This is a genomic window from Bowmanella sp. JS7-9, assembly GCF_004329715.1.
Classification (GTDB): Bacteria; Pseudomonadota; Gammaproteobacteria; order Enterobacterales; family Alteromonadaceae; genus Pseudobowmanella; species Pseudobowmanella zhangzhouensis.
The window spans coordinates 56835-172177 of record NZ_JXSY01000015.1; the positions used below are offsets into that span (position 1 = coordinate 56835).

Here is a 115343-nt window from a genome sequence, read left to right on the forward strand (position 1 = left end):
AGCGCCCGCTCAATACTGCTGCGCAGCGCCTCATGATCCACAGGTTTAGTAATAAAGCCATGCACCCCACGCTGAGTGGCGTCAACTGCATCGGCGATGGTGCCATGGGCCGTCATAATGATCACCGGCAGGCCCGGAAATTCGCGCACCACATCATCAAACAGCGCCAGACCATCGGCGCCCGGCATGCGCAAATCAGAGATAATTAAATCCGGGGTGTCCTTACGTAATAATTTCAGCGCCTGCTCAGCGCTTTCGGCACAGATCACATTGTGCCCTTCTCCCTGCAGACGAATACTGAGTAATCTCAGCAGGCTGGCGTCATCATCGACCAGTAAAATACGGCCTTTATTACTGCTCATTGGTTACCTCTTGGCTGGTAAGTCGTTGTTCTAGTTTTAACAGCGCCTGGATTTGTGCATGCATGGCGTCTAACTGCGCCTGCTGTTCGGTTAATTGGCTATCCTGCTCGCTCAATGTAGCGGCTTGCCGGGCGTTAAGCTTACCCAGCGTGACCAGCGCCGACTCATATTCGAGCATTTTCTGCGCATTTTGGTATATCAACAGATCTAACTTTGTCGCCAGTTGTGGCGGCAAAGACTTGATTAACGTTTGCATGCTTTGCTGCGCTCGCAGGCGGCTTTGATACGGCGTGTCAGACGGCTGACTGAGAATAATCGCCTGCAAACGTTCTTCCGGTTGCTCGCCCAGCTTGGCAATCATGGCTTTACGGGTGGGCCAGTCCAACTGCGCGCTTTGCTGCCAGTAATCCAGCCATGCCAGTTGGCTGCAGGCATCATCAGCAAGTCGCAGTGCGCTACCTGCACAGCTTAATTGCAGATACCCCTGTTGCTGCAATGACTGTTGCAGTGACTGACAACCACTGAGCAACAGCAATAATCCAATTAGAATTCTCATACCCTCTCCCTGTGCATCGGAATGCTCACCAATACACTAAATTCTCCACTTCCGGCCGCGACGATATCCAGTTTACCACCCATCATACGTACACAATCTGCCACAATTGAGAGCCCTAACCCACTGCCGCGACGGCCATCGTTGCGTTCCTGGCCTCCCCGTTCAAACGGCTCGAGCAGGCGTTTCGGATCAAGTGACTGTGTCGACTGACAGGCATTGGTGACCTGCAACATCTGATGGTTCTCATCGTTCCAGATCCGCAGCACAATGGTACTGTCCTGCAACCCATAGGCGACGGCATTGTTGAGTAAATTATCCATCACCCGGGTCAGCAAATTCTTATCAACCAGCCAGTTTTGCGCTTCAATCTGGTAGTCAATTTGTTGGTGCTGCTGCGCGGCCGTCAGGCGATGACTGGTCAACACCTCGTCTAAAAAGGGAGCAATGGCTAACTGCACCGGACGTGATTCAGCATCCTGCAGCAGGCGGTTATAGTCGAGCAATTCCTCTACCAGATTTTGCATTCGACGTACCGAGTCATTTAATAATCCTACCACTTCACGCTGTGAGGTTGAGAGCTCGCCTACCACCTCATCGGCAAGCAGTGCACACCCCTCGCTCAGGCTAGCCAACGGTGTTTTCAATTCGTGGGAGGCATGACGTAACATGGCGTGGCGTACACTTTCCAGTTCCTGCAAGCGAAACGCCAGCCAGCGTAAGCGGGTATCCAACTGGGCCAACTCATAGGGGTGTTCAAACCGGCGCAGTGGCAAGGCTTTGTCTCGCGTGCCAATCGCGTTAATCAAATTGCGCAACTGCTGCACAGGGCCAAGAATAAGCTGGCTTCCGCCCCACACCATCAATACCGTGGTAAGCACCAGCGCCAGTGTCTGCCAGGTCAGGCGGGATTGCATGTCGCTCACCTGCAGTTGCTGACTGGCTAATGACGCATCTAATTGCTCTGCTGCTAACGTCTCAAACTCGTTTAATTGCTGTGACAAACCAGCAAAATACAGCGACAACGTATTCTCATCGCTATTTTCGTCCAAACGCGCCAGGGTATCTTTGAGTTGTTCGCAGAGGGTTTGCTGAGGTGCCTGATCGCACAGATTGTTCAGACTCTGCAGCACTTGTTGTAATTGCTGAGAAATGAGCCCCTGCAGTTGGGCATTTTTAATAATGTTGTACTGACGAACCAGACGTTCCAGATCGCGACTGCGACGCTGCAGTAATTCGATATCACGAGTTAAATCAACGGCTTGACGCGCCTGCGTGGCATACAGTTGCACCACATGTTGCAGCGACTGCTGAGTTTGCCAAAGCAAAATCATCAATGGCAGCAAGGCCAAAAAAAAGCTAAACAGAATGATCTGTCGTAACGATCCTAACTGCACACTGTTCCTTAGTGGTCACAATCGCCACACCTTAAACCAAGCCTGTAACAAAGTAAAAAGGCTGGATGATCCAGCCTTAGAGTAGACAATAACCAGACTTAAGATTGCGCGCCGTTCTGCCCGGCTAATTCCAGTTCCGCACTGCTTAACTGGCCGTCACCATTGAGATCCAGTTTACCGAATGACGACAGCAGACTTGGGTTAGACATGGCCTCTTTAATGGTTAATACACCATCTTTGTCATGGTCTAGCTCGTTCAGTAAAACGGCTGAGTATTTTTCCTTGGCTTTTTCGGCTTTTTTATCAGCCTTTTCTTCTGCCTTCTGCGCTTTTTCCGCAGCCTTAGCTTTCATTTTATCCATTTTGTCCATGGCTTTTTCTTCGGACTTTTCTTGCGCTTTTTCTTGCATCATGGCGTGTTTTTCTTCCGCCGCCTGCTTCGCTTCTTCTGCACGTGCCAGGCCTTGTTCTGCATTGACCTGCGCTTTTGCCTCAACCACGGCTTGTTCCGCTTTGGCATTTTGCTTTTCAGCGCCTTTATCCTGAGCATTTGCTACCGCGCTTAATACCAATAAACCTGACACTAAAATTAATTTTTGCATGATTCTGATCCTTTCGTTGCTGATGTTGTCGTACTGCCTTAAAAACCCGGGGCACATGTGACAAGTTGTCACAGCCCCCGGAAGTCCGACAGGTCACGACAAACCTGCCAGGTGTGAGCCGGCGTCTCGGGTATTCCTGCTCACATCCTTGCTATATCAAAACTGATGCCAACTTTATTTTTTGTTTTGAATCAATAACTTAAAGCAGACGCGCACAACGGAGCGCTGAGATATGTTGCTAACTGGCGACACCAATTAAACAAAAAGACAAAAAACCATAATTTTCAGACAGTTAAGCTGTAATCAATTGGCGTCATCAGCGCCAGAGGTCGCTTCCAGCTTGGTTTGAATAAAATCGCTATGATTGAGATAGAGTAAATCGGCAATCTTACGAATTGCCCAATCTTCGTGTCCGTCTAAATGAGCATCTGCATAAGCCAGTTTCCACAATCCGGTGAGCAGTTCACGCTTTTGCTCATGACTGAAATGCGCATTGATCACACGGGTAAAACGCACCATATCCAGTGCTTCATCGGCGTGCTGGCGGGCATCCTGAATCAGTGCATCCAGCTCATCTTGTGCCACACCCCACGCGTCATGTAATAACTTGCGCAACATGCTCAATTCATCTTCACCGACCTTATGGTCGCTGCGAATGACCTCAAAAAATAATACCGCCGTAGCCATTTGAGTAGACAGGCTGTGGTGCTGTTCTGCATGCTGAAACTGACTTTCCAGCCAGGTTTTTAAACGCGCGATCATGGGTGCGTCTCCGGCCATAATTGATTAAGAATGTGCGCCAATCGCAATCCTGCCTGCAGGATCCGCTGGCGGCTATACAGGTTGTCCTGTCTGAAACGATTGGCGCTGATTGCCCCCTCTTCCAGACGATTAATACTGCGCGCTTTGTTAAAGGACTCCTGCGCGATTTGCATTAACGACGCGACCTGCCAGCGAACCTGCTCTTCATGGGAAAATTGCCCACGAATATTCAGCGCCAGTCGCTCGGCAAAAGGCTCATTCGCCAGTACGGCGCTATCCCAGTAGTCATAACGGCTTATCGGTTGTCCTTGCCAGCGGTCAACAGATGGTAAGCTGAACGCACTGGCCACATTAATGTGCATGGGTTGATGCAAATCGGCCATCAGGTGCGTCACGTAGGCCAGCGCCAACGCCTGCTTTTCCCCACTTTCCTCGCGCAGCAACAGCAAATTATTATGCAGCGCCCGCACGATACACATTTGCGCACAATCGCGGGCTAAGTCCAGTTGTTCGGTGCCAGCTGGTACCCGCCATTCATGCCAGGACTGGGTGTCGGCATACTGAGGCAACTGACGAGTAATGTCCGCCAGACCAGATGCTTCGGCCAAATTAGCCAGATTGAGCTGTGTCAGCAGTGATGCCACCTGCGCTCGCGCCGTCGGATTTAGCTGTGCATAAGCGATATGGGCCACAGTCTGATGGCCTTTGAGACTCATGGCCAACGCTGGAACACAGCTGAATGTCAGCAGCAGGGCCAGAAAACGAATCAATTTACCTCCGCGAAATTAATCGTGACTACTTTCAAACATCAGATAATGGCTCTCATGTAAGCCATTTTTGATATAGGTTTGCTGCGCAACATGATTGTCCTTTTCTACGTAAAGGCGAATACCACATACATTGCCCGCTTCGGCCGCCAGCGCTTCTACTTTACCCTGTAGCGCAGAATACAAACCGCTGCGGCGCGCCACTGGCAATACATAGACACTTTGGATCCACCAAAAAATGCCATTACGCCAGTCACTCCATTCATAGGTCACCATTAATCCGGCAACGATTTCACCCTGTTGTTCCGCAACCAGGTAAAAACCGTATTGTGGATTTTCCAGTACGGCACGTACGCCAGCGGTCAGGGTTACCTCATCCAAACGTTTATTTTCGGTTTCCAGTGCCATAGCCTGATTGAAATTGACCAGATGCGGCAAATCCGCCAGTGTGGCTTTACGAATAGTCATAGTGATCCCTTTGTTACATACCGGCCATTGGGGCGCGGCAACACAGGTTAATTATCCAGGTGATATACCACAGTCACGCGGGTACCACCGTCGGCATATTCAACGTTGCCACTGAGACAACGCAATAAATTCAGGCCGCGGCCATGCAGCGCATCCAATCCTTGGGGGCCCGTTTGCATCTCTTTATAACCAAAGCCCTGCCCCGAGTCTTCCACGCAAATGACGATTTGCTGTTGCCTTGGGTTAAATGACATCTCAATCCGGATTTTACCCGAATTGAGTGCGGCGAGACGTTGCTCTCGCAAACGGTAATAGGCACTGAAGCCTTCATCATCGTCTTTCATGGATGAGTCAAGTTGCAACAAGCCGTGCTCAAGCGCATTGGCGTAAAGCTCAGATAAAATCGTAAACAGATAACCGCTGTGACGGTGCAGCCCACGTTGGGCCGACAACTGCTCAATCAGGTGAGTGATGGGATTGATTAACCGAATATCCTCTCCCTCGATGGTCACCGTAAAATGCCAGGGCATCAGCGGCACAATCCGCGCTTTTTCCGCCGGCAACTGGCCGCAGCGAAAACTGAACAGGGTAATATCATCCAGTTGCTTACCCGGCCCGCGGAATATCTCCAGTCGCGTTATCAGCTGATGAATATCGATATCCGGGGTGTCACTTAGCCAGCGTTTGATGCCCTGTACGCCCAACATACGTCCGGCCTGATTGGTGACTTCAGTCACCCCATCGGTAAAACCCAGCAAACGGTCGCCGGGCTCAGCGATATATTGCATTACATCACGCTCAAACTCATTGGGCTCCATGATCCCAAGTGACATGTGCTGTGAGTTAAATTCTTTGCGCAGCTCGCCTTCTGCGCTGAACAATAACAGAGGCGGCATCCCGCCGTTCCAGATACGCATGCGCACGCCGGCGTTATCTATTTCCCCGACAATACAGGCAAAAAACATATCGCCCGGTAATAACTGGCGTAAGGTGCTATTGAGGGTGGCAGCAATCTCTTCGACCGGCAGCCCTTTGGCACTGGTGGTCATAAACGCTTTGGCAGTGGGCAATGCGCCAATGGCCGAGGCCAGACCATGGCCGGTAAAATCACCAATCAAAAAATACAGCGTGCCCATATAGGACGTATTAAGCAGGAATAAATCGCCGTTGAAGTTACTCGCCGGGGCAAGGTGAAAATCCATCAACTGCTGCGCATCAGCGTTGATCTCCAGCGCATTGGCAAAGATATGCTCAACAATCGCGTGCTCGCGTTGAATGCTGACCTGATGGCGCTTTAATTCCTGATTTTGTTGCTCTAACTGCTCGCTGAGAATTCGCGCGCGACTGTGTGCACGCAATATAGCTTCAATAATAACCGGACGATAAGGCCTGAGTAACACATCGTCGGCCCCCAGCTGCAGGCATTCTGCATGACGCTGTCGTTGTTGTTTATTGAGGATAACCAACACCGGCAAATGCAGTTGACCAGCCAGATTTTTGCAGCGACTGATCGCATCAGGCTGGGCCTGCAGTATTTGCCAGTCCACCAGCACCATGTCCACGGCGCGCTGATGAATAAGCTCACCGGCAATGTCGATATCATCAATGTGCGAGACACTGACGTAATTGAGTTGCTGCAATAACGCAGCCAGCGCAGAACGTTGCGACAGGTCGGCATCGACCACTAACAACCGCATAAGCTATTCAATATCAAATTTTTTATCGAAACGGGCAATTTGGAAGATATTACGAATCGTTTCCCGACAATTGATCAGCCTGAAGCATTTGACCTGTTGGCCCAGCACACGCTGCATATTGAGTAACATGCCTAATGCCGATGAGTCCATATAGGAGGTTTGTGATAAATCAATGACCACTTCGGTGACTGAATTGTCCAGCTCGGCATAAGCCTGGCGAAATTGCTGAACCATTTCAAAATCAAATTTATCTGCTAATTCGATGGTAAGGGTAGTGCCATCCTGGGAGAGCCTGTTATCAAGCTTCATTGTTATTATTCCCCGATAAACTGCTATCGATATATACCCACATATCACTGCATTGGGTAAACTAATCGGTACTATAACGTAACTCCCCTTCTGCACCAATAAGGTAACGCATGTCAAATAAGGATTCTGTACTGGTTTACAGCACGGGCATAGGTCGTATTGACACCCCTGCCCATTCAGAGCCACAACGCAGCGGTGATGGCATAGCCCGTATACGCCGAGAAACCAAAGGACGTAAAGGTAAAGGCGTTACAACCATTAGCGGCCTGCTATTTAGCGATGCTGAGCTAAAATTGCTGTGCGCCGAATTAAAGAAACAATGTGGTTGCGGCGGCTCGGTCAAAGAGGGTGTCATCGAAATACAAGGCGACAACCGTGAAAAAATCCAGCAAGTCCTTGAAAAAAAAGGTATAAAAAGCAAGCTTGCCGGTGGTTAACGAGGAGTATATGGCAAACGATATCGCATTATCAGAGTTGAGCATCCTGTTGGTTGAACCTTCGGATACCCAGCGAAAAATTATTACCAGCATGCTGGAGCAGGCCGGTATCGGACAAGTAGAAAGCGCCGGTACCATTGGCGAAGCATGGGATATGCTGGCCGGCCATGGCGCAGATTTAGTGGTCAGTGCTATGTATTTTTCCGACGGTACCGGACTGGAATTACTGCAAAAGATCAAATCCAATGAGGCCCACCAGTCTTTGCCATTTATGTTGGTGTCCAGCGAATACCGCAAAGAAAAGTTAGAGGAATTTAAGCAATCCGGCGTCGTTGCGATTTTGCCCAAACCGTTTGAACCGGTGCATTTATCCCGTGCGTTGGCCGCGTCATTAGATCTGATCAATACCCATGAAATCGAACTGGACTTATTTGATGTTGAACAGTTGCGGGTGTTGTTGGTGGATGACAGCAAAATGGCGCGCAACCATATTCGCCGCGTACTGGAAGGCATGGGACTCAAACAATTCGCCGAAGCGGAAAACGGCGCGTTGGCCCTGACATTGCTTAAAGACCAGACGTTTGATTTAGTTGTTACCGACTATAACATGCCAGAAATGGATGGCCGTGAGCTCTCTGAGTTCATTCGTTTCAGTCCGGAAACCGCACATATTCCGATTATTATGGTGTCATCCGAAGCTAACAGTGCCAAGATGGCGAATATCCAGCAAACTGGGGTGAATGCCCTGTGTGACAAGCCATTCGAGCCTGCTGAGGTTCGTCAGATCCTGGCCAGTCTGCTCAACCATTAGTTTGTCAGTCGGCGCAGATGGATTTGCGCCCAATCCTTGGTTAAGGTAGCCACTATGCCCTATCAAGGAAGAAACCATGTCCCGCGCCCGTCTCTTTATCTATAGCCTTTCCGGCATTTTGCTCCTGTGTATTGCCTGCTTATATTTGCTTCTGCGAGCCAGTCTGCCTGCGTTAGATGGTCAGGTAAAAAGCACTTATCTGAGCGATGCGGTGACCGTTAAACGGGATGCATTAGGGAGCGCCGATATCTTTGCACAGTCGCGCGACGACCTGGCGTTCGCGACTGGCTACGTGCACGGGCAAGAGCGCTTTTTCCAGATGGATCTAATGCGTCGCAATGCAGCCGGCGAACTGGCGGAATTAGTCGGTCAGGCGGCACTGCCACTGGATAAGAAACGCCGCTTGCACCAGTTTCGCCTGCGAGCTGAAAAAATACTGCCGACCCTGCCACAACAACACCGGCAGTTACTGGCGAATTACGCCGCCGGCGTCAATCAGGGTATCCACGACCTGAGCATGCGGCCATTCGAGTATCTGTTACTGAATCAGGCTCCCATCCCATGGCAGGCAGAAGACTCACTCCTGGTGATCTACAGCATGTACATGCAACTGCAATATAGCGATGGAAAGCGCGATATCAGCGTTGATGCTCTGCACAAACTGGTGCCTGAACAATGGTTTGACTTTTTAATGGCCAGTGGCAGTCGCTGGGATGCGCCGTTGGATGATTCGATAATCCCGGAGCCATCCCTACCCACTGAGCCGCTACCTGCACAAATAAACCAGCGCAGCCGGGAGGCTTTCGACCAACCTGGCGATTTGCTGCCCGGAAGTAATAACTTTGCGGTCGCCGGCAGCCTCACCCGCCATGGCGGTGCAATGTTAGCTAACGACATGCATTTGAACATTTCCGTCCCCAATATCTGGTACCGCATGCGCTTAAACTGGCAGGACGCCGATCAACGTCATTTTGTGGTTGGCGTCAGTTTGCCCGGCACCCCCATGGTGATCGCTGGGAGCAATGGCAAACTGGCCTGGGGCTTTACTAATACTCAGGGTGACTGGAGTGACGTGATTCGCCTGACGGTGTCACCGGGTGGCGAACAGTACCTGACACAGTCAGGCTGGCAGGCTTTCAGTTACCAACAAGAGACCATTAATATTGCCGGACAGGATAGCGAGCCCCTGCGGATTAAACACACTGAGTTTGGTCCGGTCATTGGTGTGGATGCGCAGGGCAATCCGTTGGCGCTGCGATGGGTCGCCCACGACCCGCGCGGGGTAAACCTGCAACTGATGCAGATAGAAACCGCAACATCCGTCACCGAAGGGGTCCGGATTGCCCATCAAGCCGGTATGCCGGCACAAAACATTATGCTGGCCGATGCTAGCGGGAATATTGGCTGGACGGTGGCTGGGCCTATCCCGGCGCAGCCAAAATCTGATAATCGCTTGGTACTGGACAGTCATGCCAAAGACAATCGCTGGCAGGGCTTTATTCCCTCAGAACGCTATCCACAGCGAGTGAACCCTGTGGATGGCAGGTTGTGGACGGCGAATGCCCGCACGTTAGGTGATGAATTCGCCGTCATCGGTGATGGCGGGTTGGCGCTTGGCGCCCGCGCCCAGCAAATTCGGGATGGACTGCGCAGTCTGCCCCAAATCGACGAGAAGGATTTATTCGCTATTCAACTGGACGATCGCGCACTGTTTTTAAGCCGTTGGCACGATTTGTTGTTGCAGAACGTTATACCCGGCGCTGATTTTGCCGGCAAGGCATACGCTATCGAGGCGCTACAGAACTGGCAAGCGCGCGCCAGTGCAGAATCATTGGGCTACCTGCTAACTCGTGAGTTTCGCTTAAAAGTCCGCCATCTGCTGTTTTCACCGTTATTCACCGCCTTGCAACAACAGGAGCCCGCCGTATCTGCCAAGAGTTTGTACGCGCCGTTGGAAACTGCCATGTGGGCCTTGGTGAGTGAACAACCCAAGCATTTACTGCCGGGTGGTTACGACAACTGGCAACAGCTTTTACAACAAGCCTGGCTGGCGACACTGACTGACTTAAACCAACAAACCGGCAACTGGCAAACCGCCAGTTGGGGCACTTATAACCAAAGCTATTTTCAGCATCCGTTGGGTAAAGTTATTGATACCCTAGCACCACTAACCAACATGCCGTCAGTGCCGCAAGCCGGTGACAGCTTTATGCCGCGGGTTGCCACCAACAGCTTTGGCGCCTCAGAGCGCCTTGTGGTGGCTCCGGGGCAAGAGCAAAGCGGCATATTGAGTATGCCCTCAGCACAATCAGGTCACCCCCTCAGTCCATACTACTTTGCCGGTGAAACCCGCTGGCAGGCAGACGATCCGGTGCCGTTGCTCCCGGGGAAAACGGTGTGGCAACTGGAAATGTTACCAGGGACTAATTAGCGGTTGACAGCCTACCCTTCGAGCCTTACATTCGTCCTATGAAAAAAGTATACGCGAAATTTTTTGGCTTCTTTACCCCCTCTCGTTAGGAGGATTAGCCGCATTTTGCCGTTAAAAACCTCCATTCAGGAGGTTTTTTTGTTTTAACCCGGTGAGGACAACACAGAATGACACAAACAGAAGATTTGCTTGCCCCAATCCGGGAGCAGATAAATCAGGTCGACCAACAGGTATTGGAGTTATTGGCCAAACGCCGCGGCCTGACGAATCAGGTTGCCGAGGCTAAGATCCAGACAGCTAAACCCATCCGCGATCAACACCGTGAACAGCAGTTACTGGTAAAACTGATTAAACAGGGGCAAAAACTGGGGCTGGATCCCCACTTTATCACCCAGTTATTTCACGTCATCATCGAAGACTCGGTACTCAACCAACAGGCGCTGTTGGCTGAGCGCGCCAACCCGGAACAATCCCAACCGCTCAATCGCGTGGCATTTTTGGGCAACAAAGGCTCATACAGCTATCTTGCGGCAAAAAAATATTTCTCCCGTCGCGCCGGTGAGTTCCTTGAATTAGGCTGCCAAAGCTTTGCCGAAATCATTCAGAAAGTGGAATCCAATCAGGCCGACTACGCAGTATTACCAATTGAAAACACCAGCTCTGGCAGTATTAACGAAGTCTATGATCAGTTACAGCACACCAGCTTAAGCATCATTGGTGAACTGACTCACCCGATTAAACACGCGCTGTTGGTGGCGGATAACACTGACACCAGTAAGATCACGACGTTATATGCGCACCCGCAGGTGTTCGCTCAATGCAGCCACTTCCTGGCTGAACTGGGCAATGTGGAAGTCAAACCGTGTGACAGTACATCCGCAGCCATGATGAAGGTCGCCGAGTTGCAATCACCTCATGCCGCAGCCATTGGCAGTGAGGCCGGTGGCAACTTGTATGGCCTGACCGCAATTAAATCTAACCTGGCGAACCAGAAAGAAAACCATAGCCGCTTTATTGTGGTGGCGCGTAAGTCGGTCAAAGTGCCGATTCAGGTGCCCGCCAAAACCACGTTAGTGATGTCGACGGTGCAAAAGCCCGGCGCATTGGTTGAGGCCTTGTTGGTGCTCAAAGACAACAACATCAATATGACCAAGCTGGAATCCCGCCCGATTACTGGCAATCCATGGGAAGAGATGTTTTATATCGACGTGGAAGGCAACCTGCAGGATGGCCCGATGCAAAATGCCATCGAAGGCTTACGGGCAATTACCCGTTATCTGAAAGTGCTCGGCTGTTACCCCACAGAGGAAGTCACGCCGACCAAAGTACCGCTCGCCGCGGCACTTCAGGACTAAAAAAAGAGCGCATCTGCGCTCTTTATTTTTAACACTGAATTCAGCTGCTAACCGCGGTCATCATCGGCTTTAAGCAGCAGCTTTTTGCTTTGCACCAGACAGGTTTTGGCGTAATCCCCAAACCATTCAGCAATCTCTTCGAACTGATGAATAAACGCCTGCTTATCTCCGCGTTCGACCATGGTTAATGCCTGCTGATAGCGCTGACTGAAACGCTGTAACAAGGCTTTGCCTTCGACGCTGCCAAAAATAATATCGGCATAGAGTTGCGGACTTTGTGCGAACAGACGCCCAACCATGGCCAGTTCCAATCGATATATCGGTGAACTGAAGGCAATCAGCTGCTCTAACAATGGGTTTTCTTCCGATAGGTGCATGCCATACACAAAGCTGGAGAAGTGACGCATCACCTGAATAAACGCCATCGCATGATCATGGTTCTCGGGACTGCTATGAATGACCTTTGCCCCCCAGATTTGCATCTGTTGAATCAGCCATTCGTAAATTTCCGGATAGCGACCATCACACACCACGATAACCTGTTTAGCCAGGCTGCCTACATCCGGACCGAACATAGGGTGCAGACCGACTACCGGCCCCTGATGCGCCGCTAACATAGCCTGTAAAGGGGCATGTTTGGTACTGGTAACATCTGCCAGAATACAGGCGGGCGGTAAGTTACTCAGGCGTGCGATGACCTGTTCGGTTAGCTTGATGGGCACGGCGACCAGCACCAGATCCGCATCATGTAATATGTCATCGGCGCGCGGCCAGTCATCCGCTTCCAGCACCGACACATGATAATTACTGTGCTCGAATAATCGCACAAACACCTGCCCCAACGCACCGGCACCACCGACCACCACGATTTTGTTGATGTCGGGATTGATGCGTACGAAATAGGTATCACTATCCTGATAGGTTTCGCGTTGAATACGTTTGGCCAGATCTTCGGCGAATTCCGGGTTTAGTCCGGCATTTTTCGCAAATGCCACCATTTCGGTTACGATGGCGCGATCCTGACTGGCTACATAGACCGGATGGCCTTCCTGACATTGCTGCTTTGCCAGCTGATACGACACGTGCATTCGCTTTGCCAGTAATTCAAATAGTTGTCCATCTAACTGACGGCGCTGCTCTAATAGCGCCGTGGCATCCTCTGACAATGTCATTGTCGCTTATCCCGCCTGTTGTAATGGCGACAAGGATAACAGGCGCTGATGGATGTTTGTAAGTAAGTTTTCAGTAGATGGCCAATCTATACAGGCATCCGTAATGGACACACCATAGGCGAGTTGGTCCAGTGATTTACCCTCTGCGGCCTGGTTACCTGCATGCAGATGACTTTCCAGCATAATACCGATAATGGACTGATTACCCTGCTCTAACTGAGTGACAACATCCTCGGCCACAACTGGCTGGCGTCGGTAGTCCTTCAAACTATTGGCATGACTGCAATCGACCATCAGGCCCGCATGTAAACCTGCCTTTTGCAGTGCCTGCTCACAAGCCGCTACACTGGTCGCATCATAGTTTGGTGCCTTGCCGCCGCGCAGGATTACATGCCCATCCGGATTGCCCGCGGTTTGAATCAGAGCCACCTGACCTTCTTTGTTAATCCCCATAAAACTGTGTGCGCTGGCAGCGGATCGCAACGCATTAATCGCGATATCCAGACTGCCATCGGTACCATTTTTAAAACCAACCGGCATCGACAAGCCACTGGCCATTTCCCGGTGTGTTTGCGACTCGGAAGTACGGGCGCCAATGGCTACCCAACTGAACAACTCCGCCAGATATTGCGGGCTAATCGGATCCAATGCCTCTGTCGCCACCGGCAGTTCCAACTCCGCCAGCCATAGCAACAATTCCCGCGCCTTTGTAAGGCCCGCTTCCACATCGAAGCTGCCATCCAGATGCGGATCGTTAATCAGCCCTTTCCAGCCGACCGTGGTGCGTGGTTTTTCAAAATACACCCGCATCACAATAAACAAACTGTCTTTGCATTGTTCATGCAGTGCTTTGAGTTTGACGGCGTATTCCTTGGCGGCCTCAATATCGTGAATCGAACAGGGCCCACAGATCACCAACAAACGCGGATCGCGCCGCTGAATAATATTGGCAATGGTTTGACGTGACTGACCAATCACCTGCAATGCATGCTCGGAGGCTGGTAACTGCTGCTGCAATTGTGCAGGCGTGATGATGACTTTTTCTGAAACAACGTAGCGGTTGTTTATCGCTTCTGAACTCATATTATGCTTCCCGCACACCCAAAATGAAAACTTATGTTTACACCCAACAAATCTAAAACTTAATGCGGGGATTGACTTTTTACCAATTGAACAAACTGCATGCAACTCTATTTTCTTCAATGTTACTCAAGTCCTTGAGTTTAAAGCAGTCTTTAAACGCTATTCTGTGCTAAGGTGTAGACACAGGAAGTTACCTCAAAACGTCATGCAGATAAGTCGCTTATTCAGCAAGCACTCCACTACGTTATTTTTTCTGATCGCCGGGCTGGGCTTTACTATCTCAACACTGGTATATCTGCGTGGTGATGACATTGTTAGTAATATCAATCAATTAGTTCGCAATAAAATTCCGGCTTACGATAACTTACGCCTTCTGAACAATCAGTTATCTGAGCAGGAACGCTACTTATATGAATTCTATGCCACGCAGGATGAGTCCGTATTCGACAAAGGCTTTAAAACGGCCAACCTGCTGGCACGCAATCTGGTAGAAAATTTGGAAGATAACACCTTTACTCACGAGGCCCGCGAACTGGTCAATCTGCAGTTAATGATGATTACCAATGCGGCGGACAATCTGCACACGGCCCTCGCCGACGATGCGCAGCAATGGGACACAGCTCGGGAAGAATTGCTGGTAATCAGTGAAGCGCGACGCAACGCCCTACCCGCATTGCTTCGTCTTCAACAAAATGTGCAGCGTGAGATTTATCAAAAGAGTCTGCAGGCTAATACCAATGTGCAAAGTGTACGCTATCTGGTCATTGCCTATAGCTTTGCTATCGCCATACTTATTTTTATTTTCGCCCGTGCAATTAATGCCTACTTTAACGCATCGAATCAGCGCGAACGTCTGGCGATGTTCCCGCACCGCACGCCCAATCCAATCATTACATTGGATCGGCATAACCAGATTGTATTCAGTAATCCCGCATACCAACGCCTGACCGATAAACTCGGCATGTCTGATGCGACTATCTGGCGTCAAATAAGCGAGCAGTTAAGCAAACAGCAGGCGCTGGCTGAATCGTCCGCTCAAGGGTTTCGCCGGTTTGAGGTATCGCTGGCTGGGTATGCGCTTGAATGCGAACTACATTGGCTGTCGGTTCAACAGGAATGGGATCTCCACCTGACAGATATTACCGCCCGCAAGCAAGCTGAGAAACGCCTGACCTATCAGGCAACCCATCACCCTGACTCTGGATTGTTTAACGAATATCAGTTGCAGGCCAGGCTACAAACGCTATTTGAAGAACAGCAAAACAGTTCACTGGTGTTGATTCAGTTGCGTCAGCATGCGCAGTTACTCAGCAGTATGGGCAGCCAGTCGACAAAACAACTGTGCAGTGAATTGGGGATCGGGTTCAGTCAGTTAACCAGTAAAATTGCGCCTCCCAATTCGGACGTTTTTCATCTGGGTGACCACACTTTCGCCATCATCTTCCCTACTACCCTGACACCAGATGGCTTAACGTCGGTGATCCAACAGTTATTTTCCTACGTGGAGCAGTATCCACGGATTCAGAGCCACCAACTGGAAATAGATGCCGGTGTGGTAAATCAAACCTCACTCACTGCGCCGGACGACATGATGCGTTATGCGCACATGGCGCTGGAAAGAGCCGCAGCAAGCGATGTTGCCGGCTGGACGGTTTATGACGCGCAGCTCGGCAGTCAGGTTGAGCGTGCTCGTCAACTGATCGCCGATATGCGTGATGCCCTCCAACATGATGCCTTTGAATTATATTTTCAACCGCAGGCCAGACTGGATAACCAGCAAATGGTCGGGGCAGAAGTATTACTGCGCTGGAACAAAGACGGCGAGTTTGTCTCGCCCGGCGAATTTATCCCATTGGCGGAAAGCTGTGGTCTGATTCTGCCCTTGGGCGACTGGGTGTTAAATAAAGCGTGCCAACAGGCGATGCAATTATTCGCCGATGCCGGTCGCGAATTTGTAGTTGCGGTCAATATTTCCCCGATTCAGTTCAGTCAGCGGGATTTTCTCGACAAAGTGCGTCACGCCCTGCAAAGCAGTGGCATGCCCGCCCATTTACTGGAGCTGGAAATCACCGAAGGCGCCACGATGCACAATGAGCTGGACACCATTTCATTGCTTCATGAACTGCATGATTTAGGCGTGATGTTATCCATCGATGATTTTGGTACAGGGTATTCATCGCTGTCATATCTGAGCCGCTTTCCACTGCATAAGCTGAAAATCGACCAGTCATTCGTGCGTCATCTGCTCAGCGATCCAAATTATCTGTCTATCGTGCACTCGGTAATCGAGTTAGGTAAAAGCCTGAATTTGACCCTGATCGCTGAAGGGGTGGAAGAGCCTAAACAAGCAGAATTATTACGTGAATTGGGCTGCGCGGAAATGCAGGGGTATCTGTATAGCCGCCCTCTGCCATACGATCAATTACTGAGTTTTATTCAACGTCACTAATTCCCTTTTCCCTTTAACAAAAAAGCCCGCAGATGCGGGCTTTCGGGTCAACGTTAACACTAGATTTAGTGAATAAGAATCTGCTACGCAGATGCTTAGTTAAGCTTCTCTCTGATACGTGCAGATTTACCTGAACGCTCACGCAGATAGTACAGTTTCGCGCGACGTACTGCACCGCGACGCTTAACTTCGATAGAAGCTACAGCTGGGCTGTGAGTTTGGAACACACGCTCTACACCTTCACCGCTAGAGATCTTACGCACAGTGAAAGAAGAGTGCAGACCACGGTTACGTTTAGCAATAACAACACCTTCGTACGCCTGAAGACGCTCTTTGTCACCTTCTTTAACGCGTACTTGTACAACTACAGTGTCACCAGGGCCGAAAGATGGCACGTCTGATTTCAGCTGAGCTTGCTCAATTTTCTTGATGATATCTTGGCTGATTTTACTCATCATATCCTCTCTACCTGGTTAACCGTCATCTTGCTGCGTGTGGGACTGTTTGAAATCATCCAGTAACCGCACTTGCTCCTCGGTCAGAGCCAGGGAATTTAATAATTCAGGGCGTCGCAACCAGGTTCTACCCAATTGTTGTTGCAGGCGCCACTGCCTGATTTTTTCGTGATTTCCACTAAGTAACACCTCAGGTACCGCATCGCCGTTGAGGACTTCAGGTCGCGTATAGTGCGGGCAGTCCAGCAAGCCGTGAGTAAACGAATCTTGCTCCGCTGAGTCTGCATGACCCAACACACCCGGCACATAGCGCGCCACTGCATCCATCAACACCATTGCAGGTAACTCACCGCCACTGAGCACATAGTCACCGATGGATATTTCTTCATCGATTTCGCGTTCAATCACGCGCTCGTCTATGCCTTCGTAACGTCCGGCAACCAGAATCAGTTTCGCTTCATCAGCGAGTCGTCTTACTGTTGCCTGCGTGAGTGGTTTGCCCTGTGGTGACAGGTAAATCACTTTAGCGTTTTGTCCCGCCGCCTGTTTGGCCGCGTGAATTGCGTCTGTTAACGGTTGCACCATCATCAGCATGCCCGGACCACCGCCATAAGGTCTGTCATCGACAGTACGATGCTTATCAGTGGCAAAGTCTCTCGGACTGAAAAACTCTACCGCAACCTGACCGTTTCGCACTGCCCGACCAGTCACCCCGGACTCGGTAAAGGCACTGAACATCTCCGGAAAAAGGCTAACCAGGCCAAACCAGCGTTGGTTATCCATTAAAATGCCGGATCCCAGTCTACCTTGATGGTTTTACTGGCCTTATCAATGTCCAGGATAACCTGATCCATTAGATAAGGAATCAACCGTTCTTTTTGACCAAAGGCATCATTGAAATTCGCCTGTACCAACATGACATCGTTGGCACCGGTTTCAAACAACTCTTTGACCGACCCCAGGTTGTAGCCCTTATCGTTCACAACCTGCATACCGACCAAATCTCGCCAGTAAAACTCGCCCTCTTCCAGTTCTGGAAGCTGACTGGCCTGAATTGCAATATCGAGATTTTTAATCATCTCGGCCTGATCGCGATTATCAACCCCGCTCAGTTTGGCAACCAAACCATTGTTATGGCTTTTCCATTGGTCAACCGTTACCTGCTTATGCGCTGGGCCTAACAGCCATGGCGAATAGTCGAAGATACCGGTGGATTCATCGGTAAAAGTGTTAATTTTGACCCAGCCCTTAACGCCATAAGGCGCTCCGATGCGGCCCAAAATGATTGTATCAGACGCGTTACTCACACTTTCACCTGTCGCTGTCTAATAAATTAAGCAGCTGCTTTTTGTGCATCTTTAACCAGACGCGCAACACGGTCAGAAAGGCCAGCGCCTTTGCTTACCCAGTGTTCAACACGTGCCAGGTCCAGGCGCAGTTTTTCTTCCTGGCCAGATGCAGTCGGGTTGAAGAAACCGATACGCTCGATGAAACGACCATCGCGCGCACAACGGCTGTCCGCAACTACGACTTGATAGAATGGGCGCTTTTTCGCACCACCACGCTGTAAACGAATAGTAACCATGAATATGCCTCAAACTCGTTGTAGATAAGTTGCTGCCGATAATCCTGTGGGATCGTCGAAACCAACTTACCCGCAGCGTTAACGTTAACCGCCCCGACCCGTAGATCGAAGGCCGCAGTATTGTACGGATAAATGGAGAAAACGCAACCAAAACCACGACTCATCAGTCTTGGTTGCGTGATGAGATTAAAATGACGTAACGACTTTCACATTCGGCGAGACATTTGTTGAGTCAACAAAGCCAATGGTATTGGGATTGGTTGCCACCAATTCGACAATAGCTTGCTCACTATCCATCTCTTTTGGTGGGACTCCAGCGCCAGTGAATAGCATCTTCGACCAATATGCCACATAACGCACATCGTCTTTGCCCAGTGCACGCTGATTGAAATCACCACGCAGCGCATTGCCCTCTTTAAGAGTCAGTGGCAAAGCATCTTTGCCGTCACTGAATGAGGAAATTTTACCTAAATAAATTTTCTTCACGTCATCGGCGGAGATGTCCGCGCTATTTCCAGGATTAACAATAACCGCTATCTCCGCGCAGGCAGAGGCACTTAACAACAGGCTAGCCAGCAAAGTATTTAGCTTTTTCATATGGCCCCCTAAAACGCGATATCAAGACTGACGGCAAATGCGGTCGCATCTGAATTGCCGTCCCGATCTTTGTCGATAAACACTGCGGCATCACCTTCATCAGTAAAGTCGGTGATCTCTGCTTTAATCGCTGTACGCGGGTTGAGGTTATAACGCACACCAATACCAATAGAGTGGTACTTGTCATCCAGTGAGCCAGTTACTCCATCTTCAAAGCCGGCCGTGACGCCACCAGGCGCGATAAAACGCAATACGCCTTTGAAATCACTGTAGAAAACGTACGGTGACCAATTACCGGTACGGTATACTAATGAAGTAAACCAGGAGCTGTAGATGTTGTCGTAATCATTGTATTCGGCAATCGCAAAAATACTGCCATAGTCTGCCGATACGGACACATCAATGAAACGGGTATCTGCCCACGCGCCACCAAATAATGGGGTGGAGCCAGCCCCTTCTGCATAGTATGTGAACTTCTCTTTACCCGTCAGGTAGGAGAGACGCACATTGAACCAGTCAATTTGCGTATCCACCACGATCCCTTTGAGATCTTCATAGTCCTTGGTGGTACGAATATCGCGCACACCACGATATTTACCACTGTCGTCATACAATTGTTCGGTTTTGTATTGCTCTATGGCGGTGATTAACTTGTTTGGATCTGTGTGTTGCTGACCAGTATAAAATTTAAAACTGGTCGTCCCGACATCCCAGTCAAGATTGTAATTAAAACTGACGCCATGAATGTTGGTTAGCGCCAAAGAGTAGGCATCTGACGGCACGCGTAGCCAAGGATACGCGATACCTACATCCATATAATCGGAATAATGATAAACCGGTAAACGAATTCGCCCGGCTGTGACGCTCGCGTCCGGCGTTACCCGGTAGGTGGCATACAGCCATTCCATCTGAGGTTCGAAGTCATTGACGCCACGGATCATTAACTGCCCGGTTAACGACAATTTTTTATCGATGGTGTAAATGCCCTGCAATCCCACCCGGGATTCGGTTTGAAAATCCCAACCTGTTGCGTACTGACCTGCAGCATCGGGCAACCTTGCCCAGTAACCGTCACCATCCAGGGTTGTTCCACCGACCAGAGACGCAAAGCCTGAGATTCTTAGGTTGTCGTCGGCAGTTGCACTGGCTGCGATCACAACCAGACAACTACCAACTAATGTAGTGACATGTTTTCTCATACTAAGCACCTGTGTGTTGTTTGACCTAGTCGAGAAAAGTGTAGGTGAGGTTAAATTTTTTGCTTATTTTTCCGTTAATTAACGACCAAACATGCCGCCAGGTCCACCCGGCGGCATCATGCCTTTCATGCGACGCATCATTTTCGCCGCGCCGCCGCCTGACATTTTTTTCATCATGGTTTGCATTTGCAGGAATTGTTTCAGTAAACGATTCACATCCTGCACCTGCGTTCCCGAGCCGGCTGCGATACGACGTTTACGTGAGCCTTTAATGATATCCGGCCTGGCCCGTTCACCTGGCGTCATCGAGTTAATGATGGCTTCCATCTGCGAAAAGGTTTTTTCATTAGCTTTATCTTTCAGTTGCGCGGTCATATTACCCATGCCTGGTAACTTATCCATCAGCGACATCATGCCGCCCATGTTACGCATTTGTTCCAGCTGCTCTTTAAAGTCCTGCAGGTCGAATCCCTTACCCTTCTGGACCTTTTGCGCCAGCTTTTGCGCTTTGTCTTTGTCGACTTTACGCTCGATCTCTTCGACCAGACTGAGCACGTCGCCCATACCAAGAATACGCGAAGCGATACGATCCGGATGGAATGGTTCCAACGCATCAGTTTTCTCGCCCATACCAATAAACTTGATAGGTTTACCGGTAATATGACGTACAGACAGTGCCGCACCGCCGCGGGCATCACCATCAACTTTGGTTAAAACCACGCCGGTTAATGGTAATGCGTCGTTAAACGCTTTGGCGGTATTGGCTGCATCCTGGCCCGTCATGGCATCGACCACAAACAAGGTCTCTACCGGTTTTACCGCGGCATGCAGTGCCTTGATTTCGTCCATCATTTGCTCATCAACGTGCAAACGACCGGCGGTATCCACGATTAATACATCAAAAAACTGCTTTTTAGCTTTATCGATGGCGGCATTGACGATGTCGATAGGTTTTTGGCTAATATCTGACGGGAAAAACGTCACGTCCACTTCCGAGGCCAATGTCTCCAACTGTTTTATTGCTGCCGGACGGTATACGTCGGCACTGACGACCATGACATTTTTCTTTTCACGGGTTTTCAGCATTTTGGCCAGTTTTGCCACACTGGTGGTTTTACCTGCACCTTGCAAGCCAGCCATCATGACGACAGCCGGAGGCTGAGCCGCCAGATTCAGCTTTTCATTAACCTGGCCCATCACGGCTTCAAGTTCAGCCTGGACAATCTTAATAAAGACCTGACCCGGGTTAAGGGATTTGCCGACGTCGGCGCCCACTGCCTTTTCTTTTACCTGGGCGATAAATTCACGCACGACCGGCAACGCAACATCCGCTTCCAGCAGCGCCATACGGACTTCACGTAACGTGTCTTTAATGTTGTCTTCCGTCAGACGGCCTTTGCCACTGAGGTTTTTCAGCGTTTTACCTAAACGCTCGGATAAATTCTCAAACATGTCATTATCTGATTACTGGTTATTGTTGCGATTATACCCAAACCAATCGAAGATCCCACCAGGATACTTGCCAAGTTAACCTGCAAAACGGTATAACTCGCGTCAAATGATTGAAGGAACGAATATCTTTATGTGGCTCTACTGGTTGGTTGTACTGGCATATATTGGCGCAGCAGCCAGCATTTCAACCCGCCTGTTTCATCAGCAGGGTCCGATGCATCGCTTCACTTACCTGTTGGCAGTCGGTGCCCTCGTCGGCCATATGCTGCTGCTCAGAGACACCATACTCATTGCTCCCGGACAGGATTTAAGTATTACCAACGTGGCATCTTTAATCGCCTGGGTAATCACCATCAGCATGACGCTGGCGTCGTTCTCACTGCAAAATGCCCTGATGTTGCCTATGGTTTACGGCTTCAGTGCCCTCATTGTTGCGATGCAGGCACTTATTCCAGCACATCACATAATGCACCTGCAATTACAGCCTGCATTAATAAGCCACATTACCATTGCACTGCTGGCCTATGGTTGTCTGGTTATCGCATTTTTATATGCCCTGCAGCTTAGCTACATCAATTTCCGTCTGAAACACCATCAGTCATCCTTGTTACATTCCTCATTACCTCCATTGATGACGGTAGAAGCTGGCTTGTTTAAGTTACTGCAAGTCGGTACCCTGCTGCTGACGTTATCGCTACTGACGGGTTTTGTTTTTCTGGACAACATGCTTGGTAGTGGTCAGGCACATAAAACCATTCTGTCGATAATCGCCTGGTTGATTTACGTGATTTTATTGGCGGGACATCGGCTGTATGGATGGCGCGGTCGCCCGGTTATTATTGCAACGATAACCGGCGCAATACTGCTATCACTGGCCTATTTTGGCAGTCGCTTTGTTAAACAGGTGATTTTAGCGTAAGGCTGTTTATAATAGCCTCTCAGCATTTGCTGAAAACGGAACGATTTTAGTCACATAGGAACAACTCGTTGGACGAGATATCCACCGGCTCGCTGTTTATACTGCTAGCCATTTTGATTTTGCTCTCCGCTTTTTTCTCCAGTTCGGAAACCGGGATGATGACCATCAACCGGTATCGTTTAAAGCATCTGGTTAACGAAAATCACGCCGGTGCCAAGCGCGTCAGCCACTTACTGGACAAAACCGATCGCCTGATAGGCCTGATCCTAATCGGTAACAATCTGGTGAATATTGGTGCGGCCATGATTGCAGGCATTATCGCCGAACGTTTTTTCGGTGATGTTATCGGCCCGATTGTCGCCACGTTTGGCCTAACGCTGGTAGTGCTGATTTTCGCCGAAGTGACACCTAAAACTCTGGCGGCACTGTATCCGGAAAAAATCTCATTTCCTGCGTCATTGGTATTATTGCCGCTGATGACCCTGTTTTACCCGTTTGTGTACCTGATAAACGGTATTACCAATTTACTGCTGGCGATTATGAATATTCGTCCGCGACATGATCAGGGTGATAATCTCAGCAAAGAAGAACTACGCACGGTGGTATTCGAGGCCGGTGTCTTAATCCCTAAACAACACCAACAGATGTTGAAGGGGGTATTTGAGCTGGAACAGGTTACCGCCGAAGATATCATGATTCCGCGCAACGAAATTTTCGCTATCGACATCAATGAAGACTGGAAAATCATTTTAAAGCAGTTAACCAACTCACATCACACGCGGGTACTGGTCTACCGCGATACCATCGACGATGCCGTTGGCTTTATTCATGTGCGTGATGCGCTGCGATTACTGGCCAAAGATCAGTTCTCTAAAGCCACATTATTGCGTGCTGTGCGCGAGATTTACTTCACGCCTGAGTCTACCCCCCTGGATGTTTTAATGCATAAATTCCAGACGGCCAAAGAGCGCATTGGCTTAGTGGTAGACGAATACGGTGATATACAGGGTCTGGTAACCCTCGAAGATATCCTTGAGGAAATTGTCGGCGATTTCACTACCAGCATGATCCCCTCGCACAGTAAAGACGTCCAGCTTCAGCAGGATGGTAGCGTGTTAGTGGATGGCTCAGCCAACATCCGGGAACTGAATAAAGAAATGAATTGGGACCTGCCCATTGAAGGACCTAAAACCCTTAATGGTTTGATTCTGGAGTTTTTAGAGGAAATTCCAGAAGCAAATATGAGTTTCCGAATTGCCGGTTACCCGATGGAAATCATTGAAATTTCAGAGAATATGGTTAAGACAGTTCGGGTTATTCCCGAACATTATCAAACCCCTGACGCGGTTTGACGTTTTAACTCGCGGCGGCGCAGGATTTCAGCTTTAAGAGATTCTGCGCGACTGTTGATTTCACCTAACCTACCAATTAACGCAGCAAATTCCTCACGCTGTTCTTCAGCCGCAACCTCAGCCTGACGTTCTAATTCGTCCTGCAAATGTGCGGTGAAGCTTTTCGAGACCATCGCGGCAAAAATCCGATAACAGTGTGGGTTAGATAATCTACTATCGGTTAAATCGCTAAAAAATAAAGGTGCGTTTAGCTTATTTGGGCTGAAATGTGCGTAATTGCGTGCCACAACCACGTTGCGGGTCATAATCTAATTCGATCACACTGGCCGTCGCCATCAGTGGTGCACAATTTCCACTCATTTCCTGGATCAGATAACAGACCAGTGGCATATGGCTTACGATTAGCGCCGTAGCTGCGTCAGGCAACGCATTTAACAATGCATCAATCGACTCGTGAGCAATGGCGGGAGGACTATCTGGCGTGATATTCGACTCATTGAACAACTGCCCGGCGTGAATATCGTCAGACAATGTTTGCCACGTTTGTTGCGCTCGCAAATAGGGACTAACCAGCACGACGTCTATAGTTAATGCCGTCTGCTTCAACCACGCCGCCGCCTGTCGAACTTCATCGATACCGGTTTGCGTCAAAGGGCGTAAACTGTCCTTGGAAGCTTGCAACTGCGCGTCTCCGTGACGCATAACATAAAGTTTCATGGATACACCAACGTCTCACTTGCTACTGGTCGGCAAGTGTTTGATATTTGCACAAAATTAAACCAAAGTGCGTTATGCTTTTTTAACACTTCGACATTGTGACATAACCTAATTGGAACCGCATCTTGATTAAACCGCCACGCGATAACCGAACTTACCACTTCACCGAGCTCAGTAATGGTGTAAAGGTGATGTTTGTGCATGACGCCGAGTGTCGCAAAAGCGCCGCTGCTGTGTCTGTTCGCTGTGGTCAGTTTCATGAACCGGACCAAATTAATGGGTTGAGTCATTTACTTGAGCATATGTTGTTTTTAGGTTGTGAAGCGTTTCCTCAGCCGAATCACTTATCTCATCATGTCAGCCAGTATGGCGGTCAAGCCAATGCATGGACGGGCACAGAATCAAGCCACTACTTTTTTGATGTACAACACGATGGCTTTTTGACGGCATGTGAACAGTTTATGGCGATGTTACAAAAGCCGTTATTCCACATTGGTCGCATACAGAAAGAAATCGAAGCCATCAATGCAGAGTTTCTGATGAAACAACAAGACGACCTGCGCAGGCTATATCAGGTGCACAAGGAAACCTGCAATCCAGCTCACCCGTTCAGTCGTTTTGCCGTTGGAAACAAAGAAGTATTCAGCGCGCACAGTTTGGAAACTCTGCAATCAGCACTAGAAACCTTGCACGGTCAGCAATATGTCGCAGATAAACTGGCATTTTGTTTTGTCTCAGCGTTGCCCCTGGATAGTTGGATGCATCAGATTGAGAAGAGACTAGAGGAATTTAGCTCTTTGCCTGGAAAAGAGCCCGATTATCCACCACTTTATTTACCCACTCAGCGCGGCGTGCAAATTCAGGTGATGCCGCTGCAGACGGCTTGCAGGCTGATCATGACATTCACCCTGCCCTCGCTTCACATTAATACCCGCAGTAAGCCGCTGGACTTTATCAGCCAACTGTTGGGTGATGAAGGAAACGGTAGTCTTTTTTGTGTCCTAAAACAGGCGGGCTGGTGTACCGGCTTGTCCGCCGGCGGAGGGATCAGCGGCAGTCACTTCCGTGACTTTAATATCAATATGCAGTTAACCGAGACGGGCTTGTCACACTATCATGACGTGTGCGAATTGGTGTTTGCCAAAATTGAACAAATTAAACACGAAGGCCTGCCGAGGTGGCGTTTTGAAGAGCGTCAGCATTTGGGTCAGCAGGTGTTTGATTTTCAGGACCCCGCCAAACCTATCGACTTAGTGCAACAAATTGCGGCCAATTTACATGATGTGCCGCCAAATGAGTGTTTAAGTGCCGATTACCTGTTAAGCGAGTTTGACCCTGCATTATTCGATGAAGCGATTAGTTACTTTACGCCTGAAAACCTGCGTCTGAAATTAATTCATCCCCAAGTACATACAGATAAGGTCGCAAGTTGGTACAACACACCCTACTCGATCGATAAATTCGCCCGACAGTTGCCAGCCTCACACACGCAAACATTGATGGCTAATCTGTCATTACCAGACAAAAACCCCTATATCATGAGCGATTTTAGCCTGCTGGCTAATGAGCTTGAGCCAGATTGTCCTCAGCGTTTGGTTGATACATCCAACTTCCAGTTTTGGTATTGTGCTGAACACACATTTGCCTCTCCGAGGGGGGAGTTTTACTTGTCATTTGACACACCCTATGTATTGGGCGGAGTCGGTAATCAAACCCTGAAACGCATATGGGTAGCAGTCCTGCAGGAGCATCTTAACGAACGATATTATCAGGCAGGAATTGCAGGGCTGAATATCTCCGCTTATGCACATCAGGGAGGATTCACAATACACACCAGTGGTTTTGCTGAAAAACAACCCTTACTGATTGAACAAATAAGCAAACAACTTGGTAAATTGCCGATTGAGCAGCAAAAATTCGAGCAAATACGGCACCGCCAGTTACAAAGCGCACAAAACAGTCTGCTGAATAAACCGATAAACCGTTTAATGGCCAAACTTAATACCCTGATGCAGGCTCATGCCTGGGAGGCACAGGATATTGCCACGGTATTAGAGCAGGTAAGTTATGAGCAACTCCTGCTTTGCTCAGAGCAACTATTAAACCAATATCATCTGCAAGCCTATATGCATGGGAACTGGCAAAAACAGCATGCGCGGCAGATGCAGCAGCATATTCAAACCAGTTTAATTGATAGCGCCACCACTTGTTCGGAGATCGACCGCCAAATTATTGATCTATCAGGTATGGACAGGATGGCGATCAGTATCGAGCGCAGTCAGGATGAGTCCGCCGTCGTGCTCTATTTACAAGCCCGCACAGCCAGCGTGCTGGATAAGGCGAAGACCATCCTGCTAGAGCAACTGCTTGCCAGTGATTTCTTCCATGAGCTTCGTACCGAAAAGCAATTGGGTTATCTGGTAGGGAGCGGTTATTATCCGATTAACAACCATCCTGGCCTGGTATTTTATGTGCAATCTCCTCACAGCACAGAGGATCAATTGGAACAGGCTATCATCACATTTCTGGAACAACGGGCTGAAGCCTTGTTACAGGATCCGCCGGAAAACTGGCCCGCTATCGTTCATTCCGTTGCACGACAGTTAATTGACCAGGACATTAACTTTGCGGTGAAAGTACAGAAAAACTGGATGGCGATTGCTAATAAAGACTTCACCTTCGACGAAAACATGCGCATCGCCAATGCTATGCAAACCATCACGCCTGCTCAGTTAGCCGATTTCTGTCAGCGATTGATCAGCCCTACCGAAAATGGTGGGCTGGTATTACATACCGGCGATGAATTGCACTCCCCGCTGAGGCAGCGATACGAACATATTGCGAATGTCAGTGAGTTCAAATTGTCAGCTGGGTATATCCCCACATACCTAACCGTTGAATAAGATACCCGATTCAGACCTGTCTCTATGCTAATTTGCGCTTTGTAATCGCGCAGGTTTGCGGTAAATTGGCACATTGTCGGTTCGCTTCTGCACAGCGGCAAGCCTGAAGTTAAAACGAAAAATAACAGCAGAGTCACTGCTGAAAGGTGTTGAGTGCGCTTAGTTTTACTAAATATCATCATGACAGTGTCATTCGTGCTGTCCTTTCATTGTGCTGCACAGCTCAAACCTATGCACTTGGATGAAGAATCATCAATTGCAGACCAATCAACTTACAGTTTAATTCAGTTCGACAGTCTCAATCTGGAAGATAACTCAGAAATAACCCCTCGCGATATCGTAGAAGACAATATGGGGTTCATATGGATGAGTTCTTCAGAAACTATGTTGTTGCGTTTTGATGGCTATCAATTCAAAGAATACAGCGGCAAGAATGCCGTTGAATATGGTTTGCCAAACCAGATAATCAGGAAGCTACTATTTTCCACTGATTCTAATCTTTATGTTGCGGGTTCCGAAGGTATCTATCGCTTTCGATATGAGTCAGAGCACTTTGAGCGATATATAAGTCAACCCACCACGGATTTGGTTGAGTTAAATGATGGCAAACTCATCGCGCTTATTAATAAAAACGCTTACTTCATAGAAAATGGCAAAACAATTGAAGTCAAAATACCGAAAAAGTTTGAAGGTGAGATTCTCTCAATCACCAAAGATAAAAACATCCTTTACCTTAGCCAGGAGGGCAGAAATTTAGGATGGCAAAACGGTGAGTTTTTCCTTGTTGAAGAGGTAAGTCAGCTCGACAAGCCATTAGGGGTAATAAACACTACGCTTCAGTTTGAAGATGAAGTCCTGTTTGGCACATCAAATGGGTTGTTTATAAAGAACGCATCCGGATCAATCTCCGAACTCAACAAAATAATGCTACCTAGCCCAAACGTGCTATCTATTGCCAATCGAAATGGCAATGAAATTTGGATCGGCACGGACTTAGGACTGTTAGTTATCTCCCCAGAAGGTCAGCAGCGGTTTGATACTTCGAATTATCTGGATTTTGGCTTAAAAGGAACCTACATCCAGAAGATCTTAAAAAATTCCAATGGGGACCTTTTAATTTCAATCCATGGCAAGGGTCTGCATCGAGTTAAAAGTTCCGGGTCATACATTAAAAAATTCACTCACGGAACATCCAAAAATTCAGTACCAGCGAGTTTAGTGTGGAGTATTGAAAAGCAACAAAATGATGAACTCATTATTGCCAGTCAAAATGATGGCGTGTTGTCATTCTCACCACAAAGAGGCGTGACACGAACACTGATAGAAGCGACTCAAGGCAATATTTGGGATCTCAAAATAGACCATAATAACAACTTATGGATCGCGAGAGACAATAAGCTTGTTCAATATAGATTGAACGGAGACTCGTACTCAGAAAATCAAGAACTTAAAATTGAGCTTCAACATCCCTACGTCAGACTGTTCCAGAATAAGGTCTGGTTTGAGTTACCAAACGGTATCATTAAATCGATAGATATCGACACACTGAAAATCGAAACCTACTCAATTCCCGAATTAAGCGATAGAAACTTCGTTATCTTTAATGCCAGTGATGACGGACAAATTTGGATTTTCAGTAATGAGTCGCTGTACGTTTACAAGACACATGAGCATAGTCTCGAAAGTGTTCAGCTATCTAAAGGTCAGCTATCTGTTACTGCCCTGTTCGAAGCTGACGATAAAATTTATATTGGCACGGTTCGAGATGGCTTAATAATCTACGATAAATCGCTAAAAAGTACAGTCAATGCCACGGATATTAACCGCTATGTAAATGGTCAACCCGTATCAGATATTACACTGGTTAACGATACTCTCTGGATTACAACAACCAATAGTTTGATTGCTTTTGAGGTTGCGAGTGGAAAAATTAATAAGTTTGGGGCGACCGAATTATCAGCAGAAATTGTTGAAGGGTCGTTATTAGTTTTAGATTCTAACCGAGCCGTAATTGCATTAGGCGACGGTATCGCCGTGATTTCAAAAGGTACAGCCTCAGAGATGATGGCCCCTAAGCCTACGTTCACAGGTATAACTGTCTACAACAAGCATTTGTCTCAGTCCGAAATGCGCGAGCGCAGTAAAAGTAGTATTTTTACTACCAGCGGTCTCAATCTTCGCAACAACGACTCACCATTTTCTATCGAGTTTGCAGCAATCAACGCGGTGTCGATAAAAGACATCGAATATCGTTATCAGTTGATTGGATTGGATGATAACTGGATTGAAACCAGTGGTAGCCAGCATGCCGCTACGTATACCAATCTGGGATTCGGTAATTTCCGTTTTAACGTACAGGCTCGCTACCCTGGCGGAAATTGGTCACATTCAGCAAGCCTTGAAATTGACATTGCCCCACCGCTCTGGCTGCAACCCAATGCATTAATCGCCTACTCCATTCTGGCGGCGATGCTCACAATTTATTGGTTGCGTCAGTATCAGGTGCGCCGACAGGCACAGATTAAGTTACGCGAGTCGGAAGAGCGCTTGAAGATGTCTCTTTGGAGTAGTGGTGACGAATTATGGGACTGGCATATCGGCAGCAACGAAGTCGTCCGTTCTAATACCTGGGGTCTGATTGATTTCCCAATAGATAATCAACGGAATTTTGCCGATGGTGCGTCCAATATCCACGCGAATGACCTCCCTCGCGTTCAAAAGGCGTTGCGCGCACATCTAAAAGGGCAAAGCGATTATTACGAAGTAACCTATCGAATTAAAAACAAACGTGGTCAATGGATGTGGCTATTGGACCGAGGTAAAGTGGTAATGTGGAATGATACGCAACCGCTTCGGATGGCGGGAACACTTAAAAACATCACACATTTAAAGCAGTCAGAAGAACAATTACGTCTGTTTAAGCGTTCGATTGAAACCATTTCTGATGGTGTTTTCATTACCGACCGACGCTTCCAGTATATTTCCGTCAACCAAGCCTACTGCAAGATAACTGGCGAAACGCGTGCCAGAGCCCTGGCCAGCAAATTGAATTTTGAACAATATCCGGAAAACTTTAATTTGCAGGTTCGGCAGGCGCTGCAGCAAAAAGGCACCTGGAAAGATGAAATCGAATCGATTCGCCCAAACGGCGAGAAATTTGAGATTGAACTGAATATCGATGCAATTTATGGCGAAGATCGCCAGATCACTCATTTTGTTGGGGTGTTTTCGGATATCTCGGGGCGCAAACGCTCAGAAAAAGAGCTTCTTAAGCTTGCCAACACTGATACCCTGACCAACCTACCCAATCGCTCTTTCTTCCTCGCGTCATTGGGTAACATGGTGCGTAAGAATAAAAATCATGTGTTGATTTGCCTGGACATGGATAACTTTAAAAAAATTAATGATTCCATGGGCCATCAGGTCGGCGACCAATTAATAGGTGAAATTGCCCGCAGGATGCAAAAACTTGCCGGTACCAATGAAACCGTTTACCGCCTTGGCGGCGATGAGTTTGCCCTGTTAGTTGAAAACAACACCGACATGCACCGCATCACGCATTTAGCACAGAATGTCCTCGCGGAAATGGTGCGTCCATTCACGCTGAATAATCAGGAATTTGTACTGGGTTGTTCTGTCGGCATCGCTTTCTATCCAAACGATGGTAATACACCACAGGAATTGTTGAAAAACGCAGATACGGCCATGTATTTCGCCAAAAATGCGGGTGGTAACAAGTATCAATTCTTCAGCGGTGAAATGAATCAAAATGCCGTTCGACAACTACAAATTGAAACCCTCATTCGTCATGGTTTAAAAGAAAACCTGTTTACTGTTTTTTATCAGCCAAAAGTGGATGTTGCTTCAGGGGATCTGGTTAGCATGGAGGCGCTGGTACGCTTTGAACATCCGGAAAAAGGCATCATCAGTCCGGGACAATTTATTCCCCTCGCGGAAGAAACCGGGCAGATTATTGATATTGGCGAACGGGTGTTATTAAAGGCATGTACCGATACACAAAAATGGGTGACGGAAGGTCTGTTTAAGGGACGTGTTGCTATCAACCTGTCGGCTCGTCAGTTTGAACTAGCTGATCTGGATGAACGAATCAATGCCATTTTGAAAAAGACCGGCTTGCATCCGCGCTATCTCGAACTGGAAATTACCGAAGGTACCCTGATGCAGAATCCCCAAAATGCATTGGTGATGATGCAACGTCTGCGTGATATGGGCATTCACCTGGCGTTGGACGACTTTGGTACTGGCTATTCTTCATTGGCCTATTTAAAGAAATTCCCACTCAATACATTGAAAATTGATAAAGCCTTCATTGACGATATCGTTACCAGTGAAGTGGATAGACACATGACCTCGGCCATCATTACTATTGCACACAATTTAGGGCTAACTGTCGTGGCTGAGGGTGTTGAGGATGAAAAACAGCTCGCTATCCTACGCCGCTATCAGTGCGAGATGATTCAAGGTTATTTATACAGTAAGCCTCTGAATAAAGAGCGATTCGGCAAGCTTCTGACTGAAAGCCACACCATGCGAAAATTGATTAATCATTCAAATTAATCAAAGGCGTCACAATCATGACGCCTTTTTTTATGCCTAAATGAACATCGTTCAAATAATTGACACACCCTCCCAGACCTTGTTTTTATTGATGTGCAGCCGACTTTAAAAGTTGGCACGACAATCGCATTCCTTTTAGCGAACAGGCAAAGACCTGATCACACACACACAAACAAGACGTTAAAAGGAACAATAAAATGTTAAGAGCATTAGTTATCGCAGCAGCGGTTGTAGCGTCAGCTCCGGCATTGGCGATATCAAAGCCTGGTGGTGTTATTCGCGTTGAGCAAAACATCTCTAAGCCTGGCGGTGTTATTCGTGCAGAACAAAACATCTCCAAACCTGGCGGTGTAATTCGTGCAGAACAAAACATCTCTAAGCCTGGCGGTGTTATTCGTGCAGAGCGCAACATTTCTAAACCAGGTGGCGTTATTCGCTAAGCGACTAATGTCTGCAGCACAGGCTGCATAAATGAAAAAAAAGCGCGATTAGCGCTTTTTTTGTGTCTGATAATTAGCGGTTATGCTCGCAGGAAAGCATTCTCAAAGCCAGCGACCCGTCGCCAGGCCATATGCTTTTGCATTTTGAATAATGGCAACAAAAATGGCCCACCTAATAAACCAGCAAGTGCCCAACGTTTCGGGGATAACGCATGTTTAAACGCCTGAACATAAAAATAAACAGCGCTGATTAAACTAATCAAAATGGCGATAAACATGGCGACTCCGACAACCTTCTGAAGTGAGAGCGCAGTATAGGTGGCGACGCATTTTTGACCAACGAATGAACAATAAAAAAGCGGCCTGCTGGCCGCTTTTTGTGTATGGCAGACTTGCCTGCTTGTTAATAGAAGGTTGCTTTTTCAGCTGCCATCTTCACCAGGACCTCTGCAGGCTTAAACTTGTCACCTAATACACCGGCATAATAATTTAAGCGCGCAACGACATGATCAATACCCAGGCTGTCCATATAACGGAAAGGTCCACCTAAGAATGGCGGGAAGCCGATGCCGAAGATAGCGCCAATATCTCCATCACGCGCATTGCGAATGACGCCCTCGTCCAGACACATGGCTGCTTCATTGAGCATTAACAACACACAACGCTCAGCAATTTGATCGTCGCTCAGTTGCTGTCTGGGCGAAATACCAAGCAAGGTGTAGACAGATTCGTCCACTGCTTTGCCCGGTTTTTTGCCATTGTAGTCATACAGGCCACTTTTGTTTTTCTTACCTTTGCGATCATCCTGCAGCAGTTTATCGAACGCATCTGGAGCAGTGAAACGCTCTCCCAAATCCGCGACCAGAATCGGACTGATCTTGGAGCCTACGTCAATACCCACCTCATCCAGAAGTTTCATCGGCCCAACCGGGAATCCAAAGTTAAGTAACGACTTATCGATATGCTCGATTGGCTCACCAGCCAGTAGGATGCATGCCGCTTCGTTCATGTATGGAGCCAGGATGCGGTTCACATAAAAACCGGCGCCGTCTTTGACTACAATTGGCGTCTTACCTTGTCTGCGTGCAAACGCAACAGTAGTAGAAATAGTTTGATCTGACGTGCCGCTATGGGCGATCACTTCTGCTAACGGCATTTTATCTACCGGTGAGAAATAATGCAGGCCAATTACGTTCTCCGGGCGCGCTGCTTGCGCAGCTATCTGGCCGATTGGAATTGACGAGGTGTTCGACGCGAAGATAGTTGTCTCTGCGCACTGACTCTCGATATCCGCCACCATTTGCTGTTTCAGTTTCAGATCTTCAAACACCGCCTCGACAACGATATCCGTATTTTTGAAGCCCGCATAATCGGTGCTACCGGTCAGCAATGCCATTTGCTTTTGCATCAGCGCTTTACTCATGATGCGACGCTTAACTCTTGGCATCAGCAAGTCAAAGCTGTACTTCATCGCGTTGGCGATACCCTCAGCTCGAATGTCTTTAATACGCGCAGGAATACCAGCCTTCGCGGTCACATAGGCGATACCGCCCCCCATCAAGCCACCACCCAGTACAGCTGCTTTGGCAACTTTGGCAGGCTCAACACCGTCGACGCCATGCTCTTTTTTCATTTCAGTGGTCGCGAAAAATATATTGCGTAACTGACGCGACTCCGGCGTCATTACCAGTTCACCGAAATATTTCGCTTCAGTCTTGTAACCCTTTGCCAAACTGATCGCACCGGCTTCCAGCACATCTAAAATGCGCTCTGGTGCCGGATAATTACCACGGGTTTTGCTCAGTGTTTGTTTGCGAGCCTGCTTAAATAAAACCTGACGCCCAAAGGGTGTGCGCTCAAGTAATTTGCCCACCAGGTTGAGTTTTGGTTGGCGTGGCGCAGGTTTACGTTTTAGCGCAAATTCAATCGCAACATCTAACAACACTGAATGCGGTACCACTTCGTCAACGATGCCGGCCTTTTTGGCTTGTTTCGGACGGAATTGTTTACCGGTCAGCATGGCTTGCATGCCCGCTTGTAACCCAATTAAACGCGGCAAACGCTGCGTACCGCCACTACCAGGTAACAACCCTAATTGCACTTCTGGCAAACCCATCACCGTTTTGTCGCTGTCGGTACACACGCGATAATGACAGCACATGGCGAGCTCTAAGCCACCACCTAACGCTGGGCCGTTGATCGCCGCTACCCACGTGACAGGCATATTCTCGATACGTTGCATGGTCGCCTGACCTTGCAGAGATAACTGCTCGGCCTCTTCCGCCGTGGTGCACTTATCCAGCATGCCGATATCAGCTCCAGCTACGAACGAGCTGGCTTTACCACTGATTAACACCACACCTTTGATGTTTTTGTTGCCTTCAATCTGATCCAGTACATGATTGATCTCATCCGCAAATTCAGCACGCAGGGTGTTCATGCTCTCACCAGGCACGTCCATGGTGACAACAGCCACACCGTTTTCGCGAACGTCTAGCGTGAACGCACTATTTTTCTCGTTTGTCATATGCGTGTTCCTTATTCAGTTTCAACGATCATGGCAGCACCTAAACCACCCGCAGCACAGGCAGTCAACAGACCCGTACCACCACCACGACGATTAAGCTCATTCAGCATCTGGGTAATCATACGTGTACCGGTCGCCGCAAATGGGTGACCATAGGCAATGGAGCTGCCCATCACATTGAATTTATCCATATCAATTTCACCCGTAGCTTTGTCGCGTCCTAACTTCTCTTTGGCAAACTTGTCGCTGGCGAACATTTTAACGTTTGCCAGAGTTTGCGCTGCGAACGCTTCGTGCATTTCGATGAGGGTTAAATCATTGAGCGTCATGCCTGCACGATCCAGCGCAATCGGCGTCGCGTAGGACGGGCCCATTAACATGTCTTCCCACACATCAATCGCTGCAAATGCATAGCTTTTGATGTAACCCAAAGGTTGGTAGCCCAGCGCCTTCGCGCGGCTTTCCGTCATCATTAATACCGCCGACGCACCATCGGTTAGTGGTGTCGCGTTTGCTGCGGTAACCGAGCCGTATTTGCGGTCAAATACCGGCCGTAATTTCGCGTAGCTTTCCAGCTTAGAGTCAAAACGCACGTTATTGTCACGTTCCAGCGCGCCTTTGTAGGGCTCTGCATAGGCTGTCATCACTTCACCGGCCAATTTGCCTTCTTCCCAGCTTTGCGCCGCCAGAGTATGTGAGCGGTGGGCTAATGCATCCTGATCAGCGCGAGCAATTTGGTGGGTTTTCGCCATTTGCTCAGCGGTTTGTCCCATAGACAGACCAGTAGAATATTCCGCCACGGCAGGTGGTACTGGCAATAAATCTTTCAAACCCAGCTTACGCAGAACAGCCCATTTTTGTCCTAACGTTTTAGTTTTTTGCAGATCCACCAGGGCACGAGCCAGATTTTTTGATACACCAATTGGCGAGACTGAAGTTGAATCCGCACCGCCGGCAATACCCACGTCGATGTTTCCTACCAACATAGATTCAGCAATGTTAACTGCGGCCTGAAAGCTGGTCGCGCATGCACGAGATACGCTGTATGCATCGGTATGCACGTTCATGCCGGTGCCTAACACGATTTCACGGGCGATATTTGGCGCTTCTGGCATTTGTACAACCTGGCCATAAACCAGTTGTTGGATATCAGAAGGGTTAACGTTATTCCGTACCAGTAACTCATTTACAACCATTTTGCCCAAATCAACCGCAGGCACGCCATGAAAATACGTGGCCATTTTGGCAAAAGGGGTACGCAGACCGGCAACAACCGCAATGCGATCGCCATTACGGGTTGTCAGGTTTTGTTTGCTCGACATAGGCTATCCTAATAGTGGTCAGACCTGTTAAAAGTTGTCCGATTTTACAAGTTCAGCGGCAAAAGTCCAAGTTTAGTCAATCTCAGCGCTAAACTATCGTTGCTAAACAGTTTTTCAGAATTTGTAACATTGTTTTTGTTGCGTTGAACCTTATATTGCTTAGGGTGTCAGCATTACACCCATTTGGGCATTCATTTTCGCGAAGTAACTAAACATTATGGCAGCACAATCTTTTCAACAACTTCTTGAGTACCTGGATAGCCAGGTCGTTGGTCAGCAGGCACTGACCCGCAATCTTCTTATCGCCCTGTTAGCAGACGGCCACCTGCTGGTTGAAGGCCCTCCTGGTCTGGCAAAAACACGCGCCGTTAATGCACTGGCCCAAGGCATCGAAGGTGATTTTCATCGGGTTCAGTTCACCCCTGACCTGCTTCCGGCGGATCTCACCGGCACTGATATTTATCGTCCTGAAGATGGCAGCTTTCAATTTCAATCTGGACCACTGTTTCACAACCTGATTCTGGCTGACGAGATTAACCGCGCGCCGGCTAAAGTGCAGTCCGCGTTGCTGGAAGCGATGGCGGAGCGTCAAATCACCGTTGGCAATAAAACCTATAAGTTGCCTGATTTGTTTCTGGTTATGGCAACACAAAACCCTATCGAACAGGAAGGTACGTATCCGCTGCCTGAAGCGCAACTGGACCGATTCCTGATGCATCTGGAAATTGCCTATCCAGGGGCGGAAACCGAACGTGAAATTTTGCGCCTGACCCGTGACGAAGCGCTGCATAAACCAAGTATTAAACCTGTACGTCTTACTCAGCAGGACTTATTCCGGGCTCGCGAAGATATTCTGAATATTCATCTGGCAGACTCGCTGGAAGAATATCTGGTGCAACTGGTTATCGCGACCCGTCAACCACAGGCATATGATGCCCAATTGGCGCGCTGGATTGAATTTGGTGCCAGCCCCCGTGCCACCATTGCGCTGGATCGTTGCGCACGTGCCCACGCATGGCTACATGGTCGCGATTTTGTCAGCCCGGATGATATTCAGGCGGTTTTCCATAACGTGTTGCGCCACCGCTTATTACTGAGTTACGAAGCCGAAGCGGAAGGGGTCAATGCTAATCATGTACTGGACAGTATTTTAAATCTGGTACCTGTGCCGTAGGAGCGTTAGGTGTTGTTTCAACCTGAACAATGGTTGCGAGAATTGGGGGCGACTGGCGCATCACTAGGGATCCGCGAACTGCTATATTACCGCAACAAAACCATGTACCTGGATTTAACGCCGAAGAAAGCCATTCATGCCAAAATGGCGGGGACCTACCTTGCCAGGAGCAAGGGCCGCGGTATGGAGTTTGACGAAGCCCGTCATTACCAACCGGGCGACGATATTCGTAGTATCGACTGGCGCGTGACTGCCCGTACCGGAAAAACTCATACAAAGCTTTATCGGGAAGAGAAAGAACGTCCGGTATTTGTCTTAGTTGATCTATCAAGCAGCATGTATTTCGGTACCCGCTTATTGTTTAAATCGGTGCAGGCAGCGCATCTAGCGGCACTCATTGCCTGGAGCGCACAAAAGCGTGGCGATCGCATCGGCGGATTGATTTTCAACCAACAACAGCATCGTGAATATAAGCCCTTTACCCGTGCAAAAGCGGTTCTTACCCTTTTGGGAGGTATCGAACAGCATCACCAGCCTGATGGCACACATGGTCATATGCATCTTACCGATGCCTGCGCGCGCCTGCGACGTCTGGCACATCCGGGTTCCAAGATTTTTATCATTAGTGACTTTTTACAACTGGATGACGCCAGTGTCAGACATATTCACCATTTAACCCGACATTGTGAGGTGACCGCTTGCGTGATCAGCGATCCCTTTGAGCACCAGTTACCTGACGTTTCCGTGCCGCAACAATTGGCCATTACTGATGGCGATATCCAGCAAAAACTCTGGTTAGGCGACAAAGATGCCGCTAAGTCATATCAGCAAAATCATGCACGCATGTATGCCAGTATCGAGCAACAACTTCAGCAAGCAAAAGCAAGTATTATGGCAATTGATGCTGCCCTGCCCCTCACCATGCAGTTAGGCCAGCCACGATGAATCCGTTACAAAATCTGAAAGACATTCACCTCAGTGAACCTGTTTCATGGTGGCCACCCGCCTGGGGATGGTGGCTAGTTAGCATTTTCGCAATACTCGCCATTACGATTGCCTTACGCTTTTTTATCCGCACATGGCGACAGCGCGCAGCACTTCGACAAGCGAAAGCAGAATTTGCGGCGCTGTCACCAGAACTTGCCGACTATCCGCAGCAGGTTAACCGCCTGCTGAAACGAGTGATGATGTGTTATCGGCCTGCAGAGAAAATAGCGTCTTTGCATGGCGATGCATGGACGCAGGCCTTAAGTGAAGTGTTACCAAAAACCAAACGTGATGAATTCACGAATATCTGGCAGCGGGTGCAAAATAATTTATACCAGCCAGTGCACGTTGGGGAGCGCCATCTCATTACACAGGCGGTAACGCACTGGCTAAACAATGTACGAATTTCCGGGAGGCAGGATGTTTGAGTTTGCCTGGATTTGGGTGTGGATAATCGCACCACTGCCCTACCTGTTCTGGCGTATGCCCAGAAAAGAACGTGAGCAGGGGCTTGCCTTGCGCGTTCCCTCTTTGTCGCACTTTGAATCAGGTAGCCAAACTGCGGGAAAACATTGGATCCGATTATTGCTGTTATGCGTGATCTGGTTATTGCTGGTTGGCGCTGCTGCCCGTCCGCAATGGCTCGGCGAACCCATGGCGATTCCCTCCGAAGGTCGGGATCTTATGCTGGCAGTGGACCTATCCGGTTCCATGAAAAATCAGGATATGACGGTAAATGGCCGACGAGTCGACCGGCTGCAAATGATCAAGTCGGTTTTGGATGACTTTATCGCACGCCGGGTGGGCGACCGATTGGGACTCATACTGTTTGCCGATACGGCGTATTTGCAGGCACCATTGACCTATGATCGGGATACGGTCGCGCAACTTCTTGACGAATCCGTGATTGGATTGGTTGGTGAGCAAACTGCAATTGGCGATGCCATTGGCCTTGCCGTCAAACGCTTCGAAGAAAAGAAACAATCCAATAAAGTGCTGATATTGCTTACCGATGGTCAAAATACGGCTGGCAATATCACGCCTGAGCAGGCCACAGAATTAGCCATGGCAAAGTCAGTTACGGTTTATACCATCGGCGTGGGTAGTGGTCAGGGTGACAGCATGGGATTTTCGATGTTTTTTAATAATGCCAAAGAGCTGGACGAAGCGTCATTAACGCGTATTGCCGAACAAACAGGCGGCCGCTACTTTCGAGCCAAGGATACCCAATCGCTGGAGGCCATTTATGAGAAGCTTGATGAGCTGGAACCTATAGAACGTGAAAGCAGAAAAATGCGCCCACTCACCGCACTGTTCTTTTATCCACTTAGTCTCGCCCTGCTTCTATCAGTATTACTGGCTGCGTCCCCTTTAATTAATCGTTTCGTAAGGGGTAACGCATGATCGACTGGGCAAATTTCCATTTTCTTCGCCCTGACTGGTTTTGGGCGTTACTTCCGCTAAGCGTCCTGCTGGTAGCCATGCATTATGTGCAGACCAAAAAAAGCGGCTGGCATAGCCTGATTGCTGCGCATCTGAGTCAAAATTTGCTTGAAGGAAAAATTGCCGCCGCGTCCAGTTCATACCGGTGGTTGCTTGCTATTGGCTGGTTACTGGCTGTCAGTGCGCTGGCAGGACCAAGTTGGCAACGCTTGCCCCAACCTGTCTATCAGTTGCACACCGGCAAAGTGTTGGTGATGGACATGTCACTGTCGATGCGTGCCACCGATATCAAACCTGATCGACTTACCCGTGCCCGTTACAAAGCGATTGATTTAATTAATCAAAGTGCCGAGGGAGAAATGGGGCTGGTTGCGTATGCCGGCGACGGCTTTGTGATTAGTCCGCTCAGTACTGACGCCCTGAACCTGACCACCCTGATTCCGGCATTAGAGCCGGAAATTATGCCCGTGCTCGGCAGTGACCCTATGGCTGGCTTACAGGCTGCCAGTGAGCTGCTTTCCAGTGCGGGTTATCAACAGGGGGACATTTTTTGGATCACCGATGGTATTGATAACGATCAGGTTGCAGAGCTTAGGGCATACCTTAATGGCATCCCTTATCGCATGTCGGTGTTGTTGGTCGGTACGGAGCAAGGCGCGCCTGTCACCTTAAAAAATGGTCAGTTTCTGAAAGATCGGCGTGGCGACATCGTGGTACCGAAGAGTTTTGACCACCAGCTAAAAAGCCTGGCTGCCCAAACCGGAGGGGTACTGGTGCATATGCAAGCCGATGCAAGCGATATTGACTATATCACCCGCCAAACTCTGGTAGAGCGGGACACAAACGATGAGCAGCAAGACGACAATCAGGGCGATCAGTGGCAAGAAGCAGGTCCTTGGTTGTTACTGCCGATACTTCTGTTCGCCGCAGCTAGTTTTCGGCGCGGCTGGTTGTTGTCTGTGGTTGGGGCGCTGGTGCTGACTCAACCAACCAAACCTGTATACGCCAGTGATATTGCCTCGGCCTGGCACACTCGCGACCAATTAGCGCAACAGGCCTTCGAGCAAGGCGAGTTCAAACAAGCTGCTGCCTTGTTTGAAAATCCCATGTGGCGTGGTATCGCGGCCTATAAGGCAGAAGATTACGAAACGGCGGCGCAAGCATTCAGCCAGGCCAGTGGCATAGAGGCGCAATACAATTTAGCCAATTCGTTGGCGCAACTGGGTCAGCTGGATGACGCCATTGCCCTGTATGACGCAGTGCTTGGACAACAACCCCAACATAGCGACGCGCAAGCCAATAAGGCTCTGCTTGAAAACCTCAAAAAACAACAAGAAGAGCAACAAAAACAACAAGAAGAGCAAGCGCAGCAGAATGAACAGCAGCAACAGGACTCACAACAGCAAAACGATGAGCAAGAGTCTGAGCAAAATCAGCAACAAAGCGAGCAGCAACAAAGTGAATCTGATGCATCCGAACAAGAGCAACAGCAGGAAGAGCAGCAAAGCGAGCAGCAAGCGCAGGAAAGTGATGCACAGGAGCAACAGGAGCGCTCTGCTGAAGAGTCATCCGCGCTTGAACAACAGATGCAATTGGAAAACCTGTTAAATAAAGTACCGGATGACCCATCCTATTTATTAAAACGCAAGATGTTACTGGAATATCAGCAGCGACGCAGAACACAAACGCTGTCACCAGCCGAGGAGAATTGGTAAGTATGAAACATTGGTTTGTCGCTATGCAGTTTTTAGCCTTGCTGACCTTCAGTTCTTTAAGTACTGCCAGCGAACTGCGCGCGGTAGTCGATAAAAATCGTATCGCTGAAGATGAATCTGTTGTCCTGCAAGTCGTGTTAGAAGATGATCCCGGTAATGATGTGCTGGACACCTCCCCATTACTGAAAGACTTCATTGTTGGACAGACGCAGGTTAGTCGCAGGACAGAAATGATAAATTGGAACACGCGTCAGTTTACCCAGTGGACAACGGTAATTTACCCACGCACAACTGGCAAGATCACCATCCCGTCACTTTCGGTTGGCAGTTATAAAAGCGATCCCATAACACTTGACGTTGTGCCTCTTGGCCAGATTCAGCAACGCCGGGACTTATTCCTGACCACCGAAGTCGACACCAGCAGTGTCTATGTACAACAACAAATCCGTTACACGGCAAAATTGTATATCGCCACAGCGGTACAGCGTGGTGGGTTAACCCCACCAACCATGCCAGATGCATCGGTTGAAATGATTGGCAAAGAGCGTGAATACAGTGATTACGTGGATGGCCAGCGTTACCGTATTATTGAATACACCTTTGCCATCACCCCTCAAAAAAGTGGCAGCTATTCCATTCGCGGTCCGGTCTTCGATGCTGAAGTGATTGACAATCAATCGGGTGGCTCGGGTTTATTCCGCAATACCAAGCGGGTCAGCCGCGTCGGTCCTGGTATAGACGTGCAAGTCAACGCGATCCCAGCATCTTATAGTCAGCATTGGCTGCCCAGCGAATATGTCGCATTGTCTGAAAAGTGGTCTGCAGAACCCACAGAATTTCGTGTTGGTGTGCCTATTACCCGGGAAATGATCCTGTCGGCTGTCGACGTGTCCCCAGAGCAATTGCCGGGAATCAATGCCATGTTCCCACCGAGTATGAAAACCTATCCGGATCAGGGCAAAACCGGCAGTGTCGAAAAAGATGGTAATTTACTGGCACAGCGCAGTGAATCAGTGGCCATCATCCCTGACACACCGGGGCTAACCGTGTTACCCGAGGTCAGTATTCCCTGGTTTAACGTCGTTACCGGTGAGACTGAATATGCCATATTGCCGTCACGCAGTATCAACGTATTACCCGCACTGAATGCGGCACAAACTAATTTGCCACCGGCAATATCTGATACACCTGAGTCGCCCGTTGCCAGTGAGAAACCTGATACGGCGGAACCACAACCCACAGCACTGCAATCCAGCGATGCACTACCCGCCACATCGGTCTGGTGGTCGCCTAGTAGCTGGATTTTACTGCTAGTCTGGCTGTTGACGTTAACCTTATGGTGGAATCATTCTCGCCGAGGTTTAGGTGCTAAGCAGGAAAGTGCTAATTCCCAAGCCATACCGACCATCAGCAGCGCAGAAATTAAAACGCGCTTACACACTGCGCTTGTGCAGAATCAGGCAAACAAGGCCACAGTCTTGTTAAAGGACTATCTGGGAATGCTGACAGGCAACCGCTCACAAAGCATTAGCTCAAGCCTGATAAAGCTCGATGACGCGAAACTCAGTACGTTGGTCAATGAGATGTTGGCAAGTCAGTACGCTAACCAGCCCAGTGCTTGGCAAGGTCGACCTCTGGCAGAATATTTGGGCCAGTTAGCGAAGGCTCAGAGGACCTCACCACAGGCGAGTCTTAAGCCGCTTTACCCTGTAACGTAAAAAATTTATGTGGCCACGAAAGCAAACGCGAGATACACAGGTCTTATCCGGCATGATGATGAAACAACGACGTTTTGAAGCGCTGGTTGATGCCTTTCAGGCTGATCTGTATCGCTATGCTTACTGGCTATGCCACGATAAAACTGTGGCAGAAGACATCGTGCAGGAAACCTATCTGCGCGCGTGGAAAGCGCTGGACTCGCTACAGGATGAGCATGCCGCCAAATCCTGGTTGATTACCATTTTACGGCGTGAAAATGCCAGACGTTTCGAACGCAAACAATTTGATCTGGTAGATATTGATGACTTTGCTGTTGCCAGCGAGGACGGTAGTCCGGATACCGCCATCGAACAGCGTGAAATTCAGCGTCATATCAGCGCTCTGGCGTTGGAATATCGCGAACCATTAATCCTGCAATTGATTTTTGGCCTCAGTGGTGACGAGATCGCCACACAATTGCAACTGAACAAAAATACCGTAATGACCCGATTATTTCGCGCCCGAAATCAACTAAAAGACGCTTTGCAGCCCTATTCTCAACAGGGAGGCCAACAACATGGATGATTTGACATTCCGCCGGGCACTGATGAGCAGCCCGGATGAGTTGGATGAGGCTCTGCGCAAAGCGATTGCCGAGCAACCTGACAAAAAGCAACTGTGGCTGGAACACCAACGTTTAAACGAGAAACTGCGCAACGCAGTGTGCGTACCTGCGCCAGATGGCATGCGTGCACGCTTAATGCTGCGCCAAACCATGCAACAGCGTCATCGCAGTCGGCGACGCCAATATTGGGCAGTCGCAGCAAGTGTTGCGCTGGTTAGCCTATTTAGCCTGACCTATCTGCTTCCGGGCAACGTCAATCTTGGCGACCATGCTTTAGCGCATGTCTACCACGAAGGGACGGCACCTTTTCTAATCGATGAACAAGTAGGACTGAGTCAGGTTAATGCCAAACTTGCACAATTCAGTGGCCAGTTCACCGGTGACATTGGCAAGGTGTATTACGCTAACCTATGTGATTTTGACCGGATAAAAAGCCTGCATATGATCATTGATGGGCCGGATGGCAAAGTATCGGTTTTTGTTGTTCCGCATCAGGCCCAGCAGCAGGTACCAGCCTATTTCCACGATGCCCTATACACAGGCGAATCAAAAAATTTAGGCCATGCCAGTGTTGTGGTGGTGGGAAAATCCGCCGCAGCGGTAGAACAGGCTCTACAGCGGGTCAGCAATCAGTTGCAATTCAGCGCATGATACCTGCTTAATCCGCGCTATTAGAGCGAACCATATCGATGTGCATTATGCCGCCATCGTCGTAGGGCTCGCTTGACTGCGCGAAACCAAATTGTGCATAAAAAGCAGAAGCCTGAACCTGCGCGGACAGTTTAACCGCTGTAACGTCCTCGCAATCAGCCACTCGGCGCAGCGCGCTGTTTAGTAGTATTTTGCCATAGCCAAGGCCCCGCACGTCAGGGCTGAGCACGATACGTTGCAATTTGGCTGTTTGCGCGGTGATGAGCAAACGCAAATATCCACACAGCTGATTCTCCCGGAAAAGCAAAAGGTGCTGGCTGGATTCGTCGTGCCCATCAATATCTTCATATAAGCTCTGTTGTTCCAGCATAAACACGTCCTGACGCAATTTCAGTACGGCATACAAGGTCTGGCAACTCATCTGTTCAAAATCCAGCCATCTTAGTGTCGGTTCAGCATGGTTTTGCAATTGGTGTCTCCGGTAAATCCTGTTAGCATGGCGTGATAACAATAAAAACAAGGCTTTGCAATGCAAACGGGTCAAGTCATTTCACTTTCGCTGTATTTTTTATTGATGTTAGGGATCGGTCTCTACGCCTACCGACAAGCATCAAGCAATTTGTCAGGCTATATGCTGGGTGGGAGGTCATTAGGGCCAGCAGTCACCGCACTATCCGCAGGCGCTTCTGACATGAGTGGCTGGATCCTGATGGGATTGCCCGGCGCGTTATATGTCAGTGGACTGGTTAATGTTTGGATTGTCATTGGCTTACTGATTGGTGCCTATGTTAATTACCTGTTTCTGGCCCCGCGTCTGCGCGTTTATACCGAGGAGGCCGGCGATGCTATTACCCTACCCGACTACTTTGAGAATCGATTCAATGACTCGTCTCGTCTGCTGCGCATTTTGTCTTCATTGGTAATTATTATATTTTTTACACTTTACACATCTTCCGGCGTGGTCGCAGGTGGCAAGCTATTCGAGAGTGCATTTGGCCAAAGCTATGAATTGGGGTTATACCTGACAGCCGGGGTTGTCGTGCTCTATACCCTGTTTGGCGGATTTCTCGCGGTCAGCCTGACTGACTTTGTGCAAGGTTGCATTATGCTTATCGCACTGGTTTTAGTGCCGGTAGTGGCCTTTTCCGATATCGGCGGGATGCAGCCGCTTACGGATGTACTCAACCAACAATCTGAGGGTTTTTTGAATATATTCAATGGCGTCGGCGCTATGGCAATCATATCGGCCATGGCATGGGGTCTGGGCTATTTCGGTCAACCGCATATTATTGTGCGTTTTATGGCGATTCGTGATGTGAAAGCGCTCCCTGTCGCAAGACGTATTGGCATGAGCTGGATGTTGCTATCTGTATTGGGTGCACTAGCAACCGGATTAGTCGGCCTTGCTTACGTTAAACAACATGGAGCAGAGTTAGCCGATGCGGAAACCATATTTATCTATTTATCCGGCGTGCTATTTCATCCGTTAATCAGTGGCTTCTTACTCGCCGCGGTGCTCGCTGCCATTATGAGTACCATTTCATCTCAGCTACTGGTTACCTCTAGTTCATTAACCGAAGATATTTACAAAGCATTTTTCCACAAACACGCATCCGATAAAGAGTTAGTGCTGGCTGGCAGACTATCGGTAGTACTGGTTGCTTTGGTGGCCATTTTACTGGCTACCCGTCGTGATAGCAGTATCCTGCAATTGGTGAGCTATGCATGGGCAGGGTTTGGCGCAGCGTTTGGACCAGTAATTCTACTTAGCTTATTTTGGAAAGGCGTCAGTCGTGAAGGCACTTTTGCAGGCATGTTATCCGGGGCAGTGACGGTTTTATGGTGGAGTAACAGCACTTTACAGATTGATAATCAGTCTTTAAATACATGGTTGTATGCTATCGTGCCAGGATGTCTGGTGGCAGCTTTAGCAACGGTTTTAGTCAGTTGGGCTAAATCACCGTCAGAACAAGTATTGCAAGGATTTCAGCGTTTTAGTGAGTTACTGAAGCGGTAATCCAAACGTAGTATTTAGCCAAAGATGAGGATATGCTGATCATCTCGACAGACTTCGCAAAAATCAGCATTTTCTGAGCGACCAATTAGATAAGTAGTGGTAGAAATCACAAAGGAGCAATGATGTTTTTTGCTGCCCGTCAGCCCATTCTTCACGCCGACCAGACGTTATTTGCGTACGAATTATTATTTCGTGAGGGATTGGAAAACGTTTTTCCAGACATCGATGCTGAACAGGCCACCAGTCGTATGGTGGAAGGTCTGCAGTCTACTCTGGACTTGCCTCGATTAACTCAAGACAAGCCTGCCTTTATTAACTTTACTCACGACAGTTTGCTCAATGGCTATCCAATGATGCTTAGCCAGGATCAAATTGTGGTAGAAATTTTAGAGACCGCCCGCCCGACCCGGCGCCTGTTAGACTCAGTTAAAGAGTTAAAAGAACGTGGCTATCAGATCGCGTTAGACGACTACGAACACGATTCAGTATGGGCACATTTTTTTCCTTACATCGACATTATCAAGGTCGACGTAATGGTTACGGATGAAGATACGATTCGTCAGATCATTCATGACATTCGTCTGTTTCCGCAAATTAAGTTACTGGCAGAAAAAGTCGAAACTCATGATCAGTTTCAACGCATGATTTCTCTGGGATTTAGCTATTTTCAAGGGTATTTTTTCAGCCGCCCTGAGGTGATGCAATCAAAACGCCTTGACCACTCGAGCATGGCGCTTACCAACCTCGTTGTGCAATTATCTAAAAATTCCGTGGCAGTTGATGACGTTTTAAAGGTTTTTGAAGGTGATGCAAATTTGTCCTTCAAACTATTGCGTTATGTAAACTCACCGTTATTTCGACGTCGAAACGAAATCCAAACTATTCGCCAGGCCATCGTGGTATTGGGGGAGCAGGAACTAAAACGCTTTGTTTATTTGCTATTCAGCGCCTCCGTGGGCGAGAGTAAACCAGCAGAATTGAGCAACATGTCACTGGTGCGAGCTCGCTTCGGTGAATTGTTAATGTCTGCCAGAGCGATGGACAGTCAGGCAGAAAGCGCCTTTCTGGTCGGTTTATTGTCCACGCTGGATGCCATGTTGAATACGTCTATGGAAGAGTTATTGCAATCGCTGGCTTTAGTCGATGATATGAAAAATGCGTTGCTGCATGGTACTGGCATAATGGGCGAGAGCCTACAGTTAGTTCAGGCGTTGGAACAAGCCAACTGGACCAAGGTAATGAATATGGAACAACGTTTGGGGCTTGCCGATGAACTGGCCAAAAAACTCTATCTTGAGTCGCTGGAATGGGCTGCAGAACGCCAAAAGGCGAGCGCGGCGGTCTAATTACTTATAACTAATTCACATAATGAAGCATCTAAAAATAAAGATATCGAATTAAAAAAGTTGTAAATTATTCGCGTTTTTGAATGCTTTCGGGTACGGACATGACGATATCAAATAAAACGCTCACTCACCTTAAACAACTTGAAGCGGAAAGCATTCACATTTTCCGTGAAGTTGCCGCTGAGTTCGAAAATCCAGTGATGCTGTATTCAGTGGGTAAGGATTCATCGGTTTTACTGCATCTGGCGCGCAAAGCGTTTTATCCAGGCAAAATTCCTTTTCCACTATTGCACGTAGACACCACCTGGAAATTTGCGGAAATGATTCAGTTTCGCGATCAGATGGCAGAAAAATACGGGTTTGAATTGTTAGTGCATCAAAATCCCGATGGCATTGCCATGAAGGTGGGGCCATTTACTCACGGCAGTGCCAAGCACACCGATATTATGAAAACTCAGGCGCTTAAGCAGGCACTCAATCATTATAAATTTGATGCTGCATTTGGTGGTGCGCGTCGTGACGAAGAAAAATCCCGCGCCAAAGAACGTGTATATTCCTTCCGTGATGAAAACCATCGCTGGGACCCGAAAAATCAACGCCCGGAATTGTGGAATATCTACAACGCGCGGATTAACAAGGGTGAGAGCATCCGTGTATTCCCCATGTCCAACTGGACTGAATTAGATATCTGGCAATATATCTACCTGGAAAATATTGAAATCCCTTCATTGTATTTTGCCAAACCACGTCCGGTAGTGGAACGTGATGGCGTACTAATCATGGTCGATGATGACCGCATGCCACTCAAGCCGGATGAGCAGCCACAGATGCGCTCCGTTCGATTCCGTACTCTGGGATGTTACCCGCTGACCGGCGCCGTTGAGTCAACCGCCAGCACCTTGCCTGAGGTGATTCAGGAAATGTTGCTAACCAAAACCTCAGAACGTCAGGGCCGCGTTATCGATCACGATGAAACCGGTTCGATGGAAAAGAAAAAAATGGAAGGATATTTCTGATGAGCACCAATCTGACCTGGCACCAACATAAAATAGACAAAGCTGCACGCAGTCAAGCCAATGGCAACAGGCCTTTCGTCTTGTGGTTTACCGGCCTGAGCGGCTCTGGAAAGTCTACCATCGCCAACATTGTCGAACAAAAACTGCATGTAGCGGGCAAAAGCACCTATCTGCTGGATGGCGACAACATTCGCCACGGATTGTGTGGTGACCTGGGCTTTAGCGATAAAGATCGGGTGGAAAATATCCGTCGCATCGCGGAAGTGAGCAAGTTGTTTGTCGATGCTGGCGTCATCGTATTAACGGCTTTTATTTCCCCTTTTCGTGCTGACAGAAATGCGGCCAGACATATTCTCGCCGAAGGCGAATTTGTTGAAGTGTTTGTCGATACGCCCTTAGAAGAATGTGAGAAACGCGATCCTAAGGGCTTGTATAAGAAGGCTCGCAAAGGTGACATCCCCGATTTCACGGGCATTGGCTCGGCTTATGAAGCTCCTACCTCTCCGGAGATCCACCTGACCTGGAAAGGACAGAATGAAATCACCGCTGCAGACGAAGTCATCGCACAACTCAAAACGCTGGGGTATCTGGCCTAATGCAACGCAAAGATATTGAAGCAGTAATTGATATTGCCAGGCAAGCTGGTGAAGCGATTCTCGACATATACCAGCGTGATTTTGATGTAGAGACCAAACAGGATAGTAGCCCTCTGACCGAGGCGGATTTGGCATCCCATCAGGTGATCATAGATGGCTTGCAACGCATCAGTAACTTGCCAATATTATCGGAAGAAAGCGCCGAGATAAGCTGGCAAGAACGCCAACAGTGGGACAAGTTCTGGTTAATTGATCCCCTGGATGGCACCAAAGAATTCATCAAACGTAACGGTGAATTTACCGTTAACATCGCTCTGATAGATCAAGGTGAGCCGGTGTTTGGTGTCGTCTATGCGCCGGTATTGGATACGACCTACTGGGGAGCAAAAGAAATCGGTGCGTTTAAACAGTCAAATTTACAGACCCAGCCAATTCGCGTCACCAAGCACAAAGCAGGAGAAGTCTGGCAGGTTGTCGGTAGCCGCTCCCACCAGAGCCCGGAAATTAATGACTTTTTAACTGCGCTGGATGGTGACACTAATTTAGTCGCTATGGGCAGTTCGCTGAAATTGTGTCTGGTCGCGGATGGGACGGCCCATGTTTATCCGCGCTTAGGCCCGACCTGCGAATGGGACACGGCAGCCGCGCATGCCGTTGTTAGCGCAGCTGGCGGTATCGTTACTGAACATGGCTCTGGCCAATCACTCAAATATAACCAGAAAGAATCACTGCTTAACCCTTATTTTGTGGTGAGTGCCTAATTATGATGAATCAAAACGAATTATTACAATCAGATATCCTCGCTTATCTGGAACAGCACGAAAGAAAAGATCTGCTGCGTTTTCTGACCTGTGGCAGTGTCGACGATGGCAAGAGTACGTTGATCGGCAGGTTGTTGCATGATTCTAAAATGATTTACGAAGACCAGTTGGCGGCGATTACCCGAGATAGTAAAAAAGTGGGTACCACCGGCGAAAAAGTTGATTTAGCTTTGCTGGTTGATGGTCTGCAGTCAGAGCGCGAGCAAGGAATTACTATTGACGTGGCCTACCGCTATTTTTCCACTGACAAACGGAAATTTATTATCGCGGACACGCCCGGACACGAACAATATACCCGCAATATGGTGACCGGAGCCTCCACGTGCGATTTGGCTATCGTTATGGTCGATGCGCGAGCCGGGGTCAAAACCCAAACCAAACGTCACTCGTTCCTCGCATCCCTTCTCGGTATCAAACATGTCATCGTCGCCGTCAATAAGATGGATCTTATGGGCTTTAACCGCGATGTGTATGAAACGATCCGAAAAGACTACCTGCGTTTCGCAGCACAACTAAATATCCCGGATATCCATTTTGTGCCGATTTCGGCGCTGGATGGCGACAACGTGGTCAATCCCAGTGAACATACCCCCTGGTATAACGGCCCTACCCTGATGTCTTTGTTAGAAACCATAGAGATATCCAAAGACGCCAGCGATGTTTTCCGTTTCCCGGTGCAATATGTCAACCGTCCCAATCTGGATTTTCGTGGTTTCGCCGGCACAGTCGTATCAGGCAACATCCAACCAGGTGATGAGGTCATGGCACTGCCTTCAGGTAAAACCTCTAAAGTCAAAGCGATAGAAACGTTTGACGGGCAATTGCCACAAGCCATTACGCCTATGGCGATTACCATCACATTAGAAGATGAAATTGATATATCCCGTGGCGATATGCTGATCAGGCCTGAGCAAATGCCTTGGGTTGGTAATAACTTTAAAGCGCATATTGTATGGATGGCCGAAGAACCGATGCTGCCAAATAAGCAATACGATTTTAAGTTTGCCACCAAGCTGGTGCCTGGCAGCATCAATGATGTGAACTATCTGATAGACGTTAATACACTGGAACAAAGCAACGGTACGCATTTACAACTCAATGAAATCGCCGTATGTGATGTTAAATTCAACCATCCGGTTGTGTGTGATGCCTATACTGAAAACCGCAGTACCGGCGCGTTTATTGTTATCGACCGTCTTACCAATGGCACAGTCGGCGCTGGTATGGTGTTGTCACATAATCATGATCAGAATAAAACACAGCAGTTTTCTGACTTCGAGTTGGAATTCAATCAGCTGGTCCGGAAGCATTTCCCACATTGGCAGGCACTAGATATCTCCAAACTCTAATTATGAATCTATTGCAGATATACGTTGTTGCGGTTTTGCTAATCACCATCGGGGCGTTGATCCTTTCAGAGCGACGCCCCTCTTTTGTGTTTGCCCTCAGCACACTGGCGTTAATCCTGCCGGGGATCCTGTCACTTGAACAAGCGATTCAGCAAGTCAGTAATCTGGGTCTAATCACGCTCGTATTGTTATTGCTGGTAAGTATGGCGGTGGACAAGACCTCGCTGATAAAGGGACTTGCCCACAAACTCGCTAATCAGGATTATTCGAAAAGTTTTATTCGTATCGTGGCATTAGCCTTTTCAACCTCGGCATTTTTAAACAATACCGCTGTGGTTGCGACATTATTGGGACCGGTTAAGCAAAGCCAGCACTACGCCCCCTCAAAGCTGCTGATTCCGCTCTCTTATGCCGCCATTTTAGGCGGTACGTTAACTCTGATTGGTACATCAACCAACTTAATTGTCGATAGCTTTCTGATCCAACATGGACTGCCAGGCTTTTCATTTTGGGACTTTACCTTATATGGTGGCATTGCTGGCTTGAGCTGCTGTTTACTGATGTATTTTTTACGCAATCAGTTACCGGATATCCCGTTAAGCCGGGAAAATTATCAACAGTATTTTGTTGAAGCGGAAGTATTGGCCGACTCTACGTTGATTGGGCGCTCTATTGAGGAAAACGCCTTGCGTAATCTGCCAGAGCTTTATCTGGCAGAAATTATTCGCGGTGGTACGTTAATCAGCCCGGTAGCCCCCAATGAATTAATAGAAGCCGGTGACAAGCTCATTTTCACTGGTAATCTCAAACGCGTTGATACCTTACAACATATCCACGGCCTGCAACTGTTCGCGGAGAGTGATGGTTTGCTAAATAAAAACCTCACGGAAGTCGTTATTAGCAATCGTTCCAGATTGATTGGTAAAACCTTAAAGCAAATTGGTTTTCGCGCACTTTTCGATGCCGCAGTGGTCGCTATTAGACGCGATGGCGAAAAAGTGTCAGGTAAACACGGCGATATTCGCCTGACTGCCGGTGATTTTCTGGTACTCGCGACGGGGCCTGATTTTCATAGCCGCCATAACCTGATGAAAAACTTCTTTATCGTCAGCCAACATCGGTTTACCCGCAAACTCAGTAATCTCCAGGAATGGAGTACGCTGGGTGGCTTCTGCACTATCGTGCTTGCCAGTGCATTCGGATTTATCTCTTTAACCAGCGGTTTATTATGCCTGCTGATTGGATTGATATTTGTTGGTGTATTAAGCGGTGATGAACTCAAACGCAATCTACCCCTAAATCTGATTTTAGTGATAGTCGGCGCATTGTCGCTGGCCAAAGCATTGGAAAATACCGGAGTGATCACGCTGTTAACCGAGACGCTTTCTCCCGTCTTGCTGGAAACCTCCCCCTTTATCGCACTGGTCGCAATTTATCTGCTGACAGTGGTGATGACGGAACTAATGACCAACAATGCAGCAGCAGCACTGATGTTCCCGTTCGCGTTTGGCATCAGTCTGGCGATTGGCGCCCCCCTCATGCCATTTGCGCTGGCGGTCGCCTTTGCCGCCTCAGCCAGTTTCATTAGCCCCTATGGCTATCAAACCAATCTGTTGGTCTTTAGTGCGGGTAATTACCGGACAAAAGACTTTATCCGCTTCGGCGTGCCGATATCCCTGTTGTATTCAACAATCGTATTAGCCTTACTGAAGTGGCAATTTAATTTATAAAAAAACCGGCAGCCGCCGGTTTTTTTTATGCTTTGCGCCAGGTTGTGCCCTGTGGCCCATCCAGCAACACGATGCCCATGGCCGTAAGCTCATCGCGGGCTTTGTCAGCGGCCGCCCAGTCTTTACTGCTGCGCGCTTCATTTCTAACCTGAATCAACCGCTCGATATTCGCTACGTCCACGTCGTCATCCTGGCCCTGTAAAAACGCTTCCGGCACTTGCTGTAGCAGCCCCATCACCCCAGCCAGGTATTTCAGGGTCGCGGCTAATGATGAGACATTATCTGGCTCGGCAGATTTGGCAATGTTTAATTCACGCGCTAACTCAAATAACACTGAATAAGCTTCCGGCGTATTAAAATCATCATTCATCGCCGCGTCAAACCGCGTTACGTAGTCATTAAGTAGTGTTTGACCCGCTTCGATTTGAACGCCCTGCAAGGCAGTATACAAACGTTCTACAGAGGCTCGCGCTTGTTTCAGGTTGTCCTCTGAATAGTTCAGTTGACTCCGATAATGCGCCGACATCAGAAAATAACGTACAGTTTCAGCGTCATGTTCTTGCAGAACATCGCGCAGGGTAAAAAAGTTACCCAGTGATTTGGACATCTTTTCTTCATTAACCTGCACCATGCCGGTATGCACCCAATAATTCACATAGGGCGTGTCAAATGCGCAGCAGCTTTGCGCGACTTCGTTTTCATGGTGCGGGAAGATTAAATCTGAGCCACCACCATGAATATCGAAGTGGGTGCCTAAATGTTTGCTGTTCATTGCAGAACATTCAATATGCCAGCCCGGACGTCCTTCACCCCATGGCGAAGACCAGCTAGGCTCACCGGCTTTGGCCGCTTTCCATAATACAAAATCCAGCGGATCTTGTTTGTCACGGGCCACTTCTACCCTTGCGCCGGCCTGCAACTGTTCCAAATCCTGACGGCTCAATTCGCCATATTTATCAAACGTGCTGACATCAAACAACACATCGCCATCATCAGCCACATAAGCATGACCACGAGCAATCAGACGTTGAATCACGTCAATGATCTCAGGCATATGCGTGGTCACACGTGGTTCAATATCAGCCGGCAACAGGCCAATAGCATTAAAATCTTCATGCATCATGGCAATGGTGCGGGCGGTTAATGCATCGCAGGTTTCACCATTGGCATTAGCACGTTGAATAATTTTATCGTCTACGTCAGTAATGTTGCGTACATATGTCACGTCATATCCGCTGTGACGTAAAAACCGCACCATCAGATCGAAATTCAGGTAGGTTCTGGCGTGGCCCATATGGCACACGTCATATACGGTAATGCCGCACACATACATACCCACCTTGCCGGCAACCAGCGGTTTAAACGCCTCTTTTTGTCGGGTTAAGGTGTTATAAATGTGTAGCATGCAGAAAACTCCGTATCGTAAAAAATGAGCGCAAAGTTTATCACTGCCCAGACTGATTCGCATCCGCAATTAGACCCATTTAGCGGTTATGAGGTAGAATCGCGCCCTAAACAATAAATCCGGAACACAAAATGGTTAACCTGCACACAAATTACGGCGTCATTACGCTAAACATGCTGACTGAACAAGCGCCAAACACGGTTGAGAATTTCCTGAACTATGTCAGAGAAGGCTTCTACGACAACACTATTTTTCACCGTGTTATCGATGGTTTTATGATTCAGGGCGGCGGTTTTGAACCGGGTATGCAACAAAAAGCCACCAATGCGCCAGTTAAAAACGAAGCGAATAATGGTGTAGCCAATAAACGCGGTACCGTAGCAATGGCACGTACCATGGATCCCCACTCGGCCAGCAGCCAGTTTTTCATTAACGTAAATGACAATGGATTTTTAAACTTCCGCAGCGAGACCTCCGATGGCTGGGGTTATTGCGTATTTGCCGAAGTGGTTGAAGGCATGGACGTAGTCGACAAAATCAAAGCGGTGCGCACCGGCAATGCGGGCTTCCATCAGGACGTGCCGGTTGAAGATGTCATCATCGAAAAAGCCGTTATAAGCGAGTAACGCAATTTGGCAACGTTATTTATTGCCGATCTGCATTTATCAGAAAGCCGCCCGGATATCCTGGCGGCTTTCGAACGTTTTATCGAACAACATATTCGCGGTATCGATGCCCTGTACGTTCTGGGCGATCTATTTGAAGCCTGGATTGGTGATGATGACCAGTCAGTATTTAATCAGCAGGTCAAGGCACTGTTTCAACGGGTCGCTATGCAGCGGGTCCCCATGTATTTTATCCACGGCAACCGGGATTTTTTGATTGGCCAACGCTTCGCCAATGAAACCGGGATGCAATTGCTACCCGAGCAGCAAGTTATCGAACTGTACGGCACTCCCACCTTGATTATGCACGGCGACACACTGTGTACAGATGACGAGGCTTACCAAAAGTTTCGTAAACGCTCACGGTCGCTCTGGTGGCAACGTATGATTCTGTCTCTGCCACTAATCTGGCGACGCAAAATAGCCAAAAACGCCCGACAGCGTTCTATGCAGGCCAATCAGTACAAAAGTGAAGCGATTATGGATGTGAATCAGCTGGCTGTTGAGCGTTCAATGCGTGATGCCGGTGTTCAACGTCTTATTCATGGGCATACCCATCGCCCGGCAATTCATGAATTTTCCCTGGCGGATAAAGCCGCCCAACGCATTGTATTGGGTGACTGGTATGAGCAAGGTTCATGGTTAGTGGTCACGCCTGACGCTGTCCGTTTGGAAAATACGCCTCTTTGAGCGGAGGGTTACACTGGTACCCCACTGTGGAACTTGAATTCACTATCGGCGCCTGTAATCAGGGATTTTTCTACCCCGGCAAAATAGGCCACCCGCGGCGCTAAATCATCTTCCGTTAACATTTGAGCCAGACTGAGATAATCCTGATAGTGACGTGCTTCTGAGCGAAGCAGGGACACATAAAAGTCGCTTAATCGCTGTTCAACCAAAGGCGCCAGCGCAGCAAAGCGTTCACAACTGCGCGCCTCAATAAATGCCCCACAAATCAATCTATCTACCAGCGTAGCCGGTTCATGGGTGCGTACGTGTTTGAGTAAACCGGCTGCATACTTACCCGCTTCAATATTCTGATAAGGCACATTCATTTCATGCATAATTTCCAGCACCTGATAGAAATGATGCAATTCTTCTTTAATCAGCAACACCATCTTATCAATCAGGTCCTGTTCAAATGCCGAACTGGATTTTGGGATCATGGCTTTTTTCAGCGTGTTGAATTTGCTTAGTTCCCGCCAATCCCCTTCGCGTCGGTATACGTAAGCTTCATAAGGTTTTAACCAGTTAAGCAGCGCGTCGCCGCTGTCTTTGTCCACCGCATATTTGCGGATCATCAGCATCGCCGCTTGCGCAGCTTTTAGTTCGCACAACAAATGATCGATCAAGAGTACCGGTAGGTTGTCAGGTTTCACTGCCAGCTGTAACCAGGCGTTGGGCGTTTCACAGGTGAGAAACTGTCGGATTGGCGCTAATAAGTCAGAATACATCTTGCAAACACTGGGTTAAAACCCGTGCATTTTATCCTGATTACGCCAGGATGTCGTTAAGGCAAAAAATATATGGTTATTTTTTGACTTGATTGTTGACTTTTTGAACGATCTTAAGGATTCTGAATTTAACAAGTTGTTAACTTTTACAACATTTGCACAACAGAGGTAAAAGCTATGATTCTGAATCACTTATGGGGTTTATACGCTCACCCAAAAGAAGAATGGCAGACAATCGAAAAACGCCATGAAAGTTTATCCCACAGTCTATCTCATATATTGCTGGTAGCGCTGATCCCAGCACTGTGCAGCTATTACTCAGCCGTACATATGGGCTGGAGTATCGGAGTTGGCGATCCCATCGTGCTGACTGAGTCCAGCGCCGCGTTTGTCTCTGTAGGCATGTATGCAGGCCTAATCGCCGGTGTATTTGCGCTGGCTTACCTTATCCAATGGATGGGTGTCACCTTTGACGCCAGACCATCCTTTGCGCAAGCGATGGAACTGGCCGCTTATACAGCGACCCCTCTGTTTATGGTCGGCTTTGCCGCACTTTACCCGGTGTTATGGTTTGTTGCGCTGGTTGGTCTGATTGGACTGAGCTATTCAGTTTACCTGCTCTATGCTGGCGTACCTATTCTGATGGACATTGAAGAGGAAAAAGGCTTTATCTACTCTAGCTCGGTAGTAACCTGTGGGTTGGTACTGCTGGTCAGCCTGATGGCTGGGTCGGTCATCTTATGGAGCTTTGGCGCCGGTCCGGTTTTAGCCTAAAACAATCAACCTCATTCGAAAAAAACCGCTCATTTGAGCGGTTTTTTTTATGTTAGTTGTCACCACCCATGTTGTGGATCTCGAGGTTGGCTACCTCCGGCACATTGCGCTGTGCCTTGGAAGAATCGTTGCGCTGCGCGTTGAGGTATTCCAGATAATCCTGTGACACATCGCCAGTGATGTAATGACCATCAAAAACGGAAGTTTCAAAACGACTGATCAGTGGGTTTTCTTTACGTACTGCCGCAACCAAATCCTTCAGATCTTGGAAAATCAATCCGTCAGCTTTGATTAGCTCACAAATTTCATCGACTTCACGGCCGTGGGAAATCAGCTCATTGGCGCTGGGCATATCAATGCCATAAACGTTAGGGAATCGAATCTCAGGTGCCGCAGAGGCGAAATATACTTTTGCAGCCCCAGCTTCACGAGCCATTTCAATAATCTGTTCCGACGTGGTGCCACGCACGATGGAATCATCTACCAGTAATACGTTTTTACCCTTAAATTCGGCTGGAATCGCATTCAGTTTACGACGTACCGACTTACGGCGCAGGGTTTGCCCGGGCATAATAAACGTACGCCCAATATAACGGTTCTTAACGAATCCCTGACGGTAAGGCTTACCTAATACCTGTGCGATTTCCAGTGCGATATCGCAGGACGTCTCTGGGATAGGAATAACCACATCAATATCCAGCTCCGCCCATTCTCGCGCAATTTTCTCACCGAGCTTTTTACCCATGTTGACCCGCGATGCGTAGACAGAAATATTGTCAATGCAGGAATCCGGGCGAGCGAAATAGACAAACTCAAAAATACAGGGGGCATTTAATGGAGACTCAGCGCATTGCTTGGAATGAAGTTTGCCTTCTTCACTGATATAAATCGCCTCACCTGGCGCCACATCACGAACGAAGGTAAAACCGACCGCATCCAGCGCGACGCTCTCAGATGCCACCATATATTCATCGCCCCATTCGGTGGTACGTTTACCTAAAGACAGCGGGCGAATACCGAATGGGTCACGAAATGCCAGCATACCATTGCCGATAATGGCGGCCACACAGGCATACGCGCCTTTTACCGTTCGATGTACTTCACTGACAGCACGAAACACATCTTGCGCAGTGAGCGTCATACCCGGGCTTTTATGTAATTCATCTGCAAGGATGTTCAATAACAACTCAGAATCAGACGTGGTATTGATGTGGCGGCGTGCCGCTTTGAACACATCTCGCTTGAGTTCATCTGCATTGGTCAGGTTACCATTGTGTGCAAAGGCGATCCCAAATGGAGAGTTTACGTAGAAAGGCTGAGCTTCGGCTGAACTGGACGTACCCGCAGTTGGATAGCGCACATGACCAATGCCAAAGTTACCCATCAGACGCTGCATGTGGCGTTCCTGAAAAACATCACGCACCAGACCATTGGCCTTACGCAAATGGAATACCCCATCATTGATGGTAATAATACCGGCAGCATCCTGACCACGGTGCTGCAATACAGTCAACCCATCATAAAGCGCCTGTGCAACTGGCGTTTTACCCATTATCCCGACAATACCACACATGCGAGTTACCCTTTTAGACGGTTTGTAAAAAGCTCGAATTGGTTTTTATGTACTCAAAGAACCATTCAATCACGACACGAAATTCTGGGATCAACACCGATTGTTGCCACCATTGGGCACTCGGTGCTGGTGTAAATACATCCATGGCAAATAGCAATGCACTGACGATTAATGCGCCGCGCAGCAGGCCAAATACCGCGCCAAGTGTACGATCTGTGCCACTTAATCCGGTGTGCTGCACTAACTTCCCTATGGTGTAATTAACTAACGCACCAAAAATCAGGGTAACGACAAACAGAATGACCACAGCAGCGCCATTACGCATCATGGGATCATCCAGTTTAGTCAGAAAAACGGCCAAATCTGCATAAAAGCGGCTGGCAACAAAGAAAGCTGCAACCCAAACAGCCAAAGAAACTGATTCTTTAACAAAGCCCCTTACCAGGCTAATCAGGGTAGACAGTAAGATAACGCCGAGTATGGCAAAGTCGATCCAGTTTAAGGTCATAGGAATAGATGACTCGGGTTAATAAATTGCGCGCAGATTCTATCAGAAAGGAAGGGTGTGCCAAAAGTGCCAACTGGGATAAATATCATCATTGGCACCCTGGTTTAGTTGACCGCGTATGGCGCGACGCGCCCCTGCAGGCCAGTAACCTGTTTTAAATGGGGAATGGCATTTTGTAATTTTTGTTGATCCAGGTCCGGGCCCACAAACACTTTATTTAATGGGCCACTGGTGGTTTGAATCTTGCGACTAAAGGCGCGGTAACCGGCGTCTTCAAGCTTTTTTAGCAGGCTTTTGACATTGGCATCATGGCGGAATACGCCTAGCTGTACCACCCAACCAGCCAATGCCTGGTCTTCTTGTTCGGCCTGCTTCGCAAGTTTGGCCAGCGTTTGCGTATCTTGCTCCGAGGCAACTTCTGTTTTGGCCACGTCGGTGTCAGTGGGGTTTTCACTTTTCACGCCAGCCTCAGATGCCTGTACAATGGGCGTTTCATTCAATTGCTCATCCTGTGCCTGTTGACTGACAACTTCGACTTTCCGCGCCGTGGCTTGATTAACCTGTTCTTGCGGGAACGGTTGGGTACCACGAATTGGATCAGTGGCAGGTCGGGGAGGAACAGAGACAAAACGCTCACTGCCCTGAATTTTTTCACCATCCAGCAGATCCGGCAAAAAAATTACGGCAATCGCTACGATGGCGATGGTACCGACTAATCGATTCTGAAATGCAGATGACAAACGTTACGCTCCCTGTTGCTGAGCGTTATATTGCAACACGTCTGCTACCGTATGAAAAGAGCCAAATACTAACACCAGATCATTTTTTGCCGCACTGGCGAGTGCTTGCTGGTAAGCAGCCGTTACCGTATCAAATCCCCTCGCCTCTGCATCGGCTGGCAGTTTCGCCAACAACCAGTCTGCCTCACTGCCACGTGGGCCATGCAGCGAGGCGCAATACCAGTGTGGGGCAAAATCGTTAAACAATGGCAAACAATTGGCACTGTCTTTGTCTTTCAGCATACCGACCACAATATGTAATCTTGCATAGGACAGCTGGCTAAGTTTATTCACTAAATAGCGGCATGCATGGGGGTTGTGCGCCACATCCAGAATCACAAATGGCTGTTGATGGATAATCTGACAGCGTCCCGGCAGTTGCACTGAAGCAACCAGTTCGCGCAGTTGGCTATCAGTTAGCGGAAGCGCCAGCCATTCGATGGCCGCTAAAGCGGTTGCAGCATTCATCGGAACCAAAGACGGGGCTGGTAACTGCTCAATCTGACGTTTTCCGTGCCAGTTCCATTGGTACCCTCTTTGTGTCAGCGTGAAATCTCGCCCGCTAAAACTGGCATTAACCCGCTTTTGTTCTATCACGCCTAACACTGACGCAGGAACATCCGTTTCACCGATAATCGCGGCTTTATTAGCACGCAAAATACCAGCTTTTTCGAAACCGATTGCGTCGCGGGTGCTACCTAACCAATCCTGATGGTCTAAATCGATACTGGTGATAATCGCTAAATCCGGGTCGATAATATTCACCGCATCCAAACGTCCACCGAGCCCCACTTCCAGAATCGCCACATCAGGCTTGGCATCGGTCATCAATAAGAAAGCTGCCAACGTGGTAAATTCGAAATAGGTCAACGAAATATCGCCGCGGACAGCCTCGATTTGTGTAAATGCCTGACAATAGGCTTCCGCAGACAACATCTGCTGGTCGATACGCACACGCTCGCGAAAATCAAGCAGATGGGGAGAGCTATACACGGCGACGGACTTTTCCGCGGCAAGACAAGCTTGCTCTATCATCGCACAGGTGGTGCCTTTGCCATTGGTGCCGGCGACGGTTATCACTGTGCTGGCAGATAAATCGATAGGTAAACGGCACATCACCTGTTGCAGGCGTTCCAGTCCCATATCGATATTTTTTGGATGGATAGATTCCAGATAAGTCAGCCATGCCGGCAATGTTGCAGGCATGACCTTTTCATTTTGTGACATTTACAGGTGCTTGTGATGCAGTTTGCTCAGAATGCTGTGGATTTTATCGCGCATTTGGCGTCTGTCCACAATCATATCTATCGCACCTTTCTCCAGCAGAAATTCGCTACGTTGGAATCCTTCCGGCAATTTCTCACGCACTGTTTGTTCAATGACCCGCGGACCGGCAAAACCAATCAAGGCTTTTGGCTCTGCGATGTTGACATCACCCAGCATGGCCAGACTGGCAGACACGCCACCCATGGTCGGGTCGGTGAGCACAGAAATATACGGCAAGCCTTTTTCGCTCATCTTCGCCAGCGCAGCAGAGGTTTTTGCCATTTGCATCAGGGATAACAGGGCTTCCTGCATCCTCGCACCACCGCTGGTTGAGAAACAAATCAACGGCATATTATTGGCGATACACGCCTCGGCGGCTTGCACAAATCGCGCGCCAACTACCGATGCCATTGAACCGCCCATAAAGCTGAATTCAAATGCGGCAGCGACCACTGGCATACCTTTCAGGCGTCCCTGTAATACAACCATCGCATCTTTTTCGTTACTGGCTTTTTGCGCACTGCTGATGCGATCTTTATAGCGCTTGCTGTCTTTAAATTTAAGAACGTCCTTGGGTTCGAGATTTGCTCCCAGTTCTTTGAGTTCGCCCTCATCCAGAAATCCGGTCAGGCGATCCCGTGCGCCAATGCGCATATGATGCGAACATTTTGGACAAACCTGTTGCTGACGATCTAATTCAGCCTGATACAGTACCGCATTACAGTCGGTACATTGTGCCCACACACCCTCAGGAACATTACTTTTGGTAGAAGACTGGGTGCGAGGCAAGATTCTTTCAATCCAGCTCATTTGTTATCCGTTTGTTTGCTGTCTAACTAAGTGAAATTGCGCATATTTAAGCACAACATCAGGGATATTCACCACAGATAACTGGTCTTAGAAGTTAAACCTGCTTATGCCGGCCAAAACAGCGGCCCCATCGGGGTGACAGGAAGATTAAATTCAGCTGGGTAATCAACCCGGACCAGATACAAACCATTGGGCTTGGCCGTGGCCGCCGCCAATGTGCGATCACGCCCAGCCAGTAACGTCGCCATCCACTCCAGTGGCTGGTTGCCCTGACCAATTTCTATTAATGACCCGACGATATTACGCACCATATGGTGTACAAACGCGTTGGCCTGAATCTCAACCATAACATAGTCGCCCTGACGACTTACTTCGACAAAGGTAACGTTGCGGTTGGGCGAGTGAGACTGACACTGGGCCGCGCGAAATGCGCTGAAATCATGCTCACCTATCAGTGCTTGCGCCGCTTCATGCATGCGTTGATGATCCAGCCGGCCATACACATGAGTTACACCGGGCAGTAAAATGGCGGGGCGATAGGGATGATTAAAAATCACATAGCGATACCGGCGTGCAGTGGCAGAAAAGCGCGCATGGAACTCATCTGACACAGGCATCGCCCAGCGCACCGCCACAGCATCAGGCAAATTCGCATTCATACCTAATGTCCAGGCGCGTAACGGCCGTTCTACCGGACTATCAAAATGAATCACCTGACCGGTGGCATGAACTCCCGCATCGGTGCGCCCGGCACAAAATATATCCAGCGGCTCACCGCAAATAGTTTGCAGTGCGCGTTCCAACTGTCCCTGCACGCTGTCGACTTCACGCTGACGCTGCCAGCCATAAAAGCGACTGCCGTCGTATTCTATTCCTAAAGCTATACGCATGATGATGTGTGTTGTACAAAAGCCGCTATCTTAGCGCAGCACGCCGCGCTAAGACAGGGTATCAATGTTATTCAGTAGCCGGTTAACTTCTGACAATTTGTTACCAGTTGCCGACTGCTGCATTTCCAGCAACAATTCTTTGGCCAATTCATTGTCACCCATTTCCATGTAGGCAATGGCTAAATCTAATTGGCTATCACCTTCGTCTTCGCTCTCTGCATTATCCTCAGAGGCAAGATCAAACCCCAGTTCTGACAGGTCAATGTCCAGCGCCGGAGGTGGGTCAACCATATCATCATCTGATTCGGCTAACAAAGACTCCACATCCAGATAGTCTTCTTCGCTGACTTCCGGGTCTTGCAATAAGGCTTCTAAATCCAAATCCGGGTTATCAAGTGCGGGTGCGCTTTGGCGAGAATTAGGTTGTGAGTCGAGACTTTCCGCGCCGAGCTCAGGGATGTCATTCAGCAATTCATCAAAACTGGTGTTTTCCAGTTCATCCAGCAACTGACTGTCATCGTTATCCTCACTTTGCGAGGTCAGAACATCTAATTCCGACTCGTCGTCTGCCAGTTCCCCATCAAATTCAAACGACTCCAGCGACGCGTCATTTAACAAATCATCCAGTTCACTGGCAAATTGGTCCAGGTCCTGAGGGACCGGTGCCTGCTTACGAGGCTCGTCTGGTTCCGCATCCAGTGCATCGAGCGCGGCATAAAGCTCTTCATCTCCGGTCGAGGCCGGTAATTCGCTCAGCATCTCGTCGGCAGTGAGTTCAGGTGTCGCCCCCTCATTTGCATCTTGCGGGTCAACTAATTCATCAAGCAGTGCGTCCGATAATTCATCCTGGTCATCCAATGGCGCTTGCTCGTTAAGGGACTGATTTTCAGCGATCAGTTCATCCAATAATTCATCTGAGAGCACATCATCATTGTCCGAATCCGGCTGCTCAGCTGCTGGCGCAGGTTGATTTTCAGCAATAAGTTCATCCAGCAGATCATCCGACAGTGCGTCAAATTCATCTGCTGATTGCGCTGGCGCGTCGTTGGCTTCTGGTGCTAACTCTGCCAGTAATTCATCGGCTAAATCATTGTCCGGATCGCTCTCATTTTGGCTATCATTGGCTGGTTCTGCTGCATCGTCTGTATCATCCAGATCACCAATCATGCTCTGCATTTCGTCAAAGCTATCCAGATCGTTTATCAACTGATCAGCCAGTTCATCAATTTTAACGCTGTTTTGCTCAATCTCTTCGCCAAGATTTTCCATTTGGCCGGCATTCAATGCAGCCTTACCTTCCAGTGACATAATTTCAATGTCAGTGAAATCTTCGGCATTTAATGCTTCGGTCGCTTCATCGTTATCTTTCAATACCTGCAGTTCGGTATCGTCTTGAGCAGCAGGCTCTGGGGCTATTTCCGCGGATGCTGTTTCGTTGCTGACAACCTCAGCTTTCGGCGGGGTAAGTAACTCGTCATCATCCTGATTGTCGAACAAATCATCCAGATCGCCTTGGGAGATTAATTCTTCTCCAAGTTCGGCCACTGGTGGCGCTTCATCTTCTGCAGACAGTTCCGCATCCAGCGGGGTATCCAACACAGTTTCATCCAACTCCGCTTCCATACTGGATAACTCGTCATTAAGGTCATCCAGTGAGTCATTTCCCAAATCCAGCGGTGTATCCAGCTCGGCTGTACCGAAGAGATCATCATCCATGATCTCTTCTCCGAGGGAATCGAGCATATCTTCATCTTCCAGACTGGCGTGGGTGATTGGTGCTGTAGCCGGAGTGCTCAAATCCGGTTTCGCTAAGGGAGGAGCAGAAACGGGGGTTTCAGTCGCGGTAACAGGCGTCGGTGCAGGCTCAGAATTTCCGGCCAGTTTGCGCCACATAAAGAACGCAATCCCGAGTAACAGCAACGTCCCGCCGGAAGCAACCCACACCCACCAAGGGATATCCAGGCCCTTTTCGGCTTCCATACGACGACGTTCTTCTTCCTCTCTGGCCTGACGAAGCTGATCACTCAACATTGCCTGCGAGCGGGCTAAATCGGTCAGTTGTTGTTCAACTTCCCCGCCCTCTCCGACCCGGGTTTGCAGATCGGCAAGTTCCTGACTGACAGCATCAAGGCGTTGATAAACCTTGCGGTTTTCTTCCAGCAAACGCTCAATATTTTCAATCGACGCGCCAAACTGATCGCGCAATTGCATAAATTGTTCAGTTTGTTGCGAGGACAGGGTATCCAGCTTGGTCTGCAGCTCTTGCTTGGCGGTTTCTAACGCCTCATTGCTGACTTTTTCACTGGCGGTGGCTTTTTCCGGGGTCTTATCGTCGCTGCTCTGCTTGCGCCAGCGCTGTTCGTCAATTTCGACCCGCTCACGCGCGGCCTTCGCATCCACACGCTTCACATAAGCTACCGATGGCAGCTTAAGCACGGCACCGTCGCGCATTAAATTCAGATTATCGTTTTCAAACGCCGCCGGATTAAGCTGATAAATCGCCAGCATGACCTGATACACACCAATTTCCCGATCCTGGCGTGCATATTTGCTGGCAATTGCCCACAAGGTATCGTCCTTGGTGATCGGGCCAACCGTGGCACCAGAATATTCGCGACTGGCGTTTTTGGGGCCCTTTAACTGGACTTGCTGGGATTCTGCGGCGGGCACTGCAGACAAGCCAAGTCCGGCGATTAGCAGCACTGCGGATAGCTGTCGCTTGTTCATAGACTGTCCTTTCCGATCCCCAAAACTATTGTCATTGTTGTTTTATCGTTTGCTCATGTTAAATGCAGTCGAGCCGATGCCATTACCAGCAAAAATTTGACGCTGGGCAAAATAGTAGCAAATTTCCCTGCAAGACCTATTCCATATCGGAACTGGTGATGGTGCCTTGCATGGTAACCTATTCGACGCAGTCCTTGAATATTGTTTATCGGCTAAATACACGGAAATTTAAACAAAAAAGGTGGCGAAATCTCGCCACCTTTTTAAACCCAACATTCTGATCGATAACGCTTTTTACATGTAATCGGCGATTAGACGTTCAGCAATTTGAATACTATTTGTGGCTGCACCTTTACGAACGTTGTCCGCCACCACCCACAGATTGATGCCGTGCGGGTGAGAAATATCTTTACGCACCCGGCCAACGAATACTTCGTCCTTACCACTGGCATCCGTTACCTGAGTCGGGAATTCCTCACGAGTATCTCTTAACACCACACCTGGAGCGTTACGCAGTAACTCTTTAACCTGTTCAACTTCAATTGGCTGATGGGTTTCAATATGAATCGCCTCGGCATGGCCATAAAACACCGGAACACGAACCGCTGTTGGGTTAACCAGTATGCTGTCATCGCCGAGAATTTTATGGGTTTCCCACACCATTTTCATTTCTTCTTTGGTGTAATCGTTATCCATAAACACGTCGATTTGCGGGATCACGTTAAATGCGATTTGACGGCTGAAATTCTCGACCTGCACTTCCTGGGCGTTCAACAGGCTGGCAGTCTGCTTGGCCAGTTCTTCCATCGCGTCTTTACCCGCCCCCGATACCGACTGGTAAGTACACACGTTGATGCGCGCAATGCCAACCGCATCATGGATAGGCTTCAATGCCACCAGCATCTGGATTGTTGAGCAGTTGGGATTGGCGATAATGTTACGGTTACGAAAATCTGCCAATGCATGCGGATTTACCTCCGGCACCACTAAAGGAATATCCGGCTCATAGCGATAGTGAGAGGTATTGTCGATCACCACACAGCCGGCGTCGGCGGCCAGCGGAGCAAATTTAGCAGAGATGTTACCGCCCGCAGAGAACAAACCGATTTGTGCTTGTGACCAGTCAAACTCATCTGCGTTCAGTACAGTAATGTCCTTGCCCTTGAAGCTGATTGTGCCACCAGCAGAACGCTCACTGGCCAGTGGATATAGGTTATTTACCGGAAAATTACGCTCTTCCAGAATCTCAATCATATGCTGGCCCACCAGACCGGTAGCGCCAAGCACCGCAACGTCAAAAGCACGTGACATTAATGGTTTTCTCCACAAAGTGATAATTGAATGTGCAGTTTTCAGACCGGCTGAAAACCAAGCCCATAGAGTGCCTGCGAAACAGAATTTTTTCCAGCATTTAAGCGATATGCAGAGCATTCTCTGCGTATCGGATAGTGTTTACGCAACGCGCTAAAATCACTGGCATTTCGCATTTGCTGCCTAAAGCGTAGATCATCTTGTGAAATATCGTAGACGGCGCAGATTAATCGGTCGATATCCGCTGGTTGCGGATCTTGCAAAGTGAAACATTCGGGCTGCGCAGGTGGTAAAAAATCTGCCAACGATAAATTCGCTTCCATGGCTAACTGCTCACAGGCTGCCTGATAGACCATTTCGGTACCGCGAGCTTTGCCTTCAATGCTGTGCCCCGCGATGTGGGCGCTGGCGAAAATCACATGAGGAATAAGCCGGGTGTCAATATCCGGCTCTCGCTCCCATACATCTAAAATAACATTCAACTTCCGGCCTGACTCAAACGCCGCCAGTAAGGCGCGGTTGTCTACTACCTCACCGCGGGATGCGTTGATTAATAATTGGTTTGAAGATAATTGTGCCAGTCGCGTGGCATCGAACAGATGCAAAGTAGGATGGTCACCATTTTTGACCAGCGGCGTATGCAGGGTAATGACGTCACACTGCATAATCGCATCCATGGTCACAAATTCCCGGTTATCGCCTGCGGCCTGTTTCGGCGGATCGCACAACAGATAACGCACACCCAGCGCCTCAAGGCGAGCAGCCAGCGCACTACCAACCTGCCCGGCTCCGACGATGCCGACGGTTTTATCCCGCCACTGCCATTGCAAACGGCCGGCGCTTTGCACCAGTGCACTGAGCACATATTCCGCCACGGATACGGCATTACAACCGGCTGCTACGTAGGCCGGAATATTGCGTTTTCGCAAATAATCTAAATCCAGGTGATTAAATCCGGCGGTGGCCGTCGCGACAAAGCGTAGCTTCTCACACTGACCAATTAACGCTTCATCCACTTTGGTCGTGGAGCGTACCAGCAGCATACTGGCATAGCGTAAATCCGCCGGCGTCACAGATCCGCCGCTAAATCCCTGACAAGGCCCTAAGCAGGCAAAAAACGCGTCGGCATAAGGCATCGACGTTTCATAAAAAATGGTCATGAAAAACTACTGTAACGAGTGTCAGATGTGCCATTATGCCATAAAAAAAGGGGCTTTCGCCCCTGATTGAATTGGATAATGATTACCCCTGATAACGAGCCATTACCAGCGTGGCATTGGTGCCACCGAAACCGAAACTGTTAGACATTACAGTATTCAGTTTCGCCTGACGCGGACTGGTCACGATATCCAGACCAGCGGCCTGCTCATCAAGATTATCGATATTTACAGACGGCGCGATAAAGTCATATTGCATCATCAGCATGCTGTAAATGGCTTCCTGTACACCCGCGGCGCCCAATCCATGCCCTGTCATGGCTTTGGTAGCACTGATCGCAGGCGATTTATGCCCGAAGACATGCTGAATTGCGCCTAATTCTTTTACATCGCCCACGGGTGTTGATGTGCCATGGGTGTTGAGATAATCAATTGGCGCAGACACGGTTTCCATCGCTTGCTGCATGCAGCGGATCGCGCCTTCACCAGACGGTGCCACCATATCGTAACCGTCTGATGTCGCCCCGTAGCCAACAATCTCAGCGTAAATATGCGCGCCACGCGCCAACGCATGCTCCAGTTCTTCAACCACGACCATACCGCCGCCGCCAGAGATCACGAAACCATCACGATCAGCATCATAGGTACGCGATGCTTTATCAGGTGTTTCATTGTATTTGGTCGACAGTGCGCCCATGGCATCAAACATCATTGCCAATGACCAGTGCACCTCTTCACCACCACCGGCAAATACAATGTCCTGTTTACCCAACTGAATCTGTTCCAGCGCCGCACCGATACAGTGAGCTGACGTCGCACAGGCGGAACTGATCGAATAATTCACACCTTTAATTTCAAAAGGCGTGGCCAGACACGCAGATACCGTGCTGCTCATGGTGCGCGGCACCATATATGGCCCCACACGTTTGACGCCTTTTTCACGCAAGGTATCTGCCGCCTCAATTTGGTTGGCCGATGATGCGCCACCTGAGCCCGCGATAAGACCCGTGCGTGGATTGGATACCATTTCCGCCGTCAATCCAGCGTCTTCAATCGCCTGTTGCATGGAGATGTATGCAAAGGCCGCGGCATCCCCCATAAAGCGAATCGCTTTACGGTCAATATGTTCTTTAATATCAATGGCGGGTTGGCCCCAAACCTGGCTGCGCAGTCCCATCTCCACAAATTGCTGTGAATGGCTGATACCGCTTTTGCCGGTTTGTAAGGCGGCCAGCACTTCCTGTTTGTTATTCCCAATACTGGATACAATACCTAATCCAGTGATCACCGCTCTTTTCATATTTAACCCTGAATGTAAAATTGCCCGCACATGTTAAAGATTTTTAGCGGAAAACTGGTCTGCTCTTTGCTCCGTTTTTCCGCGTGGATGACAGAATTTGAAAATTACCCCTGCCAGTATCGCTTTTAATCAGCAAGGCACCCCGGTTGCCACCGAATTTGACGATGTCTACTTCTCTAATCAGGATGGCTTGGCTGAAAGCCATTTCGTGTTTTTTCAACACAATGGCTTACCACAACGCTGGCAGTCACCGAGTAGTTTGCCATTTGTCATCGCCGAAACTGGTTTTGGTACCGGCCTGAATTTTTTGCAAACCTGGCAACAGTTTGTCGAAAGCGGTCAGCAAGCACAAGCCCTGCACTTTATCAGCGTGGAAAAATTCCCGTTAACCCGCGCCGATTTGGCTCAGGCTCTGGCCAGTTGGCCGACGCTACAGGGATTTGCCGCACAACTAATCCAGCAATATCCCGCCGCTATTGCGGGCTGTCACCGACTAGAGTTTGAACAAGGTAAGGTTTTCCTGGATCTGCACTTCGGCGATGTGGACGATATCTTCAGCGATATGGCCTGCCCGCCCGATGGACTGGTGGACGCCTTTTATCTGGACGGCTTTGCGCCGTCAAAAAATCCACAGATGTGGAGCGATAGTTTGTTTTCACACATGGCGCGCCTGGGGAAACCGGGCAGCACCTTTGCCACGTTCACCGCCGCGGGTTTTGTGCGTCGAGGCTTGCAAGCCGCCGGTTACAGCGTGGATAAGGTGCCGGGCTTTGGCACCAAACGGGAAATGCTGTGTGGCAGACTGGAGAACAAGCCGCTAACCCAAAGCGACTCCTGCTGGCAACGCTATCAGGCTAAACCTGCATCTAAACAAGTAACTATTATTGGCGCAGGGTTGGCGGGCGCAAATCTTGCTCATGCCCTGGCCAAACGCGGTATCGAGATCAATCTGTTTAGTCAGGCAGAGGGAGCGGCGGATGGGGCATCGGGTAATCTGCAGGGTGGGTTCTATCCACAGCTGCATGTGGCCCCCAGTCACAGCAGTCTGATTCAGGCGCTGGCTTTTACCTACGCAAAAAGGACCTATGCCTGTCTGCTCAATGACGGCTATGCATTTGACGGAGAATTTTGTGGCGTGTTGCAGGTAGGGTTTAATCCTGAACAACAGGCTCGGATTCAATCACTGGCAGAGCGCGCCAGTTGGCCGCAAGACTTAGTTCATTGGGTTGATGTGGATACCTGCAGCGAATTAGCTGGCATCGCCATGCCCTATCCCGCCCTGTTTATTCGCGAAGGCGGTTGGCTGAATCCGCCCTCCCTGATTGATGCACTATTGCAAAAGGCATCCAGCCTGAGTCCGCTGACTTGTCACTACCAGCATAGATTGCAACACGTAGAGCGCCTCCCTCAAGGCTGGCTACTGACGTTTGACAATGGCGTGCAGCACCAGTGTGAGACGTTAGTGTTTGCCACCGGTGCCGAGTCAATCAATCTTCCCCTATTAAATGCGTTACCGCTACGCCCGGTGCGCGGACAGGTCGAGCATCTGCCCTCACAGGGGCAACTTAGCAAATTGCGCAGTGTCGTATGTCATAAAGGCTATCTCACCCCCGCATGGCAGGGCCGGCATGCAATGGGTTCCACCTATACAAAAGGTGATATGGCAAGGGATGTGCGGGGGGCGGAGAGCGATTACAACCTCAGCACTTTGCAAACCGCACTGGCAGATTGTGACTGGGTCGGAGAGGTACATGGCGACGGCCAGGCGCGCGCATCGGTCCGTTGTACCACACCGGATCACCAGCCAATTATGGGCGCCATGCCTGATGTTGCCGCTCAGCAGCAGCAATTTCAAACACTGAACCAACGCAAAGCAGAGGATATTGCCCTCGCGCCATCTACCTTGCCGGGCATGTATGTACTGACAGGATTAGGCTCCCGGGGGCTGTGCACGGCGCCGCTGATGGCTGAGGCATTGGTTTGCCAGATGTACGGCGAACCTTTGCCGCTCGGTCAAACTTTGCTTAATGCCCTCAATCCCAACCGGTTTTTATTGCGAGAACTGAAAAAAAGCGCAGCTAATTAAGCTGCGCGTAGGCTTGCATGCTGTCCAGAACCGTGTAGGGAATTAGCACGTCAGCGCTGGCCACCACTTGTTTGTTATCCAGCGACATCATCCGTGCAAAGACCTTTAATCCATTCGGTGTAGGCTGCAGCGTGCCCGATACGATATGGGTGAGATTAAACGACCGGCTGAGTTCACTGGCATCGCGACTGAACACCCGTTCCCCATCCGCGCCTAACTGAATATTGCCGGTCAAACGTACATCGACCACACTGGCACCACTTTTTTGCAGCGCCTGCAGCAGATTTTCCGCCAGAATATTCCCCACCGGACCGGTCTGTTTCAAACTCTCATCCAGCATCACAAAAGACGCCACGGCAACACGACGGTCAGCCGGCAACATCTCGCCATGGGTGGCCATTTGCAGCGCTAGCTGCTCGGCATAATCCCCCAGGGTTTTATGGGTGTAGCGCGCCGCAAACGAACTCGGTAGCCGTCTACTGACGATTTCCTGCTGCTCCAAGTGACTTGGCGTTGTCATTGGCGTATGCGGATAAAAGCGTGGTGCGGGCTGTGGCGCCGTGCTGACATCAGTTTGCACAGTTTGCTCCATCTCCAGCAAGGTACAGCCGGTTAACATCAACACTGGCAACGCGTGCAATATTTTATTCATGCTCTAGCCCTGTTTCAGGTTAACGCGCTCATGGCTTTGCTGGCCTTCACCTAAGATGGCATCCACTACGTGAAAGGGGATCAGCATTTGCGCAGTCGCGACAACCGCCTTTGATTTCATGCCTAATACACGTGCATTGACCATATACCCACCACTGTGCTTCGCTAATGTACCGGTCAGGATGTAATTCAGACCGACATTACCGTCCAATTCCAGAAAATCACGGGTCAGGAAAAAATCCCCCTGCGGCGTGATGCGAATATAATCGGTACTTTTAAAGTCCACGACCGGGATCCGAAATTTATGCAACTCATGCATAAACGACTCGGCCATCTGCAACCCTAAAAGATTGGTTTGCTGTAAATCACTGTCCAACAGCGCGAAATGGGTAACACCAATGGGGGTCTTATCTGATACATATTCCATATTGCTGACCAAGTCCTGGGTCAGACTCTGGACATAGTCTCCAATATGCCGCCCCGTGTACTGGCTGAGATAGCCGCCACGTTGCAGGTGACTGTTTGACGCGGGGTTGCCAAACGCATCCAGCGACAACTTATCGCCATTTTCGTCCTGCTCATATTCGCGCACGTTAACCACGCGCATGGGTTGGGCAGTGGCAGGCATGTCCTTGCTGGTTTGAACTGTTTCATCCTGTCCCAGCCAGCTCTGCATATCCCAGCTGGCGCAGCCTGTCAGCATCAATACACAGGCCAAAGGTAATTGTTTAATCATTTTGTTCCCCTCACTCATTGCGTTTTACGGTAAAGCAGACCGTTGCGACTGGTAACTTGCTCCTCCTGCCAGAATAAACCGGCCGGGAAAAATTTGGTGGCTGCTGCGATCACATCCCGGGATTGCACATGCACCAGGCGTGCATTGACGATGGCTCCCGCTTCCTGACGCACAATCGTGCCACTTAAAAAGTATTCCGCCGGTTGCGAACCGGCAAGCTCTTCAATACTGCGGGAGAAAACCCGTTCTGAGTCACCGCTGAGCAAAATATCAGGCGTTAATTTATAATCCTGCGCAATCCAGCCACGACGGCTGAGTTCGGTGATCAGCCCTTGTTCCAGCTGATGGCCCAATAGCATCAGCGGATTCTGTTCAGTCAGATTAGATTTGAGCGTGGTAACCGGCACGAAAGTGGCTACAGCGATGCGACTGGTACGATCGACACGAATGCGTGACAGTAATTCCGATGCCAGTTCAGAGGTGTGATATTCCACATTGCCGAGCGCCGGGATCTCGTCACCGGACAACTGGCGTGACGTGTCGGCTACATCCGGGCTGGTACTGCATCCGGCGATAAAGGCAGTAAATACAAAGGGTAACAGCGCTTTCATAAAAGGACCTTTGGTTTGCGTTAGTAAACCAAAAGCAATAAACGCGCCAATTTATGCGGGTTGTAGCCCCAACCAGAAGCGCTGCACCTGCTGCTGGTCGTCACCATCCAGCTCACCTTTTTCAAAGGCCTGTTGCAGGCTTTCCTGCATTGCGCTTTGCAGTGCCGTGATTGTAAGTGATGCGTCCAATTCGCAACGGGCAACAACCAATGAAAAGTGACCATGCAGATAGCCGGCCATAAACAGCTCGTCATCGCTGCCCTGCTCCACAGTGGCATCAAATGCCGCCTCAATGGCGGCGCAATATTGCTCAAAATTCATCATCATTTCCGGGGGAGCGTAGTGGGTAGACCACTTTGTCCCGATAACCTGTAATTACGCTGATCACACCAGATAAACGTTTATCCAGCGCCACATCACCACTGTCTGTAATCAATGGGCGATGATTCAGCGCCTGTAATTTGGTTTTGCTGGCCACCAGCAAAATATTTTCCTTACCCACCTGTTCAATCACTGCTGGGCTTAACTGCTGATTGCCACGTCCCAACACATGGCCCTGGCCACCAATCAGCGTAATGACCAGTTTGACAGGATGTCCGCTGATCAGGCTCAATAACTGACTGGCACTGACATCACTGGCAAGCAGTTGATTATCCCGCACAACATCCACTCCCAACAGGGTATTTGCCAGGCCTCGCTGCTGCATAATGAAATCAACGGTAGAACCAGAGCCCATAACAAATAAGGTCTGAGGAGACTCGTCCATCATCTCGCCGATATAATCGGCAATGTCCATCAGCACCAATTCTTCTGATTCGCGGCCAGAGGTTTTGGTGGCCTGAATGTATTCTAAATCGGCGGGAATATTCATTTCACCATAGGGACGAGCCTGCACCCGTCCTGCGCGAAACGCGTCTTCATCAATATCGCGCACATCGGCCTGTTGCAGGCTCAATAACTCGCCCTGCACCATTTTCCGCACCACGCGGCCTGCGGCGGCGGGCGTCACCGCATATACACCGGAGTGAATTTTGCAGCCAGCCGGCACACCAAGCACCGCGACTCGCTCACCGACGGCGGCGCAGATATTACGCGCGGTACCATCGCCCCCGGCAAACAGGATTAAGTCGACACCGGCCCCGACTAACAAGGTGGCGCAATGTTCAGTATCACTGGCCTCGCTCGGCTCCTGCTTTGGCTGATACACCACCTGTGTATTGAAGCCCATTTGCCGGGCCAATTGTTCGCCCATCAAACCACCTGCGGTGAATACCGTCAGGTCATCGGTTAAATCTGCTATCGCACTCAGACACTGGGCCATACGGGGATTGGCATTCATTGACGCCCCCTGCGCCAATGCCTGCGTGCGGATTTCACAACCATCGCTGCCCTTGAGCCCCAAAGCGCCGCCAATTCCCGCATAAGGGTTTATGATCAATCCCAGTTTAAACATGGCTCGATTCACTCAGCAAAGCAGTGCTCAGCGCTCCGGTTTGATAGAAGGCTTGCAAGGCATCGATAAACATCTGTGCCCGTGGCGGAAATCCATCCAGCAGATAGGTTTGTAATTGTTGATAAACCGCCTGGGTAAAACCTTCGCGATCCGGCTCGACACCATTGAGGTTATCTGTGCTAACCCGAAAGACTTTGCCGGCAGCCAGACACAAGCCCCACTCTACCGCCTGAGGCTTAACCTCAACCTGTTCAAAGGCTTTTTGCTCAGCGGCATCACGCCCATCCGGGCAATACCAATAACCGTAATCCTCCAGTTCACGCCGCGCTGTGCCGGCAATACACCAGTGGGCAATTTCATGCAAAGCACTGGCATAGAAACCATGGGCAAAAATAATTTGCGCATACGGCGCCCCGTGCCCGGCGGGTAAATACAGAGGCTCATCATCGCCTTTTACCAATCGGGTATTAAATTGGCTGAAGAATGTCTGATCAAACAAGCGGATCAGATCCTGGTAGTGATGCACAACCTTGCTCATAACGGTCTGAAATTGCGGCGCATTGTACTCAAATCGCTCGCGCTGAACCAGAGCGTGGCATTAACGCCACGCAGGCAGCGGACAACAAGCCAGCTACCGCTGCCAACGAAAAGGTCAGGGTGGCCCCAGCCCCATCCTGCCAAAGATGCCCGGCGACAAGATTGCCAATCGCCCCGCCGCCGCCAAACGCCAGACTGACATACAATGCCTGGCCACGACTTTGATAACGCGGACCAAAGTAATGGTGAAGGAAATTAACGGAGGTGGCATGGGCCAGACCAAACGTCGCCGCATGGGTTAACTGCGCAACCACCAGCCAGATAATATTGTCACCGTGCCACGCGGTAAGATACCAGCGCAGTGCAGCCAGTAATGAGCATGCCAACAACACCAGGCGCACACCAAAGCGGGCGATGATGCGTCCGGCCTTTAAAAACAATAACACCTCGGCAATCACGCCAAGGGCAATCAGCCAGCCCGTTTGCTGCCCGCTGTAATCCAGCTCCAGCATATACAGTGCAAAGAAACCATAGAAAGGACCGAAGCTGAGTTGCAGTAAAAATGCCGAGGCCAGAAAGGTCAGAAACAATGGATGACGCAGTTTAGGCCAGATATCGCCGCCCGCCTGCTTATCACTGCGTAAGTCCGGCGCGCGGATCGCCAGGGTCGACAAAAACAAACCGGATAAAATGACCACGCTGACGGTCACCACAATATCGGCGCTAAACACATCCAGCAGATAGCCGACGCCCACAGCAAAGACGATATAACCAATACTGCCCCACAGGCGAATGCGTGAATAGCGCCCGGAATCGCTCGCCACACAGGTCATGGTAATCACTTCCAGTTGCGGCAAAATCGCCGTCCAGAACATCATCACCAGCCCCAGCGCTGCAGCAATGCCCCAGTAATCGTTATCCAGCAGCATCAGGGTAAAACTCAGCACCGCCAGTAAGCTACCGCCGCGCACAATCGGCAAGTAATGACCGGTTTTATCGGCGATTGCTGCCCATAAATTGGGCCCGACGATTCGCGTCAGGGTAATCATTGCCAGCAACTCGCCGATTTGCACGGAACTAAAGCCACGACCATCCAGAAAGACCCCAAGATACGGGGTCATCACGCCCAATTGAGCGAAATACAAAAAGTAAACCAGCGCTAACCCAATCAGGTTAGCGCGCAGCAAAGATTTATCTGACATAGATTATTTCTGAGCAGGAATGACCGGCGTTGAACAACTTACATGGGCGTTTTGCGCCTGATGACGCAGCAAATGATCCATTAGCACTAATGCCATCATTGCCTCGGCAATGGGTACCGCGCGGATACCTACGCAAGGATCATGACGGCCCTTAGTTACCACCTCGATGGCATTGCCATCCACATCAATAGTATTACCCGGCACACCAATGCTGGAAGTCGGTTTCAGCGCCATGTGCACCACCACATCCTGACCACTGGAAATACCGCCCAGTACGCCGCCGGCATGATTACTTGCAAAGCCTTGTGGGGTTAATTCATCGCGGTGCTCACTACCCTTTTGTTCTACCACCGCAAAGCCATCACCCACTTCCACGCCTTTCACCGCGTTGATCCCCATCATGGCGTAGGCCAGATCGGCATCCAAGCGATCAAACACCGGCTCACCCAGCCCCACTGGCATATTTTGGGCGATAACAGAAACTTTCGCGCCGATGGAGTCACCGGACTTTTTCAAGTCACGCATGTATTCATCCAATGCGTCCAGTTTGCTCTCATCCGGAAAAAAGAATGGATTGTGATTAACCACAGCCAAGTCTACAGACTCGGCTTTTATCGGGCCTAACTGACTTAAAAAACCATGGATTTCTATGCCGTGAAACTGCTTTAAATATTTTTTCGCGATTGCGCCGGCGGCCACGCGCACTGCCGTCTCACGGGCTGATGAACGCCCACCGCCGCGATAATCACGGCTGCCATACTTTTGCGTATAGGTATAATCAGCATGGCCGGGACGAAAGCGGTCTTTGATGTTGCCGTAATCCTGCGAACGCTGATCGGTATTTTCAATCAGCAAGCCAATGCTGGTGCCGGTGGTTTTACCTTCAAATACGCCAGACAAGATTTTTACTTCATCAGCCTCACGACGGGCCGTGGTGTATCGTGACTGACCCGGTTTACGCCGATCTAAATCAACCTGCATATCTTCCGGTGCCAGTTCCAGCCCGGGAGGACAACCATCTACCACGCCGCCAATGGCCGGACCGTGGCTCTCACCAAAGGTGGTTAATCTGAACAGGGTACCGAAACTGTTGCCCGCCAATTTAATGCTCCTTGAAATAGTTCACCAGGGTTTCCCGTTGTACCGCAAATACCCCATGCCCGCCGCGGGCAAATTCAATCCACTGTAATTCCAGCCCCGGGTACTTACTTTGCATATGCACCAGTGAATTACCTACTTCAACAATCATCCAGGCGCCCGCTTTGAGATATTGAGGCCCCTCTTTCAGCATACGATCGACTAAATCCAGGCCATCGTTGCCAGCGGCCAGACCCAGTTCCGGCTCGTGACGAAATTCATCCGGTAAATCCGACATGTCCTCTTCATCCACATAAGGCGGATTAGACACTATCAAGTCATATTGTTGGCCTGCGAGGTTATTGAACAGATCTGACTGGATCGGAAATACCTGGTCGCCCATGGCGTATTCCTGGATGTTCATATCAGCCACATCCAGCGCATCGCTGCTGATATCAACCGCATCGACTTGCGCGGTCGGGAACTGCTGTCCCATGGCGATAGCAATACAACCGCTGCCAGTACATAAATCCAGTAAGTGACTGGGTTCATCACTTAGGTAGTCTGCGAATTTTTGTTCGATCAATTCGGCAATTGGCGAACGGGGCACCAGAACACGCTCATCCACATAAAACGGCATACCGCAAAACCATGCCTGATTAGTCAGGTAAGCCGCGGGAATACGCTCCTGCACACGACGCACGATAATATCGGCTATGCGTTGACGCTCACTTTTGGTCAGGCGTGCTGCGAGTAATTCCGGTGTACTGCCAGGTGGTAAATGCAGTACCTGCAGAATCAGGCTCAAGGCCTCATCCCAGGGATTGTCTGTACCATGGCCAAAATACAATCCGGCATCGTTAAAACGACTTACCGCCCACCGGGTAAAATCATAAATGGTGTGCAGATCCTGCACGGCTTCTTCGAGGTAAAACTTGTCCACAGAGTTTCCTGACCCAACATGGGTGAAATTGCGTATGAAAGTGGTTATAGTCCGGCCTGACTGGTTTTGCAGAGGTACCCATGACTGATCGCCCAACTGATTCTGATTTAACTGCGTTTCTCGAGGCGGTGTCTGGCGTCAAGCCGATTAAGCAAGACAAAATACAGCTTAAACCCCGAGCCAGCAAGCCCAAAACGCCCAAGGTTGATATCCAGCGCAACCAGGCTCAGGCCGAGTTTTTCTTTTCTGATCAGTTTCAGGCACATTTTCCCGATGAAGGGCCACTACGCTGGCGCCGTGAGGATGTGGACTCCCACCGCCTGAAACAATTACGCCGCGGTGACTTTCAGCCTGCGTTGTTATTGGATTTACATGGTCTGACCCGGGAAAATGCCAAACGCGAAATTGCCGCATTATTGTTAGCCGCGCGCAAACAACAGGCCGAATGTGTCAGTATTATGCATGGATTTGGTACCCACACCCTGAAACAGGCCGTACCTAACTGGCTGGTACAGCACCCCCTAGTGCAGGCTCTGCATCAAGCTCCGCTTGAATGGGGGGGCAAAGCGGCCATTTTGGTATTATTAGACATAATCACATAATTTTTGGCACGCCGTGCCGACCTGAACTACGCTGAGTAAGTACATAAAATAAAACGCCTTTTTACTGCGTAGGAAGAATAACAGGTCGTTTATGAAAGGACTTTCTCAGCAGGCCAGCCTCCACCTGCTGCTTATCGCCAGCATGATGCTCAGCATTCTGTTGGAATCGCAGATTTATCAGGAACACCACCTACTCTACGTGCAAACGCTGAGCTTTGGCTTTGCTCTGGCGATGGTGCACCGCTTCGGTTTTCATGCCATTTTCCCCTGTACTTTGGGGTTTTATTTAGGGCTCAGTTGGCTCGTCGCGATTCCGCAGCAGCAGAGTATTGCTTACACCCTATGTCTTACTGTCAGTCTGATTATTTGCCTGTTGACCTACCAGAACCTGAACCGTTTTCTGCATCCGCAACAATCCGCCACGTTGCAGCGCTTCGCCTTCAATAGTGTACTGGTGGCCCCCCTGGTCATTACCCTGATTACCAGCGTGCTATTTCGTCTGGAATGGCTGGATACGCAAAGCCCCCTGCTGACTTCCACCATTCACGTCACTATGGGCGCGCTGGCAGGGGTCATGTTAATCACCTTGCCGCTGCACAGTTTTTCACTACAGGCAGTTATCAATTGTGACCACAGTAAACTACTGGTCGGTGCCTTACTGGTGCTGGTATGTCTGGCCGAGAGCAGTTGGCTGCAATTGAGTCCCTTTCCCGGCGTGTTTGTTATCCCGCCCTTATTGACCATGATCTGGTTGGGCACAAACACCAACCTTGCCTGCACCTCATTGCTCAGTACAGCCTACTCCTTAGCGGTATTAAAGTGGCAAACCCTGTCATTGTATGTGCCCGGTGATGCACTGCTGCATGAGATCGCGGATTGGGCTTATGTGTGCGGCCTGCAGGCGATTGTGCTGTACGTTGCGATGCGTAATGACAAAGCCAAACTACTGATTGAAAAACTGTCTGCCAGCGTTGACGCCAGTGCGCTGGGCGTTTGGGACTGGCAGTTAGCGACTCAGCAAATCAGCGTCAACTCTCACTGGAATAGCATGCTGGGCCGTGCCCCATCACAAACCGAATGGCATCGCGATACCATTAGGGCGCTGATTCATCCCGACGACGCCGACAAACTGGATACGTTTTACCAGCAGCTTAAACAAGGCGAGGAACGTTTCAATCTGCAGGCACGTTTACAGCATCAGGATGGCAGTTGGCACACGTTTCAAATATTCGGTGCGGTCGTACAGCGCAACATGCAGGGTGATCCGATTCGCATTTGTGGAACCCAAATCGACATTACTGAGCAGGTTAGCGACCGTGCATTTGTCAATAGCCTGAAACTGGCATTTGAGAACGCTACCGGCGGACTAATGGTGGTAAAGAATGATGCGCAATTTACCGTTTTGTATGCCAATCAGGCGATAGCCAACCTGACCGGATTTTGGCTCGAAGAGTTGATTAATCAACCTTGCTGGCTGTTTGACGCCGAGGTCGCCATGCTATCGGACAGGCAATTGCTGGCTATCCGCAATGGCCAAAGCATCGAAGTGACGCAAAAAAGTGTTAAAAAGTGCGGCCGCGCCTACTGGGCTAATATCATCATCGAACCCATTCAGCACACACAACCACAGTTCAGTGAATTTTTATTACACTTGCGCGATGTGACTGAAGAGCGCAAAGCCAATTTACTCGCCGAGCAACATACCGCGCGCTTACAGCATTTGGTAAGTCAAGCCCCCGGCGCCATGTTTGAGCTACAACTAAGCGGCGATGGGCAATTTATTTTTAATTATTGTTCTGAGGGCATGTCCGCCCTGTTCGGCCTGACCCCCTCTCAGCTGCAATTGGACAGCCGTTTGTTGTTTAATGCCATACACCCTGATGACACCCAGCGCCTGCGCGAAGGCATTTATCAGGCCAGGCGCAGCATGAACGTCTGGCGTCAGGAATTTAAGGTCATCCGCCCCACTGACGGCTGGCGCGAAGCCCATGCCTCGCCTGTGTTACAGGATGATGGGAATGTTCTGTGGTATGGCTTTTTTGCCGATATCACTATTCGCAAGTCACTGGAAAACGCGGTGCGCACGGTAGCCAATCAATTGCAACTGGCGCAGCAACATGCCCGCATCGGCTATTGGTCAATGGATACGGCCAGGCAGGAAATATACTGGTCGGATATTATTTTTCAGTTTATTGGCCGGGCGCCGGAAGCCCAGGCCTTTAGTCTGTCGAAATTTTACAGCCTGGTAATGCATCAGGACTTACATCAGGTTCAGCAAGTGTTTTCTCAGGCAGCCAGACGGGGCAGCGTCGATGTGGAATACCGCATACAACGCAGTGATGGCAAAGTTATCTGGCTGCATCAATTTGGCGATTGCCCGCAACAGCAATCTGATGACAAACAGATTCAGGGGATGATTCAGGATATTACCCAGCGTAAAACGCTGGAATTGAAACTATCGACTCAGGCGTTAACCGATGAGTTGACTGGCATCGCCAACCGACGGGCATTTATTACGCAACTGGAGCAGGAATGGCAATTATTTCTGCGTGATCCTCAACTGCATATCAGCATTATCATTCTCGATATCGATTACTTTAAGAAGGTCAATGATCAGCACGGTCACGATACAGGCGATGCCATGTTGCAGCATGTCACTAAACTGATCAGTGAACATATCCGCAGCTCTGACACCTTTGGCCGCCTCGGTGGTGAAGAATTCGCCATTTTGACCCGCAATGCGAATGCGCAGCAGGCATCCCAGTTAGCCGACAAGCTGCGCATGCATATAGAAACCACACCATTGCATGTGACCAAGAAATTACAGATTGCCGTTACTATGAGTTTTGGCGTCGCGCAATTTACCCAGCCCGACGACAGCGGCAAATGGGAAGCCACCGATATGTTATTCGCCGCCGACAAGGCCTTATATCATGCAAAAAACAATGGCCGTAATCAGGTCTGTCTTTTCGACTGGTCATCAGCCAATGGATCTGACTCATCCAAATAACAGCCGCTGCCACCAACTTTTGTTTAAGTCGTCTTCGCATTTTTTAAGCTGGGCTGCGTAGGTCAAGGCACGCTGTTTAACCTTTTTCGATACCTCGACCAGCCATTTTTTCTTTAAATAGGTTTTACGTTTAAAGCCTCCCCAACCCTCATGATAATTGAGGTATTGCGCGTAGGCATCCCACTTGGATACGCCATTAATCTTGTTGGTTTTATTGATAAACCAACCCATAAAATCGATGGCATCTTCAAAGTCATCACGGCTGGCCCAGCTGTTGCCGGTTTCGCGCACATAGTCATCCCAAGTAGGTGTTTTGGCCTGGGAATAACCATAGGCGCTACTCACCCGCCCCCAGGGAATCAAGCCAAACAGGATGTAATCCCGTGGTGGCAACGCATCGTGTCGAAACGAACTTTCCTGATACATCATGGCCATCGGCACATGAATCGGCACGCCCCATTTGTCACGCATATCCGCAGCGGCATCATACCAGTCTTCTTTTTCGTAAAAAATTTCACACAGGTTGGTTTTATTCTGTGGCGGAGTCACGCTGCAGCCCACCAGCGTCGTGAGGATGACCACGCCGGCTACGCCAATAATATTTTTTTTATTTATTTGGAACTTTACCGACATCACTCACTCATAACTAACGTAGTTTGTGTTTTCCCTGGTCGTAAAATATTTGCCTGGCTTCTTGCCAGGCATTTTTTTATTGGGCGAAATAATCACGCAAAAATTCTGCAAACGGTGCCTGCGGCTGTTGCTCTACCTGCGCCTGAGTAACACGGGATGCAGCGGCCTGACGAACAAAGAAGTCCTTGTCATAGCAACGGTACTCTTCTGTCAGAGCCTGCTGACGATACCGTTCCGCCAGTTTCAATGCCACCAGGCCATTATCCTCACCAGACTCCAGCATCATATCCAGTAACCGCGCCGAAGGGGTTAATTGCGCATCGCTAAATTTGCGCCATTCCTGCTCAAGTGCCTCACTATGGCATTGATGGTCATTCGCCTCATCCAATACGGCGGCGATGCTGCGCATCTTGGCGAACAGTTGTTGCGCCCAATCATGCATGCTGATCTGACTATCGCCGTGATTGAGCATCAATCCCGGTTCACGCCCGCGCTCAACCACAGCACGCAAGTTTTGTTCTGTCACCGCCAGTTCATCCGGCCCTAAATCCGCCGAAGGCTCCAGCAGACACAACAGCAGAAATACATCGAGGAAATAGATTTGAGACTTCTCAATACCAACCGAACTAAACGGATTCACATCCAGCGCGCGCACTTCAATGTATTCCACACCGCGCGCCGCCAGCGCATCAGTAGGCTTTTCCAGCGGTAAGGTCGGCTGTTTGGGACGAATCGGCGAATACAGCTCGTTTTCGATTTGCAGCACGTTGCTGTTTAGCTGTTCAAACGGCTCCTGCTCGCGGGCAAAGCGGGCAAATTCCGTAGACGGCGTACGAATGGCTTTGCGCAGTGACGCAATATACTTGTCCATTTGGTTGTAACAAATATACAGACCGGATTGCGCCTTGTTGGTATAGCCCAAATCACTCATACGCAGCGAGGTAGCATAAGGTAAATAACAGGTACCTTTGCCCAATGTCTGAAACGGCAGCTTGCCTTCCCGCCCCTGTAGGAAGGAACGACATAAGGCGGGTGAAGCGCCGTACAAATAAGGGATCATCCAGCATAACCGGCGATAATTACGAATCAAATGAAAGTAAGCAGCGGAGCGGTTTTCTTTATCAACACTGGTCGCGCCTTCGGCGAGTAACCAGCGATGCCAGAAAGCCGGTGGCAACGAAAAATTAAAGTGCACCCCGGCAATCGCCTGCATCATTGCGCCATAACGATTTTTCAGCCCCTGACGATAGAGAGTTTTCATTTTACCCACATTTGAGGTGCCATATTGCGCCAGCGGGATCTCGTCCTGGTTATTGATATAACAGGGCATGGACAGCGGCCACAGACGCTCTTCGCCGAGATTCTCATACACAAATTTATGAATATCGTGTAATTGGGTCAGGGTTTTGCTGACATCCGACTCGGCCGGGGTAATAAACTCAAGCAATGCCTCAGAAAAATCCGTCGTGATCCAATCATGCGTAAGCGCCTTACCCAGCGCATCCGGATGGGGTGTCTGAGCGATGCCACCGTGCGGATTGATACGCAGCGTTTCACGTTCGATGCCGTGCTGGATCCCGGTCAGGGTTGTCGCCACGTCAGGTTGCTGTAATCGCGCCAGACGCGCGGCGAAAGAGTCGGTTTGTGCAGGCAAAATGCATTCTCATTAACTAGCAGATTGCCATAATTGGGGTTTTAGCACATAAATTCAAGAGAATAGCGGAGGAAAATCGTTATGCCGCCTGCCATTCGGGACATTCTTTTTTGTGTTACACTTGCGCGAATTTTTAATGTGTAAACAGACAGTTGCATGATAGAGCTGGTCACTGACAGCGATGACTTTATCGTTATTAACAAACCCTGTGGTACCGGTGTGCATGCGGAAAACGGCGAACCGGGGATCGTCACGTTGGCTGAACAACAATTCGGTCACCAGAAGCTGTATTTAGTCCACCGTCTGGATAAGGTCACATCCGGTTTACTGATTCTGGCCAAACATGCTGCCGCAGCGGCAACACTCAGCCAGTTATTCGCCAAGCGTCAAATAGAGAAAACCTATCTGGCGATTACCGACCACAAACCAGCAAAAAAGCAGGGCCAGATCCGCGGCGATATGCAGAAAAGTCGTAATGGCACATTCAAACTTGCCCGTAGCCTGGATAACCCCGCTATTACGCAGTTTTTCAGCCAGAGCCTGACACCGGGACTGCGCCTGTGTATCCTGCGTCCGCATACAGGGAAAACCCACCAGCTAAGGGTGGCTATGAAAAGCCTCGGCGCGCCCATACTCGGCGATAAAAGCTACGCCGGCAGCGATGCCGAACGGGTGTTTCTGCATGCATATCAACTGCGTTTTGAATACCACCATTGCCTTTACCAACTCAGAGCCCTGCCTAGCGATAACATGGCAGCATTACTGCGAGCAGGCGCTATCGACGAGCATTTTGATCCCAATTCGCAGCCATGGCCGAGCATATCCAAGGGTGCTAAGCATGCCTGAACACCGCTCACCGGCCGGCTTAATCCGTCATCCGCTGGCGCTGCTGATATTAGTGCTGTTGCTGTTCGCCGCCTTGTATAGTCTGCTGGCACCGGCTGAGGCTGTGCCGTTTAAATTCAGCGCCGACTGGATGAATCACAGTCTGTTATTTTGTGGATTAACCCTGCTGGTCAAACTGGCATTTAGCATCGCCATGCGCTGGCAATGGGTGATAATGCTGGTATTAGCCGCTGTGCTGGAGTGGATCCAGCAATGGGCACCGGGTCGCTCCGCAAGCTGGCAAGATTTTGGGTTTAACCTGTTGGGGATAGGCATAGGCATGGCCATTGTGGCCCTGACATTTTTATCCAAACTGGAGCATCGGGACTAATGCACATTGGGATTATGAGTCAGGGCGCCATCGCCAGTATCCTCGCCTGGCGCCTGCAAAAACTGGATTTGCCTTATTGTGTGCTGAGTAAGCGGCCGCTGCATCCTGTGCAGATAGAGACTCTGGAAGGTGAAGCCGACATGGTTTTACCCCCTGGTTGTAACGGCAAGATACCGGATGTGCTGCTGGTACCGCTGAAAGCCTGGCAGGTGATGACAGCACTGGAGCCGTTGGCCGCTAAATTACGTCAAACCAATACTGTCATTGCCCTGATGCACAATGGCATGGGCGTGGCGGAACAGGTTCATGCCCTGTTGCCAGACAACCCGCTGCTGGCAATTACTACCCGCTGTGGTGCGCTGCGGATCGAATCGCAGCGAATCAGGCTGACTGGCACTGGTCTGACACAGGCCGGAGCAGTTGCCAATATCAGTGAGCCACACATGGCCCAACTCAGTGAATTGTTTAGCCGCCTGTTGCCGCCATTTGAATGGCAGCAGGATATTAATCAGGTGTTATGGGACAAACTGGCCATCAACGCGGTTATCAATCCGCTCAGTGCCCTGTACCAATGTAAAAATGGTGAGCTGCTGCAGCCACGCTTCGACTTGCTGCATGAACAATTAGCCGCAGAGATTGCCGCAGTGATGGATACCGCGGGCGTTAGCCGCTCTGCTGCGCAATTACTTGCCAGCATTCGCGCAGTCGAACAGGCTACCGCACAGAACTATTCATCTATGAATCGGGATGTTACGGCCGGCAAACCGACCGAAATTGATTTTATTAATGGCTTCATCAAGCAAAAAGGGGCCGCAACCGGAATTGCGACCCCTTTAAATAACGAGCTGGTCGAGCTTATTCAGGATGGTAAACCGCCACGTTGGTGAAACCTTTCTCCTGCAGATAAAGGGCCTGTAGCTTGCTCATCACGCCACGTTCACAATACAACAGATACTGACGCTCTTTAGGTAAGTCACCAAATTTGCTGCCCAACTGATAAAACGGCATTAACTGGATCTCAGCGTCTACCTGCAAGGGTTTACGTTCCTGCTCAACCGGTGGGCGAATATCCAGAATCACCGCATTATCCACGTCGCTTACCCGCTCGACTTCACGCAGATCGGCTTCGGTTTCTTTCAACAGGTCGCGAATATCTTCCACATTGGATGCTCTGACCACCTGCTCAATGATCGACAGATCCAGTTTCGCTTCCTGCGCTTCCACATCCGCCAAACGGGCGGCAACAGTCGGTTTATTGGAAATGACGCCACAATACTCAGGAATGGTACGGGCAAAATCTTCCGTACCAATTTCACGGGCGGTATCGATAATCTCCTGTTTATCAGAGCAAATTAGCGGGCGCAGCACCAGTTTATTGGTGACCTGATCGATAACATTAAGATTCGCCAGGGTTTGACTGGATACCTGACCAAGGCTTTCACCGGTCACCAACGCATCCACTTGCAGGTTATCCGCCACAATGGCCGCCGCACGCAGCATCATGCGCTTAAGCATCACGCCCATCAGGCCGTTATCCACCTGCTCCAGAATCATTTGCACTACAGGGGCAAAGTCAACCGCGATAAATTTGACCCGGTGTGATGCTCCGAACTGCTTCCACAGATAGTGGCTCACCTCTCGTACGCCGATTTCGTGCTCAGTACCACCTAAGTTAAAAAACACGAAATGGGTACGCGCCCCACGACGGATCATCTGATAGCTGGCAACGCCGGAGTCAAAGCCACCGGACATCAGCGACAACACTTCGCCCTGGGTTGGGATTGGGAAGCCTCCGAGACCGGCGGTGCGCTTATCGACCATTATCAACTGGTCGTTTTCCACTTCGAGATTGATTACCACGTCAGGCTTTTTCAGGCTCACGCCACCGGTATCACAGTGCTGATTCAGCCCACCACCAACATAAGCGGCAATTTGAGTGGAGGTGTATTCATGCTTACCACGGCGTTTTACGCGCACGGCAAAGGTTTTTCCCGCCAGTTTGTCCTGCCAGTGCGGTTTAACCTGCTCATAGATATCGTGCAAATCGGTATAGGTCGACTGACGCACCTGCATAAAATATTCGATGCCGGGAATCCGGCTTAACTGCATCGCGGCCAGTTCCACTGACTCAGGATCGTCCGTTTTCACATTGACCAATAATTTATCCCACAGGTTGGTCACGCCCACATCAAACGGATATGGCCGAAATACATTGCGGATATTGGATTCTAAAATGCGGGTAAAGCGTTTACGGACTGAATTACTTTTGATGGTGATTTCAGAATGCAAACGAACGATAAACTTCATAACAACCGGGCACATGAACAAAAAGGGCGCGGATTATACACAATAGCACCCTGTTTGGGAAAAAATGCCTATTGTGCCGGCGGCAACAAATTAATCGGATTGCCCTCTTTGGCCTTACCCTGCATCACGGTAATTTCGACCCGGCGATTGCGGCCACGATTTTGCGGATTATCATTCTCAGCCAGCGGTTGTGTACTGCCCCTACCGACAATCATCATGCGGTTTTCGTCAAATTCCGGTACCCGGCGCAATTCCTCGGCCACCGCTACCGCACGCTGAACCGACAACTCCCAGTTAGAGCGATATAACTCATTGGAAATGCGTTGGTTATCAGAGTGACCGGACACCACCACTTCACCGGGAATATCGGATAATGCCGTCGCTATGCGACGAATAATCGGCTTGAACTGTGGCTGCAGGAACGCCGAACCGGCAGAAAACGACCCCTGCTCACGGATACGGATGATCAACTGTTGCCCCAGCGACTCCAGCTCCACCGCGCCATCGAGAATTTCTTTTTGCAGCTGCTCTGCCACTTTCTTCATCTGCTGATTGATTTGCTCATCTTCTGCACTGGCCACTGAGGCCGCCGCTGAGCTTTCCGTGGCCGTATTTTGCGCCTGACCACCGCGTTGATTGCCATCCTGATTCTGTTTGCCGCCAGAGGTATCCTCTTCACCGGCCTGGAATTCCAGTGTCGGCTGGGTCAATTCCATAGTGTGTTGCTGAATTTCATCGATTGGCGTTGGATCCGGGCGGCCCGGTTTAAATTCCATCGCAATTACGCTGGTACCTTTGGGAATGTCTTTGGCTTCAATTTTATTCTGCACGCCAAAGGCGTACTTCATGGAGCCGGCAATCTGCTTGAACTTCAGTACGTCCATCTCGGAAAACGCCAGCAGCAGTACGAAGAAGCACATCAAAAGCGACATCAGGTCGGCAAAGGTTCCCATCCAGCCGGGTAGACCCGGCGGTGGACATTTTGGGCAGACTTGGTCAGACATAATTGATTACTCTGCCGCCGCGGCGTTACGTTTTTTCTCCGCCAGGTAGTTTTTTAAAATGCCTTCGATGACTCGTGGGTTCTGGCCGTCGGCAATACCGATAATACCATCAAGGATCAGTGACTGGTTGGTGGACTCTTCTCTGGTTCGCTTGAGCAATTTTTCCGCAAATGGGATACACACGACGTTTGCTAAAAACGCACCGTACAAAGTGGTTAACAAGGCTACCGCCATGGCAGGCCCGATAGCTTTCGGGTCATCCATGTTGGCCAGCATCGCCACCAGGCCGATCAGGGTCCCGATCATGCCCATGGCCGGGGCAATATCGCCGAGCGATTTAAAAAATGCCGCGCCGCTTTCGTGACGCTCGGCACTTAACGCAATGTCTTTGCTCAGGGTGCTTCGCACCACTTCCACATCGTGGCCATCGACCAGCATATCCACACCTTTTTGCATAAAGGGCGAACTGATCTCGGCTTCTTCTAGCGCGAGAAAACCGCCTTTACGCGCCGCGTCTGCCATTTCTACGATTTTGGCAATCAGCTCCTCTGGTACATCGGATTTAAACATAAACGCTTTACCGACCACTTTACCAATGCCAAGGAACTGCGGCAGTGTGTAGTGGGCCATGACCACAAACAGCGAACCACAAAATACAATCAATACCGACGGGATATCGATAAACATCGCAAGGCTGCCACTCATCAGCATCGCCATCACGATAAAACCAATTGAGCCTATCAATCCAATCAGAGTTGCTAAATCCACCTGTCTCTCTCCACCGGGGTAACACGTTGGTTATTATTATTACTGAGCTTAGCTAAAATCCTAAATTGATTTATGCAAAGCTACAATTGAAACTAAACAATTCAACATGTTATCGACATTTTCAGGCCTTTCTGAACCTCTTATTCACGGTAAAATACATTGACCCTGCACACCCCCTCAGGTATGGTTCGCGGGTTTAACGCGAGGCCTGTTATGAGTGAAAAAGTAGCATTGGAAAACCTGTCTTTTGAGCAAGCGCTGTTAGAGCTTGAGCAAATTGTCGGGCACATGGAACAAGGCGATATTCCGCTTGAACAAGCGTTGGCGAATTTCGAACGCGGCGTTTCGTTGGCGCGACACAGCCAACAGAAGCTCAGCCAGGCTGAGCAAAAAGTAAAGATTCTATTATCCCAGCAACAAGTCGCCCCGCTGTCTGATTTTACCCCTGATAGCGAGGACTAATATGTCTATCTCTGCGCTGATGTCTGCCAATCAGACTTTGATTGCAGCGGGCTTAGCTGATGCTATCGCCGTTCTTCCATCTCAGCCTGCACGCCTGCGCGATGCCATGCATTACAGTTTAACCCAGGGTGGCAAACGCATTCGCCCTCAATTGGTTTATCTGACGGGCAACATGCTGGGTGCTTGCCAGCAGGATCTGACGCCGTTGGCCGTGGCAGTAGAATGTATTCACGCCTATTCACTGGTGCATGATGATCTGCCGGCAATGGACGATGACGATTTGCGCCGTGGTAAACCGACCTGCCATATTGCATTTGACGAAGCCACCGCCATTTTGGCCGGTGACGCGCTGCAAACCCTGGCTTTCGATACCCTGCTCAACGCCACATTGAGTCCAGCCAGTGACCCGCAACGTATCGATGTAATCCGCCATTTAAGTGCGGCGGCAGGTTTTGCCGGCATGTGCGGCGGTCAGGCTATGGATCTGGATGCGACGGATAAACACATCAGTCTCGACGCGCTGGCCACCCTGCACCGCAAAAAAACCGGCGCATTAATCCGCGCAGCAGTACTGATGCCCGCAGTGTTAACCAAACAACCAGAACCTGTGTTGGACGCGTTGCATCAGTTTGCCGATTCACTGGGGCTGGCGTTTCAGGTGCAGGATGACATTCTGGATATCACCAGTGACACTGAGACCTTAGGCAAGCCGCAGGGCTCTGACCTGGAAAACCACAAAAGTACCTATCCGGCACTATTGGGTTTAGCGGGTGCCGAGGCTCATGCCCAACAGTTATTTGATCAGGCACTACACGCGTTGGACGCTTTACCCTACAATACCCAGCAATTAAAAGAATTTGCGGGACTTCTGATTAACCGCAATAACTAAATTACACAGCAGATTCATGAGCTTAGATTTACAACACTACCCTATCCTGGCCGGCGCTAATACACCGGACGAATTACGTAAGCTGCCACGGGAAAAATTACGTCAACTGGCCGATGAGTTGCGCCAGTATCTGCTGACCAGCGTAAGTATCAGTAGCGGCCATTTTGCCTCTGGCCTCGGTACAGTCGAACTGACTGTGGCCCTGCATTACGTGTATAACACGCCATTTGACCGCGTGATTTGGGACGTAGGCCACCAGGCTTATCCACATAAAATCATGACAGGTCGTCGCGAGCGCATGACCAGTATTCGCCAAAAAGGCGGTTTACATCCGTTTCCCTGGCCACCCGAGTCAGAATACGACACCTTTGCGGTAGGCCATTCATCTACTTCGATTAGTGCCGCATTGGGCATGGCGATTGCTGCCGAAAAAGAACAGCAGGGTCGCAAAGTGGTTGCTGTGATTGGTGACGGTGCGTTAACCGCCGGTATGGCCTTTGAGGCAATGAATCATGCCGGCGACATCAACAAAGATATGTTGGTGGTGTTAAACGACAATGAGATGTCTATTTCTGAAAACGTTGGCGCACTGAACAGCCATTTGGCGCGTTTATTAACCGGCAACGTGTTTAACTCGATTCGCGAAGGCGGTAAGAAGATCCTCAACACCGTGCCCCCGATCAAAGAATTTGCCAGCCGTGCCGAAGAGCACATCAAAGGCATGGTAGTACCGGGAACCATTTTCGAAGAGCTGGGCTTTAACTATATTGGCCCTATCGATGGGCACGATGTGCTGGGCGTAGTGGATACCCTGCGCAATATGCGCGGCATGAAAGGTCCGCAGATCCTGCACGTAGTGACTAAAAAAGGCAAAGGCTTCGAACTGGCCGAAAAAGACCCGATTAAATATCACGCCGTACCTAAATTCGACCCTACGCAGGATGGTTTACCCGTCAGCAAGGCCAGCAAGCCGTCATTCTCGAATATCTTCGGTGATTGGCTTTGCGACATGGCTGCGCAGGATCCGAAATTAATGGCTATTACGCCGGCGATGCGCGAAGGCTCCGGCATGGTGCGCTTCTCACGGGAATTCCCTAAACAGTATTTCGATGTGGCGATTGCCGAGCAGCATGCGGTCACCCTGGCAGCCGGCATGGCAATAGATGGGTTAAAACCGGTCGTCGCCATCTATTCCTCTTTCCTGCAACGCGCCTACGATCAGTTAATCCATGACGTAGCGCTGCAAAACTTGCCGGTGTTGTTCGCCATCGACCGCGCTGGCATTGTCGGTGCAGACGGCCCAACTCACCAGGGTGCGTTCGATATCAGCTTTATGCGCTGTATTCCGAACATGGTTATCATGACCCCGTCAGATGAAGATGAATGCCGTCAGATGCTGTACACAGGTCATCAATACCCTGGCCCTGCAGCCGTGCGCTATCCGCGCGGTAGCGGCACAGGTATTACCCCAAATGCGCAAATGACCGAACTGGAAATCGGTAAAGGTCGGGTGCTGCGTGAGGGCAAACGGGTCGCGATTCTCAATTTCGGTAACCTGGTGGGTGAAGCTCGGCAGGCGGCAGAGCAATTGGACGCTACCCTTGCCGATATGCGTTTCGTAAAACCGTTAGATACCGCCCTGATCGAGCAACTTGCCGCCAACCATGAGTTATTGGTGACAGTAGAAGATCATGCGATCGCCGGTGGCGCAGGCAGCGCAGTGGGTGAATACCTGCAGGACATGGGGCTGACTGTCAAACTGCTGAAAGTCGGCTTGCCAGATGCGTTTATTATGCAGGGCACTCAACAGGAAATGTATGCAGAGCACCAAATGGACGCCGCTGGTATTATCGCGCAGGTGAATAAAAGACTGAGCTAACGCCCCGTGGCGGTAACCATCAGGAATCAAAAAGGCCTGCTTACAGCAGGCCTTTTACGTAGATAAAATAAAGACTTATCGCCGCCAGCACGCCAGCCAGAATATCGTCCAGCATAATGCCCAATCCACCGTGCACATGCCTGTCCAGATAGCTGATGGGCCAGGGTTTGAGGATATCAAACAGACGAAACAGCACAAAACCGGCCAACAAGGTTTGCCAGCTAAGCGGCACCAACAGCATGGTCAGCATAAAACCCGCCACTTCATCCCATACAATAGCTGAATGATCATGCACGCCCATATCGCTAGCGGTTTGTCCGCAAATTTTGATCCCTATGACGCAGGCAACTGCGGTCAGCAACACGAATGCTGCATAGGGTAACAATCCACATAGAATCACCACTGGCACAGCGGCCAGCGTACCGAACGTGCCGGGCATAAATGGCGCAAGGCCTGAGCCGAATCCTAACGCCAGAAAATGCCAGGGATTTCGCATAGAAAGCTTTTGGCGTAACGCCGGGATCATTCGACGCTCTCTTCTAACGCAAAGTGCTGATAACCACGGCGCTGCAGTTGGTAGGCCTGTTTATTCCATTGCAACTGGATTTTGCCGGTCTGGCCAGTTAACTGGCCGATACAGGTCACGGGCACATTGCATTGCAGCATACTGCGCTCCAGATTAGTCACCTGCTCCTGCGGCACACTAAACAACAATTCGTAGTCATCGCCACTGGTCAGGGCCAAATCTATTGCTTGTTGCTGCCCGACTTCGGCAAGCAGTTCAGCGGATAGTGGCAAATGTTCAAGCTGTAACAGTGCCCCTACGCCTGAGCCTTGCAAAATATGTTGCAAGTCCACCAGCAAGCCATCGGAAATATCGATACAAGCCGATGCAATGCGGCGTAAATTATTGCCCGCCAGTACCCGTGGCGTAGGAAAATCCAAACGTTTGCGCAGATAGCTGGCATTGCCAGCTGCGGCCTGATGTTTGTCCAGCGCAATCGCAAGACCTAAGCCCGCATCGCCGACACAACCTGTCACGTAGAGCAAATCCCCAGGTTTACCGCCTTTACGGGTAATTGCCTGTTTCTCAGGTACAAAGCCATGAGCGGTGATAGTAATCACCAGTGGCCCCTGCACGGTATCGCCACCAATCAACTGCACCGAGTAGTACTCGCACTGGGCAAGCAGGGTTGCAGAGAATCGCGCTAACCAGTCAGGATCCCCCGTAGGCATACTGAGGGACAAATTAATCCATGCAGGCTCTGCGCCCATTGCCGCCAAGTCACTCAGGCTAACCGCCAGTGACTTATGTGCGATGGCTTCCGGACTGGAATCTTGTGGGAAATGAACACCGCTAACCAGGGTGTCGGTGGTGATGGCTAACTGCTGCCCGGCGGGGACCTGCGTGATGGCGCAATCGTCCCCGATAGGCAAGATAACATCCTTGCGCTGACAGTTTTGCTTGGTAAAAAAACTGTCAATAATCGTGAATTCTTTCACTTTATTAACCCTGATACGTTTGCCCTCAGATTACTGGGCTTTTTCGTACTTTCTCAGCGTCTTAACGGCTTTATCCAGTACACCGTTAATAAAGCGATGGCTTTCTTCTGCGCCAAAGGTTTTGGCCAGTTCAATCGCTTCATTGATAACGACTTTGAATGGGATTTCTACCCGATGCACTAACTCATAGGTAGCCAAACGCAGAATCGCCTTTTCAACCGGATCGATCTCTTCCGGCAAACGCCCCAAATACGGCTTAATGGTGTCATCCAGGCCAGAAGCTTGTTTGATCACTTCACGCAATAACTCCTGAAAGTAAGCCATATCGACTGCTTTCATATCGTTATTGGTGGCAAGATTCAGCTCGATTTGTCTGCTCGAGTTGCCAGACATTTGCCAGGAATAAATACCTTGTACGGCCAGCTCACGGGCCAAATGACGTGCAGATGGTTTCACAATCAGGCTCCAATCGCGTCCATTACGTTAACCATTTCCAATGCGCCCAGCGCGGCTTCAGATCCTTTATTGCCGGCTTTTGTGCCACTGCGTTCAATAGCTTGTTCGATACTGTCGGTGGTGATCACGCCAAATGATACCGGGATGGCGTATTCAAGTGATACCTGGGCCAGACCTTTGTTACATTCACCGGCAACAAAATCAAAATGTGGTGTACCACCACGGATAACGGCGCCCAGTGCAATTATGGCGTCAAATTGGCCGCTTTGTGCCAGTTTCTTGGCTGCCAGTGGCAACTCATAGGCACCCGGAACACGCACTACCGTAATATCCTGCTCATTCACTTCGCCGTGGCGCTCCAGGGTATCTAAGGCGCCATCGAGCAATGACTCAACGACAAAACTGTTAAACCGTGAAACCACCAGCGCAAATTTCTTACCTGTTGCGCGAATATTGCCTTCAATTACTTTCATTGTGATGTCCCATAAAAAAACGGCGCATAGTGTAGCACAGCGCTAAGGCTGAGCCGTACAACTTCTTGCTGAATCAGTCGCTGATATATTCAACCACTTCCAGTCCATACCCCGACAGGGCATGGTATTTTTTCGGTTTACTGAGCAAGCGCATTTTGCCAACACCCAGTGAGGCCAGAATCTGACACCCTACCCCAACGGTACGCGAACTGCCCTGCCAGGTTTTGCCGGTAGGTTGATCACCGCGATCTTCAGCTGCAAATTGGTAAATCCGATTGATGATATCGCGCTCTGATTCCTGTTTACCCAGAATTACCAATACGCCCCCTTCGGCAGCGATTTTTTCCATCGCCTCTGGCAACCCCATAGAGCGTTCGATTGAACGGGTCGAGCCGAGCACATCAGAAAAGGTATCCTGCAAGTGCACCCGCACGATAGTCGGCACATCCGCGCTGATTGGGCCCTTTTTCATGGCGTAATGCAGCTGATTGTCGATGACGTCTTTATAAGTGATTAACTGAAAATCACCGTAACGGGTTGGCAGGCGACATTCGGCGACTTTCTCTACCGTGGTTTCATTCAGGTTACGGTATTCAATCATATCGGCGATGGTGCCGATCTTGAGGTCATGCTTTTGTGCAAATGCTTCCAGCTGCGGGCGACGCGCCATGCTGCCGTCATCATTGAGGATCTCAACAATTACCGCCGCCGGTTCGCATCCGGCTAAACGCGCCAGATCAACACCGGCTTCGGTATGGCCAGCGCGGTTAAGTACGCCACCTTGCTTAGCAATTAACGGGAAAATATGCCCGGGTTGGACAATATCACTGGCTTTGGCGTCTTTGGCCACCGCGGTCAGGATTGTTTTGGCCCGATCCGCAGCGGAAATTCCTGTGGTGACACCTTCGGCCGCTTCAATCGACACCGTAAAGTTGGTGCTGAATTGCGCACCATTATTTTCCACCATTAACGGCAGGTTCAGACGACGACAACGCTCTTCGGTCATGGGCAAACACACCAGTCCACGAGCGTGGGTGACCATAAAGTTAATCGCTTCCGGCGTGACAAATTCCGCCGCCATCACCAGATCGCCTTCGTTTTCGCGATCTTCGTCATCCATCAGGATAACCATCTTGCCCTGTCGAATATCTTCAATCAGCTCGGCGGTTGTATTCAATGCCATAGTTTTTTACCTGTAGGGTTATTTGCGCAGAAAACCGTGCTCAGCCAAAAATGCCATATCCAGCTTGCTGGCAGGCTTTGCCGCTTGCTCGCCCAGCATCAGGCGTTCCAGATAGCGGGCGATGACGTCCACTTCCAGATTGACCCGGGTACCGGTTTTGTAGGTACCTATGATGGTTTCCTGCAACGTATGTGGCACCAGCGTCAAACGAAAGCTGGCACCGTCGACCTCATTAACTGTCAGACTCACGCCGTCGACCGTAATCGAGCCTTTTTCCGCGATATATTTTGCCAACTCAGTGGGGGCTTGTACCCATATTTCAATGGCTTTACCCCTTGGCGCGATAGATTTTATGCTGCCGACACCGTCCACATGCCCTGACACTATATGCCCACCGAAACGGGATGTGGCCTGCATGGCTTTTTCCAGATTAACCTGCTGGCCATTGGCATAATCGGCAAAGGCACTGCGGGCAATGGTTTCAGCTGATACATCTGCACAGTAATAATCCTTGCCAAACTCGACCACCGTCAGGCACACACCGTTGGTAGCAATACTGTCTCCCAGCGCCACATCGCCCATATTCAATTTGCCAGTCTGAACGGTTAGGCGTACATCCAGGCCTTTGTGGGTCAGGTTGGTGATGTGACCGACTGATTCAATAATTCCGGTAAACATAATGTTCTCTATGTAAGTCTCGCAATCAGGCGCAAATCCGCGCCAATCTGGCGAATATCTGTATATGTTAGGTGAATAATTTGATCCATCTGCTCGAAAGCCGGCAGGTTAAGTAAGCTGCGACTGCTGTTACCCATAATCACCGGAGCCTGATAGTGCACCAGCTCGTCAGCCAGGCCTTCCGCGATAAACTGACCTGCCAGTGTTGCCCCGGCTTCCACCCAAAGATTGTTAATTTGGCGACGTCCCAGCTCCAGCAGCACGTCGTTTACATCTACCTTGCCATGAGGTGTCAGGCGCGCAGCATAAAACTGCACCGCCTCGCTGAAACCTTCACGATGGCCGCTACCGTTGATGATCAAAATCTCGCCCGGCAAGTTAACGATCTGATGAGAAGGAGTCACCCGATGCTGCGTATCAATAATCACACGCAGCGGTTGGCGCACTGGTTCAGAGACGGGAGACGCATCATTAATCCGCACATTCATCGACGGATTATCTGCCAGCACCGTGTCGGAGCCGGTTAAAATTGCACAAGCAGCGGCGCGAAATTGCTGCACGTCCGCGCGCGCTGCAGCGCCGGTAATCCATTTACTCTGGCCATTGGCAAGCGCAGTTTTGCCATCGGCACTGCTGGCCAATTTCACCTGCACAAACGGCAACCCTTGCTCCATGCGTTTAAAAAAGCCTCGACTCAGTTCACGAGCCTGGGTAGCCAATAAACCGTGTTCGGTGGCAATGCCCCGTTGATTGAGCATGGCAAGGCCTTTGCCGCTCACTGCTGGGTTACTATCTAACATGGCACACACCACGCGCCCTACGCCGGCGTCAATCAACGCATTGGCACAGGGAGGCGTGCGGCCAAAATGGCTGCAAGGCTCCAGCGTCACATAGGCCGTGGCACCGCGCGCTTTCTCTCCTGCTGCTTGTAAGGCATGCACCTCGGCATGTGGCCCACCGGCTTTTTTATGCCAGCCCTCACCGAGGATCTCACCATCGCGGGACGTGATGACACAGCCCACCATGGGATTTGGCGACGTAGAAAATCTGCCCATGGCGGCGAGCTTAAGTGCACGGGCCATCATTTGTTGGTCGAAAATGGAAAATACCTGCATGTTAGTCGCCAAGTTTGGCTATTTCTTCACCAAATTCACGAATATCTTCGAACGAACGGTATACCGAGGCAAAGCGTACATACGCCACTTTATCGATCTCTTTGAGGTTATCCATAATCAGATTACCGACAAACTCGCTGCCAACTTCCCGCTCCCCGGTCGCACGCAAGGACGATTTGATGCGGTTGATACACTGTTCGACCCGCTCGGTATCCACCGGGCGTTTTTCCAGCGCACGCTGCAGACCCGCGCGCAATTTGTCCTCATTAAAAGGTTCGCGGGAGCCATCCCGTTTTACCACTCGCGGCATAACCAGTTCTGCCGCTTCGAATGTCGTAAAACGTTCATGACAGGCAATGCATTCACGACGACGACGCACCTGATGGCCATCGGCAACCAGACGCGAGTCGATAACTTTAGTTTCCTGCTCGTTACAGAAGGGACAAAACATAACAATCTCAAGGCGTTATTTGCGCGCTAAAGTAGCAAATATTCAGCACGAACAACAGGTTTGCGGCTAAATTAACTGTCTTAGCCGGCGCTTATCTGACGCGCCAAACACAGATTATCCAGTTCATTGCGGCTATTTCCAAATGACAACATTTTACGCAGCGCAGCCCAACTAAATACATCGCTTGTCTGCTCGTCTTTGATAAGCAACGAGCCCAGCGGTAAACGATTACGATCAATATTCCAACGTTGCAAACTTTGCTTATCAAAGGTGCAGGTGAAGAAGTCATGCTGCGGCCAATAGGTAGCGGGGGTAAATATGGTATCCACCATGCGCGCACCAATTTTCTCTGGCGAGACTAAATACCCTCCCACAATGCCCGTGCCCATCAATATTTCGGACCAGGAGAATACCGGTGCAGGCGAGCTTTCTGCGACCAATCGTGCCACTTCATAGGGGATCAGCAGCTGACCGTCGGCATTGGCGATACGCAGTGGATTGTAATAAACCACGTCGTTGACTGTCAGCGCCTGCAACGCCGAAACCAATTGCTCCACACTTTCAAACTGTTCCCAAAATTCCGCTTTCAGTCCCAGTTGCTCCTGCACATTATTGATGATGATATGGTTTAAGTCTCCGTCGTAATTGCCTACTACCACAAAGCGTTTTACACCCGGCACCAACTGCTTAATTAACTTTGCAGTCAGGTCGAAACGCAACCTGATCTGCACGTTATTGTCCCGTCCCACACCGAGCGTATTGAAATTAATCACCACCGGCCGGGAATCAAATGCCGTCCTCGGGTAAAAATCAGGATTATTCTGCAGCAAATGAGCAACGGTGATCCCTTCGGTAAGGATCATATCCATCGGCACGTCACGGTATTTAGTCATTATCGCGCCTAAACGCGGGTCATTGGCCTGAGGTGGATAATGATACAAATCGAGAAACTCGATATAGACGTTGGGAATACGCTGATCACCCGATTGACTCAGTTGCGCCAAACGCGATGAAATCCCCTTTTGAATGGACGTATACCAGGGCATCGACGGTTCACCGGTAATCAGGATCAGAACATTGTTTGCGGTTAACGTCTGCGAAAATGCTGAATGGCTCAGAAAAAATGTTAATACCACCAGCGAGACAAACTTACGCAGCATATTCCTCCTTATCGCATTATGGCGACATCCCTACTAAATCAGCGATGTCTGAGACTCCCTAACCCTAGCACATCGGCAGAAAAATCAGCTGAGCCTGCCATTTATATTCTGCTCGCCATACAGCCGATATATCAGTAAGGTATCTATTATCGGACACCTAAACCGAGCCGTCTGAGGTAAAAATGGCTATTGTTGGGCACAGCCTATTCAACATCACACGCATTGTCCTGTTGCTGACCCTATCGCTCCTGATGTCGGCCTCCGGAGGTGCCAGCGAGTCCCGCCGTTTATACTTTGATCTGGGGCTGGAGAGTGGTTGGATCCCATTTCATCGGGATTTTGACGGTCAATCCCCTGGCGTATTTCGTCTGGTGACTCGCGCCATTACACAGCAAACCGGGATTGAATTTATTCCGGTAAACCTACCTCCCAAGCGCGCGGAATTGGCGCTTCAGGCCGGTTTAGTGGATTTTGACTTTGTTTGTCTTCAGTGGTTTGCTGACGGCAATCCAGGCGAACAATTTGTCCTGTCAGAGCCGTTGTTTTCCATTCGGGAATACATCATCACCCTGAAAGAAAACGCCTACAAATTCGCTCAGCCAGAGAGCTATAAAGATAAGCCAATAGGCACCATTGCCGGTTACTTTTATCACAATGCCGAGGATTTTATTCGGGTCGACTTTTTGTCAGAAAGTTTATTGATGCAGGGTCTGCAAAAGCAGCGTTTTGAAGGCATTATTATGGAACAAGGTACAGCCACCCATTGGGCTCGCGTACACGATGTCGATATTGCCTTTGCAACTCTGCACTCCGATGGCTATCTGCGCATGCGACTGCACAACAAGTATCAGCCTTATTTGCCTGAGATAAATAGCGCTATAAAGAGCCTCCGGGAAAGCGGAGAAATGGCCAAAATTCTCAAACAATTTAGCCTCGAAGAGTTAGCTATCCCTACCCCTCTTAACGAAAATTGACAGTAATTGAATACAAAAAAAGCGGCCGATTGGCCGCTTTTTCACTTATCCGTTTACTCAGGCATACACAGGGAACGCGTTACATAAGGTAACCACTTCACCTTGTACACGTTTGATCACTGCTTCATCGCCCTTGGCATCTAATACATCTGCAATCCAGTTGGCTACTTGCTGTGCCTGAGCTTCGTTAAAGCCACGACGCGTAATTGCCGGTGAGCCAATGCGCAGACCAGAAGTTACGAACGGTGAGCGTGGATCGTTAGGTACAGAGTTTTTGTTCACTGTGATGTTAGCGTTGCCTAACCAGGCATCGGCATCTTTACCCGTGATATCTTTATCAATCAGATCCAGCAGGAACAAGTGGTTCTGAGTACCGTTGGAGACCACTTTGTAACCACGCGCCATCAAGGCCTCAGCCATAGCCTGGGCGTTTTTTACCACCTGCTGCTGGTAAGCTTTAAACTCAGGCTGCAATGCTTCTTTAAATGCAACAGCTTTGGCGGCAATTACATGGCACAAAGGACCACCCTGCCCACCCGGGAATACAGCACTGTTTAACTTTTTATAAATGTCTTCATCGCCACAGGCTGACACGATCAGACCACCGCGCGGACCGGCCAGGGTTTTATGGGTCGTTGTGGTGACTACATGAGCATGAGGCAATGGATTAGGATAGACACCTGCGGCAATCAGACCCGCCACGTGCGCCATATCGACCATCAGGTAAGCACCCACTTTGTCGGCAATTTCACGGAAACGTGCCCAATCCACAATGCCGGAATACGCCGAGAAACCGGCAATAATCATTTTAGGTTTATGTTCCAGCGCCAATTTCTCGACTTCGTCGTAGTGAATTTCGCCAGTCTCCGGGTGCAGTCCATATTGCACCGCATGGTAGGTTTTGCCTGAGAAGTTTACGTGAGAGCCGTGAGTCAGGTGACCACCGTGGGCCAGGCTCATGCCCAGAACCGTATCATTTGGCTGTAACAGTGCCATAAACACCGCATTATTCGCCTGAGAGCCAGAGTGTGGCTGAACGTTGGCATAATCAGCACCAAATAACTGCTTGGCACGCTCAATCGCCAGATCTTCCGCGACGTCAACATACTCACACCCACCATAGTAACGTTTATGTGGGTAACCTTCGGCGTACTTGTTGGTCAGTTGAGAGCCCTGCGCCTGCAATACCCGAGGGCTGGCGTAGTTTTCAGAGGCAATCAGTTCAATATGATGCTCCTGACGGGCAGTTTCCTGCTCAATGGCTTGCCACAATTCGGGATCAAAATCAGCGATATTCATATCACGGGTCAGCATGGATACTCCTGGAAGGTCAACTGTCTGTTTTTAAGGCGGCTATTCTAGCCATATCGTCAATAAAATAACATGGCAAATTTCGTCCATATGGTGCAGGTCAGCGCAGCTTAATTGTCGCAGTCCAATGCAATCATGGGTGACTTGCGACGCAAACGACGCATATAGGCATTGTCGGCTACCACTGCCAGTTTAAAAGACTCGACCTGATGATGGATGAGTAAATCCAGTATCGAAAACCAGCCAATATAAATACTGTGCTTGATAAGGCCGGCTGCATAACGGCGTTCCAGCTTTTCCAATGCATTCTTCGCAAGTAAGGGATCGGCAATCAGTTTTTCCACCGCGGCAACATGCAGGGCAAGAATTTGCCGATCACGAGGGCTATCGGTTCGTAGTCGGGTTCGCTGACGTCTGGAAATAGGCATAGTCACAGTCGGGTTCTGGTAATTCACTTAGCTTAACACCAGAAAAACGCGCCTTGAGGCACGTTTTTCACCAGTTTTTTTCTTCATTTTAAAATATGGCACGCTGTGTGCTTTTGGATCAGTCGAGGTCGTCACTGCGACAATATTTTGTCGACGACCCACAGACTTGGGTAAGGAAAAATGGCCGGGGCAGATACCCCGACCTAATTGCTCAAGTTAGGAGAACGAGCAAATTTGGTTTTAGTCCGACTGGCAGGTTTTGGGATTGCATACTGGCCTCTCAACCATTCCTACACTCTCAGTCCTGTTAGTCGGCGTTTTCTCAGGTTGGCCTCTCAGTTCCTACCCTCGAGTATTCCGCTATTAGTCTTAACCACCTAATAACTGCAATGCGGCTTGCGGTCGTTGATTCGCCTGGCTCAGCACAGTCACACTCGCCTGCTGAATAATCTGCCAGCGGGTCAATTCCGCCGTTTCGGCAGCAAAATCCGTATCACGAATTCGTGAACGTGCAGCCGAGGTATTTTCCGAAATATTGCTTAAATTCCGGATGGTCGACTGGAAGCGATTCTGAATCGCACCCAAATCAGCCCGGGTCGCGTTAATGGTTGAAATCGCACCACTAACGAGTGCCATCGCACGCGAAGCACTGTCTGTTGTCTCAACTGACAAAGTCGACCCCGCAAACAGTCCCGACGTGCCGTACCCGCCAACTCGGGATAAGCCCAGCGCAATCTTCTGTGAGTCTCCGGCATTGGCACCGACTAAGAACTCAGTACCATAGGTACCATCCAGAATATTTACGCCCCCAAACTGAGTAGTACCTGCAATCCGGCTAATCTCAATTTTCAACGCAGACACTTCTTTTTGCAGTGCCAGGCGGTCCGCCGAGGAGTTAATCCCATTTTGCGCCTGAATCGCTAATACCCGGATTCGTTGCAATGCGGTGGTAATTTCCTGTAACGCACCTTCTGCAGTCTGTGCCAGTGAAATTCCGTCATTGGCGTTTCTTACCGCCATATCCAGGCCCATAATCTGGCTGCTTAAACGCTCCGAAATCTGCAGACCGGCCGCGTCATCTTTGGCGCCGTTAATCCGGAAACCCGATGACAAACGTTCAAACGCGGTGCTTAAATTGTTGTTCGACGTAAACAGTTGACGCTTTGCGTTTAACGACGAGACGTTAGTACTTACATATAAACTCATGACTCTCTCCTATCTTCAGCTTCCTGCCCTTATTGCTTTTATTGTCTTGGGCAACTCACTGATAGTTAACAAAAACTAAAACTTGGCACGTTGTGTGCTTTGGTTTACTCGCCTGTCAGGTTACTGACGGGTGTTTTTGCCGGATGTCGAGCCTGCAAAAAGTTATGCTTAAAAAAATTGAGCCCTGCTCAAGTCGACCAGCGGGTTTGATGGCTAGATACCTCAAACCTCTCACTACCTCCTGGCGTTAAGCCCGCCTGGTCGGCGCTTTTAAGCAAAAAAGGCCCTGTTTTCGTTGTATGTAGAAGGCGCCCATTTGCTAAAAAGCTGGCTGTCTTTTTGTTTCTTGTTATTCGGTAAAGTCTCTATCTTCAGGTCGGTTGCAGCTTGCCCCCACAATTTGTATACCGACCTTTTTCTAATTCTATCTTCAACTCAGTTGCCAGTGCTTGCCCCCGCATTACCCGGCAAAAGAGGGATCATTTAGCCTCCCAATAACTGTAAGGCTGCCTGCGGCCGTTGATTGGCCTGGCCCAGCACCGTGATGCTGGCTTGCTGGATGATCTGCCAGCGAGTTAATTCTGCTGTTTCCTGCGCAAAGTCTGTATCGCGGATCCGTGATCTTGCTGCGGATACGTTCTCTGAAATATTGCTCAGGTTACGAATGGTTGACTGAAAACGGTTTTGAATCGCACCCAATTCCGCCCGGGTGGCATTCACTGCCGAGATAGCGGCAACCACTTGCCCCAATGCACGAGATGCATTGGCGATATTGCTGATATCTACATTAACGCCCAGCCCAGAGGTGGTGTAACCGTTGGGGCGAGAGATATTAATGCTGATGGTTTGACCCGCATTGGCACCGACCAGGAAGCGAGAGGAAAAATCGCCAGTCAAAATATACTGACTTCCAAACGTGGTGGTTTGTGCAATTCGGGTGATCTCGGTTTTCAGCGCTGACACTTCTTTTTGCAGAGCCAGACGGTCCGCCGAGGCGTTGATACCGTTTTGTGCCTGAATAGCCAGTACACGAATCCGCTGCAATGCATTGGTAATTTCCTGCATCGCACCTTCTGCGGTCTGCGCCAGCGAAATACCGTCATTGGCATTACGCACCGCCATGTCCAGGCCCAGAATCTGGCTGGTCATGCGCTCGGAAATTTGTAATCCGGCGGCATCATCTTTGGCACTGTTGATTCGATAGCCTGACGACAGACGCTCGAATGCAACACTCAAATTATTATTGGACGTGAACAGCTGCCGACGCGCATTCAGCGACGACACGTTCGTGCTAACGAACAGGCTCATTTTTTCTCTCCTAACTTGAATTTTGTTGCCGCCAGACTGTTGTTTTTATTAGCTGTCTTTAGCGGTTGCCGGCCCTGTTATTTTTATTGGTAGCTCGGCGGGCGTGCTTATTATTTTTTTTATTGCACTGCCTTTGCGATATGTATCGTGTGAGGAGGAAATTTACTTGAGATAATTTTTTGACAAATCAATTAAGTGATTGTTTTTTAAGGAATTAAAAACACGAAAAAAGCCGGGGGACAAGCCCCGGCTAATCGCTCTTCGTTAGGAGAGAGTGAGCGAAACTCTCTACCGTTTGGTCAGATTCCCCTCACTACCTCTGGCGTCAAATGCTCAAACGGAAGGATGAAGAGAAAGTGTCTTATTAACCCAGCAGTGACAACGCCGCTTGTGGACGCTGGTTCGCCTGGCTCAGTACAGTGATACTGGCCTGTTGAATAATCTGGTTACGGGTCAATTCCGCGGTTTCAGTTGCGAAGTCAGTGTCACGAATACGTGAACGGGCTGCTGCAACGTTCTCTGAGATATTGCTCAGGTTACGGATAGTAGATTGGAAACGGTTCTGCAGCGCACCGAGGTCAGCACGTGCCGCACCAATGGTAGACAGAGCTTTGTCTACTGATGCCAGCGCACCAGAGGCGTCAGAGAAAGTTGAAACTTTCATATCAGCCAGGTTCAGACCAGATGTACCGTAGCCGCCTGTGTTTTTCAGGGCGACGTCGATAGTTTGACCACCGTTTGCACCGACCAGGAAGGTAGCTGACAGATCGCCTTTCAGCAGATCCAGGCCTCCGAACTGGGTGGTTTGGCCGATACGGCTAATCTCTGTTTTCAGTGCAGACACTTCTTTTTGCAGTGCCAGACGGTCAGCAGATGAGTTGATACCGTTTTGTGATTGTACCGCCAACTGACGAATACGTTGCAGTGAAGACGAAATCTCGCCCATTGCACCTTCAGCGGTTTGCACCAGTGAAATCGCATCGTTAGCGTTACGTACCGCTTGATCCAGGCCTTGGACCTGAGAAGTCAAACGATCAGAAATTTGCAGACCTGCCGCATCGTCAGCCGCGCGGTTAATACGGAAACCGGACGACAAACGCTCGAACGAGGTATTCAAAGATTGTGATGAATTGAACAGTTGACGTTGTGCGTTTAACGCAGAAACGTTGGTGTTGACAAACATGCCCATGGGACTCTCTCCTACACTCTTCAGTCCAGCATTAGCTGGCAATCAGCCTTACGACTGACGGTTTAAACACTACAAAGTGACAACCATTTGCACTGGCAAACAGATTGTTACTGGCTCTCTCGGTTACAGTTATCGACCCTGCCTGAGATCCCTTTAGAAAAAATTTTGTATAAAATCGCCAAAAAGCCGGTGAAGCCTTCCACACACATCGCTAAGCTATTGAACAAACATGCAAAAATATCGGTGATAAAAAGCGCAAATGAGTACAAAAAAGCAACTCTGGCGTCTGACTCAGGACAACAAGCACAACGCCTTTGGCGACTTAGTGGTATTTGCTGACCAACTCATTTGTTGCTTTCGGCGTGCGTCGGCGCATGTCAGTCCGGATGGCGTGGTCAGGTTGTTAACGATTAACCCGCAGGGAGCGATTTTACGGGTGGCAACAATTTGCCGGCCAAATATCGATTTGCGTGATCCCAAGCTGAGTGTGATGCCTGATGGACGATTAATGTTGTTAGTTTACGGTCGTCATTTTGATGCAAACCAAAAACATCTGTATTCACAAAGTTATGTGGCATTTAGCCACGATGGCATCAGCTTTTCCGCGCTTCGGCCGCTGGCCAAACGTAACTGGTGGTTGTGGCGTTTGCGTTGGGACAAGCAGCAAGCCGGCGGATTTGCTTATAACCGTCGCGCCGAGCAAGTGGATTTTTATCTGGGTAACCCACTAGGTACGTTCGAATGTGTTGCCCCCGGCGCGCTGTCAAAAAGCCGCCATCAACGTGGCTACCCGAATGAGTCAGATCTGTGTTTTGACGGTAAAGGTAATGCTGTTGCCATCGTGCGACGCGACGCGGATAGCGGACGCGCACAACTGGGGCATGCGCGATTCCCTTACACAAACTGGCATTGGCAGGATTTGCCGTTTTATATTGGTAGCCCGGTGTTATGCGCCGATGGAGAGCAATTTTTGGTGGCCGGGCGTATTTTCCGCAACTTCAAACCCTATCAGGGTATTTTCCGGCTGGATATGAATTCAGGTAAACCCCGCGACGCGCAGCTATTGCCAAGTGGCGGAGACTGCGGTTACCCGGGACTGGTTAAATGGCAGGGCTCTTTGTGGCTAAGTTATTACAGCTCTCACGAGTCGGCAGCAAGTGATATCTACTTGTGCCGCCTGAACCCGGATAGCTTACAGATAATCGAATAAACTGAGGTTGGTCACCCGGCCGAATGTTTGCTGGGCAGCCTGCAGTGCGGTTTCCTGCTTGGATAATTCGGAAATGGCCTCAGCGTAATCCACATCCTCAATTTTACCCCGTGCAGTTTTAAGGGTAATTTCCTGATCCAGATTAGTCTCATACACTGACTCGGCAACATTCAAGCGCCCACCCACGGCAGAAATGGTGTTACCGATTTGTTTCTGACCATTATCAATACCGGTCATTACATCGCGGATGGCGTCATCCAGCGCCTGCCCCACCAAATCCGGATCCTGCAATTTCAGGAAAAAGTCATTCAGGGTCTCTGCCACATTTTTCTTTTGTGGGGTATCGAGCTGGAAGTCTACCGTGTCACCCGGACCGCCATTGAAATTAAATTGCAGGCCCTGATAGTTAAACGGCACGGTGGGATCATAATCCAGCGTATCCAGTGTCGCCCCCGTGCCCACATTGGTCACGGTAACCTGATTGCCAGCACCATTAACGGTAAAACGCAGGTTATTGTTGGCGGCCGTCACCGCATCATAATTATCGCTGAAGAAACGATCGAACTTGGCCTGCTGATCGACAAACACCTTTGCAGATACAGAACCACCGCTAACCGTCGCAGTATGACGCGCCAGCACATTTTCAAAAACCAGTTTACCCGAGTCACCGGCCTGAATCGCCACATTGGCTGATATTTGCACCCGGTTAAAGCCTTCATCGCCTTCAAACTGATATTTATTGCCGGTGGCGGCCGGATTGTAACTAAACGCCGGTGAATGGCTCTGATGCCCGGCAAAAATATAGTCACCATCGGCATTACGGCTATTCATTAAATCAAACACCTGATCGCGAATTTGCTTAATCTCGAGGCTGATGGCCTCGCGATCATCGGCATTCATAATGCCGTTACCGGATTGAATCGCCAGTTGACGGGCACGGTTCAACGCATCTGAGATGCTGCTTAATGCGGTTTCCTGCTGCTCCAGTGAACTGGTCACCAGATTATTGTTTTTTTGGTACTGGGCCATTTGATCCAGCGTTTCAGTTAGCCGAATCACCTGCGCCACACCGACCGGATCGTCCGATGGGGTAATAATGCGCTTACCCGAGGAGAGTTGTTGCTGAATTTTCGACAAATCGCCCTGATTATCCAGAATGCCCTGAATACTGCGGTCATATAACTGATTAGTGGAAATTCGCATAATTCACTTACCTGGCTGCACTTAAAATCGTATCAAATAGGGTTTGCGCGGTGCTAAGCAAACGCGCCGACGCCGCATAAGCCTGCTGGAACCGCACCAGATTAGCCGCTTCCTCGTCCAGACTGACACCAGACACCGACTCGTGCCAGTTTTTCGAATGGGTCAGCATAGCATCGGCCGCCTGATAGGCTATATCGGCAGACGAGACTTTTTCGCCAATCACCCCCACAGTCGTAGAAAACGCGGCATGAAAGGTGTACTGGTTGGTGCCACCGACCGCCACCGAGGCATTGCGACGCAAAGTATCTACGTTCTCCAAATTGGCTAACGCAAGACCATTGCGGTTATCGTCGGTGCCGTCGGTGTTAAAACTCAGGGTAAAGCTATCGCCCGCCTTTGGGATCCCCTGCAAGCTGAAATCATAGCCCGGATAGTCATTCAATGCGGTCCATGCTGCCGGCCAGCCCGCCTGTGCAGCGCCCTGGCCAAGCAGATTCTCCAGGGTGTTTGTGCCGGCAACCGTAACGATTACAGTCCCGGCACTATCGCGAATTTCATAGGTATCGGCAGCGGTAAAGTAAATTTCCGCCGGTGCACCAACGCCGCCACCCGGCGCGGCCCCTGGCCCTTGTAAACTTCCTGCCGCGGTAAATGCAGACGTATCAGGATCGGTATTGGTCGCATCGACTGTGGTATTGGTCACGCTGGTGCCAATTATGATGGTATCGCCGAGATTATTGATATCCGAGGACACTCTGATTGGCGAGGCCAGCGCCAGATCCTCGCCACGCACAGTATTCATATCCAGATACTGGGCAGCATATTTAGTTGGTTGAATTAAAAATGCATCACCGTCGGCATAACTGGCCGCATCGGGTAGCTCTACCTGTAAGCCATCGGCAATACTGACCCATTCACCCGGGCCGGCGTTTACACCGTTATAGGTAAACACCAAGGGGCTACCGTTAATATCGGTGACCGCAGTCCCATCAGGATTCAGTACTTCGACGGTTAAGTCAGCAGTGGCAGGCGCGCCCGCAGTGGCATTATTGATAGTGATTTTATAATCCGCAGTCGTCAGTTCGTTCGCTCTGCCCGCTTCTACCCGGCTGTTTAAACGCAATGCCAGATTGCTATTATCTTTGTATTCCATCCCAGCCACAGTGGGCAGGGTGAAAATATCACCGCCTAGCTGACCATCCAGATCCATACCCAAATGGTTTTGTTGGTTAACTGCATCCGCCAGCGCCAATGAGATCTGCCCCAAAGAACGTTGCGCATCATTGAGTAGTTCATCACGGTAGGTATATAAGCCACCAATACGGCCACCGACTTCGGTATCCGGCAGGTTAATCGTGACGCCGCGCGTTCCGTTATACAGGCGTAATTCTTTATTATTCGGATCCGGATCGCCACTGATTGAAAACACATTAAAGGTGCCATCTTCCATCACCAATGCCTGACCAGTATCCAAATACACCAGGGTTGAGCCATCGTCGCGATTTTGAGTTTGCAGGCCGACCAGTTCGGATAATTCCAAAATCGCCTGGTCACGCTGATCCATCAACACCCCTGGAGTATCTTTAACGTTCGCGCTCTGGGTAATTTTTATCTGTTGATTGATGTCGGCAATCTTCTCAATAAGCGAGTTGGCTCTGTCCGTTAAGGATTCAAATTCAATATTGAGGTCGGATTCCAAATCCTGCGTATAGCCTGACAAATAGGCAAAATGGCCCAGCAATGATTCGCCCTCGCCCAACACCAGCGAACGGGCAGCCATATTATTCGGCTCATCCGCAGCGGTTTGCAGCGATGCAAAAAACTTACTGATACTGGTGCTTAAACTGGCATCACTATTGGCAAACGCCTCATCCAGTAACTGCGCTTTGTCATAATAAGCTTCCAGTTCACTAAAATGGCTGGTGTCACGGCGCATTTGATTCAGAGCAAACTGATCCAGCACCCGGGAGGTGTAGCTTTGTCCCACACCGCCATTTTTTTCCGCTTCCAATGACGTACGCTGGCGTACATAACCTTCGGTGTTAACATTTGAAATATTGTTACCCGTGGTTTGCAGCAAGGTTTGCTGGGCACGTAATCCCGACGTCGCAATATTAAGCAGATCTGTTGTTATGGCCATTTATCCTGCCTACCTCGAACTGGCCGCATTAGCGGCAACTGAACGAACAAAGTCCAGTACTGACATTATTTTATTGGCGTATTGCGGGTCGGTGGCATAGCCAGCCTGTTGCAATTCGCTGAAAAAGGTTTGTGGGTTATCTGCGACTTTTAAGGCCTCGCTATAGCGCGGACTATTTTCCAGGGTGCGCACGTAATCCTGCATCGCGTCAGAAAAGCCAGGATAGGCTTTAAACGCTGAGCGCACTTTACTGGCACTGCCATCTTTGTATTCCACAGAATCGATAAGGGTGCGGTCACCCTGCCAGTTCTTGCTGGCTTTGATGCCGAACAGATTGTGACTGTTTTGTCCACCCAGCGAGTGGATCATCTGTTGACCCCATCCGGTTTCTACCGCGGCCTGGGCAATCATCGACAGACCGTCGACCGGTGAATTTTGCGTGGCTTGTTCAGCCAATGGCAGCAGTGCTTCAACAAATTGCTGTTTATCTGCAAATGCGGCCTGACGGGTACCCATATCAACCCGCGCAGGCTTATCAGTGGATTGATTTTCATTGCTGGTTGCCGCCGGCACAGCATATACCCGATCCGGACTAACCAGGCTTGCCGGGGTGTAATTAGGATCACCGCCGAGCTGACGCACAATCAGATCCGCTAATCCCAGGCCACCGGTATTGGATAATTCCGTCGCCAGTTGCTGATCGTGCATATCGCGGTAAAACTTTACCTGCTGCGAATTAAACGGACTGTCTTCGTCGGCCAGTACATCCGCCGAGTCGCGCATGCTTTTAAGCATCATACGCACAAAAATCGCTTCAAAATGCTTGGCGACTTCCTTCAGTGCGCCCTTCTCATCCTGACGTGCAGCGGTGCGCAACTTATCCAGACCAGAAAAGTCATTGGCATTGCGCGCGACATCCATTTGCATATCAAGATTGTCAGGTAACATGCTGCTCATCCCAGTTAGATAACGATTAGCTCGCCCTGTAATGCACCGGCTTCACGCAGCGCTTCCAAGATCGCCATCAGATCGCCAGGTGCTGCGCCCACCTCGTTTACCGCGCGCACTAACTGCTCGAGCGTCACGCCGGGGTCAAATTTGAACATGCGAGAATCATCGGCACGCACATCGATAATGCTGTTTTGCGTGACCGCGGTCTGTCCGTCTGCCAGCGCATTAGGCTGGGATACATTCTGATTTTCGGAAATCGTTACCGTCAGTCCACCATGGGTAATCGCAGCAGGTAACAATCGCACTTGCTGGCCGATCACTATGGTGCCGGTGCGGCTGTTGATAATGATCCGCGCTGGTGCTTCTGCCGGGGTAAACTGGAAGTTCTCAAGCGTAGCCAAAAAGCCCACACGCTGACCCGGGTCCCTGGGCGCAGTAACACGCACGGATGCCGCATCGATGGGGGTTGCAATCTGATAGCCTTTGGCTGGATCCGCGCCGAGCTTTTGATTGATCGTGTCGGCCAGCGCTTTGGCGGTAGAAAAATCCGGATAATTCAGATTCAGGGTCAGAAAGTCATTTTGGGTAAAGCCACTTTTCACTTCCCGCTCAACCATTGCCCCTGCCGGAATCCGCCCTACTGTTGGGGTATTACTGACCACTCGCGAGCCGTCAGCGCCCTGCACACCGAAGCCACTGACTACCAGTGACCCCTGCGCGACAGCATAGACATTGCCGTCCAGACCTTTCAAAAAGGTCTGCAATAAGGTACCGCCGGATAAACTGCCCGCTTCACCAATGGACGACACCGTCACGTCGATGGTCTGACCCGGTTTCACAAAGGGCGGCAACTCGGCGTGCACGGCAACGGCCGCGACGTTTTTAATCTTGGGTTTTAAACCATCCGGCACTTTAATCCCGAAATTGGACAACATGGTGCGAAAGCTCTGTTCAGTAAACGGGCTTTGCTCACCCGTCCCGGCCAAGCCCACAACTAGCCCATAACCAACAAGCTGGTTACTGCGCACACCTTGTACTGAGGCCAGATCTTTAATGCGCTGCGCCTGCGCCAGCGGACTGAGCAGCATGGCGAAACAACTGAATAAGACTACTACACGTTGCATAATGCCTCCCATCAGAATGGCCACCAATCTGAGTTAAAGAATTGGGTTAACCAGCCCTGTTGCTGGGCATTGGCAAATTCACCGGTTCCGCTGTACTGAATTCGTGCGTTGGCAATTTTGGTGGAGACCACTTCGTTTTGCGGACTGATATCAGCAGTACGCACAATGCCGGTCAAACGAATATATTCATCACCGTTATTCAGGGTCAGCCACTTCTCGCCGCGCACCACCAGATTGTCATTGGGCAGCACCTGCACCACAGTCACAGAGATGTTGCCACGCAGGTTGTTGCTCTGGTTAGTACTGGCATCGCCGCTGAAATCCTGGCTGTTGCCTAATCCAAATTGGATGGACTCTGGACCAATATTCACCGCATTGCCACCGAGGCCAATAATCGGGTCAACCGCGACATTGTTACTCTTACTTAGTGCGCTACTGGCAGACTTAGTCGCCGAGGTAGTTTCCTGCAGCACCACAGTAATCAGGTCACCGACACGGCGCGCTTTCATATCTGAAAACAGGCTATTAGCGTGGCCTGGCTGGAACAGCGAGCCATCTTCACTGATTTTCTGCGCCGGCATATCCGGAATCACTGGCGCATAAAACGGATCATTTGGCAGGGTCTCCCTCACCTGAGTGCTACCGCACCCGGCTAGCAAAGACACCAGACAAAACAGGCTTACTAAACGCATCTTTCACCCATTAAAGCTGTTGAATAACCTGACCAAGCATCTGGTCTACCGAACTGATGACTTTGGAGTTCATCTCATATAAACGCTGACTTTCAATCAGGTTTACCAGCTCTTCCGTGACGTTAACGTTGGAGGTTTCCAGCGCCCCTTGCATGATACTGCCGAGCCCCTGTAATCCGGGTACACCCTGCAGTGGCGCGCCACTGGTAGCAGTTTCCACATACAAGTTTTGCCCAACAGGCTGTAACCCCGTTGGGTTAATAAAATCAGACAAGGTTAACTGGCCCAGTACCACTGGTTCGGCCTGCCCGCGCACAGTGGCAGAAATCTGACCATCCTGTGAAATCGTGATCTGCTGCGCATCTTCCGGGATAGCGATG

The 115343-nt window shown here is 49.7% G+C and carries 109 protein-coding genes (2 of these 109 cut by a window edge); 39 read left to right on the plus strand and 70 right to left on the minus strand.

Translation table 11 applies throughout. From position 1 onward, the window contains the following. The 9 genes from TK45_RS08580 to TK45_RS08620 form a co-directional block, all read right to left on the minus strand. On the minus strand, window positions 1–362 hold the start of the coding sequence (locus TK45_RS08580; protein WP_131258234.1) for a sigma 54-interacting transcriptional regulator. 985 nt of this gene lie to the left of the window's left edge; the window shows 362 of its 1347 coding nt (coding positions 1–362); the start codon lies at window positions 360–362; the stop codon falls past the left edge of the window. Next, a complete protein-coding gene (locus tag TK45_RS08585) occupies window positions 352–918 on the minus strand; it encodes a hypothetical protein (protein WP_131258235.1) in 567 nt (188 codons plus the stop codon). The genes TK45_RS08580 and TK45_RS08585 overlap by 11 nt, the downstream gene beginning before the upstream one ends. Continuing rightward, window positions 915–2312 carry a HAMP domain-containing sensor histidine kinase gene (locus tag TK45_RS08590; RefSeq protein ID WP_131258236.1) on the minus strand — a complete coding sequence of 466 codons (1398 nt, stop codon included), beginning with the start codon at window positions 2310–2312 and terminating at the stop codon, window positions 915–917. The genes TK45_RS08585 and TK45_RS08590 overlap by 4 nt, the downstream gene beginning before the upstream one ends. Before the next feature lie 98 nt (window positions 2313–2410). Next, window positions 2411–2914, minus strand: coding sequence for a hypothetical protein (locus tag TK45_RS08595; RefSeq protein ID WP_165490745.1), 504 nt, complete (start codon window positions 2912–2914; stop codon window positions 2411–2413). 303 nt (window positions 2915–3217) lie between these two features. After that, complete coding sequence (locus TK45_RS08600) at window positions 3218–3676, minus strand: TerB family tellurite resistance protein (protein ID WP_165490746.1); 459 nt, start codon at window positions 3674–3676, stop codon at window positions 3218–3220. Then, window positions 3673–4446 carry a S1/P1 nuclease gene (locus TK45_RS08605; RefSeq protein ID WP_131258239.1) on the minus strand — a complete coding sequence of 258 codons (774 nt, stop codon included), beginning with the start codon at window positions 4444–4446 and terminating at the stop codon, window positions 3673–3675. The genes TK45_RS08600 and TK45_RS08605 overlap by 4 nt, the downstream gene beginning before the upstream one ends. Window positions 4447–4461: 15 nt before the next feature. Next, window positions 4462–4911 carry a GNAT family N-acetyltransferase gene (locus TK45_RS08610; protein ID WP_131258240.1) on the minus strand — a complete coding sequence of 150 codons (450 nt, stop codon included), beginning with the start codon at window positions 4909–4911 and terminating at the stop codon, window positions 4462–4464. Window positions 4912–4958: 47 nt separating this feature from the next. Then, window positions 4959–6608, minus strand: coding sequence for a SpoIIE family protein phosphatase (locus tag TK45_RS08615; RefSeq protein WP_131258241.1), 1650 nt, complete (start codon window positions 6606–6608; stop codon window positions 4959–4961). 3 nt (window positions 6609–6611) lie between these two features. After that, the gene (locus tag TK45_RS08620; RefSeq protein WP_131258242.1) at window positions 6612–6917 is read right to left on the minus strand and encodes an STAS domain-containing protein; all 306 of its coding nucleotides are present in this window, start codon (window positions 6915–6917) and stop codon (window positions 6612–6614) included. 110 nt (window positions 6918–7027) lie between these two features. On the opposite strand from TK45_RS08620, the gene yciH reads away from it, so the two are divergent. From yciH to pheA, 4 genes are all read left to right on the plus strand, one after another. Then, complete coding sequence (gene yciH / locus TK45_RS08625; protein ID WP_131258243.1) at window positions 7028–7354, plus strand: stress response translation initiation inhibitor YciH; 327 nt, start codon at window positions 7028–7030, stop codon at window positions 7352–7354. 10 nt (window positions 7355–7364) lie between these two features. Further along, window positions 7365–8165 carry a response regulator gene (locus TK45_RS08630; protein WP_131258244.1) on the plus strand — a complete coding sequence of 267 codons (801 nt, stop codon included), beginning with the start codon at window positions 7365–7367 and terminating at the stop codon, window positions 8163–8165. 76 nt (window positions 8166–8241) lie between these two features. After that, window positions 8242–10596, plus strand: coding sequence for a penicillin acylase family protein (locus TK45_RS08635; protein ID WP_131258245.1), 2355 nt, complete (start codon window positions 8242–8244; stop codon window positions 10594–10596). 167 nt (window positions 10597–10763) lie between these two features. Further along, window positions 10764–11951 (plus strand): prephenate dehydratase, encoded by a 1188-nt coding sequence (gene pheA / locus TK45_RS08640; RefSeq protein WP_131258246.1) that lies wholly within the window; start codon window positions 10764–10766, stop codon window positions 11949–11951. 47 nt (window positions 11952–11998) lie between these two features. Here the strand turns inward: pheA and tyrA are convergent, their stop codons facing one another. Beyond that, the gene (gene tyrA, locus TK45_RS08645; protein ID WP_131258247.1) at window positions 11999–13123 is read right to left on the minus strand and encodes a bifunctional chorismate mutase/prephenate dehydrogenase; all 1125 of its coding nucleotides are present in this window, start codon (window positions 13121–13123) and stop codon (window positions 11999–12001) included. A 6-nt stretch (window positions 13124–13129) separates the two neighbouring features. After that, on the minus strand, window positions 13130–14206 hold the full coding sequence (locus tag TK45_RS08650) for a 3-deoxy-7-phosphoheptulonate synthase (RefSeq protein ID WP_131258248.1): 1077 nt from the start codon (window positions 14204–14206) through the stop codon (window positions 13130–13132). A 205-nt stretch (window positions 14207–14411) separates the two neighbouring features. On the opposite strand from TK45_RS08650, the gene TK45_RS08655 reads away from it, so the two are divergent. Continuing rightward, complete coding sequence (locus tag TK45_RS08655) at window positions 14412–16655, plus strand: bifunctional diguanylate cyclase/phosphodiesterase (protein WP_131258249.1); 2244 nt, start codon at window positions 14412–14414, stop codon at window positions 16653–16655. A 95-nt stretch (window positions 16656–16750) separates the two neighbouring features. On the opposite strand, the gene rplS is transcribed toward TK45_RS08655, so the two are convergent. The 7 genes from rplS to ffh form a co-directional block, all read right to left on the minus strand. Then, window positions 16751–17110 carry a 50S ribosomal protein L19 gene (rplS, locus tag TK45_RS08660; RefSeq protein WP_131258390.1) on the minus strand — a complete coding sequence of 120 codons (360 nt, stop codon included), beginning with the start codon at window positions 17108–17110 and terminating at the stop codon, window positions 16751–16753. 18 nt (window positions 17111–17128) lie between these two features. Next, window positions 17129–17893, minus strand: coding sequence for a tRNA (guanosine(37)-N1)-methyltransferase TrmD (trmD, locus tag TK45_RS08665; RefSeq protein ID WP_131258250.1), 765 nt, complete (start codon window positions 17891–17893; stop codon window positions 17129–17131). Further along, a complete protein-coding gene (rimM, locus tag TK45_RS08670) occupies window positions 17893–18417 on the minus strand; it encodes a ribosome maturation factor RimM (protein WP_131258251.1) in 525 nt (174 codons plus the stop codon). The genes trmD and rimM overlap by 1 nt, the downstream gene beginning before the upstream one ends. A gap of 26 nt (window positions 18418–18443) precedes the next feature. Beyond that, window positions 18444–18695 carry a 30S ribosomal protein S16 gene (gene rpsP, locus TK45_RS08675; protein ID WP_131258252.1) on the minus strand — a complete coding sequence of 84 codons (252 nt, stop codon included), beginning with the start codon at window positions 18693–18695 and terminating at the stop codon, window positions 18444–18446. A 186-nt stretch (window positions 18696–18881) separates the two neighbouring features. Further along, window positions 18882–19292, minus strand: coding sequence for a phosphate ABC transporter substrate-binding protein (locus TK45_RS08680; protein ID WP_131258253.1), 411 nt, complete (start codon window positions 19290–19292; stop codon window positions 18882–18884). A gap of 8 nt (window positions 19293–19300) precedes the next feature. Next, entirely contained in the window at window positions 19301–20491 is a 1191-nt protein-coding gene (locus TK45_RS08685; protein WP_131258254.1) for a porin, read from the minus strand. Window positions 20492–20569: 78 nt separating this feature from the next. After that, entirely contained in the window at window positions 20570–21943 is a 1374-nt protein-coding gene (gene ffh, locus TK45_RS08690) for a signal recognition particle protein (protein ID WP_131258255.1), read from the minus strand. A gap of 130 nt (window positions 21944–22073) precedes the next feature. Here ffh and TK45_RS08695 point away from each other — a divergent pair, with 130 nt between their 5' ends. Next, window positions 22074–22862, plus strand: a complete 789-nt coding sequence (locus TK45_RS08695; RefSeq protein WP_131258256.1) for an inner membrane protein YpjD — start codon at window positions 22074–22076, stop codon at window positions 22860–22862. Window positions 22863–22930: 68 nt separating this feature from the next. Beyond that, window positions 22931–24214: an HlyC/CorC family transporter gene (locus TK45_RS08700; RefSeq protein ID WP_131258257.1), complete on the plus strand. Its 1284-nt coding sequence runs from the start codon at window positions 22931–22933 to the stop codon at window positions 24212–24214. Here TK45_RS08700 and TK45_RS08705 read toward each other — a convergent pair. Together TK45_RS08705 and sixA are read right to left on the minus strand one after the other, a co-directional pair. After that, window positions 24193–24387: a hypothetical protein gene (locus TK45_RS08705; protein ID WP_131258258.1), complete on the minus strand. Its 195-nt coding sequence runs from the start codon at window positions 24385–24387 to the stop codon at window positions 24193–24195. The two genes, TK45_RS08700 and TK45_RS08705, sit on opposite strands and share 22 nt — an antisense overlap. 79 nt (window positions 24388–24466) lie before the next feature. Continuing rightward, entirely contained in the window at window positions 24467–24931 is a 465-nt protein-coding gene (gene sixA, locus TK45_RS08710) for a phosphohistidine phosphatase SixA (RefSeq protein ID WP_131258259.1), read from the minus strand. 125 nt (window positions 24932–25056) lie between these two features. Here sixA and TK45_RS08715 point away from each other — a divergent pair, with 125 nt between their 5' ends. The 3 genes from TK45_RS08715 to TK45_RS08725 all read left to right on the plus strand — a co-directional run bounded on the left by TK45_RS08715 (window position 25057) and on the right by TK45_RS08725 (window position 32852). Continuing rightward, window positions 25057–27834 (plus strand): insulinase family protein, encoded by a 2778-nt coding sequence (locus tag TK45_RS08715; protein ID WP_131258260.1) that lies wholly within the window; start codon window positions 25057–25059, stop codon window positions 27832–27834. Between the two features lie 153 nt (window positions 27835–27987). After that, window positions 27988–32412 carry an EAL domain-containing protein gene (locus tag TK45_RS08720; protein WP_131258261.1) on the plus strand — a complete coding sequence of 1475 codons (4425 nt, stop codon included), beginning with the start codon at window positions 27988–27990 and terminating at the stop codon, window positions 32410–32412. A 197-nt stretch (window positions 32413–32609) separates the two neighbouring features. After that, entirely contained in the window at window positions 32610–32852 is a 243-nt protein-coding gene (locus tag TK45_RS08725; protein ID WP_131258262.1) for a hypothetical protein, read from the plus strand. An 80-nt stretch (window positions 32853–32932) separates the two neighbouring features. Here TK45_RS08725 and TK45_RS08730 read toward each other — a convergent pair whose 3' ends face one another. From TK45_RS08730 to fadI, 3 genes are all read right to left on the minus strand, one after another. Beyond that, the gene (locus tag TK45_RS08730; protein WP_131258263.1) at window positions 32933–33130 is read right to left on the minus strand and encodes a hypothetical protein; all 198 of its coding nucleotides are present in this window, start codon (window positions 33128–33130) and stop codon (window positions 32933–32935) included. A 125-nt stretch (window positions 33131–33255) separates the two neighbouring features. Continuing rightward, the gene (fadJ, locus tag TK45_RS08735; RefSeq protein WP_131258264.1) at window positions 33256–35379 is read right to left on the minus strand and encodes a fatty acid oxidation complex subunit alpha FadJ; all 2124 of its coding nucleotides are present in this window, start codon (window positions 35377–35379) and stop codon (window positions 33256–33258) included. 11 nt (window positions 35380–35390) lie between these two features. Beyond that, window positions 35391–36701 (minus strand): acetyl-CoA C-acyltransferase FadI, encoded by a 1311-nt coding sequence (fadI, locus tag TK45_RS08740; RefSeq protein WP_131258265.1) that lies wholly within the window; start codon window positions 36699–36701, stop codon window positions 35391–35393. Between the two features lie 217 nt (window positions 36702–36918). Between fadI and TK45_RS08745 the strand changes: the two genes are divergently transcribed. From TK45_RS08745 to TK45_RS08780, 8 genes are read left to right on the plus strand one after another with little or no spacing between them, the layout of a single operon-like run. Continuing rightward, window positions 36919–37875: a MoxR family ATPase gene (locus TK45_RS08745; protein WP_131258266.1), complete on the plus strand. Its 957-nt coding sequence runs from the start codon at window positions 36919–36921 to the stop codon at window positions 37873–37875. Window positions 37876–37887: 12 nt separating this feature from the next. After that, window positions 37888–38820 (plus strand): DUF58 domain-containing protein, encoded by a 933-nt coding sequence (locus tag TK45_RS08750; RefSeq protein WP_371414269.1) that lies wholly within the window; start codon window positions 37888–37890, stop codon window positions 38818–38820. Continuing rightward, window positions 38817–39290 (plus strand): DUF4381 domain-containing protein, encoded by a 474-nt coding sequence (locus TK45_RS08755; RefSeq protein ID WP_131258267.1) that lies wholly within the window; start codon window positions 38817–38819, stop codon window positions 39288–39290. The genes TK45_RS08750 and TK45_RS08755 overlap by 4 nt, the downstream gene beginning before the upstream one ends. Continuing rightward, on the plus strand, window positions 39283–40266 hold the full coding sequence (locus TK45_RS08760; RefSeq protein ID WP_131258268.1) for a VWA domain-containing protein: 984 nt from the start codon (window positions 39283–39285) through the stop codon (window positions 40264–40266). Before TK45_RS08755 ends, TK45_RS08760 begins: the two co-directional genes overlap by 8 nt. Further along, window positions 40263–42020, plus strand: a complete 1758-nt coding sequence (locus tag TK45_RS08765; RefSeq protein ID WP_131258269.1) for a VWA domain-containing protein — start codon at window positions 40263–40265, stop codon at window positions 42018–42020. Before TK45_RS08760 ends, TK45_RS08765 begins: the two co-directional genes overlap by 4 nt. A 2-nt stretch (window positions 42021–42022) precedes the next feature. After that, on the plus strand, window positions 42023–43738 hold the full coding sequence (locus TK45_RS08770) for a BatD family protein (protein WP_131258270.1): 1716 nt from the start codon (window positions 42023–42025) through the stop codon (window positions 43736–43738). Between the two features lie 7 nt (window positions 43739–43745). After that, the gene (locus TK45_RS08775; RefSeq protein ID WP_131258271.1) at window positions 43746–44303 is read left to right on the plus strand and encodes a sigma-70 family RNA polymerase sigma factor; all 558 of its coding nucleotides are present in this window, start codon (window positions 43746–43748) and stop codon (window positions 44301–44303) included. Continuing rightward, window positions 44296–44994: a DUF3379 family protein gene (locus TK45_RS08780; RefSeq protein ID WP_131258272.1), complete on the plus strand. Its 699-nt coding sequence runs from the start codon at window positions 44296–44298 to the stop codon at window positions 44992–44994. Before TK45_RS08775 ends, TK45_RS08780 begins: the two co-directional genes overlap by 8 nt. A gap of 7 nt (window positions 44995–45001) precedes the next feature. Here TK45_RS08780 and TK45_RS08785 read toward each other — a convergent pair whose 3' ends face one another. Continuing rightward, entirely contained in the window at window positions 45002–45463 is a 462-nt protein-coding gene (locus tag TK45_RS08785) for a GNAT family N-acetyltransferase (protein WP_131258273.1), read from the minus strand. Window positions 45464–45523: 60 nt separating this feature from the next. Here TK45_RS08785 and putP point away from each other — a divergent pair, with 60 nt between their 5' ends. The 7 genes from putP to TK45_RS08820 all read left to right on the plus strand — a co-directional run bounded on the left by putP (window position 45524) and on the right by TK45_RS08820 (window position 53869). Next, window positions 45524–47011, plus strand: coding sequence for a sodium/proline symporter PutP (putP, locus tag TK45_RS08790; protein WP_131258274.1), 1488 nt, complete (start codon window positions 45524–45526; stop codon window positions 47009–47011). 119 nt (window positions 47012–47130) lie between these two features. Next, window positions 47131–48357, plus strand: coding sequence for an EAL and HDOD domain-containing protein (locus TK45_RS08795; RefSeq protein ID WP_131258275.1), 1227 nt, complete (start codon window positions 47131–47133; stop codon window positions 48355–48357). A gap of 101 nt (window positions 48358–48458) precedes the next feature. Then, window positions 48459–49373 (plus strand): sulfate adenylyltransferase subunit CysD, encoded by a 915-nt coding sequence (gene cysD, locus TK45_RS08800; RefSeq protein WP_131258276.1) that lies wholly within the window; start codon window positions 48459–48461, stop codon window positions 49371–49373. Beyond that, window positions 49373–49969: an adenylyl-sulfate kinase gene (gene cysC / locus TK45_RS08805; RefSeq protein WP_131258277.1), complete on the plus strand. Its 597-nt coding sequence runs from the start codon at window positions 49373–49375 to the stop codon at window positions 49967–49969. The genes cysD and cysC overlap by 1 nt, the downstream gene beginning before the upstream one ends. Then, window positions 49969–50730 carry a 3'(2'),5'-bisphosphate nucleotidase CysQ gene (gene cysQ, locus TK45_RS08810; protein WP_131258278.1) on the plus strand — a complete coding sequence of 254 codons (762 nt, stop codon included), beginning with the start codon at window positions 49969–49971 and terminating at the stop codon, window positions 50728–50730. Before cysC ends, cysQ begins: the two co-directional genes overlap by 1 nt. A gap of 2 nt (window positions 50731–50732) precedes the next feature. Further along, window positions 50733–52139: a sulfate adenylyltransferase subunit CysN gene (gene cysN / locus TK45_RS08815; protein WP_131258279.1), complete on the plus strand. Its 1407-nt coding sequence runs from the start codon at window positions 50733–50735 to the stop codon at window positions 52137–52139. A gap of 2 nt (window positions 52140–52141) precedes the next feature. Then, the gene (locus tag TK45_RS08820; RefSeq protein WP_131258280.1) at window positions 52142–53869 is read left to right on the plus strand and encodes an SLC13 family permease; all 1728 of its coding nucleotides are present in this window, start codon (window positions 52142–52144) and stop codon (window positions 53867–53869) included. A 25-nt stretch (window positions 53870–53894) separates the two neighbouring features. Here TK45_RS08820 and cysS read toward each other — a convergent pair whose 3' ends face one another. Further along, on the minus strand, window positions 53895–55274 hold the full coding sequence (gene cysS / locus TK45_RS08825; protein ID WP_131258281.1) for a cysteine--tRNA ligase: 1380 nt from the start codon (window positions 55272–55274) through the stop codon (window positions 53895–53897). A gap of 131 nt (window positions 55275–55405) precedes the next feature. Here cysS and TK45_RS08830 point away from each other — a divergent pair, with 131 nt between their 5' ends. Both TK45_RS08830 and TK45_RS08835 read left to right on the plus strand, forming a co-directional pair. Next, a complete protein-coding gene (locus TK45_RS08830; protein WP_131258282.1) occupies window positions 55406–55900 on the plus strand; it encodes a peptidylprolyl isomerase in 495 nt (164 codons plus the stop codon). 6 nt (window positions 55901–55906) lie between these two features. Beyond that, window positions 55907–56629 (plus strand): UDP-2,3-diacylglucosamine diphosphatase, encoded by a 723-nt coding sequence (locus tag TK45_RS08835; RefSeq protein ID WP_131258283.1) that lies wholly within the window; start codon window positions 55907–55909, stop codon window positions 56627–56629. Between the two features lie 8 nt (window positions 56630–56637). Here the strand turns inward: TK45_RS08835 and miaE are convergent, their stop codons facing one another. Further along, window positions 56638–57393, minus strand: coding sequence for a tRNA isopentenyl-2-thiomethyl-A-37 hydroxylase MiaE (miaE, locus tag TK45_RS08840; protein WP_131258284.1), 756 nt, complete (start codon window positions 57391–57393; stop codon window positions 56638–56640). Between the two features lie 177 nt (window positions 57394–57570). On the opposite strand from miaE, the gene TK45_RS08845 reads away from it, so the two are divergent. Further along, entirely contained in the window at window positions 57571–58167 is a 597-nt protein-coding gene (locus TK45_RS08845; RefSeq protein WP_131258285.1) for a Yip1 family protein, read from the plus strand. Window positions 58168–58219: 52 nt separating this feature from the next. On the opposite strand, the gene purF is transcribed toward TK45_RS08845, so the two are convergent. From purF to fabB, 10 genes are all read right to left on the minus strand, one after another. Beyond that, on the minus strand, window positions 58220–59740 hold the full coding sequence (gene purF, locus TK45_RS08850) for an amidophosphoribosyltransferase (protein WP_131258286.1): 1521 nt from the start codon (window positions 59738–59740) through the stop codon (window positions 58220–58222). Between the two features lie 13 nt (window positions 59741–59753). Next, the gene (locus tag TK45_RS08855) at window positions 59754–60248 is read right to left on the minus strand and encodes a CvpA family protein (RefSeq protein ID WP_131258287.1); all 495 of its coding nucleotides are present in this window, start codon (window positions 60246–60248) and stop codon (window positions 59754–59756) included. Between the two features lie 104 nt (window positions 60249–60352). Next, window positions 60353–60988 carry an SPOR domain-containing protein gene (locus tag TK45_RS08860; RefSeq protein ID WP_131258288.1) on the minus strand — a complete coding sequence of 212 codons (636 nt, stop codon included), beginning with the start codon at window positions 60986–60988 and terminating at the stop codon, window positions 60353–60355. Window positions 60989–60991: 3 nt separating this feature from the next. Continuing rightward, window positions 60992–62254 (minus strand): bifunctional tetrahydrofolate synthase/dihydrofolate synthase, encoded by a 1263-nt coding sequence (folC, locus tag TK45_RS08865; RefSeq protein ID WP_131258289.1) that lies wholly within the window; start codon window positions 62252–62254, stop codon window positions 60992–60994. After that, window positions 62255–63103 carry an acetyl-CoA carboxylase, carboxyltransferase subunit beta gene (gene accD, locus TK45_RS08870; RefSeq protein WP_131258290.1) on the minus strand — a complete coding sequence of 283 codons (849 nt, stop codon included), beginning with the start codon at window positions 63101–63103 and terminating at the stop codon, window positions 62255–62257. It lies immediately after the preceding gene. Between the two features lie 104 nt (window positions 63104–63207). Then, window positions 63208–63993: a tRNA pseudouridine(38-40) synthase TruA gene (truA, locus tag TK45_RS08875; protein WP_131258291.1), complete on the minus strand. Its 786-nt coding sequence runs from the start codon at window positions 63991–63993 to the stop codon at window positions 63208–63210. Window positions 63994–64041: 48 nt separating this feature from the next. Next, complete coding sequence (locus TK45_RS08880) at window positions 64042–66720, minus strand: FimV/HubP family polar landmark protein (protein WP_131258292.1); 2679 nt, start codon at window positions 66718–66720, stop codon at window positions 64042–64044. A 294-nt stretch (window positions 66721–67014) separates the two neighbouring features. Next, window positions 67015–68031, minus strand: coding sequence for an aspartate-semialdehyde dehydrogenase (locus TK45_RS08885; protein WP_131258293.1), 1017 nt, complete (start codon window positions 68029–68031; stop codon window positions 67015–67017). 41 nt (window positions 68032–68072) lie between these two features. Beyond that, on the minus strand, window positions 68073–69191 hold the full coding sequence (locus TK45_RS08890) for a 4-phosphoerythronate dehydrogenase (protein ID WP_131258294.1): 1119 nt from the start codon (window positions 69189–69191) through the stop codon (window positions 68073–68075). Between the two features lie 82 nt (window positions 69192–69273). Beyond that, the gene (gene fabB, locus TK45_RS08895) at window positions 69274–70488 is read right to left on the minus strand and encodes a beta-ketoacyl-ACP synthase I (protein ID WP_131258295.1); all 1215 of its coding nucleotides are present in this window, start codon (window positions 70486–70488) and stop codon (window positions 69274–69276) included. Window positions 70489–70585: 97 nt separating this feature from the next. On the opposite strand from fabB, the gene mnmC reads away from it, so the two are divergent. Next, the gene (gene mnmC / locus TK45_RS08900; RefSeq protein ID WP_131258296.1) at window positions 70586–72574 is read left to right on the plus strand and encodes a bifunctional tRNA (5-methylaminomethyl-2-thiouridine)(34)-methyltransferase MnmD/FAD-dependent 5-carboxymethylaminomethyl-2-thiouridine(34) oxidoreductase MnmC; all 1989 of its coding nucleotides are present in this window, start codon (window positions 70586–70588) and stop codon (window positions 72572–72574) included. Here the strand turns inward: mnmC and TK45_RS08905 are convergent. The 9 genes from TK45_RS08905 to prmB are packed head-to-tail and all read right to left on the minus strand — an operon-like array spanning window position 72567 to window position 79784. After that, window positions 72567–73226: a FlgO family outer membrane protein gene (locus TK45_RS08905; RefSeq protein ID WP_131258297.1), complete on the minus strand. Its 660-nt coding sequence runs from the start codon at window positions 73224–73226 to the stop codon at window positions 72567–72569. The two genes, mnmC and TK45_RS08905, sit on opposite strands and share 8 nt — an antisense overlap. Window positions 73227–73229: 3 nt before the next feature. Next, window positions 73230–73961, minus strand: coding sequence for a FlgO family outer membrane protein (locus TK45_RS08910; RefSeq protein ID WP_131258298.1), 732 nt, complete (start codon window positions 73959–73961; stop codon window positions 73230–73232). Between the two features lie 14 nt (window positions 73962–73975). Further along, complete coding sequence (locus TK45_RS08915) at window positions 73976–74572, minus strand: FlgO family outer membrane protein (protein ID WP_131258299.1); 597 nt, start codon at window positions 74570–74572, stop codon at window positions 73976–73978. Window positions 74573–74623: 51 nt separating this feature from the next. After that, on the minus strand, window positions 74624–74893 hold the full coding sequence (locus TK45_RS08920) for a YfcL family protein (protein ID WP_254426576.1): 270 nt from the start codon (window positions 74891–74893) through the stop codon (window positions 74624–74626). Then, a complete protein-coding gene (locus TK45_RS08925) occupies window positions 74883–76025 on the minus strand; it encodes an ATP-NAD kinase family protein (RefSeq protein ID WP_131258301.1) in 1143 nt (380 codons plus the stop codon). The genes TK45_RS08920 and TK45_RS08925 overlap by 11 nt, the downstream gene beginning before the upstream one ends. After that, window positions 76018–76563: an elongation factor P hydroxylase gene (locus TK45_RS08930; RefSeq protein WP_131258302.1), complete on the minus strand. Its 546-nt coding sequence runs from the start codon at window positions 76561–76563 to the stop codon at window positions 76018–76020. Before TK45_RS08930 ends, TK45_RS08925 begins: the two co-directional genes overlap by 8 nt. A gap of 28 nt (window positions 76564–76591) precedes the next feature. Then, entirely contained in the window at window positions 76592–77764 is a 1173-nt protein-coding gene (locus TK45_RS08935; RefSeq protein WP_131258303.1) for an MFS transporter, read from the minus strand. A gap of 3 nt (window positions 77765–77767) precedes the next feature. Beyond that, window positions 77768–78865: a chorismate synthase gene (aroC, locus tag TK45_RS08940; RefSeq protein WP_131258304.1), complete on the minus strand. Its 1098-nt coding sequence runs from the start codon at window positions 78863–78865 to the stop codon at window positions 77768–77770. Between the two features lies 1 nt (window position 78866). Then, window positions 78867–79784: a 50S ribosomal protein L3 N(5)-glutamine methyltransferase gene (gene prmB, locus TK45_RS08945; protein ID WP_131258305.1), complete on the minus strand. Its 918-nt coding sequence runs from the start codon at window positions 79782–79784 to the stop codon at window positions 78867–78869. A gap of 80 nt (window positions 79785–79864) precedes the next feature. On the opposite strand from prmB, the gene smrB reads away from it, so the two are divergent. Beyond that, window positions 79865–80386, plus strand: coding sequence for an endonuclease SmrB (gene smrB / locus TK45_RS08950; protein ID WP_131258306.1), 522 nt, complete (start codon window positions 79865–79867; stop codon window positions 80384–80386). A 91-nt stretch (window positions 80387–80477) separates the two neighbouring features. Then, window positions 80478–83396 (plus strand): diguanylate cyclase, encoded by a 2919-nt coding sequence (locus TK45_RS08955; protein ID WP_131258307.1) that lies wholly within the window; start codon window positions 80478–80480, stop codon window positions 83394–83396. Here the strand turns inward: TK45_RS08955 and TK45_RS08960 are convergent. Both TK45_RS08960 and gshA read right to left on the minus strand, forming a co-directional pair. Continuing rightward, window positions 83385–84029 carry a hypothetical protein gene (locus TK45_RS08960; RefSeq protein WP_131258308.1) on the minus strand — a complete coding sequence of 215 codons (645 nt, stop codon included), beginning with the start codon at window positions 84027–84029 and terminating at the stop codon, window positions 83385–83387. The genes TK45_RS08955 and TK45_RS08960 overlap by 12 nt on opposite strands. A 76-nt stretch (window positions 84030–84105) precedes the next feature. Further along, entirely contained in the window at window positions 84106–85683 is a 1578-nt protein-coding gene (gene gshA, locus TK45_RS08965) for a glutamate--cysteine ligase (RefSeq protein ID WP_131258309.1), read from the minus strand. Window positions 85684–85839: 156 nt separating this feature from the next. Here gshA and TK45_RS08970 point away from each other — a divergent pair, with 156 nt between their 5' ends. From TK45_RS08970 to TK45_RS08980, 3 genes are read left to right on the plus strand one after another with little or no spacing between them, the layout of a single operon-like run. Next, a complete protein-coding gene (locus TK45_RS08970) occupies window positions 85840–86529 on the plus strand; it encodes a TIGR01621 family pseudouridine synthase (RefSeq protein WP_131258310.1) in 690 nt (229 codons plus the stop codon). Then, a complete protein-coding gene (locus tag TK45_RS08975) occupies window positions 86522–86899 on the plus strand; it encodes a VanZ family protein (protein ID WP_165490747.1) in 378 nt (125 codons plus the stop codon). The genes TK45_RS08970 and TK45_RS08975 overlap by 8 nt, the downstream gene beginning before the upstream one ends. Further along, window positions 86899–87786, plus strand: a complete 888-nt coding sequence (locus TK45_RS08980) for a ketopantoate reductase family protein (protein ID WP_131258312.1) — start codon at window positions 86899–86901, stop codon at window positions 87784–87786. The genes TK45_RS08975 and TK45_RS08980 overlap by 1 nt, the downstream gene beginning before the upstream one ends. Here TK45_RS08980 and thiI read toward each other — a convergent pair. From thiI to pomA, 3 genes are all read right to left on the minus strand, one after another. Further along, window positions 87755–89206: a tRNA uracil 4-sulfurtransferase ThiI gene (thiI, locus tag TK45_RS08985; protein WP_131258313.1), complete on the minus strand. Its 1452-nt coding sequence runs from the start codon at window positions 89204–89206 to the stop codon at window positions 87755–87757. The two genes, TK45_RS08980 and thiI, sit on opposite strands and share 32 nt — an antisense overlap. Window positions 89207–89274: 68 nt before the next feature. Continuing rightward, window positions 89275–90210: a flagellar motor protein MotB gene (locus TK45_RS08990; RefSeq protein ID WP_131258314.1), complete on the minus strand. Its 936-nt coding sequence runs from the start codon at window positions 90208–90210 to the stop codon at window positions 89275–89277. Window positions 90211–90216: 6 nt separating this feature from the next. Next, window positions 90217–90978 (minus strand): flagellar motor protein PomA, encoded by a 762-nt coding sequence (gene pomA / locus TK45_RS08995; protein WP_131258315.1) that lies wholly within the window; start codon window positions 90976–90978, stop codon window positions 90217–90219. Window positions 90979–91191: 213 nt separating this feature from the next. Here pomA and xseB point away from each other — a divergent pair, with 213 nt between their 5' ends. Genes xseB through dxs form a run of 3 tightly spaced genes read left to right on the plus strand, consistent with a single transcriptional unit; the run spans window position 91192 to window position 94208 of the window. After that, the gene (gene xseB, locus TK45_RS09000; RefSeq protein WP_131258316.1) at window positions 91192–91440 is read left to right on the plus strand and encodes an exodeoxyribonuclease VII small subunit; all 249 of its coding nucleotides are present in this window, start codon (window positions 91192–91194) and stop codon (window positions 91438–91440) included. Between the two features lies 1 nt (window position 91441). Continuing rightward, a complete protein-coding gene (gene ispA, locus TK45_RS09005) occupies window positions 91442–92329 on the plus strand; it encodes a (2E,6E)-farnesyl diphosphate synthase (RefSeq protein WP_217350822.1) in 888 nt (295 codons plus the stop codon). 16 nt (window positions 92330–92345) lie between these two features. Next, a complete protein-coding gene (gene dxs / locus TK45_RS09010) occupies window positions 92346–94208 on the plus strand; it encodes a 1-deoxy-D-xylulose-5-phosphate synthase (protein ID WP_131258317.1) in 1863 nt (620 codons plus the stop codon). A 40-nt stretch (window positions 94209–94248) separates the two neighbouring features. Here dxs and TK45_RS09015 read toward each other — a convergent pair whose 3' ends face one another. From TK45_RS09015 to TK45_RS09055, 9 genes are all read right to left on the minus strand, one after another. After that, window positions 94249–94734, minus strand: a complete 486-nt coding sequence (locus TK45_RS09015) for a phosphatidylglycerophosphatase A (RefSeq protein WP_131258318.1) — start codon at window positions 94732–94734, stop codon at window positions 94249–94251. Continuing rightward, window positions 94731–95711, minus strand: a complete 981-nt coding sequence (thiL, locus tag TK45_RS09020) for a thiamine-phosphate kinase (RefSeq protein WP_131258319.1) — start codon at window positions 95709–95711, stop codon at window positions 94731–94733. The genes TK45_RS09015 and thiL overlap by 4 nt, the downstream gene beginning before the upstream one ends. A gap of 30 nt (window positions 95712–95741) precedes the next feature. Next, a complete protein-coding gene (gene nusB / locus TK45_RS09025; RefSeq protein WP_131258320.1) occupies window positions 95742–96167 on the minus strand; it encodes a transcription antitermination factor NusB in 426 nt (141 codons plus the stop codon). A gap of 2 nt (window positions 96168–96169) precedes the next feature. After that, entirely contained in the window at window positions 96170–96640 is a 471-nt protein-coding gene (ribE, locus tag TK45_RS09030; protein WP_131258321.1) for a 6,7-dimethyl-8-ribityllumazine synthase, read from the minus strand. Between the two features lie 73 nt (window positions 96641–96713). Further along, window positions 96714–97823, minus strand: coding sequence for a bifunctional 3,4-dihydroxy-2-butanone-4-phosphate synthase/GTP cyclohydrolase II (gene ribBA / locus TK45_RS09035; RefSeq protein ID WP_131258322.1), 1110 nt, complete (start codon window positions 97821–97823; stop codon window positions 96714–96716). Between the two features lie 18 nt (window positions 97824–97841). Further along, the gene (locus TK45_RS09040) at window positions 97842–98501 is read right to left on the minus strand and encodes a riboflavin synthase (protein WP_131258323.1); all 660 of its coding nucleotides are present in this window, start codon (window positions 98499–98501) and stop codon (window positions 97842–97844) included. 8 nt (window positions 98502–98509) lie between these two features. Continuing rightward, window positions 98510–99616, minus strand: coding sequence for a bifunctional diaminohydroxyphosphoribosylaminopyrimidine deaminase/5-amino-6-(5-phosphoribosylamino)uracil reductase RibD (gene ribD, locus TK45_RS09045; protein WP_131258324.1), 1107 nt, complete (start codon window positions 99614–99616; stop codon window positions 98510–98512). Window position 99617: 1 nt separating this feature from the next. Beyond that, window positions 99618–100067: a transcriptional regulator NrdR gene (gene nrdR, locus TK45_RS09050; protein WP_131258325.1), complete on the minus strand. Its 450-nt coding sequence runs from the start codon at window positions 100065–100067 to the stop codon at window positions 99618–99620. Between the two features lie 80 nt (window positions 100068–100147). Continuing rightward, entirely contained in the window at window positions 100148–101227 is a 1080-nt protein-coding gene (locus tag TK45_RS09055; RefSeq protein WP_131258326.1) for a hypothetical protein, read from the minus strand. A 182-nt stretch (window positions 101228–101409) separates the two neighbouring features. Here TK45_RS09055 and TK45_RS09060 point away from each other — a divergent pair, with 182 nt between their 5' ends. Further along, the gene (locus TK45_RS09060; RefSeq protein ID WP_131258327.1) at window positions 101410–102201 is read left to right on the plus strand and encodes an ABC transporter substrate-binding protein; all 792 of its coding nucleotides are present in this window, start codon (window positions 101410–101412) and stop codon (window positions 102199–102201) included. A 57-nt stretch (window positions 102202–102258) separates the two neighbouring features. Here the strand turns inward: TK45_RS09060 and glyA are convergent, their stop codons facing one another. The 5 genes from glyA to TK45_RS09085 all read right to left on the minus strand — a co-directional run bounded on the left by glyA (window position 102259) and on the right by TK45_RS09085 (window position 107643). Next, on the minus strand, window positions 102259–103515 hold the full coding sequence (glyA, locus tag TK45_RS09065) for a serine hydroxymethyltransferase (RefSeq protein WP_131258328.1): 1257 nt from the start codon (window positions 103513–103515) through the stop codon (window positions 102259–102261). A gap of 107 nt (window positions 103516–103622) precedes the next feature. After that, window positions 103623–103967: a hypothetical protein gene (locus tag TK45_RS09070; RefSeq protein WP_131258329.1), complete on the minus strand. Its 345-nt coding sequence runs from the start codon at window positions 103965–103967 to the stop codon at window positions 103623–103625. A gap of 342 nt (window positions 103968–104309) precedes the next feature. Next, window positions 104310–105146, minus strand: a complete 837-nt coding sequence (locus TK45_RS09075) for a flagellin (RefSeq protein WP_131258330.1) — start codon at window positions 105144–105146, stop codon at window positions 104310–104312. A gap of 483 nt (window positions 105147–105629) precedes the next feature. Further along, on the minus strand, window positions 105630–106454 hold the full coding sequence (locus tag TK45_RS09080) for a flagellin (RefSeq protein ID WP_131258331.1): 825 nt from the start codon (window positions 106452–106454) through the stop codon (window positions 105630–105632). A gap of 364 nt (window positions 106455–106818) precedes the next feature. Further along, complete coding sequence (locus tag TK45_RS09085) at window positions 106819–107643, minus strand: flagellin (protein ID WP_131258332.1); 825 nt, start codon at window positions 107641–107643, stop codon at window positions 106819–106821. Window positions 107644–107902: 259 nt separating this feature from the next. Here TK45_RS09085 and TK45_RS09090 point away from each other — a divergent pair, with 259 nt between their 5' ends. Next, complete coding sequence (locus TK45_RS09090) at window positions 107903–108853, plus strand: hypothetical protein (protein WP_131258333.1); 951 nt, start codon at window positions 107903–107905, stop codon at window positions 108851–108853. On the opposite strand, the gene flgL is transcribed toward TK45_RS09090, so the two are convergent. The 6 genes in view from flgL to flgG are tightly spaced (at most 14 nt apart) and all read right to left on the minus strand, a layout consistent with a single transcriptional unit that may run on beyond the window. Then, window positions 108836–110056 carry a flagellar hook-associated protein FlgL gene (flgL, locus tag TK45_RS09095; RefSeq protein WP_131258334.1) on the minus strand — a complete coding sequence of 407 codons (1221 nt, stop codon included), beginning with the start codon at window positions 110054–110056 and terminating at the stop codon, window positions 108836–108838. The two genes, TK45_RS09090 and flgL, sit on opposite strands and share 18 nt — an antisense overlap. 7 nt (window positions 110057–110063) lie before the next feature. Further along, the gene (gene flgK / locus TK45_RS09100) at window positions 110064–112196 is read right to left on the minus strand and encodes a flagellar hook-associated protein FlgK (protein WP_131258335.1); all 2133 of its coding nucleotides are present in this window, start codon (window positions 112194–112196) and stop codon (window positions 110064–110066) included. 9 nt (window positions 112197–112205) lie between these two features. Next, window positions 112206–113144 (minus strand): flagellar assembly peptidoglycan hydrolase FlgJ, encoded by a 939-nt coding sequence (gene flgJ / locus TK45_RS09105; RefSeq protein ID WP_131258336.1) that lies wholly within the window; start codon window positions 113142–113144, stop codon window positions 112206–112208. A gap of 14 nt (window positions 113145–113158) precedes the next feature. Beyond that, a complete protein-coding gene (locus tag TK45_RS09110; protein ID WP_254426577.1) occupies window positions 113159–114271 on the minus strand; it encodes a flagellar basal body P-ring protein FlgI in 1113 nt (370 codons plus the stop codon). 11 nt (window positions 114272–114282) lie between these two features. Continuing rightward, the gene (flgH, locus tag TK45_RS09115; RefSeq protein ID WP_131258338.1) at window positions 114283–114963 is read right to left on the minus strand and encodes a flagellar basal body L-ring protein FlgH; all 681 of its coding nucleotides are present in this window, start codon (window positions 114961–114963) and stop codon (window positions 114283–114285) included. Window positions 114964–114973: 10 nt separating this feature from the next. Further along, a protein-coding gene (gene flgG / locus TK45_RS09120; RefSeq protein WP_131258339.1) for a flagellar basal-body rod protein FlgG crosses the window boundary here: on the minus strand, window positions 114974–115343 show its 3' end. It continues 419 nt past the right edge of the window; the window shows 370 of its 789 coding nt (coding positions 420–789); its start codon lies off the right edge, out of view; its stop codon occupies window positions 114974–114976.

Excerpts from the sequence above, each read along its gene's own strand:
- TK45_RS08585 (WP_131258235.1), bottom strand. The coding sequence starts at position 918 with ATGAGAATTCTAATTGGATTATTGCTGTTGCTCAGTGGTTGTCAGTCA.
- TK45_RS08595 (WP_165490745.1), bottom strand. The coding sequence starts at position 2,914 with ATGCAAAAATTAATTTTAGTGTCAGGTTTATTGGTATTAAGCGCGGTA.
- TK45_RS08600 (WP_165490746.1), bottom strand. The coding sequence starts at position 3,676 with ATGATCGCGCGTTTAAAAACCTGGCTGGAAAGTCAGTTTCAGCATGCA.
- TK45_RS08610 (WP_131258240.1), bottom strand. The coding sequence starts at position 4,911 with ATGACTATTCGTAAAGCCACACTGGCGGATTTGCCGCATCTGGTCAAT.
- TK45_RS08615 (WP_131258241.1), bottom strand. The coding sequence starts at position 6,608 with ATGCGGTTGTTAGTGGTCGATGCCGACCTGTCGCAACGTTCTGCGCTG.
- TK45_RS08620 (WP_131258242.1), bottom strand. The coding sequence starts at position 6,917 with ATGAAGCTTGATAACAGGCTCTCCCAGGATGGCACTACCCTTACCATC.
- yciH (WP_131258243.1), top strand. The coding sequence starts at position 7,028 with ATGTCAAATAAGGATTCTGTACTGGTTTACAGCACGGGCATAGGTCGT.
- TK45_RS08630 (WP_131258244.1), top strand. The coding sequence starts at position 7,365 with ATGGCAAACGATATCGCATTATCAGAGTTGAGCATCCTGTTGGTTGAA.
- TK45_RS08635 (WP_131258245.1), top strand. The coding sequence starts at position 8,242 with ATGTCCCGCGCCCGTCTCTTTATCTATAGCCTTTCCGGCATTTTGCTC.
- pheA (WP_131258246.1), top strand. The coding sequence starts at position 10,764 with ATGACACAAACAGAAGATTTGCTTGCCCCAATCCGGGAGCAGATAAAT.
- tyrA (WP_131258247.1), bottom strand. The coding sequence starts at position 13,123 with ATGACATTGTCAGAGGATGCCACGGCGCTATTAGAGCAGCGCCGTCAG.
- TK45_RS08650 (WP_131258248.1), bottom strand. The coding sequence starts at position 14,206 with ATGAGTTCAGAAGCGATAAACAACCGCTACGTTGTTTCAGAAAAAGTC.
- TK45_RS08655 (WP_131258249.1), top strand. The coding sequence starts at position 14,412 with ATGCAGATAAGTCGCTTATTCAGCAAGCACTCCACTACGTTATTTTTT.
- rplS (WP_131258390.1), bottom strand. The coding sequence starts at position 17,110 with ATGAGTAAAATCAGCCAAGATATCATCAAGAAAATTGAGCAAGCTCAG.
- trmD (WP_131258250.1), bottom strand. The coding sequence starts at position 17,893 with ATGGATAACCAACGCTGGTTTGGCCTGGTTAGCCTTTTTCCGGAGATG.
- rpsP (WP_131258252.1), bottom strand. The coding sequence starts at position 18,695 with ATGGTTACTATTCGTTTACAGCGTGGTGGTGCGAAAAAGCGCCCATTC.
- TK45_RS08680 (WP_131258253.1), bottom strand. The coding sequence starts at position 19,292 with ATGAAAAAGCTAAATACTTTGCTGGCTAGCCTGTTGTTAAGTGCCTCT.
- TK45_RS08685 (WP_131258254.1), bottom strand. The coding sequence starts at position 20,491 with ATGAGAAAACATGTCACTACATTAGTTGGTAGTTGTCTGGTTGTGATC.
- ffh (WP_131258255.1), bottom strand. The coding sequence starts at position 21,943 with ATGTTTGAGAATTTATCCGAGCGTTTAGGTAAAACGCTGAAAAACCTC.
- TK45_RS08695 (WP_131258256.1), top strand. The coding sequence starts at position 22,074 with ATGTGGCTCTACTGGTTGGTTGTACTGGCATATATTGGCGCAGCAGCC.
- TK45_RS08705 (WP_131258258.1), bottom strand. The coding sequence starts at position 24,387 with ATGGTCTCGAAAAGCTTCACCGCACATTTGCAGGACGAATTAGAACGT.
- sixA (WP_131258259.1), bottom strand. The coding sequence starts at position 24,931 with ATGAAACTTTATGTTATGCGTCACGGAGACGCGCAGTTGCAAGCTTCC.
- TK45_RS08725 (WP_131258262.1), top strand. The coding sequence starts at position 32,610 with ATGTTAAGAGCATTAGTTATCGCAGCAGCGGTTGTAGCGTCAGCTCCG.
- TK45_RS08730 (WP_131258263.1), bottom strand. The coding sequence starts at position 33,130 with ATGTTTATCGCCATTTTGATTAGTTTAATCAGCGCTGTTTATTTTTAT.
- fadJ (WP_131258264.1), bottom strand. The coding sequence starts at position 35,379 with ATGACAAACGAGAAAAATAGTGCGTTCACGCTAGACGTTCGCGAAAAC.
- fadI (WP_131258265.1), bottom strand. The coding sequence starts at position 36,701 with ATGTCGAGCAAACAAAACCTGACAACCCGTAATGGCGATCGCATTGCG.
- TK45_RS08745 (WP_131258266.1), top strand. The coding sequence starts at position 36,919 with ATGGCAGCACAATCTTTTCAACAACTTCTTGAGTACCTGGATAGCCAG.
- TK45_RS08755 (WP_131258267.1), top strand. The coding sequence starts at position 38,817 with ATGAATCCGTTACAAAATCTGAAAGACATTCACCTCAGTGAACCTGTT.
- TK45_RS08760 (WP_131258268.1), top strand. The coding sequence starts at position 39,283 with ATGTTTGAGTTTGCCTGGATTTGGGTGTGGATAATCGCACCACTGCCC.
- TK45_RS08765 (WP_131258269.1), top strand. The coding sequence starts at position 40,263 with ATGATCGACTGGGCAAATTTCCATTTTCTTCGCCCTGACTGGTTTTGG.
- TK45_RS08770 (WP_131258270.1), top strand. The coding sequence starts at position 42,023 with ATGAAACATTGGTTTGTCGCTATGCAGTTTTTAGCCTTGCTGACCTTC.
- TK45_RS08775 (WP_131258271.1), top strand. The coding sequence starts at position 43,746 with ATGTGGCCACGAAAGCAAACGCGAGATACACAGGTCTTATCCGGCATG.
- TK45_RS08780 (WP_131258272.1), top strand. The coding sequence starts at position 44,296 with ATGGATGATTTGACATTCCGCCGGGCACTGATGAGCAGCCCGGATGAG.
- putP (WP_131258274.1), top strand. The coding sequence starts at position 45,524 with ATGCAAACGGGTCAAGTCATTTCACTTTCGCTGTATTTTTTATTGATG.
- TK45_RS08795 (WP_131258275.1), top strand. The coding sequence starts at position 47,131 with ATGATGTTTTTTGCTGCCCGTCAGCCCATTCTTCACGCCGACCAGACG.
- cysD (WP_131258276.1), top strand. The coding sequence starts at position 48,459 with ATGACGATATCAAATAAAACGCTCACTCACCTTAAACAACTTGAAGCG.
- cysC (WP_131258277.1), top strand. The coding sequence starts at position 49,373 with ATGAGCACCAATCTGACCTGGCACCAACATAAAATAGACAAAGCTGCA.
- cysQ (WP_131258278.1), top strand. The coding sequence starts at position 49,969 with ATGCAACGCAAAGATATTGAAGCAGTAATTGATATTGCCAGGCAAGCT.
- cysN (WP_131258279.1), top strand. The coding sequence starts at position 50,733 with ATGATGAATCAAAACGAATTATTACAATCAGATATCCTCGCTTATCTG.
- TK45_RS08820 (WP_131258280.1), top strand. The coding sequence starts at position 52,142 with ATGAATCTATTGCAGATATACGTTGTTGCGGTTTTGCTAATCACCATC.
- cysS (WP_131258281.1), bottom strand. The coding sequence starts at position 55,274 with ATGCTACACATTTATAACACCTTAACCCGACAAAAAGAGGCGTTTAAA.
- TK45_RS08830 (WP_131258282.1), top strand. The coding sequence starts at position 55,406 with ATGGTTAACCTGCACACAAATTACGGCGTCATTACGCTAAACATGCTG.
- miaE (WP_131258284.1), bottom strand. The coding sequence starts at position 57,393 with ATGTATTCTGACTTATTAGCGCCAATCCGACAGTTTCTCACCTGTGAA.
- TK45_RS08845 (WP_131258285.1), top strand. The coding sequence starts at position 57,571 with ATGATTCTGAATCACTTATGGGGTTTATACGCTCACCCAAAAGAAGAA.
- purF (WP_131258286.1), bottom strand. The coding sequence starts at position 59,740 with ATGTGTGGTATTGTCGGGATAATGGGTAAAACGCCAGTTGCACAGGCG.
- TK45_RS08855 (WP_131258287.1), bottom strand. The coding sequence starts at position 60,248 with ATGACCTTAAACTGGATCGACTTTGCCATACTCGGCGTTATCTTACTG.
- folC (WP_131258289.1), bottom strand. The coding sequence starts at position 62,254 with ATGTCACAAAATGAAAAGGTCATGCCTGCAACATTGCCGGCATGGCTG.
- accD (WP_131258290.1), bottom strand. The coding sequence starts at position 63,103 with ATGAGCTGGATTGAAAGAATCTTGCCTCGCACCCAGTCTTCTACCAAA.
- truA (WP_131258291.1), bottom strand. The coding sequence starts at position 63,993 with ATGCGTATAGCTTTAGGAATAGAATACGACGGCAGTCGCTTTTATGGC.
- TK45_RS08880 (WP_131258292.1), bottom strand. The coding sequence starts at position 66,720 with ATGAACAAGCGACAGCTATCCGCAGTGCTGCTAATCGCCGGACTTGGC.
- TK45_RS08885 (WP_131258293.1), bottom strand. The coding sequence starts at position 68,031 with ATGTCACGTGCTTTTGACGTTGCGGTGCTTGGCGCTACCGGTCTGGTG.
- TK45_RS08890 (WP_131258294.1), bottom strand. The coding sequence starts at position 69,191 with ATGACCATTTTTTATGAAACGTCGATGCCTTATGCCGACGCGTTTTTT.
- fabB (WP_131258295.1), bottom strand. The coding sequence starts at position 70,488 with ATGAAAAGAGCGGTGATCACTGGATTAGGTATTGTATCCAGTATTGGG.
- TK45_RS08905 (WP_131258297.1), bottom strand. The coding sequence starts at position 73,226 with ATGAATAAAATATTGCACGCGTTGCCAGTGTTGATGTTAACCGGCTGT.
- TK45_RS08910 (WP_131258298.1), bottom strand. The coding sequence starts at position 73,961 with ATGATTAAACAATTACCTTTGGCCTGTGTATTGATGCTGACAGGCTGC.
- TK45_RS08915 (WP_131258299.1), bottom strand. The coding sequence starts at position 74,572 with ATGAAAGCGCTGTTACCCTTTGTATTTACTGCCTTTATCGCCGGATGC.
- TK45_RS08920 (WP_254426576.1), bottom strand. The coding sequence starts at position 74,893 with ATGAATTTTGAGCAATATTGCGCCGCCATTGAGGCGGCATTTGATGCC.
- TK45_RS08925 (WP_131258301.1), bottom strand. The coding sequence starts at position 76,025 with ATGTTTAAACTGGGATTGATCATAAACCCTTATGCGGGAATTGGCGGC.
- TK45_RS08930 (WP_131258302.1), bottom strand. The coding sequence starts at position 76,563 with ATGAGCAAGGTTGTGCATCACTACCAGGATCTGATCCGCTTGTTTGAT.
- TK45_RS08935 (WP_131258303.1), bottom strand. The coding sequence starts at position 77,764 with ATGTCAGATAAATCTTTGCTGCGCGCTAACCTGATTGGGTTAGCGCTG.
- smrB (WP_131258306.1), top strand. The coding sequence starts at position 79,865 with ATGACTGATCGCCCAACTGATTCTGATTTAACTGCGTTTCTCGAGGCG.
- TK45_RS08955 (WP_131258307.1), top strand. The coding sequence starts at position 80,478 with ATGAAAGGACTTTCTCAGCAGGCCAGCCTCCACCTGCTGCTTATCGCC.
- TK45_RS08960 (WP_131258308.1), bottom strand. The coding sequence starts at position 84,029 with ATGTCGGTAAAGTTCCAAATAAATAAAAAAAATATTATTGGCGTAGCC.
- TK45_RS08970 (WP_131258310.1), top strand. The coding sequence starts at position 85,840 with ATGATAGAGCTGGTCACTGACAGCGATGACTTTATCGTTATTAACAAA.
- TK45_RS08975 (WP_165490747.1), top strand. The coding sequence starts at position 86,522 with ATGCCTGAACACCGCTCACCGGCCGGCTTAATCCGTCATCCGCTGGCG.
- TK45_RS08980 (WP_131258312.1), top strand. The coding sequence starts at position 86,899 with ATGCACATTGGGATTATGAGTCAGGGCGCCATCGCCAGTATCCTCGCC.
- thiI (WP_131258313.1), bottom strand. The coding sequence starts at position 89,206 with ATGAAGTTTATCGTTCGTTTGCATTCTGAAATCACCATCAAAAGTAAT.
- TK45_RS08990 (WP_131258314.1), bottom strand. The coding sequence starts at position 90,210 with ATGTCTGACCAAGTCTGCCCAAAATGTCCACCGCCGGGTCTACCCGGC.
- xseB (WP_131258316.1), top strand. The coding sequence starts at position 91,192 with ATGAGTGAAAAAGTAGCATTGGAAAACCTGTCTTTTGAGCAAGCGCTG.
- ispA (WP_217350822.1), top strand. The coding sequence starts at position 91,442 with ATGTCTATCTCTGCGCTGATGTCTGCCAATCAGACTTTGATTGCAGCG.
- dxs (WP_131258317.1), top strand. The coding sequence starts at position 92,346 with ATGAGCTTAGATTTACAACACTACCCTATCCTGGCCGGCGCTAATACA.
- TK45_RS09015 (WP_131258318.1), bottom strand. The coding sequence starts at position 94,734 with ATGATCCCGGCGTTACGCCAAAAGCTTTCTATGCGAAATCCCTGGCAT.
- ribE (WP_131258321.1), bottom strand. The coding sequence starts at position 96,640 with ATGAAAGTAATTGAAGGCAATATTCGCGCAACAGGTAAGAAATTTGCG.
- ribBA (WP_131258322.1), bottom strand. The coding sequence starts at position 97,823 with ATGGCATTGAATACAACCGCCGAGCTGATTGAAGATATTCGACAGGGC.
- TK45_RS09040 (WP_131258323.1), bottom strand. The coding sequence starts at position 98,501 with ATGTTTACCGGAATTATTGAATCAGTCGGTCACATCACCAACCTGACC.
- ribD (WP_131258324.1), bottom strand. The coding sequence starts at position 99,616 with ATGCAGGTATTTTCCATTTTCGACCAACAAATGATGGCCCGTGCACTT.
- nrdR (WP_131258325.1), bottom strand. The coding sequence starts at position 100,067 with ATGTTTTGTCCCTTCTGTAACGAGCAGGAAACTAAAGTTATCGACTCG.
- TK45_RS09055 (WP_131258326.1), bottom strand. The coding sequence starts at position 101,227 with ATGCTGCGTAAGTTTGTCTCGCTGGTGGTATTAACATTTTTTCTGAGC.
- TK45_RS09060 (WP_131258327.1), top strand. The coding sequence starts at position 101,410 with ATGGCTATTGTTGGGCACAGCCTATTCAACATCACACGCATTGTCCTG.
- glyA (WP_131258328.1), bottom strand. The coding sequence starts at position 103,515 with ATGCTGACCCGTGATATGAATATCGCTGATTTTGATCCCGAATTGTGG.
- TK45_RS09075 (WP_131258330.1), bottom strand. The coding sequence starts at position 105,146 with ATGAGTTTATATGTAAGTACTAACGTCTCGTCGTTAAACGCAAAGCGT.
- TK45_RS09080 (WP_131258331.1), bottom strand. The coding sequence starts at position 106,454 with ATGAGCCTGTTCGTTAGCACGAACGTGTCGTCGCTGAATGCGCGTCGG.
- TK45_RS09085 (WP_131258332.1), bottom strand. The coding sequence starts at position 107,643 with ATGGGCATGTTTGTCAACACCAACGTTTCTGCGTTAAACGCACAACGT.
- TK45_RS09090 (WP_131258333.1), top strand. The coding sequence starts at position 107,903 with ATGAGTACAAAAAAGCAACTCTGGCGTCTGACTCAGGACAACAAGCAC.
- flgL (WP_131258334.1), bottom strand. The coding sequence starts at position 110,056 with ATGCGAATTTCCACTAATCAGTTATATGACCGCAGTATTCAGGGCATT.
- flgK (WP_131258335.1), bottom strand. The coding sequence starts at position 112,196 with ATGGCCATAACAACAGATCTGCTTAATATTGCGACGTCGGGATTACGT.
- flgJ (WP_131258336.1), bottom strand. The coding sequence starts at position 113,144 with ATGTTACCTGACAATCTTGATATGCAAATGGATGTCGCGCGCAATGCC.
- TK45_RS09110 (WP_254426577.1), bottom strand. The coding sequence starts at position 114,271 with ATGCAACGTGTAGTAGTCTTATTCAGTTGTTTCGCCATGCTGCTCAGT.
- flgH (WP_131258338.1), bottom strand. The coding sequence starts at position 114,963 with ATGCGTTTAGTAAGCCTGTTTTGTCTGGTGTCTTTGCTAGCCGGGTGC.